This window comes from uncultured Methanobrevibacter sp., assembly GCF_934746965.1.
Lineage (GTDB): Archaea > Methanobacteriota > Methanobacteria > Methanobacteriales > Methanobacteriaceae > Methanocatella.
This window is the reverse complement of record NZ_CAKVFS010000009.1, coordinates 1-80,834: the sequence shown is the minus strand read 5'-3', so window position 1 is coordinate 80,834 and position 80,834 is coordinate 1. Positions and strand designations below refer to the sequence as shown.

Annotated in this window: 88 protein-coding genes, 2 pseudogenes and 1 CRISPR repeat array; of the genes and pseudogenes, 21 read left to right on the top strand and 69 right to left on the bottom strand. The window is 27.0% G+C overall.

Translation table 11 applies throughout. The features are described from left to right. Nucleotides 1–178 precede the first annotated feature (178 nt). The 7 genes from Q0984_RS08200 to Q0984_RS08170 all read right to left on the bottom strand — a co-directional run bounded on the left by Q0984_RS08200 (nucleotide 179) and on the right by Q0984_RS08170 (nucleotide 3,684). Complete coding sequence (locus Q0984_RS08200) at nucleotides 179–325, bottom strand: 50S ribosomal protein L40e (RefSeq protein ID WP_004034072.1); 147 nt, start codon at nucleotides 323–325, stop codon at nucleotides 179–181. A 141-nt stretch (nucleotides 326–466) separates the two neighbouring features. After that, a complete protein-coding gene (locus tag Q0984_RS08195; RefSeq protein WP_299526294.1) occupies nucleotides 467–1,069 on the bottom strand; it encodes a DedA family protein in 603 nt (200 codons plus the stop codon). Further along, nucleotides 1,056–1,532 carry a phosphatase PAP2 family protein gene (locus Q0984_RS08190; protein WP_299526293.1) on the bottom strand — a complete coding sequence of 159 codons (477 nt, stop codon included), beginning with the start codon at nucleotides 1,530–1,532 and terminating at the stop codon, nucleotides 1,056–1,058. Before Q0984_RS08190 ends, Q0984_RS08195 begins: the two co-directional genes overlap by 14 nt. Nucleotides 1,533–1,715: 183 nt before the next feature. Continuing rightward, nucleotides 1,716–2,042: a hypothetical protein gene (locus tag Q0984_RS08185; RefSeq protein WP_299526291.1), complete on the bottom strand. Its 327-nt coding sequence runs from the start codon at nucleotides 2,040–2,042 to the stop codon at nucleotides 1,716–1,718. A 23-nt stretch (nucleotides 2,043–2,065) separates the two neighbouring features. Beyond that, on the bottom strand, nucleotides 2,066–2,356 hold the full coding sequence (locus Q0984_RS08180) for a winged helix-turn-helix domain-containing protein (RefSeq protein ID WP_299526289.1): 291 nt from the start codon (nucleotides 2,354–2,356) through the stop codon (nucleotides 2,066–2,068). Between the two features lie 143 nt (nucleotides 2,357–2,499). Continuing rightward, on the bottom strand, nucleotides 2,500–3,015 hold the full coding sequence (locus Q0984_RS08175) for a DUF367 family protein (RefSeq protein ID WP_299526286.1): 516 nt from the start codon (nucleotides 3,013–3,015) through the stop codon (nucleotides 2,500–2,502). Further along, nucleotides 3,016–3,684, bottom strand: a complete 669-nt coding sequence (locus Q0984_RS08170; protein ID WP_299526284.1) for a hypothetical protein — start codon at nucleotides 3,682–3,684, stop codon at nucleotides 3,016–3,018. A gap of 129 nt (nucleotides 3,685–3,813) precedes the next feature. Here Q0984_RS08170 and Q0984_RS08165 point away from each other — a divergent pair, with 129 nt between their 5' ends. The 5 genes from Q0984_RS08165 (at nucleotide 3,814) to tsaA (ending at nucleotide 6,728) form a co-directional block, all read left to right on the top strand. After that, entirely contained in the window at nucleotides 3,814–4,530 is a 717-nt protein-coding gene (locus tag Q0984_RS08165; RefSeq protein ID WP_299526281.1) for a hypothetical protein, read from the top strand. A gap of 5 nt (nucleotides 4,531–4,535) precedes the next feature. Next, nucleotides 4,536–5,075: a nicotinamide-nucleotide adenylyltransferase gene (locus tag Q0984_RS08160; protein WP_299526278.1), complete on the top strand. Its 540-nt coding sequence runs from the start codon at nucleotides 4,536–4,538 to the stop codon at nucleotides 5,073–5,075. Nucleotides 5,076–5,077: 2 nt separating this feature from the next. Beyond that, nucleotides 5,078–5,515: a molybdenum cofactor biosynthesis protein MoaE gene (locus Q0984_RS08155; protein ID WP_299526275.1), complete on the top strand. Its 438-nt coding sequence runs from the start codon at nucleotides 5,078–5,080 to the stop codon at nucleotides 5,513–5,515. 443 nt (nucleotides 5,516–5,958) lie between these two features. After that, the gene (locus tag Q0984_RS08150) at nucleotides 5,959–6,132 is read left to right on the top strand and encodes a TOBE domain-containing protein (protein ID WP_365907268.1); all 174 of its coding nucleotides are present in this window, start codon (nucleotides 5,959–5,961) and stop codon (nucleotides 6,130–6,132) included. A 110-nt stretch (nucleotides 6,133–6,242) separates the two neighbouring features. Next, entirely contained in the window at nucleotides 6,243–6,728 is a 486-nt protein-coding gene (tsaA, locus tag Q0984_RS08145) for a tRNA (N6-threonylcarbamoyladenosine(37)-N6)-methyltransferase TrmO (protein ID WP_299526272.1), read from the top strand. Here tsaA and Q0984_RS08140 read toward each other — a convergent pair whose 3' ends face one another. The 3 genes from Q0984_RS08140 to Q0984_RS08130 form a co-directional block, all read right to left on the bottom strand. Further along, nucleotides 6,729–7,148, bottom strand: a complete 420-nt coding sequence (locus Q0984_RS08140) for a thioesterase family protein (protein WP_299526270.1) — start codon at nucleotides 7,146–7,148, stop codon at nucleotides 6,729–6,731. It abuts the gene before it with no gap. Nucleotides 7,149–7,179: 31 nt separating this feature from the next. Continuing rightward, entirely contained in the window at nucleotides 7,180–8,211 is a 1,032-nt protein-coding gene (locus Q0984_RS08135; protein ID WP_299526268.1) for a M42 family metallopeptidase, read from the bottom strand. Between the two features lie 65 nt (nucleotides 8,212–8,276). Continuing rightward, nucleotides 8,277–9,356: a Coenzyme F420 hydrogenase/dehydrogenase, beta subunit C-terminal domain gene (locus Q0984_RS08130; RefSeq protein WP_299526265.1), complete on the bottom strand. Its 1,080-nt coding sequence runs from the start codon at nucleotides 9,354–9,356 to the stop codon at nucleotides 8,277–8,279. 243 nt (nucleotides 9,357–9,599) lie between these two features. Here Q0984_RS08130 and Q0984_RS08125 point away from each other — a divergent pair, with 243 nt between their 5' ends. Next, the gene (locus Q0984_RS08125; RefSeq protein WP_299526262.1) at nucleotides 9,600–10,376 is read left to right on the top strand and encodes a 4Fe-4S binding protein; all 777 of its coding nucleotides are present in this window, start codon (nucleotides 9,600–9,602) and stop codon (nucleotides 10,374–10,376) included. Between the two features lie 26 nt (nucleotides 10,377–10,402). Here Q0984_RS08125 and Q0984_RS08120 read toward each other — a convergent pair whose 3' ends face one another. Next, the gene (locus tag Q0984_RS08120; RefSeq protein WP_299526260.1) at nucleotides 10,403–11,926 is read right to left on the bottom strand and encodes a flagellar protein; all 1,524 of its coding nucleotides are present in this window, start codon (nucleotides 11,924–11,926) and stop codon (nucleotides 10,403–10,405) included. 49 nt (nucleotides 11,927–11,975) lie between these two features. Beyond that, the gene (locus Q0984_RS08115) at nucleotides 11,976–13,031 is read right to left on the bottom strand and encodes a ribonuclease H-like domain-containing protein (RefSeq protein ID WP_299526258.1); all 1,056 of its coding nucleotides are present in this window, start codon (nucleotides 13,029–13,031) and stop codon (nucleotides 11,976–11,978) included. A gap of 329 nt (nucleotides 13,032–13,360) precedes the next feature. Here Q0984_RS08115 and Q0984_RS08110 point away from each other — a divergent pair, with 329 nt between their 5' ends. Genes Q0984_RS08110 through Q0984_RS08100 form a run of 3 tightly spaced genes read left to right on the top strand, consistent with a single transcriptional unit; the run spans nucleotide 13,361 to nucleotide 15,049 of the window. After that, nucleotides 13,361–13,744 carry a hypothetical protein gene (locus Q0984_RS08110; protein WP_299526255.1) on the top strand — a complete coding sequence of 128 codons (384 nt, stop codon included), beginning with the start codon at nucleotides 13,361–13,363 and terminating at the stop codon, nucleotides 13,742–13,744. 12 nt (nucleotides 13,745–13,756) lie between these two features. Next, on the top strand, nucleotides 13,757–14,491 hold the full coding sequence (locus Q0984_RS08105) for a 4-phosphopantoate--beta-alanine ligase (RefSeq protein WP_299526252.1): 735 nt from the start codon (nucleotides 13,757–13,759) through the stop codon (nucleotides 14,489–14,491). A 15-nt stretch (nucleotides 14,492–14,506) separates the two neighbouring features. Next, a complete protein-coding gene (locus Q0984_RS08100) occupies nucleotides 14,507–15,049 on the top strand; it encodes a nucleoside monophosphate kinase (protein ID WP_299526249.1) in 543 nt (180 codons plus the stop codon). 2 nt (nucleotides 15,050–15,051) lie between these two features. Here Q0984_RS08100 and Q0984_RS08095 read toward each other — a convergent pair whose 3' ends face one another. The 14 genes from Q0984_RS08095 to gatC all read right to left on the bottom strand — a co-directional run bounded on the left by Q0984_RS08095 (nucleotide 15,052) and on the right by gatC (nucleotide 27,795). Beyond that, nucleotides 15,052–15,732 (bottom strand): TIGR00289 family protein, encoded by a 681-nt coding sequence (locus tag Q0984_RS08095; RefSeq protein WP_299526246.1) that lies wholly within the window; start codon nucleotides 15,730–15,732, stop codon nucleotides 15,052–15,054. A 6-nt stretch (nucleotides 15,733–15,738) separates the two neighbouring features. Continuing rightward, nucleotides 15,739–16,533 carry a hypothetical protein gene (locus Q0984_RS08090; RefSeq protein WP_299526243.1) on the bottom strand — a complete coding sequence of 265 codons (795 nt, stop codon included), beginning with the start codon at nucleotides 16,531–16,533 and terminating at the stop codon, nucleotides 15,739–15,741. Nucleotides 16,534–16,642: 109 nt separating this feature from the next. Then, nucleotides 16,643–17,386, bottom strand: a complete 744-nt coding sequence (locus Q0984_RS08085; protein WP_299526240.1) for an SseB family protein — start codon at nucleotides 17,384–17,386, stop codon at nucleotides 16,643–16,645. Between the two features lie 35 nt (nucleotides 17,387–17,421). Then, nucleotides 17,422–17,856 (bottom strand): class III signal peptide-containing protein, encoded by a 435-nt coding sequence (locus Q0984_RS08080; protein ID WP_299526237.1) that lies wholly within the window; start codon nucleotides 17,854–17,856, stop codon nucleotides 17,422–17,424. After that, nucleotides 17,857–18,726 (bottom strand): prepilin peptidase, encoded by an 870-nt coding sequence (locus Q0984_RS08075; protein ID WP_299526234.1) that lies wholly within the window; start codon nucleotides 18,724–18,726, stop codon nucleotides 17,857–17,859. 84 nt (nucleotides 18,727–18,810) lie between these two features. Continuing rightward, nucleotides 18,811–20,427, bottom strand: coding sequence for a CTP synthase (locus Q0984_RS08070; RefSeq protein ID WP_299526231.1), 1,617 nt, complete (start codon nucleotides 20,425–20,427; stop codon nucleotides 18,811–18,813). A 225-nt stretch (nucleotides 20,428–20,652) separates the two neighbouring features. Continuing rightward, nucleotides 20,653–21,783: an aldo/keto reductase gene (locus tag Q0984_RS08065; RefSeq protein ID WP_299526227.1), complete on the bottom strand. Its 1,131-nt coding sequence runs from the start codon at nucleotides 21,781–21,783 to the stop codon at nucleotides 20,653–20,655. A 16-nt stretch (nucleotides 21,784–21,799) separates the two neighbouring features. After that, nucleotides 21,800–22,591 (bottom strand): alpha/beta hydrolase family protein, encoded by a 792-nt coding sequence (locus tag Q0984_RS08060; RefSeq protein WP_299526224.1) that lies wholly within the window; start codon nucleotides 22,589–22,591, stop codon nucleotides 21,800–21,802. An 83-nt stretch (nucleotides 22,592–22,674) separates the two neighbouring features. Continuing rightward, complete coding sequence (locus Q0984_RS08055) at nucleotides 22,675–24,045, bottom strand: MATE family efflux transporter (protein WP_299526221.1); 1,371 nt, start codon at nucleotides 24,043–24,045, stop codon at nucleotides 22,675–22,677. Between the two features lie 99 nt (nucleotides 24,046–24,144). After that, on the bottom strand, nucleotides 24,145–24,774 hold the full coding sequence (locus Q0984_RS08050) for a flavodoxin family protein (RefSeq protein ID WP_299526218.1): 630 nt from the start codon (nucleotides 24,772–24,774) through the stop codon (nucleotides 24,145–24,147). A gap of 15 nt (nucleotides 24,775–24,789) precedes the next feature. Then, entirely contained in the window at nucleotides 24,790–26,022 is a 1,233-nt protein-coding gene (locus tag Q0984_RS08045) for a cofactor-independent phosphoglycerate mutase (RefSeq protein WP_299526215.1), read from the bottom strand. Between the two features lie 32 nt (nucleotides 26,023–26,054). Further along, on the bottom strand, nucleotides 26,055–27,074 hold the full coding sequence (locus Q0984_RS08040) for a homoserine dehydrogenase (RefSeq protein ID WP_299526212.1): 1,020 nt from the start codon (nucleotides 27,072–27,074) through the stop codon (nucleotides 26,055–26,057). A gap of 8 nt (nucleotides 27,075–27,082) precedes the next feature. Then, on the bottom strand, nucleotides 27,083–27,568 hold the full coding sequence (locus Q0984_RS08035; RefSeq protein ID WP_299526209.1) for an amino acid-binding protein: 486 nt from the start codon (nucleotides 27,566–27,568) through the stop codon (nucleotides 27,083–27,085). A gap of 11 nt (nucleotides 27,569–27,579) precedes the next feature. Beyond that, nucleotides 27,580–27,795, bottom strand: a complete 216-nt coding sequence (gene gatC, locus Q0984_RS08030; protein WP_299526206.1) for an Asp-tRNA(Asn) amidotransferase subunit GatC — start codon at nucleotides 27,793–27,795, stop codon at nucleotides 27,580–27,582. Between the two features lie 248 nt (nucleotides 27,796–28,043). Here gatC and Q0984_RS08025 point away from each other — a divergent pair, with 248 nt between their 5' ends. After that, nucleotides 28,044–28,394 (top strand): hypothetical protein, encoded by a 351-nt coding sequence (locus Q0984_RS08025; protein WP_299526203.1) that lies wholly within the window; start codon nucleotides 28,044–28,046, stop codon nucleotides 28,392–28,394. Between the two features lie 355 nt (nucleotides 28,395–28,749). On the opposite strand, the gene Q0984_RS08020 is transcribed toward Q0984_RS08025, so the two are convergent. The 8 genes from Q0984_RS08020 to cas8a1 form a co-directional block, all read right to left on the bottom strand. Continuing rightward, nucleotides 28,750–30,180: an asparagine synthetase B gene (locus tag Q0984_RS08020; RefSeq protein WP_299526200.1), complete on the bottom strand. Its 1,431-nt coding sequence runs from the start codon at nucleotides 30,178–30,180 to the stop codon at nucleotides 28,750–28,752. Nucleotides 30,181–30,300: 120 nt separating this feature from the next. Then, nucleotides 30,301–36,139: direct repeats of the CRISPR family, unit length 31 nt; unit sequence ATTTCAATCCTATTATAGTCTTATTTTTAAC. 343 nt (nucleotides 36,140–36,482) lie between these two features. Then, nucleotides 36,483–36,746, bottom strand: coding sequence for a CRISPR-associated endonuclease Cas2 (gene cas2 / locus Q0984_RS08015; protein WP_299526198.1), 264 nt, complete (start codon nucleotides 36,744–36,746; stop codon nucleotides 36,483–36,485). Nucleotides 36,747–36,751: 5 nt separating this feature from the next. After that, nucleotides 36,752–37,720, bottom strand: coding sequence for a type I-B CRISPR-associated endonuclease Cas1b (cas1b, locus tag Q0984_RS08010; protein WP_299526195.1), 969 nt, complete (start codon nucleotides 37,718–37,720; stop codon nucleotides 36,752–36,754). A 12-nt stretch (nucleotides 37,721–37,732) separates the two neighbouring features. Further along, entirely contained in the window at nucleotides 37,733–38,230 is a 498-nt protein-coding gene (cas4, locus tag Q0984_RS08005; protein WP_299526192.1) for a CRISPR-associated protein Cas4, read from the bottom strand. 10 nt (nucleotides 38,231–38,240) lie between these two features. Then, entirely contained in the window at nucleotides 38,241–40,439 is a 2,199-nt protein-coding gene (gene cas3 / locus Q0984_RS08000) for a CRISPR-associated helicase Cas3' (RefSeq protein WP_299526188.1), read from the bottom strand. Between the two features lie 8 nt (nucleotides 40,440–40,447). Next, entirely contained in the window at nucleotides 40,448–41,068 is a 621-nt protein-coding gene (cas5b, locus tag Q0984_RS07995; protein WP_299526185.1) for a type I-B CRISPR-associated protein Cas5b, read from the bottom strand. Next, on the bottom strand, nucleotides 41,069–42,055 hold the full coding sequence (gene cas7i, locus Q0984_RS07990; RefSeq protein WP_299526182.1) for a type I-B CRISPR-associated protein Cas7/Cst2/DevR: 987 nt from the start codon (nucleotides 42,053–42,055) through the stop codon (nucleotides 41,069–41,071). 3 nt (nucleotides 42,056–42,058) lie between these two features. Next, nucleotides 42,059–43,417: a type I-B CRISPR-associated protein Cas8b1/Cst1 gene (gene cas8a1 / locus Q0984_RS07985; RefSeq protein WP_299526179.1), complete on the bottom strand. Its 1,359-nt coding sequence runs from the start codon at nucleotides 43,415–43,417 to the stop codon at nucleotides 42,059–42,061. A gap of 340 nt (nucleotides 43,418–43,757) precedes the next feature. On the opposite strand from cas8a1, the gene cas6 reads away from it, so the two are divergent. Beyond that, a complete protein-coding gene (gene cas6, locus Q0984_RS07980) occupies nucleotides 43,758–44,486 on the top strand; it encodes a CRISPR-associated endoribonuclease Cas6 (RefSeq protein WP_299526176.1) in 729 nt (242 codons plus the stop codon). A gap of 20 nt (nucleotides 44,487–44,506) precedes the next feature. Further along, a complete protein-coding gene (locus Q0984_RS07975; RefSeq protein WP_299526173.1) occupies nucleotides 44,507–45,418 on the top strand; it encodes an SHOCT domain-containing protein in 912 nt (303 codons plus the stop codon). 2 nt (nucleotides 45,419–45,420) lie between these two features. On the opposite strand, the gene Q0984_RS07970 is transcribed toward Q0984_RS07975, so the two are convergent. Continuing rightward, nucleotides 45,421–46,155, bottom strand: coding sequence for an ion channel (locus Q0984_RS07970; protein WP_299526169.1), 735 nt, complete (start codon nucleotides 46,153–46,155; stop codon nucleotides 45,421–45,423). A gap of 193 nt (nucleotides 46,156–46,348) precedes the next feature. Continuing rightward, nucleotides 46,349–51,754, bottom strand: coding sequence for a hypothetical protein (locus tag Q0984_RS07965; RefSeq protein ID WP_299526166.1), 5,406 nt, complete (start codon nucleotides 51,752–51,754; stop codon nucleotides 46,349–46,351). A 787-nt stretch (nucleotides 51,755–52,541) separates the two neighbouring features. Here Q0984_RS07965 and Q0984_RS07960 point away from each other — a divergent pair. Next, complete coding sequence (locus Q0984_RS07960; RefSeq protein WP_299526163.1) at nucleotides 52,542–53,837, top strand: O-acetylhomoserine aminocarboxypropyltransferase/cysteine synthase family protein; 1,296 nt, start codon at nucleotides 52,542–52,544, stop codon at nucleotides 53,835–53,837. A 15-nt stretch (nucleotides 53,838–53,852) separates the two neighbouring features. Here the strand turns inward: Q0984_RS07960 and Q0984_RS07955 are convergent, their stop codons facing one another. Both Q0984_RS07955 and rnc read right to left on the bottom strand, forming a co-directional pair. Then, a complete protein-coding gene (locus tag Q0984_RS07955) occupies nucleotides 53,853–55,328 on the bottom strand; it encodes a homoserine O-acetyltransferase (RefSeq protein WP_299526160.1) in 1,476 nt (491 codons plus the stop codon). Nucleotides 55,329–55,341: 13 nt separating this feature from the next. Beyond that, complete coding sequence (gene rnc / locus Q0984_RS07950; RefSeq protein WP_299526157.1) at nucleotides 55,342–56,013, bottom strand: ribonuclease III; 672 nt, start codon at nucleotides 56,011–56,013, stop codon at nucleotides 55,342–55,344. Nucleotides 56,014–56,194: 181 nt separating this feature from the next. Here rnc and Q0984_RS07945 point away from each other — a divergent pair, with 181 nt between their 5' ends. Continuing rightward, complete coding sequence (locus Q0984_RS07945) at nucleotides 56,195–56,545, top strand: hypothetical protein (protein ID WP_299526154.1); 351 nt, start codon at nucleotides 56,195–56,197, stop codon at nucleotides 56,543–56,545. Here Q0984_RS07945 and Q0984_RS07940 read toward each other — a convergent pair. From Q0984_RS07940 to Q0984_RS07920, 5 genes are all read right to left on the bottom strand, one after another. After that, nucleotides 56,542–57,300, bottom strand: coding sequence for an EFR1 family ferrodoxin (locus tag Q0984_RS07940; RefSeq protein WP_299526151.1), 759 nt, complete (start codon nucleotides 57,298–57,300; stop codon nucleotides 56,542–56,544). The two genes, Q0984_RS07945 and Q0984_RS07940, sit on opposite strands and share 4 nt — an antisense overlap. Before the next feature lies 1 nt (nucleotide 57,301). Next, a complete protein-coding gene (locus Q0984_RS07935) occupies nucleotides 57,302–57,694 on the bottom strand; it encodes a hypothetical protein (RefSeq protein ID WP_299526148.1) in 393 nt (130 codons plus the stop codon). A 9-nt stretch (nucleotides 57,695–57,703) separates the two neighbouring features. After that, complete coding sequence (locus Q0984_RS07930) at nucleotides 57,704–58,114, bottom strand: hypothetical protein (protein WP_299526145.1); 411 nt, start codon at nucleotides 58,112–58,114, stop codon at nucleotides 57,704–57,706. 247 nt (nucleotides 58,115–58,361) lie between these two features. Then, nucleotides 58,362–58,550 (bottom strand): 50S ribosomal protein L37e, encoded by a 189-nt coding sequence (locus Q0984_RS07925; protein ID WP_004034195.1) that lies wholly within the window; start codon nucleotides 58,548–58,550, stop codon nucleotides 58,362–58,364. A gap of 58 nt (nucleotides 58,551–58,608) precedes the next feature. Then, complete coding sequence (locus tag Q0984_RS07920) at nucleotides 58,609–58,839, bottom strand: LSm family protein (protein WP_004034197.1); 231 nt, start codon at nucleotides 58,837–58,839, stop codon at nucleotides 58,609–58,611. Between the two features lie 366 nt (nucleotides 58,840–59,205). On the opposite strand from Q0984_RS07920, the gene Q0984_RS07915 reads away from it, so the two are divergent. Continuing rightward, entirely contained in the window at nucleotides 59,206–59,688 is a 483-nt protein-coding gene (locus tag Q0984_RS07915) for an RNA-binding protein (RefSeq protein WP_299526142.1), read from the top strand. Between the two features lie 13 nt (nucleotides 59,689–59,701). Then, nucleotides 59,702–60,394, top strand: a complete 693-nt coding sequence (arfB, locus tag Q0984_RS07910) for a 2-amino-5-formylamino-6-ribosylaminopyrimidin-4(3H)-one 5'-monophosphate deformylase (RefSeq protein ID WP_299526139.1) — start codon at nucleotides 59,702–59,704, stop codon at nucleotides 60,392–60,394. Nucleotides 60,395–60,413: 19 nt separating this feature from the next. Here arfB and Q0984_RS07905 read toward each other — a convergent pair whose 3' ends face one another. After that, nucleotides 60,414–60,797, bottom strand: coding sequence for a hypothetical protein (locus tag Q0984_RS07905; protein WP_299526136.1), 384 nt, complete (start codon nucleotides 60,795–60,797; stop codon nucleotides 60,414–60,416). 70 nt (nucleotides 60,798–60,867) lie between these two features. Here Q0984_RS07905 and Q0984_RS07900 point away from each other — a divergent pair, with 70 nt between their 5' ends. Then, on the top strand, nucleotides 60,868–61,470 hold the full coding sequence (locus tag Q0984_RS07900) for a YigZ family protein (RefSeq protein ID WP_299526133.1): 603 nt from the start codon (nucleotides 60,868–60,870) through the stop codon (nucleotides 61,468–61,470). A gap of 14 nt (nucleotides 61,471–61,484) precedes the next feature. On the opposite strand, the gene Q0984_RS07895 is transcribed toward Q0984_RS07900, so the two are convergent. The 3 genes from Q0984_RS07895 to Q0984_RS07885 all read right to left on the bottom strand — a co-directional run bounded on the left by Q0984_RS07895 (nucleotide 61,485) and on the right by Q0984_RS07885 (nucleotide 62,525). Next, the gene (locus Q0984_RS07895; RefSeq protein ID WP_004034206.1) at nucleotides 61,485–61,604 is read right to left on the bottom strand and encodes a rubredoxin; all 120 of its coding nucleotides are present in this window, start codon (nucleotides 61,602–61,604) and stop codon (nucleotides 61,485–61,487) included. Between the two features lie 33 nt (nucleotides 61,605–61,637). Then, a complete protein-coding gene (locus tag Q0984_RS07890; protein ID WP_299526129.1) occupies nucleotides 61,638–61,796 on the bottom strand; it encodes a rubredoxin in 159 nt (52 codons plus the stop codon). A gap of 114 nt (nucleotides 61,797–61,910) precedes the next feature. Further along, on the bottom strand, nucleotides 61,911–62,525 hold the full coding sequence (locus tag Q0984_RS07885; RefSeq protein WP_299526126.1) for an acyltransferase: 615 nt from the start codon (nucleotides 62,523–62,525) through the stop codon (nucleotides 61,911–61,913). Between the two features lie 107 nt (nucleotides 62,526–62,632). Here Q0984_RS07885 and Q0984_RS07880 point away from each other — a divergent pair, with 107 nt between their 5' ends. Together Q0984_RS07880 and Q0984_RS07875 are read left to right on the top strand one after the other, a co-directional pair. After that, nucleotides 62,633–63,664 (top strand): ATPase, encoded by a 1,032-nt coding sequence (locus Q0984_RS07880; RefSeq protein WP_299526123.1) that lies wholly within the window; start codon nucleotides 62,633–62,635, stop codon nucleotides 63,662–63,664. A 13-nt stretch (nucleotides 63,665–63,677) separates the two neighbouring features. Further along, nucleotides 63,678–63,887, top strand: coding sequence for a hypothetical protein (locus Q0984_RS07875; protein WP_299526120.1), 210 nt, complete (start codon nucleotides 63,678–63,680; stop codon nucleotides 63,885–63,887). On the opposite strand, the gene argH is transcribed toward Q0984_RS07875, so the two are convergent. The 15 genes from argH to rpl7ae form a co-directional block, all read right to left on the bottom strand. Further along, nucleotides 63,884–65,302 (bottom strand): argininosuccinate lyase, encoded by a 1,419-nt coding sequence (argH, locus tag Q0984_RS07870; RefSeq protein WP_299526117.1) that lies wholly within the window; start codon nucleotides 65,300–65,302, stop codon nucleotides 63,884–63,886. The two genes, Q0984_RS07875 and argH, sit on opposite strands and share 4 nt — an antisense overlap. 57 nt (nucleotides 65,303–65,359) lie before the next feature. Continuing rightward, entirely contained in the window at nucleotides 65,360–65,515 is a 156-nt protein-coding gene (locus tag Q0984_RS07865) for a 30S ribosomal protein S27ae (RefSeq protein ID WP_299526114.1), read from the bottom strand. 9 nt (nucleotides 65,516–65,524) lie between these two features. Continuing rightward, the gene (locus Q0984_RS07860; RefSeq protein ID WP_299526112.1) at nucleotides 65,525–65,833 is read right to left on the bottom strand and encodes a 30S ribosomal protein S24e; all 309 of its coding nucleotides are present in this window, start codon (nucleotides 65,831–65,833) and stop codon (nucleotides 65,525–65,527) included. Between the two features lie 20 nt (nucleotides 65,834–65,853). Then, on the bottom strand, nucleotides 65,854–66,363 hold the full coding sequence (locus Q0984_RS07855) for a GTP-dependent dephospho-CoA kinase family protein (RefSeq protein ID WP_299526109.1): 510 nt from the start codon (nucleotides 66,361–66,363) through the stop codon (nucleotides 65,854–65,856). A 10-nt stretch (nucleotides 66,364–66,373) separates the two neighbouring features. Beyond that, a complete protein-coding gene (spt4, locus tag Q0984_RS07850) occupies nucleotides 66,374–66,550 on the bottom strand; it encodes a transcription elongation factor subunit Spt4 (RefSeq protein ID WP_299526107.1) in 177 nt (58 codons plus the stop codon). Beyond that, nucleotides 66,547–67,104, bottom strand: coding sequence for a DNA-directed RNA polymerase (locus tag Q0984_RS07845; protein ID WP_299526104.1), 558 nt, complete (start codon nucleotides 67,102–67,104; stop codon nucleotides 66,547–66,549). The genes spt4 and Q0984_RS07845 overlap by 4 nt, the downstream gene beginning before the upstream one ends. A 19-nt stretch (nucleotides 67,105–67,123) precedes the next feature. Next, nucleotides 67,124–67,651, bottom strand: coding sequence for an inorganic diphosphatase (locus Q0984_RS07840; protein WP_299526101.1), 528 nt, complete (start codon nucleotides 67,649–67,651; stop codon nucleotides 67,124–67,126). Nucleotides 67,652–67,697: 46 nt separating this feature from the next. Continuing rightward, on the bottom strand, nucleotides 67,698–68,090 hold the full coding sequence (locus Q0984_RS07835) for a PIN domain-containing protein (protein WP_299526099.1): 393 nt from the start codon (nucleotides 68,088–68,090) through the stop codon (nucleotides 67,698–67,700). A 9-nt stretch (nucleotides 68,091–68,099) separates the two neighbouring features. After that, the gene (locus tag Q0984_RS07830; RefSeq protein WP_299526097.1) at nucleotides 68,100–69,314 is read right to left on the bottom strand and encodes a translation initiation factor IF-2 subunit gamma; all 1,215 of its coding nucleotides are present in this window, start codon (nucleotides 69,312–69,314) and stop codon (nucleotides 68,100–68,102) included. A 65-nt stretch (nucleotides 69,315–69,379) separates the two neighbouring features. After that, nucleotides 69,380–69,763 (bottom strand): 30S ribosomal protein S6e, encoded by a 384-nt coding sequence (locus Q0984_RS07825; RefSeq protein ID WP_299526095.1) that lies wholly within the window; start codon nucleotides 69,761–69,763, stop codon nucleotides 69,380–69,382. A gap of 39 nt (nucleotides 69,764–69,802) precedes the next feature. Further along, on the bottom strand, nucleotides 69,803–71,593 hold the full coding sequence (gene infB, locus Q0984_RS07820) for a translation initiation factor IF-2 (protein ID WP_299526092.1): 1,791 nt from the start codon (nucleotides 71,591–71,593) through the stop codon (nucleotides 69,803–69,805). A 17-nt stretch (nucleotides 71,594–71,610) separates the two neighbouring features. After that, on the bottom strand, nucleotides 71,611–72,063 hold the full coding sequence (gene ndk, locus Q0984_RS07815; protein WP_299526089.1) for a nucleoside-diphosphate kinase: 453 nt from the start codon (nucleotides 72,061–72,063) through the stop codon (nucleotides 71,611–71,613). Next, nucleotides 72,060–72,221 (bottom strand): 50S ribosomal protein L24e, encoded by a 162-nt coding sequence (locus tag Q0984_RS07810; RefSeq protein WP_004034240.1) that lies wholly within the window; start codon nucleotides 72,219–72,221, stop codon nucleotides 72,060–72,062. Before Q0984_RS07810 ends, ndk begins: the two co-directional genes overlap by 4 nt. A 14-nt stretch (nucleotides 72,222–72,235) precedes the next feature. Continuing rightward, complete coding sequence (locus Q0984_RS07805) at nucleotides 72,236–72,442, bottom strand: 30S ribosomal protein S28e (protein WP_004034241.1); 207 nt, start codon at nucleotides 72,440–72,442, stop codon at nucleotides 72,236–72,238. A gap of 33 nt (nucleotides 72,443–72,475) precedes the next feature. After that, nucleotides 72,476–72,847, bottom strand: a complete 372-nt coding sequence (rpl7ae, locus tag Q0984_RS07800) for a 50S ribosomal protein L7Ae (protein ID WP_011953752.1) — start codon at nucleotides 72,845–72,847, stop codon at nucleotides 72,476–72,478. 664 nt (nucleotides 72,848–73,511) lie between these two features. Between rpl7ae and Q0984_RS07795 the strand changes: the two are divergent. Next, a pseudogene (locus Q0984_RS07795) lies at nucleotides 73,512–74,373 on the top strand (hypothetical protein). Between the two features lie 187 nt (nucleotides 74,374–74,560). Here the strand turns inward: Q0984_RS07795 and Q0984_RS07790 are convergent. Then, nucleotides 74,561–74,686 carry a hypothetical protein gene (locus Q0984_RS07790; protein ID WP_299526081.1) on the bottom strand — a complete coding sequence of 42 codons (126 nt, stop codon included), beginning with the start codon at nucleotides 74,684–74,686 and terminating at the stop codon, nucleotides 74,561–74,563. A gap of 265 nt (nucleotides 74,687–74,951) precedes the next feature. On the opposite strand from Q0984_RS07790, the pseudogene Q0984_RS07785 reads away from it, so the two are divergent. Next, nucleotides 74,952–75,313, top strand: a pseudogene (locus Q0984_RS07785) (hypothetical protein). Nucleotides 75,314–75,802: 489 nt separating this feature from the next. On the opposite strand, the gene Q0984_RS07780 reads toward Q0984_RS07785, so the two are convergent. From Q0984_RS07780 to Q0984_RS07755, 6 genes are all read right to left on the bottom strand, one after another. Then, the gene (locus tag Q0984_RS07780; RefSeq protein WP_004034256.1) at nucleotides 75,803–76,000 is read right to left on the bottom strand and encodes a histone family protein; all 198 of its coding nucleotides are present in this window, start codon (nucleotides 75,998–76,000) and stop codon (nucleotides 75,803–75,805) included. Nucleotides 76,001–76,257: 257 nt separating this feature from the next. Then, the gene (gene thrC, locus Q0984_RS07775; RefSeq protein WP_299526078.1) at nucleotides 76,258–77,454 is read right to left on the bottom strand and encodes a threonine synthase; all 1,197 of its coding nucleotides are present in this window, start codon (nucleotides 77,452–77,454) and stop codon (nucleotides 76,258–76,260) included. 44 nt (nucleotides 77,455–77,498) lie between these two features. Beyond that, nucleotides 77,499–78,158: a stage II sporulation protein M gene (locus tag Q0984_RS07770; RefSeq protein ID WP_299526075.1), complete on the bottom strand. Its 660-nt coding sequence runs from the start codon at nucleotides 78,156–78,158 to the stop codon at nucleotides 77,499–77,501. Further along, nucleotides 78,158–79,246 (bottom strand): tryptophan--tRNA ligase, encoded by a 1,089-nt coding sequence (locus Q0984_RS07765; protein WP_299526072.1) that lies wholly within the window; start codon nucleotides 79,244–79,246, stop codon nucleotides 78,158–78,160. Before Q0984_RS07765 ends, Q0984_RS07770 begins: the two co-directional genes overlap by 1 nt. A gap of 108 nt (nucleotides 79,247–79,354) precedes the next feature. After that, the gene (gene endA / locus Q0984_RS07760) at nucleotides 79,355–79,870 is read right to left on the bottom strand and encodes a tRNA-intron lyase (RefSeq protein ID WP_299526069.1); all 516 of its coding nucleotides are present in this window, start codon (nucleotides 79,868–79,870) and stop codon (nucleotides 79,355–79,357) included. A gap of 90 nt (nucleotides 79,871–79,960) precedes the next feature. Continuing rightward, nucleotides 79,961–80,671 carry a metal-dependent transcriptional regulator gene (locus Q0984_RS07755; RefSeq protein ID WP_299526067.1) on the bottom strand — a complete coding sequence of 237 codons (711 nt, stop codon included), beginning with the start codon at nucleotides 80,669–80,671 and terminating at the stop codon, nucleotides 79,961–79,963. Nucleotides 80,672–80,834: the final 163 nt, after the last annotated feature.

Sequence of the window (80,834 nt, the reverse complement as noted above, 5' to 3'; positions counted from 1 at the left end):
GAAATTTTATCAAAACGAAATTTCGTCTGTAAAAAAATTCAAAATCAAATAAGCCTATAAAATTTTACAGACTCTTTTCAAATAAAATTAGATATTTATATATAAAAAAAGAGAGTATATCTTTAATTCAAATAGAAAAATTTTATAAAAAAAAGAAATTAAAGTAAAGAGAATAGAATTATCCTCTTGGTTCTTTTGCTTTGAACCTTAAACCTGTGTAACCACATTTTCTACAAGTAGTTGCAGCAGCAGGGTTACGAGCATTACATTTTAAACAGATTTTAACATTAAACATTCTGTTTTCTGCTTCTTCAAATCTTGCCATTAATAATTCCTCCTTATAATAATGAAAAACGTAAGTTTAATTAAAGAAAATATGTTATGAAACAAAAATAAGAATTTTAATTATCATAACTATTAATAAATTATCTTAATTTAATAGTATTTAAATGTTTAGTTAAAACCCTTATTGTTTCTTAAACTTATATGTCCAATATAAAATTAAACTTATAATTGCAATAACTAAAAATACATCAAGAATATGAAAATATTTAGTGAGAATAGACCAGTTTTGACCTAATATTACGCCCAAATATGCAAGAACTAATGTCCATGGAAAACATCCAAGTGTTGTGTAAATTGTAAACTTTTTAATATCCATACGTGCTATTCCTGCAGGTAAAGAAATAAATGTCCTTATAACTGGCAAAATACGTCCAACAAATACTGTTATCACACCATATCTATTAAAAATATTTTCAACCAAATCCAATTTATCTTTGGTAATTAAAATATATTTTCCATATTTTTCTAAAAATGGTCTTCCTCCTTTTAAACCTACATAATAAGCTATTAAAGATCCCACAATATTTCCAAGAGTTCCAATAATTACAATTCCTAAAAAACTTAATTTCCCTTCTTGAACTACAAAACCTGCAAAAGGCATTATAACCTCACTTGGAAAAGGAATACATGCACTTTCCAAAGTCATCATGATGAAAACACCAAAATAACCTAAAGTTTCAATAATATGAACAACAAACATAGATAAAATTTCAGTAAATGCCATTATACACACCTAATTTTTTAAATATACCTTCACCGAGTTTTAAAGACAATAAACCAGACAAAACACCTACAATAATACCACCGAATACATCTACTGGATAATGAACTCCCAAATAAATTCTTGAAAATCCAACAATAGTTGCAATAGCTAATGTAATATAAATCAATTTAACATTTTTAAATTTGTAAGATAATCCAAGAATAGTAGCTATTGTAAATACTAGACTAGTATGTCCAGATGGAAATGAATACATTCCATTTTCTTGAACTAGTAAATTAACATGTGGTAAAACTAAAAATGGCCTTAATTCTCCAACAGTTGGTTTAATTATAGATACCAATAAACTTGTTATAGCCAATCCCAAAATAGCTATTAAAGCTACTTTTTTATCTTTATTTTTACCAGCAAAATATAATACAACACATATTAATAAAAGTACAACAATATTTCCTAAATTTGTCAAATATGTAAATATAACATTTAAAACAGAATTATTTAAATCATTATTGATTAAATAAAATATTGAAATATTTAACTCATGTATTAAAGTAAAAAATATGATAACATCTCCTTTTAATTACAAAAGAAAATATTATCAATATATTTTAAATGATTATGCCGAATTTATGCCCAAATCTCACCCAAATCAATCTAATGTAATTTTTTTTAAGATATTGAAAGCTACTAATTGAGAAGAACTAATTAATAAAAGTGCAACATAAACTATAGTTCCACTTAATTCATTGATTTCAATATTTCCAAGTACAGAACATATTAATGCTAAAATAACCAACATATTTCCAGCTAATAATATTCTTGAAAAATATAAAAGACCCATAGTGAATTTAGACTCAATTTCAACATAAGTTTCTTTGTAGAAATCCATTAATTTTTTTAAGATTAATATATTTATTATTCCAACAATAATTGTTATACCAATCAAAATATGATTAACTAATAATAAATCAAACATATACTTCCTACCTTTAAAGATTTTTAATCTAATTTTATTTTTGATAAAATTTCTTCAAATTCATGATAATTATTTTCCATATGATCAGTTAAAAAATATAATTTACCATAACCATCATTTAAATTATAAACAATATTATTTTCAACCAATATTTTTAAATGATGTTTAATAGTTTTATAATCTAAATTAAGTTCACTAGCTAATTGGTTAGCATTACATGGCTTTTCATTAAGTTTTTTAATAATTTTAGCTCGATTTATGCCACCTCTTTTACCAGTGATTAACCACCAAAGTAGTTTTTCCATATGTTTCATAATTAAAAATCCTTAAAATAAAATTATAATATTTATTTTAACATTTAAATTATAAATATTATTTCCAGTTTTGATTTGAAAACTAAAAATTTAAAAAAAAGTATGTTTTAAGAAGATTAATTAAAAATAAAAAAAGAAAAAAATTATTCATTAACTTCTAAAAATTCATTTTGAACTTCGACAACTTCTTTACTAGTATCTGCTTCACTATAAGCTTCTAGAAGATCATGATTTAATTCTAAAAATGTATGACCCCATTTAAAACCATTTAAAATATCTTTTGCCTCATCTTTAAAACGTGTAATATATAACGTAGCAGAAATAGCTTCAACAGTAGATAAAATACATGGTTTCCCATAATTAACAGGATTAGTAGCTATTAAAAAAGGAAGAGATCTATGATATTTAGATAAAGAAAAGAATTTTTTAGAACTTGATACTTCATTCCATGAGCAATCAAGTCCTACAACTCCTCTTCTATGAACATATCTATAATCTTCATATGAAACAGCTTTTTGTGCAAATGGATTTAACACAACAGCACCACCAGGTATTTTATTAATATTATACACTAATTTACATTTACCTAGTTTTTCCATTTTAATAGAAGTACATTTCTTCCTATCACATTCATTTGCATGAAAAACTGTAATTTTCATTTAAGCACTACCATTTAATACAGAAGTGTTTCCTGCCTCATATTGATGTATCAAATCAATTTGTTGATTAAATTCATCTTGAGATAATCCGAATTGTTCAGCGACAGATGGAATATCTTTACTTTGTTTTAAAGTAATAGATTCAAGTAGTGGTTCTACATAATCTGTGTAAGCTTCACCATAGGTTGTTTTAGTAAAATTAACATCAGAATTATTTCCAAAGATAATGTTAATAACATATCCCTGATTTTCTTTTTGAACTTCACAGATAATAATTCCCATAGTAGCATTAGAACTATTGGAATTATTATTTTCACCAGTAGGCATAGCTTCACCAAAGTAAATATTCCATTCTTGACCATTAAAAGTTCTTTTTTCAGGATTTCCAATACCTTGGAATTCATAAATTTCCATTAATGCAGATGAATTATCTAAAGTAGTTATATTATATTCAATATCATGAGTTTTATCTTTATAAGCATGCATATAATCTAAAGAAGTATTTTCTTGAGAAACATTTCCTATGAACTTTCCTGCCATAAATGAACTAGAAAATGGAGTTGTTTCTTTAGATTCATTAGAATTTCCAGAAGTAAAAATAAAACCTACAACAACTACAATAGCTAAAATAACAACTGCAGCAATTATTATCATATTCTTTTTTTCCATTATAATGCTCCATAGTTTTTAATTTACTATAATTTAATTATTATTCAACCTATTTTATATAATTTTACAAAAACTTTAATTATACTGAAAACAAAAAAATACTAAACAAAGATATTATAGTTGTTAATTATGAATAAAAAAGCAAAGTATGAATTAATTTTAATCATTCTAATTGGTATTGTACTAATAAACACGGCTATTGTTATTAGCCACCCTGAAAAAAAGAATGACAATGAAAATTGCTATAATATGACAACTGTTGGAAGTAATGAAAATGGAACTGTTTATAAAATTATAGCAGGAAATAATTCTTCTAATGATACTGTTGGAATAATTCTTGGAGTTCATCCTAGAGAACATGAAATCCATCAAGAAATAAATAAAACAATTGCCAACATTACAAGTGAAAATGGAACAAATAACTTAACTAAAAAATTCGTGATTTATTATGTCGTTACAAAAGATAATTTAACTTCACGTGATGACACTAGACCTGCTGGTGAAAATCTAGCTCATGATTTTATTGTTCCAAATATCAAAAAAGACAATCCGTTTGTTGTAGTTGATGTTCATGAAATTGATCCAAATTATGAGTATTCTAATTTCATTTATTCCATTACAAATAATAGTGCAAAAACAGATGAATATGCACATATTATAGCTAAAAATTTAAGTATTGAAAATTTCAACTTTACAGAAGGTACAAGTCCACATAAAGTTACTGAACCTATAGCTAACCAAGGAATTAACACATTATTAATGGAAACTTGTATTACAAATTCAATACAAGAAAAACAGCAAACAGCACAAAAATTAATTTACACATTAGATAATTTGAAAAAGTGAGAAATATGGAAAAAGTTAGAGGAATATTAATTGGTAGAATGCAACCTGTTCATAAAGGTCATATTGAAGTAATTAAAAAAACATTAGAAGAAGTTGATGAAATTATAATTGGAATAGGTAGTGCTCAAAGAAGTCATGAATTAAATGACCCTTTTACTGCAGGAGAACGTGTAGTAATGTTAACCCAAGCACTAATTGAGAATAATATAAATCCAGGTAAATATTACATCATACCAATGGAAGATATTAACTTCAATGCTATATGGGTTGCTCATGTAAAAATGATGACACCTCCTTTTTCAGTAGTTTATTCTGGAAATTCATTGGTTAAACAATTATTCTATGAAGAAGGATTTGAAGTTAGAAATCCTCCACTTTATGATAGAATGAATTTATCTGGAACTGAAATTAGAAGAAGAATGCTTGAAGACTTAAACTGGCAAGAACTCGTCCCCCAAGCAACTGCAGATGTTATGGATGAAATAAATGGTGTTGAAAGATTAAAAAATTTATCTATAAAAGAAATAAGTGAAATTGGAGATTAAAAATGATTATAAAAGTTATTGAAGCAAAAGAAGATAAAATAACTATGGCTGATTTAATAAATGATTTGAAAAAAGCTAATAAAATAGATTATTCTGGAGCAATATTTACTTTTGAAGGTATTGTTCGTGGAAAAGAAGAAAATATGAATCTTAAAAAACTCATATTAACTACACCAGATAAACAAAAAACTTTAAAAGATATTGAAGAAATTGTGGAAAATGCAAAAATTAAATACAATGTTTTTGAAATTTCAGTGATACATTATGTTGGAGAGTTTTATACTGGAGATAGCTTATTTTTAGTTGCAGTTTTAGGTGGTCACAGGGGAGAAACACTTAATGCACTAAAAGAGGTAATTGAAAAAGTAAAATTTGATGTTGAATTTAAAAAAGAAGAAATCTCAGATAATGGAACTAAAACTATATTAGCTGGAGGTTGATTCTTATCCTCCTACTTTTTTTAATAAAATTAGTAATCTTATTTTCAGCTGTTTACTTAATAATAAAAAATATTAAATTTATTTTTATTGTATTAGCCTTGCTTTTCTTATTTTTTGCACTTCAAGGAATTTTTGGATATGATGCAACAGCCATCCTAACTCAAATCTTTTCATACAATTAGTTTACAAAATTAAGTAATAAAGTATTACATATGAAAAAAAGAGAAAATTAAAATATTGAAAAATATTGTTTCATTAATTATTGGTCTTCCTATTCATCAGATAAATTAGCTATTACCTTAGATCTATCTTGTTATTTCTCCACTAATTTCCATTTAAATTCATTTTTTCTACAAAATTTTTCTAAATAAATTGTATTACTATTATTTACAAATGCAGAATAAATACTTAAAAATGGAAATTAACGCTAAAAATAAAATAAAATAAAAAGAAAAATAACAGAAATTAAAACAGATGAATTTATTGCTAGTGTTAAAATTCATGTTGAAGAACTTAGTGAAATTACTACTTTAATTACCAAAAAATCAGTAGAAGAACTCGGCTTAAAAAAAGGAGATTATTCTTTAGCCATTATTAAATCAACTGAATTATTGTAAGTAAAGATTAATTACTTACAACATTACTTTTACAAATATTTCAAAAAGAATTTTGATTTTTATTATTTTATTCGATTATTTTAAATAAATTAAACATTAAATAAAAAATCATGAAAATTGAACTGGAATCTATTGGTACTATACATACTGAGTTTAAAGATGTTGAAGGTATGCCCATACAACCAACAGGTGCAAAAGGAGTAAAAGGAAAAATAATAGTTGATGAAAAATATGCAAATGGTCTAAAGGATTTGCAATATTTTTCCCACATCAATATAATTTATTTGCTCCACAAAGTTGAAGGTTACTTATTAGAAGTAAAACCTTTTATGGACAATAATACACATGGAATTTTTGCAACAAGATCCCCCAAAAGACCAAATCATATCGGTTCTTCAATAGTAAAAATAGATAAAATTGATGACAATATTATACATATATCAAACATCGATGTATTAAACAACACACCATTATTAGATATAAAACCTTATGTTCCCCAATTATATGAAGACACTATTGATGAATTAAAAATAGGTTGGTTTGAGAATAACCATAAAAAGGCCAAATCTCAAAAATCTGATGATAGATTTAAATAATTATTCTTTTCCAAAATCATCTATAGAAATTAAATGTTTTTCAAGTTGTACTCTAATATCATCAGGTATTGGAACTGATTTTTGTTCCATAAAATCAAAATGAACAAGGACACAAGTTCCTTTAACTTTTAACTGGCCATCCTGCCATGCTTCTTGACCTAATGTAAAAGAACTATTACCAATTTTTATAAGATGAGTTCTTATTTCAACATCTTTACCTAAAAAAATCTGTTTTAAGTAATCATAATCATTATGAACTAAAATTAATTTCCAGTTTTCATAATCAACTTTTAAATCAGGAGTGAAAATTCTAAATAATTCATTTCTTCCTGTTTCAAACCAATTCCCTAAAGTATTATTATTAATATGTCTTAAACCATCAAGATCTCCAAATTTTGGTGTAACAGTAGTTTTAAACATTTTGTATAATCTCCAAAAAAATATTAAAAAGCTACAAAGAATTTATAGCTTTTGTAATTAATTGAATAGTTGATTCAACATCTTTCATACTACAAACACTTACTGTAGTGTGAATGTATCTAGTTGGGACAGATAAAACTCCAGTTGGAATTCCTTCTCTTGTTAAGTGGATAGCAGTACCGTCAGTTGTTCCTCCATCACTTACTTCTAACTGGTAATCTATTCCATTATCATCACCAGCTTTAATAAGTAAATCTTTAATTGATTGTTGAGTAAGAATTCCTCTTCCACTTGCATCAGCTAAAATTATAGCTGGACCTTTACCCATTACTACTGGTGCTTCTTCAGGTTTAATTCCTGGATGATCTCCAGATAAAGTAACATCTAATGCAATAGCCATGTCAGGGTTTAATTTAAATGCAGAAGTTTTTGCTCCTTTAAGACCTACTTCTTCTTGTACAGTACCTACACCATAAACAGTAGCTCTTGTATTTACTCTTTTTAAAACTTCCATCATCACATAACATCCAACACGATTATCTAATGCTTTACCCATGATTAAATCATTTGGATATTCTTCAAACCAAGCTCTGAAACTTATTTTATCCCCTATACGAATCATTTTTTCAGCATCTTCTTGGTCTTTTGCACCAATATCAATAAACATGTCATCTGCTTTTATAACTTTGTTTCTTTCTTCAGGTTTTGTAACATGAGGTGGTTTTGAGCCAATAACACCAGGAACATCTTCTCCAATGCTACTGTGAATAATTACAGATTGATTCATTAACATTTGGTCATTAATTCCACCAATTGTTGAAAATTTAACATATCCATTATCATCAATATATCTAACCATCAATCCAATTTCATCCATATGGGAAGCTAACATGACAGTAGGTGCTTTTTTCTCACCTTTTTTAGTAGCTATTACATTTCCCATACTATCTTCTTCAATAGAATCAGCAACATCTTTTAATTCTCTTTTGATAATGTTAGATATTTTTTCTTCAGATCCAGAAACACCTGGAGTTAAAGAAAGCTCTTTCATTAATTCCATCATATCACCATTAAATAATTATATTTTTATGTTATAAATAGTTTAAAAAAAAGTTGAAATAAGAAAATTTATTTCTTATTTGTTAAAGCTTTAAATCCAATTGTTGTAGTACTATATTTAGTTCCAGCAGCTTTAATAACATCTTGAATTTTAGAAGTGAGATAAGATTCAGGTCTCCATGGTGCATCTTTATCTTCACCAACAACAGAAACTTCATCTACAATATTATTTTCAAGTAAGTACACTAAAATAGCTGATACTACTCCACCATCTTGCCCCATGATTGAATCTGCTTTTACAGAGTATATTTCAATATATTTTCCTAAAGGTTGTTCATCAATATCAGTAGGATAAATTGAATCACTAATAAATGTTCTAGGACATGCAAAGTAACATGCATGGCAGTCTTCTTCACATTCTTTTATAGATACTGGTTTTCTGTTATTTATTTGAATAGCTCCATTTGGACATACATATTCACAAGCACCACATAAAACACAAGATCCAACACTAATTACATCATTTTGTAAGTTGTTAAATTGACATTTACCACATTCATCATAAAATTCATCTTCAGATATTTGTCTTTTTGATAAAACTGGTCTTCCAACAGCTTCTCTTTTTTTATATATTCTTGTATTTTTAGTAATTTTTCGATTAGCTATTTTTTCAAGTAATTCTTGTCCTTTTTGAGAAATTGATTCTGCTTCAATATAACCTCCATCAATACAAGCATCCATTATTTGTTTACCTTTTTTAGATCTTACAATAACAGTTGATTGATATTCTGGAGACCCAACAGACCCAACAGAAATATCTGAAACATCTGCAGTGTAATCAGTACAAATATGGCAATTTTTACGAGTAAATGGTTCTGTTTCAGCTATTGGTATCTTAAACACATTACCATCAATTAAGTATGCAATAAATTGTCCTTTTTCTATTCTAAACTCTTTAACTTCAAATAATTCAATACCTTGATCTTTTAAATATCTTTTAAGATATTGATATGAAAAGTTTTCCATACAAAACAAACCTATTTTAACATCAATAGGAGAACCACCAGTTTTTTCCTCATATCTATTAATTTTTGTAGCAGCTAAAATTTGGCAAGGAGTACCTACCATAGCTGTTTTTTTATTACCCATATTTTCACCTCTTGTGCTAACATAATTATATTAATATAATATATGTAATGTAATATCATTTAAAGTTTTTTATCAAACTAAACAAATCCATTCAAAAACAAATTAAAACAAAAATTTGTTTAGATAATATAATTTATATAAAATAAATCTATACAAAATATAATTATATTGCGAAATATTGAACAATATTTAAACAATATATTTAAATAACAGCAATAATCATTAATAAAACAAGGTGAGAGTATGAAAACATTTACAAAAATAGCTAAAATCTATTTCAGCCCATCAAACACAACAAGAAAAATTGTAGATGAAATAGCTAATAAATTTGAAGGTACGCAAGAAGAATATAATCTATTAAGTAAATCTAGCGAAAATATTTCAAAAGAATTTGATAAAAATACATTAGTAATTGTAGGAATGCCCATTTTTGCAGGAAGACTTCCAAAAACATCAAGAGACAAATTAACTAATTTTAAAGGAGAAAATAATCCAACAATAGCTATTGTAAATTATGGAAATGCAAATATTGGAGATGCACTACTTGAATTAAATGAGTTATTAAAAGAAAATGAATTTAATATAATTGGAACTGGAGCAACCATAAGCCAACATTCAATTATTACGGATATTGCAACAGGTAGGCCAGATAATAAAGATTTAGACAAACTTTACAAATTTATAGAACAATGTAAAGATAAATTAAAATCAGAAAAATTTAATAACATCACAGTTCCAGGTAACAAACCATACTGTGAATATAAAAAGGTACCTTTAACTCCAACATGTGATGAATCTTCATGTATTTTTTGTTATGAATGTGTATCATCATGTCCTGAAGGAGCTATACCTGACATGGATCCGACTGAAACATCCCCTGATCTTTGTAGTGCATGTACTGCATGTATTTTTGCCTGCCCAGAAGATGCAAGATACTTTACTGGAGAATTATTTGAAAGTATGAAAACAAAATTCTTAAATAACTTCAGCAAAAGAAAAGAAAGTGAATTTTATTTATAATAAATAATATTTACTTATTTTCTTTTTTAAATTCTATTTTTTGCAACATTTCTTACATACTCATTTCCATCATTTGTTGCAACTTCTTTAAGAATCTTTTTATTAGAAATATTTTTAACAGCAGCTTCACGAACTCTCCATGAAGTTTCATTCTTAATTAAATTAATTAGAGGTTTTTGTGTTTTTATTTTAGAAATAGCTCTAACAGATAACTCTTCTGCAATATTTGCCTCATAAATTTTAAGTAAAATCTCCTCATCATCAATCTTATTTAAAGCTTTTAATGAAAATTCAACATCTTTATTTTCCTTGATAATCTCAATTAAAACTTTAATATCATCAATATGGCTTAAAGTTTCTTTTCTAACTTCTTCTAAATAAGCATTATGTAAAATTTCAATAAATGACTTTTCTTGTTTAATATGTTCCATAGCTTCATCAGCTGTTTCTTTAAAAGAAGTATTTACAACTATTTTAACAAATAAATTTTCATCATTTAAATTAGGATTATTAATAGCATGTGCTCTTACAAATTGATCTTTATCTTCAAGAGCTATTTCAACTAATATTTCACTAGAAGTTAATTTTTTAACTGCACTTTGACGAGCAAGTCTATCAACTTCAGTTTTAGCTATTTTAGTTAAAATTTCTTCATTATCAAGTTTTTTAATAGCTTCTGTTCTAACAATAGTATCTTTATCTTCTAAAGCCATTTTTTCAAGTAATTTTTCATTATCCAATCTTTTTACTAAATCTAATCTAATATCTGCTGTTTGAGAAGTAAGTGCAATATTTTCCAATAATTTAGGATTTTCAATTTTACTTAAAAGAACATTTCTTACTTTTGTATTTTCTTCATTTTTAGCTATTTCAACTAATTTATCCTCGTTATTAATCTTATTTATAGCAGCTATTCTTACTACATCATCCTTATCTTTAATAGCTACTTCTTGAAGAATATCTTCATTATTAAAATTATCTTTATTAACTGCTCTTTTTCTAATTTCATTATCTTTAGCTTCAAAAGCAATATCTCTCAATATATCTCCATTTTCAATTTTTTCAAGTGCTAATCTTCTAAATTTTTTATCAATTGCATTAATAGATATGTTTTTTAAGGTTTCTTCATCTTCAATTTTTTCAAAGATTTCAGTTACATGTTTGTTCTTTTTTTGATTAATAACAATTTCTGCTATTGATTTATTGTTTTCACCTAATCTTTCATAAGCAAAACTTCGAACATCATAAAATTCAGCATTCTCAGCAGCATCCCATAAAAGATCATCATCTAATATTTTATTTACTGCTATTAATCTTATAGCCCTATCTGTCACATGTTTAGCTATATCCAATGCCACATATTGATTTGTAATTGAATCTGTAGCTTGTGCCCTTTCATGTCTATTCTTACTGTTAACAGCTATTTCTCTTAGAGCTAACTGGGATTCTTCAATGTCTGGTTGTTTTTCAATTACTTTTCTTTTTCTTTCAACCTTTTTTACTTTTTTATTAGTGTTTTTATTTTTTTTAAATCTATCAAAAAATCCCATTTTAATTCCTCATTTGATATTATTTATATTAATTTATAAATAAATTTTTTCAACTATCATTTACTATGTCATACATTTTCATTAAAAAATTAGCTAGTGAAATAATATCTTGTCTATTGTGATCAATAATTGGAACTATAGGACCTATATTTTTTTCAGTCAAGTAAGTTTGATAATATCCTGGAATGTACTGTCCAGGAACATCACCACTTCTTTCAATTCCAAAAATATATTTTTCAATAGTTTGAAGTTGACAGTTCGGTAAAGTATTTTTCCATAAGTTTCGTGCAAAATATAATAAATCCAAGTGAGGTAAATCTAAATTAGGATTCATTCTATAATATCTACATCTATTTTTAATAAATGGAACATCAAACATTGCTCCGTTAAATGTTACATGAACAGAATCTTCGTCTAAATGTGAAATATATGCTTCTAAAACAGAAGGTTCTTCATAAATATCACGTAAGAAATATTGTGAAGAGATAATTTTATTATTCTTAATTTCAGCCACTCCAATTAATATAATAGGAACATTTGATAAACCTAATGTTTCAATATCCATAAATTTAAAGTTTTCTACATCAGGAATACTTGCACATTTAATCAAATTATCTCTGCATTTTTTACCGTATTTATTTTTATTTAATAAAGATACAATTTCTTTAAATGACATTTCATCAATATTATCTATAAATTTACTTGCATAATCCCCATATTTATCATGATTTTTAAGTGAATCTATTGTTTCATAACCCGCATTTTTTAGGTTTTGTTCTGTTTTAACACCTATTCTTGGAATTAATTTAAGATTATAATTCATTTGATTCCTAAAATTATTTTCATCTAATTTAAAATCTATTTTTTCACTTTTAACTATAGATAATGTTTCACCTACATCAGTATTGATGATTTTACTACCTTCAATATCCAATAATTTTTTATTTTCATATTCTACCATCAAATTTTCCTTTAATGCTTTAAAATATGATGGAGAATTTTTTCTAGCTTTTTCTTTAGCTTTGTTTGATGGATTATCTGAAGATATTGAATTAGATAATATTGCTTCTAATAAATATCTTTCATGTTCTTCTTTTGGTGTCATTTACATTTATTTAGTAGCTTATTCTATATATTATTGATTAAAGTATAATTGAATTTTAATAAAATACAAATAAGTTTATATAGTAGGTCGATATAATATTAATTTGACTACTAATAAAAACAGCATTATTAGTAGTCAAACATGATAAAAAAAACAGCCAATTTTAAAATTCATTTCTCTAAAAAAACTTGTAAAAATTTATAAAGTAGGTTGAAATACCTACTTTATAACCCCAAAACATACTATTTTTAAAAAAATACTTAGAAAACTATAATAATATTCTAAAACTAATATAAAATATAATAAAATTTTTATTATAGGTTGCAATAATGAAACTAAAAATAGGTATAATCTATGGAATTTTAATATGGTTTTTAGTGTACTTAATCACAATACTATTTAACCCACTGATTAACAATAACATACCCTATATAACTATTGTTGCTCCAATATCCACCATTATAGTAACTGGTTTTTTTGGAATACTTTACATTAGAAATATAAATGAAAATGAAGTTATTGAAGGATTTAAAATTGGAATAATTTTTATTTTAATAGACATTATTTGCGATTTTGTATTTTTTATAATTCGTGGACAAAAAAACATATTAATTGAAGATTATCCTACACATATAATTTCAATGATTATACTAACTCTTATTACAACTACATTAATTGGTTATATGGCACAAATGGAAATAGATTTAAAATAAAGAGGATTACACATGATACCTAAATCACATCCACGTTATGAATCATTAGTTTTAAGAGATAAAATAGTTAAAGCACAAAAAGAAGGATATTTAGCTGATTCTGCAATGATTGCGCATGGCAGAGGAGAAGCCTTTGATTATCTTCTTGGTGAAAGAACTGTATTCCCTGCTAAAAGAGCAATGTATGTAGCAGTAGCTACAATATTACTATCTGAAAATCCAGTCATATCCGTGAATGGAAATACAACTGCATTAGCTATTGATGAAGTAATTGAATTTGCAAAAACAGTGAATGCTAAAATTGAAATTAATTTATTTTACAGAACTGATGAAAGAGTAGAAAAAATAACTAAACTCTATAAAAAACATGGATATGAACAAATACTTGGAACAAAAGATGATGACATTAAATACTTAAAAAGTATTAAAAATGAAAGAGCTTCAGCTAGTAAAACAGGTATTTACACTGCAGATACTGTACTCGTACCTTTAGAAGACGGAGATAGAGCAGAAATTCTAAGTAAAACTGGTAAAAAAACAATAACTATTGATTTAAACCCTTTATCTAGAACTTCAAAAACTTCAGACATTTCAATTGTTGACAATGTTATACGTGCATTTCCTTTCATGACACAAATAGCTAAAGACTTAAAAACTCAAGATAAAAACCTTCTAATAAACATGATAAACGACTTCGACAACAAAGAAAACCTTAAAGAATCATTAAAATTATTTAAAATAAAATAAAACGAGGACCACACAATGAATATAATGGGAATATCAGGATTACCTGGATCTGGAAAAAGTTTAGTATCTGAAATTGCAACTAACAAAGGAGCAGTAGTTGTAAGTATGGGAGACATAATACGTGAAGAAGCTAAAAAAAGAGGAGAAAGCTCAAAAGAAACTGCAACCAATCTTAGAAAAGAACATGGAAAATATATTGTAGCTCAATTAACTATTGAAAAAATCAAACAAATGATTAAAGATAAATTAGCTACAACAATCATTGTAGAAGGAATTAGAAGTCCATTTGAAGTGAAAATGTTTAAAGAAAACTTTGATAATTTTATAATTTTATCTATCTTTGCAAATCCTAATTTACGTTTCAAAAGATTACAACAGAGAAATAGAGAAGATGACTCTCAAAATTATGAAGATTTTGTAAAAAGAGATAAAATGGAATTAGACTTTGGAATTGGAAATGTAATCTCATTATCTGATAAAATAATTATTAATGAAAAAGATTTAGAAAGCTATGAAAAAGAAATAGATGAATTTTTAAAAGAAAATATTTCCCTTTAAATTCATTTATCTTCTAATTGAGCTTCTTCAATAATATACACACCACTATCTAAATGCCATTGTTTTATATCTTTTAAAATTTTAATTCTTTTTTTAAAAATTGGACCATCAATAGCTAATGTTTCTGCTTCACCACCTTCAAAAGCTAAATTAATACCAATTTTTTTATTGATTTCCACTAATTCATCAATAGCTTTATCATCTATTTTTCTACCTAACCATGATTCATCTAAACCATAAGCAGAAACTCCACTAATAATAACTTCAAAACCTAAAGAAAGAATTTTTTTCATGTATTCAAGTTCATCCACATGCCAATAAGGAGATACTATTTTAAGGCCTACTTCATCACCTAATTTTTCAATTCTTGATTTTTGATAAGTTGAATAAAGTGCACCTGTATAAACAGCTTCCACATTTAATTTTTTAAGTTTTTCAAATGCTTTTTTTAAATCTTCAAGTTCTTCTTCCTTAATTCCTTGAGTTTCAACTGTAATAATTGGAATTTCCAAAGCTTCTGCAAGTAAATCAGTTATATGAATATTTGGAACATGGAACATATAAGATTCATCATTAATAGATTTCATGGAAAGAAGATATTTAACATTTTCACCAGATTCTAAAGCATTATACAATGCCATAGTACTATCTTTCCCTCCAGAAAATAAAACTGCAACATTCATCAAATACTACCTTTTAATGAATTTTTTAAATTTTCTCCAACCTACAATAACATTGTCAAAGTAGATTCCAATAATAGAAACAATTACTCCAACAACACCAGAAACTGCTACAAATTGATTATAAGACAACATAGAACTATTAGTTTGATTAATAACATTCTGTACTGGCCCATCAATATGATTTGCAACAATACCTCTTTCCAATAATGCATTTTCAAATTTATCTAAAGAAGAAGATGAAACAACTAATTTAGCATGAATCTGAGCATATGCAATAGAATCTCCATAAACTAACTTATACCAATTAGAAAATGATTGTAAAGCTGAATTAGAGTTGTAACCAGGTTCTAAATTAATATTAATTTTACCCGAAGGATCAACAGTGTAATTTCCATAATGAGAATCAATATTACCTATTACATCATTAAAATAGGCTAATTCTTGATCATTAAAACTCCACATGAAAAAAGTAATTCCAGTTTCATTAAATGATTTAAAACCATCAATTTGAGACAAATTTTGTTTTAAATCTCCTATATTGGTAGCAGAAGATAAATCCAAATACAATGTTTCTTCATTTCCTGGAACATTCTTCTCAAATTCCCCAGCAAATGCTGGAAATTCCTGATACAATGGTTCTAGGAAAAATGCTCCACCAATAGAACCTATAATAAAAGCAACAACAAGAACAAGTGCTATTTCTTTTTTAGGCATGAATGGTTTTAACATTCCTATAGAAAAAACAAATACCATCAATATAAGAAATAAAATAATATATACAATAGCAATTAAAATATCCATAAATTCACGCGCCAATTAATAATATTACTATTTAAGATAACAAGTGATTTAAATAAGTTTTGGATAAAATAATGGTTTATTGACTTGTAAAAAAAAGAATAAATAAAAATTAATTATCATAAAATTTTTGATTAACACACTTCCAAAGCATAGTATGTTCATCTTCCTGGCTTACAAACTCAAATTCTGTTTCAGGAGCTAAAAGAATATCGCAACTTGTTTCTGGATCAATCATTCCTCCCAAATAAACAGTTTTAGTATTTTTTGGAAGTATCAATACATTTAAATAAGGAATATGATCATCAAAATACATATTTACACTTGCTTTAAATGGATCTTTAGAAGAGTAAATACCATCAACTGCCTGTTTTTTCATCAAAGGTTTTTCTTCACGATAATAAACTTTAACTTCTTGATTTAAAGGTCTAGCTTTATCAAAAATCCAGTTATTAGGATCATTTTTTACTTCAAATAAATCAAAAAAAGAATTTAAATCAATGCACATAGTATATTCACTAGAAAGATTTATCATGATTTCATCAATTTCAAAAGCATTTTCAAGCATGTCCTTTAAATCTTTCATGAAAATAGCTATTGTAGAAACTGGAGGATTACCTTTTTTTAATTCTTCATTATCAGTAAATAAAGGAATACATTTACATCCATTTTCTTCAATTGTAACTGGTTTAAAACTAAGAGGTTCATTTACATCATTATTAGAATATATTTCAACAGGAAGTAAAAGTTGTGACTTTTTAAATTCTTCAACAAAGCTTTCATATTCTTGTTTACTCATAGATTCAGGTTCAATTTTCATTAATTCTTTAAGTTTAATATTATCTAAATTAGTCATAAATTAACCTCAGATATAATTTTATAATTTAATACTTAATTAATTTTTTTAGAAATAATTATATTTTCCATATTTTCTGGCCATTGGATTATAATTGTATTTTTACCTTTATTTAATTGTAAAACACCACTAACATCATCACAGTCATGATTTACTTTAATTAACTTAGATGATTTATCATTAAATTTTACATTGGCTGAAAGATGATTTCTATAAATATTAACATTAACATTTTCATCAAGTTCTAAATTAATACTTTGTTTAGCACCTTGACCTTCACTATAAACTTGATTAATACCACTAGCTATTTTATATAATTGAGATTTAACATTTAAAGCATTTGAAACATCAGTAGTTTTTTCTATAGCTAAATTAGCTAATGGTATAGTGAAAACTGTTAAAATAATTAGTGATATTGCAAAAATAAATAAATATTCTACTGAAATTTGGCCTTTATTTTCTTTAAACATTTACATCACCAGGAAAAATTTTTTAATAAATAAAATAATCAAATCTCCATAAACTACAGATACTAAAAATCCTATACATATTGCTGGTGCAAATGGAAAACCTAATTTTATTGAAATATTATCAGATATTATACTTTGAGCATTCATAATTTTCAATAAATACATGTCTTTACTGGTTATTCCTCCAGCACTTTGTGATTTAAAATAATAATTAAAATTTACATTATTTTTTGTTTTATACACTTTTAAGTTTCCATCAATATCATTTATTAAACTAACAATTTTTTCATTATTAAAATAATAATCATTAATTATCATTCCTTCTTTTAAATCCTTAATTTTCACCAATTTATTTAAATTTAACTTTAAAAATAAAGAAATTGAATTTAAATTTAAAAATGAAAACAAAATATCTTTATTTGAATTAAATAAAGTATTTTCTAATATTAAATAACAAGTGAAAATAAGTAAAAATGGAAATGCTACTAAAATACTATTTATAATAACAGTAAATGAAAATGGATAAATTGATAATTGCGGAAAAATATTTAAAAAATCAATATTGATACCAAATGGTATAGCAGTAGCAATTGCAGTAAATAATTTAACATCACCACCACCCCAAATTTTTAATTTCCAAAATAATAAAGTTACAATATAAGTTACAATCATTGAAATTATAGCACCTATAATGTATTTAATGTTATTAGAAATTATTGATAAAATTAGATTTGAAATTAATCCAAAAACCAATAAAGATAAATTTAATTTATCAGATATAATTCCTGATTTAACATCAAAAATTGCAGCTAAAAAACAAAATAAAGATGTAACTATAATTTGAGCTAAAAATATAACATTAAAATCCATAATTCTAATATAAACTAAGAAATATATTAATTAGATAGAAAATAAAGATATAAAAATGTTTTTAAAATAAAAAAATGAAGAGAATTAATTTTTAGAAAACTCACAAATAGCTTCTAAAAATGATTTAAATAATGGATGGGGCCTATTAGGCCTTGATTTAAATTCAGGATGGAATTGACAACCAATAGCCCATGGATGATTAGGTAATTCAACAATTTCAACTAGGAAATCATCAGGACTAACACCAGAAATAATTAATCCTTTATCTTCCAAGTCTTTTCTATAATCATTATTAAATTCAAATCTGTGCCTATGACGTTCTGCAATATCTTCTTTATTGTATGCTTCATATGTTTTAGTTCCTTTGATAAGCTTACAATCATAAGAACCTAAACGCATAGTTCCACCCATATTTTTAACTTTTTTCTGTTCTTCCATCATATCAATGACAGGATGAGGATTTTCTTTATCAAATTCTGAACTATTAGCATCACTATAACCATTACGTCTTGCAAATTGAGTTACAATAGAATGCATTCCTAAACATATACCAAATAATGGTACATTATGTTCAATAGCATAATCTACAGCATCAAGTTTACCTTCAAATCCTCTTTCTCCAAATCCTCCAGGAATAAGAATTCCATGAAGATTTTTCATAACATCATCATCTAATTTTTCAACATCAGAACTAATATAAATAATGTTAGCTTTTACTCCAACATTAGCTGCAGCATGTTGTAAAGATTCTCTAATACTTATATAAGCATCTTCAAGCTCAACATATTTACCAACAATTCCAATATTCACAATAGGACTTTTAATTTTAAGAGACTCAACTATTTCACGCCAGCCATCAAGTTTTGATGAATCAGGTTTTACATCTAATCCAATCCTATTAACAATTAATTCACCAATATGATTTTCTTCCAGAACTAATGGAACTTCATAAATAGTACTTGCATCAGGAGTGTTTACAACTGCTTTTTGATCTACATCACAAAAATGAGCTATTTTTCCTTCTAAAGCATCATCAATAGGTTCTTGGGACCTACATACAATAACATCTGGATTAATACCCATACTTCGTAATTCTTTTGTAGAATGTTGTGTTGGTTTGGTTTTAAATTCACCAGCAGCATTTAAATATGGTATAAATGTAACATGGACAAACATGACATTATCCTGACCTTCTTCATTTCTAAGTTGTCTTAAAGCTTCCAAGAAAGGTTGACTTTCAATATCTCCAACAGTACCCCCTAATTCTATTAAAACAACATCATAATCATTATTATCAGATATTAATCTAATCATTTCTTTAATTTCATTAGTAATATGAGGAATAACTTGCACACAAGCTCCTAAAAATTTACCTTCCCTTTCTTTAGAAATAACAGATTTATATACTTTACCTGTAGTAATATTAGATAATCCAGGTAATTCAACATCTAAAAATCTTTCATAATGACCTAAATCCAAGTCAGTTTCCATTCCATCATTAGTTACAAAAACTTCACCATGTTGATAAGGGTTTAGTGTTCCTGAATCCCAATTCAAATAAGGGTCTATTTTAATAGCAGCTACTTTTAAACCATAAGATCTTAAAATACGACCCATAGATGCAGAAGTGATTCCTTTTCCAATAGAACTAACTACCCCTCCAGTTATAATTATATACTTTGTCAGAAAAATCCTCTCCATTTTTATAAAAAAAATAATACACTATATAATTTAGTTATTCATAATATATAAAAATTTTTTATGATAACAAGTGAAAATATATTGATTATACACGGGATATGTAAATATATAACACACATGTGTTTTTTGTTAAAAAAATTGCAATAAATAACTAATGAAAAAAACATTTATAATTATATAACACGAAAAAGAAGAGTTAAAAAAAACTCTTCCAATAATATATAATTATAACATTGATTCTAAATCAACTTCCAATAATTCTTCAACATTTTTAAGTTCATCAATAATGTTTATATGTTGAGTACATTTCTTTTCACATTCCCCGCATTGAAGACACATTGATGCAGGTGCATTTTTCTTAGCTAAATTATCATAATAGAAATAATATAAAAACTGAACTTCAATAGCTTGTTTAGCATCATTATATAATGCAAAAAACTTTGATATAGGAATATTAGTAGGACATGAATCTAAACAATAATCACATCCCGTACATGGAACAGCTATTGAATCTTTAATGATTTCAACAACATCATCAATAATTTTTAATTCATCATCAGTTAATGGTTTAAAATTTTTCATATAACTTAAATTATCTTCTAATTGTTCTAAGTTACTAACACCAGATAATACACTTATAACTCCATCTAAACTAGCTGCAAATCTAATTCCCCAAGATGCAATAGATAAATCAGAACTATAATTATTTAATATTTCACTAGCTTTATCCGGAATATTTACTAATGTTCCTCCTTTTAATGGTTCCATTACAATGACATCTTTATTGTATTTTCTAGCTACCTCATAACATTTTCTTGATTGAATACCCTCATTATCCCAGTCTAAGTAATTTATTTGTAATTGTACAAATTCTATAGATGGATGTTCTTTCAATATTTTTTCAAGAGTATCTGCATCATCATGAAAAGAAATTCCAATATGTTTTACTTCACCTTTTTGTTTTAATTCTTCAACAAATTCAAAACAATTTAATTTAGGAACAATACCATTATAAAAATTATTTGTAATATTATGGAGCATATAATAATCAAAATATTCTACCCCACATCTTTCTTTTTGTTCTTGAAATATTTCTTCAAGATTATGTGATGGTTTAAGCATATACACTGGTAATTTGTCAGCTATTAAAACTTCATTTCTTGGATATCTTTCAATAACTGCTTTTTTAACTGCTACTTCGCTTAAACCATTATGATAACCATATGCAGTATCAAAATAATTAAACCCACTTTCAATATACGTATCAACCATTTCAAATACTTGTGGTAAATCTATATCCTCCACCTCATCATTATTACATGGTAACCTCATGCATCCAAATCCAAATTTTTTCATAATATCATCTCTTTTTTTATAAAGGAAGCCATTCTATAAACTCTTTAATATGCTCATTACAAAATTCCCAAGTATGCTCCCCTTGTGATTGTCTAAACTCCACATCAACATTTTTTGACTTTAAGTAATTATAATAATCTAAATTTTCATTATATAAAAAGTCATTATCTCCAACTGCCATGAATATTTTAGGTATTTCTATATTTCTAGCTATTAGATCATCAATTAAAAATTTAGGGTCTTTATCACTACCAATGACTTTATCTAAATCACCAAAGCAAGATTCAGCAAAAGATCTTGAAGATAATAATTCATCAGATTCTCCCCATTTATGAATATCATCAGTTAATAAAGCTGCTGAAATTGCTCCAATATACCCAAAAGTATCATTATATTTTAATCCATTCCTAATAGCTCCATATCCACCCATTGAAAATCCTGCAAGATAAGTGTCTTCTTTTTTATGAGATAGTGGGAAAATATTTCTTGTTATTTCAACAAGTTCACGACCTATAAATTCCCCATAATATTTATGAGAATCCGGTTGATCTACATAAAAACTATTTTCACCACTAGGTAAAACAACAGCAATATTATGGTCTTCCGCAAATTTCTGAATTGTAGTATTTGCTAAAAATATATCATCACTACCAAAAAGACCATGTAATAAATATAATGTTTTATATGGTTTTTCCACAATTTCTTGAGTTCCTTGCAAATAATGTAAGTTATCTGCAGGTAAAATTACACTAATTGATGTTCTTCTCTGAAGTGATTTACACTTAATATCTCCTCTAAATAATACCATAATATCACAACTGTTGCAAACTACAACATAATTTTTAATTTTTTTAATATATAACTTTTAGTATTAATAAGACCATCAACTAATTAAGAAGATACTCTATATTCCATCCATTTATTGCTAAAGTATCTGTAAACATATAAACCGCCTCTCACAAACCAATCAATAAACATAGCAAACCATGTTCCAAATACCCCCATATTAAAGTTTATAGCTAAAATATAAGACAAACCTATTCTGCACGTGAACATTACAATTAAACTTATTACCATAGCCCATTTTGCATCTCCAGCACCTCTAAATAAATTAGGTAAAGTAAATGCTATTGGCCAAATTAAAATTCCCAAAGTACCATGCCAAATAATCATTTTAGCAGATAATGCTGCTGTAGCTGGAGATAAATTATAAAGACTTAAAATGATAGGCAATAATGCAAATATTATAACATTAACAATAATATGACACACAATTACAATTAAAATAATTTTTTTATTATAATATTTGGCCTGTTCATAATCATTTGCTCCAACACATCTTGAAATCACTGCAGTCATTCCTAAATTAATTGCAAAACCAGGTAAAACTGAAAATATTCCAATTGCATAACCTACAGAATTTGCTGCAATAGCTATTGTTCCAAATGTTGAAACTAAACTTAAAACTAATACACGCCCAAATTGGAATAATCCATTTTCAATACCATAAGGAATACCCACATTTAAAACATTTCTAAGAATATTCCAGTCAAATTTATATTTTATAGTTCTCTTAATATGTAATTTGAAGTTTTTATTTAGTGTAAAATACATTATAGCTACTGCTGCTATCAATCTTGAAATTACAGTTGGAATAGCTACTCCTTCAACTCCTAAACCTAAATAATAAATACCAATTGCATTACCTATGACATTTAAAATATCACAAATAACCATTATTTTCATTGGTAAAACTGCATTTCCACTGGTTCTGTAAACTGCTGCACCTGCATTGTAAATAGCAATAAAAGGTATTGAAAAAGCCATGAAAAGTAAATATGTATTTGCATAATCCCATACATCTACTTCAATTTGACCAAATAAAGTACTTATTAAAAATGATTTAATTAATACAACAACAATCATTAAAGCAACTGATGAAATTCCTGAAAACCATACCAGTTGATTAGCAGCATTCCTAGCTTTTTCTATTTTATTATTCCCCAAATATTGTCCTGCTATTACTGCTCCACCAGTAGCTAATGCAGAAAATCCGAAAATTAATAGTTGCATTAAAAAATCAACGAGAGAAACACCTGAAATTGCTGATTCTCCTAATGATGCAACCATTACAGAGTCTGCAAATCCTACAAAAAATTCTAATCCCTGTTCTATAAGTAACGGTAAAAATAATATAAATAATGCTTTATTTGAAAATAAATAATTGTTTGGAGTTTTTATTAATGTTTTAAATAGTCCCATATTTTTATACACCTTAAGAAAAAAAATAATTGTTGTGAAATACAACATTAATTATAAATTTCCCAATATATAATTGTTGCGATAAACAACAATTAATAATTACCTAATAAAATTAGTAGCTATCCTTTCCTCACTTTCATCTACTTTCAACCCAGAATCAACACCTACTTTAATACATTTTAAAAAGAAAGCCATATTACGACCTAATTGCCTCATAACAAATAAACCTTCCTCATCTTTTAAAACTTCATCAGGAGTGTTTCCATGAACTGCATTCCAATAAGTAGAAGATATAATAGGCATTTGAGAAATTGTTGCATATTTATTTAATTGATCAAAAGTTGCAGTTGTTCCTGATCTCCTTGCAGATGAAATAGATGCTACAGGTTTAAATTTAAATGCTACATTTCCTTTATTTGAGTAAAATGCCCTATCTAAAAATGAAGTAATAGCTCCAGTAGCTCCAGCATAATGAACAGGACTTCCAAAAATAAATCCATCAGCATCTTGGGCTTTTTTAACAAATTCATTAACATTATCATTATTAAATGTACATTCACCAATTTGTGCACATTTATTACAACCAGTACATCCAATAATTGGTTTTGAACCTATCCAAAATATTTCTGTTTCAATATCTGATTGGTTTAATGTTTTTTGAATTTCACACAATGCTGTATAAGTACATCCATTTTTATGTGGACTACCATTAACTAAAATTACTTTCATATAAAACTCCCCTACCTAAAAATCATCATTAATAAGTCTATTCATTAAAGTATATCCTTCTTTTTTATCCAAATTACCTTTTAAAACACCTTCTTCATCAAATGACTCGCATTCATCACCCTTTCTATCAGAAGAATAAATAATTAAAGGTACATCATCTCTTGTATGAGTTCCAACAGAAACTGGAGTTGGATGATCAGGTAAAATAGCTGCCTTAAAGTCTTCACCTTTTAAACTATCTAAAACAGGTCCAACAATATATTTATCAATTCTTTCAATAGCTTTAACTTTTTCTTCAGTGTTTGATGCATGTCCCGCTTCATCAGGTGCTTCCACATGTACAAATAATACATCATGATTTTTTAAAGCTTCAATTGCATATTTTCCTTTAGCAACATAATCCGTATCAAAGTATCCAGTAGCTCCAGGAACATTAATAATATCAAAACCTGCAAAAACACCTATTCCTTTTAATAAATCAACACCAGTAATTACTGCTGCATCCAAATCATAAACATCTTTAAAATTAGGTAAACTTGGAGTTACACCTTGACCCCACAACCACACCATATTTGCTGCTTTCTTACCATCAGCTATTCTTTTTTTATTAATTTCATGGTCTTTTAAAATATTTTGAGAATCCCACATGATTTGTTTAATAAAACTTGGTAATTTTTCATCCCATTTATCTCCAGTAGTATTTTCATCTAAATTTTCACCAGCAATATCATGAGGAGGCATAGTTACTAAGTTAGCTAATAATTGTGCATCTTCAATTGTTTCACAGGAATACACAAATAAATGTCTATAACTAACTCCTGGATAAAATTTACCTTTAAAATCATCATATTTTTCATTGAAATAATCATTTAAAGCTTCCATTAAAATCTTAGCTTCCTGAGATGTAATATGTCCTGCATTAAAATCATCCATACACCCATCTTTTTGAGTAATAGTATTGCATCTAAAAATTACATCTTTATCAGTAGTTTCAATACCCATACTACCTGCTTCTAATGGTCCACGACCAGTATAGTAATTTGCAGGGTTGAATCCAAAGATACTCATATTAGCTACATCAGAACCAGGAGTATATTCATCAGGAACATTATTAGTTAAACCTCCAAAACCAGCTTTAGCCATTTTATCAATATTTGGAGTATCAGCTGCTTTAAGTGGAGTCATACCATCTAATTCATCAATTGGATAGTCACTTGAACCATCAGGAATAAAAATTACATATTTCATAATATCATCTAAAAAAAAGTAAAAAAAAATATTTAGTATTTAACTTTTAAAATACTAATTAAATCAGTCAACATCGCAGAAGCAGTTTCAAGAGATCCTGCCCCAAGTCCAATGACACTAACATCCCCAGCAAGGTCAGTACGAACAGTAGCCATATTTAATGTACCACTTAAATCAAAAGCACTGCCTTTTTTAATTAAACGTGGAGATACTTGTAATTTATCTTTAGAAACTTCAGCTATTAATTTAATTATATAACCATCTTTTCTAGCTAAATCCATAGCTTGTGAAGTAATATTTGAAATTCCCTCTACTTCAACATCATCATAAGTAGCATCAATTCCTAAAAGTGAATTAGCCAAAATTACAGTTTTACAAGCAGCATCAATACCTTCAACATCCTGAGTTGGATCTGTTTCAGCTATTCCTAACTCTTGAGATTCTTTTAAGGTGATATCATAGGAGGATCCTTCTGATGCCATTCTTGATAAAATATAATTAGTAGTACCATTTAATATTCCCACAATAGAATTAATTCCACAAGATGACAATGTTTCCTTTGTGAAATTAATTATAGGCATAGCTCCACCAACACTAGCTTCATATTTAAATTCAACATTATTTTTTTGAGCTTCTGATACAACTTCCTTGAATTTTAAAGCTAAATGCCCCTTATTAGATGTTACAACATCTTTTTTGGATTTAAATGCTTTTAATGTTAAAGATAATGCAGGTTCTGCATCAATAATATTAGTTGGAGTTGCTTCCATTAAACAATCATACTCTACAGCATCTAACACATCCAATCCAGATATAGTACTACCATATTCTGGATAATTAGCTAATTTTCCAGATTCTATTTTAGTATTTACAAGTAATTCCTCATCCAATCCATCAGCACAAATTGCAGAAGATGAAGAATCTGCAGCAGCCACTATTTTTAAATCCACATCACATTTTTCTTTAATCATATCTTTTTTTAATGAGATTGCTTTAGCCACACCTTGACCAACTGCACCAAATCCCATTACTATGACTTTACATTCTTTCATATTTATCCCTAAACTTCATTAATCATAAGTAAATCTTTTTCTGCGGCTATTTTACCAATCTTATCAAATACAAATTGTTTTTTGCCAAAATCTGTTTCAATATTAATTAAAGCAGAAGATTTGTCTTCACCATTTAATTTAATGTCAAATCCAACTACATAAACTCCATCCAAAGAGTTAATCTTATCCATAGTGTCTCTAATATCATTATCAACAATATGACCAATTAAAATAGTGCTAACAACTTCTTTTTTAACAACCCCATCCATTGCAATAATGGAAACTCCTAATTCTTGAAATCTTTCAATTACCCTATCAAGACTATCTATTTCGCCTTCTAAAGTAAGTTGAACTGGAATCATTCCTTTTTCGTTTTTAGAATCTCTTTTATGGATTACAGTAACTAGGTTTGCACCAAGACCACTAATTGGATCCAAAACAGAGACAAGCTGTCCTGGAACATCCATAAGTTCTAAAACTAAATCCATTTTCATAAAAAATTCCCCTAATTAACCCAATCTGCTCTTTTAACAACAAGTTTTCCTTCTTTGTCAATGTGAGCATTCCTTAATATTTTTTCAGGATGTTTCTCATGAGATTTATCTTCACGAGTAAGATTTAAATTATCAGTAATATACCAAGTTTCTTCAAGATCTGGAATATCTGCTAAAGTTTCTGAAAACTTGTTTAAAATATTTTCTGCATCTTTTTCAATTTTCATAAATAAATCTCCTATGATTAATATAAATAATAAAAATAATTTTGTTTTTTAATATTAATAAATGTTTATTATAAATTTCCACTAATCTAAAATTACCCATTTTAATATAATTTAACTTGATTAATTTCATCATATTTTAAAATTACAAATAAAACAACTACAAAAATTCAATTACCCGAATAAAAAAATTACTTAAATTCTCTAGAAACATGAAAAAATATAATATTTTATACTACCCAATAATACACATGGAAACTAAAGATTTAATAATAATTACAATTGCAATACTTATAGGTTGTTCAATTATAGGTGGAGCAATATACAGTTTAAATGATAAAACCACATATAATCAAACAAACAAAACAATAAATATAACAAATAATGCTACCACCAACACACCAACAATAGAAAACACAGTAAGTGCAGGTAACACAAACAATAATTATGAAAATGATGTGAGTTCACAAGAAACAAAAGATCCTGGAGCATTTTATAGTGATCAAGCAGGTAGAACAATTTACACTGGAGAAATAGAAACTGGAGACGATGACCATCAATGGAAACATCTTGGAAATAATGAATGGGAAAAAATAGATTAAACACCCATTTTACAATTAAAATTAAATAATTAAATTATTCAATTTTATTTTTACAAAAAAAATTAATTTATTATTTTAAATCAAGTTTTTCTTTAAACAGATTCCTAATTTTTTTCTTTTGATTCTTCAGAATAATACTAATTATATTTAATATATCCTAAAAAGTTTTAATTAAATTATATATAAAACATCTTTTAAAAGTTTTAGATTACCAAGAGGAAAGTTAAATTTTCTCAAAGGGACAAATTAGTCACTTAAAATTTATATAAAACTAAATTAAATAATAACAACCAACACAAGACTCAGATATTTGTTTATGTGATGTAGCTTAAAAAATAGAGTAATAACTAAAACTCTATTTTTTTAAATAATCTTCAATATCAACATCTTTTAAAACTTTTTTTCTTAAAATTTTATCAATACCTGTACCATATTGAGCTGCTTTTTTAGGTCTGTAAGCTATATCCTTATTTAAACCTAAATTAAAAGCTAACTTCCTCAAAATATTTTTACGTAATTTATCTTCACTACCAGATACTTTATACTTAATTGGAATATTCAATGCAAATTCTACAAGCTTTTTATCTAAAAATGGAAGACGTAATTCAACACCATTAGCCATAGAACAAGCATCATCACGTTCCAAATTAACATGATACATATTAGCCAAATCATGTCTTAATTCATCATCCAAAGTATTCTCATTATAACTCTTTAAATATCTATTATAACCTCCAAATAACTCATCAGCACCCTGACCAGAAATAGCTACTTTAATATTATCCTCAGCCACCATTTTAGAAGCTAAATAAACAGTCATTCCCACACCAATCTTCATCAAATTATTTTCACCAATTGCACGAACAACAGGTTTTAAATTATCTTTTACAATATTTTCATTTACATCATGAACTTTTAAAGGAAGACCCAAATAATTAGCAACACACTTAGCCGCTACAACATCTTTGGAATTTTTCCCACCAACAGCATATAAAGTAATTTTTAGATTTTTATTTAAAGAAATTTCTCTAAGTAACAAAGCTATCAAAGAACTATCCACACCACCAGAAAAAATAACACCAACTTCATCTAAATCTTCCACCCTCTTAGAAACAGCAAGTTTAACAAGTTTCTCAAGATTTCTATTATCTGTAGGAATTCTTTTTTGAAAGATATCCCTTTGAGGATATACATCTTCCCAATTATAGAGAATATGTCCTGGTTTTAATGTCCTAATCTCCCCTTTCAAACATTGTTTTGAAGAAGCAAAAGCATCATCCGTATAAAATAAAGGTTTAACACCCAAAGGATCTCTAGCTATTGCTAAATTAATATTATCACTAACAGCAAAAGCATAATCCCCATCTAAAAGATTAATCACTTTTTTAACTGAGTGAAGCAAATCACCATCATAATAAAAATCAATTAAATTAATCAACAACTCAGAATCAGAAGTTATACCCTCATTTTTTGTTAATTTAGCCAATAAATTCTTTAAAGAAGAATAATTATAAATCTCACCATTAAAAACCAAAACTAAATTATTTTTAGCTAATGGCTGAACCTGAGATGTTCTATCTTTAGAACTATGAACAGCAAGTAAATTATGACCCAAACCTAAAGAATAAAAATTATCATCATCAAAATCATTTAAATCTATATTTTTATATACTTTATTATCTAAAGCTATTCCAGAAGCATCAATTCCACGATTTTTAGAGGTTTTTAACATAGCTATTAAATCATCAGCTTTGAAATTACCTTGAATACCCACTATAGAACACATAAAATTACTATGACTTTTAAAGTTTAAAAAAATAATGATAAAAATAAAATTTATCTAAAATTCATTAACTTTTATGTTTTTAACGGAGTTCTAAGTTATTAGCTATTTCATCTAAATAAGATTTCAATTCCAATATGGCCTTATTTTTAACTCAAGAGCTTGAATGGGATTACAGTGAACCTACAGGTATTTCAATCCCAATATGGCATTATTTTAACGAAAAAGAGGAAGAACAGGGCATACGATGGAAACATATTTCAATCCCAATATGGTCTTATTTTTAACGCTAAAAATCGTGCTATTACTGATATTATTGGTACATTTCAATCCCAATATGGTCTTATTTTTAACAAATTAAACCCTGCTTCAGTTGAAGTGGATAAAAGATTTCAATCCCAATATGGTCTTATTTTTAACTAGAAGATCCCTCTTAATAATTTTTAAATCTTTTTCAACATTTCAATCCCAATATGGTCTTATTTTTAACGTGTATTCTATGACAGAATACAATAATATAGTTGAATTTCAATCCCAATATGGTCTTATTTTTAACGAATTCAACATGCAGAATACACCTGTTGAATACAGATTTCAATCCTATTATAGTCTTATTTTTAACAAGACTTCAACAAAATAAGCCGTTTAGTAGAAGCATTTCAATCCTATTATAGTCTTATTTTTAACAAGACTCTAAAAACTCTAAAATGTAATATGTGTTTATTTCAATCCTATTATAGTCTTATTTTTAACATTTTAACCACGGATAATTCCCAGCTGTTTTAATAATTTCAATCCTATTATAGTCTTATTTTTAACGCACTCTGTACGTGACCACCATATGCCCCACCGCGATTTCAATCCTATTATAGTCTTATTTTTAACTTAGATGAGGTAATATTACCTAATGTAGCTCAAATTTCAATCCTATTATAGTCTTATTTTTAACTTATCAATATCAAAACGTTTTCTTATTTCTTTATTTCAATCCTATTATAGTCTTATTTTTAACCGTACCGTCAGCAATAAGAACCAAATTCAATTTAAAAGCATTTCAATCCTATTATAGTCTTATTTTTAACGGGTAGGTGGACACATGCAGAACGAGATGTGAGATCGATTTCAATCCTATTATAGTCTTATTTTTAACGAATTATCTGTATTATCAAATACATCAAATTCATATTTCAATCCTATTATAGTCTTATTTTTAACTGTGTCATCCCCTATTTTTTTATTGCCTATTTTAATATTTCAATCCTATTATAGTCTTATTTTTAACTCCTCCAGAAGAATTAACTGTTATTCAAATGTGTCGATTTCAATCCTATTATAGTCTTATTTTTAACGTCAAATCATAACATGGATTATCATGCTATGGGCAAGTATTTCAATCCTATTATAGTCTTATTTTTAACGAAAAGAGGGAGTAGAAAAATCATTCCTTGAAAGAAATTTCAATCCTATTATAGTCTTATTTTTAACTCCTTTGTCAATTCCATAAACATCAGTTATAGTTTTATTTCAATCCTATTATAGTCTTATTTTTAACGGCTTTGTAAAAATGCCAGAAGTAGTTGAATACATATTTCAATCCTATTATAGTCTTATTTTTAACTTATTCCAGTAGCCCATTCCATACTGCTCAAGGTCCATTTCAATCCTATTATAGTCTTATTTTTAACAATATAATCGCTATCTTTAAAATATTAACCTATATTTCAATCCTATTATAGTCTTATTTTTAACAAAGTATATGTGTATTAACAAAATGAGGGGTTTTTAATTTCAATCCTATTATAGTCTTATTTTTAACTGTGCATACGGACCTGGAGCTAGTCAAAGTTACAGATTTCAATCCTATTATAGTCTTATTTTTAACACATCTGTTCAAAGTGTTGCAGGGTCAAGTGGTATTTCAATCCTATTATAGTCTTATTTTTAACACTACTTATTCTGTTCACTAACTTGTAAGTATCATTTCAATCCTATTATAGTCTTATTTTTAACTTGAACTTGGTATTAATCCTATTTCGTTTTTTATTATTTCAATCCTATTATAGTCTTATTTTTAACTTTAACCTGGTGATTTCATCATTTAATTTTAAAACTATTTCAATCCTATTATAGTCTTATTTTTAACTTACAAGTCCACAAACTGGGCATAATATATAGTTGATTTCAATCCTATTATAGTCTTATTTTTAACTCTTCTTTAGTAGGTTTTTCCATGTTTTGTAATTATTTCAATCCTATTATAGTCTTATTTTTAACAGATCCATCTTAATAATTTTTAAATCTTTTTCAACATTTCAATCCTATTATAGTCTTATTTTTAACCTCCAAGCACAATATTAAATAAATTGGCAGGGATATTTCAATCCTATTATAGTCTTATTTTTAACTGTATTAGTTAAAAGATATACAAAAACCTTTATAATTTCAATCCTATTATAGTCTTATTTTTAACAGGGAAAAGCATGAAGAAGACATTATCATAACCTATTTCAATCCTATTATAGTCTTATTTTTAACACTCCTAATCCTCATCTTACTCCTCTTATTATTCAATTTCAATCCTATTATAGTCTTATTTTTAACACAATAGGGGAGGATTAGACATTGACTAAATATGTATTTCAATCCTATTATAGTCTTATTTTTAACCAGAATGCATATATGAAGACTATGTGCAATAATTTATTTCAATCCTATTATAGTCTTATTTTTAACAAAAAGTATATGTGTATTAACAAAATGAGGGGTTTTTAATTTCAATCCTATTATAGTCTTATTTTTAACCATGGACATATTACAAGTGATGTGTCAAATAATAACAATTTCAATCCTATTATAGTCTTATTTTTAACCTATTTCTTCTCCTAATTTTAATATTTCTCTATCATTTCAATCCTATTATAGTCTTATTTTTAACTGCAAGAAGCAAGTATAAAGGAAGTTATTTTGGATTTCAATCCTATTATAGTCTTATTTTTAACAGGTTTTGATGGCTTCACAATGACTAGGATACATTAATTTCAATCCTATTATAGTCTTATTTTTAACCTTTTACAGCCTGCATCAGCCATAATTCTACGGATATTTCAATCCTATTATAGTCTTATTTTTAACAAGCCCACATATTTTAGCTTTAGGATTTTCAAATTTCAATCCTATTATAGTCTTATTTTTAACAAGGAATAAGAGCAAACCAACAAGGAATTAACTTATATTTCAATCCTATTATAGTCTTATTTTTAACAACAATTATACTTGTATAAAGAATCAGCTTCAAATATTTCAATCCTATTATAGTCTTATTTTTAACAATCCTGGAACATATAATATAACCTCTAAATATCTATTTCAATCCTATTATAGTCTTATTTTTAACTTTTTTGAGAAATAATTAGCTATTTCATCAGCTTTGATTTCAATCCTATTATAGTCTTATTTTTAACGTTATTTATAGCCCGCCCTGATCACGTTATTTGCCATTTCAATCCTATTATAGTCTTATTTTTAACTTGAAAATGGATTACTTTCAATAAGACAAATACACAAATTTCAATCCTATTATAGTCTTATTTTTAACCATCTCATCTCTTTTGCATCACCTACCCCACCAATTTCAATCCTATTATAGTCTTATTTTTAACAGTATATGTGTACTAACAAAATAGGTGAGGAATTAATTTCAATCCTATTATAGTCTTATTTTTAACAGGCCTTATCTTGGAGGTAAATCTGGAACAGGTTAATTTCAATCCTATTATAGTCTTATTTTTAACCAGGAAGAGAATAATGCAGGATTCATATTAAGCAAATTTCAATCCTATTATAGTCTTATTTTTAACATTATAATATAACATAACAAGAAGGAGACCTAAAAAATTTCAATCCTATTATAGTCTTATTTTTAACCTGGACACGATACATTAATAAGTTTTAAAAGCTCATTTCAATCCTATTATAGTCTTATTTTTAACAATGATGATAATGGCTATATTAAACTTAATATAATTTCAATCCTATTATAGTCTTATTTTTAACTATTCCAGTAGCCCCTTCCATACTGCTCAAGGTCCATTTCAATCCTATTATAGTCTTATTTTTAACACGATCTGTTTTACATTACTCATTATGATAAGTTATTTCAATCCTATTATAGTCTTATTTTTAACAATGATTCTGAAGGTAAAATAACTATGATTATTTAATTTCAATCCTATTATAGTCTTATTTTTAACTTTTTTTGAGAAATAATTAGCTATTTCATCAGCTTTTATTTCAATCCTATTATAGTCTTATTTTTAACATGTGAGTTCTGAGTGTGGTTTTGAGCTCACAAAATTTCAATCCTATTATAGTCTTATTTTTAACCTTGAAAAGCTTCACCTAGTTGAAGCAGGGAGGGACATTTCAATCCTATTATAGTCTTATTTTTAACGATGCACGAGCATTACTGCTTGTGTTTTTTATATATTTCAATCCTATTATAGTCTTATTTTTAACCATGCTTGTATTATGTTTTTGGATTTGTTAACTATTTCAATCCTATTATAGTCTTATTTTTAACTTAAATGTCCTATTGAAATAAGTTATATTATATACATTTCAATCCTATTATAGTCTTATTTTTAACTGAAATTAAGTAATTAACTATTTCTGATGTGGATTCATTTCAATCCTATTATAGTCTTATTTTTAACTTGACTAAAAAACAACAAAAAGGCAGGATTAAAATTTCAATCCTATTATAGTCTTATTTTTAACTGTGTCCTCCCCTATTTTTTTATTGCCTCTTTTAAATTTCAATCCTATTATAGTCTTATTTTTAACTAGAGGCAAAGACGCAACACATAGCAGTTATTTTAATTTCAATCCTATTATAGTCTTATTTTTAACATGAAGTCATATCTAGACTACTAGAACAGACACATTTCAATCCTATTATAGTCTTATTTTTAACTTAACATATTTTAATAATTCATTAGCATTAACTAAATTTCAATCCTATTATAGTCTTATTTTTAACGAGGATGTAATGAAATCTGTAGCTTATTATAATATAATTTCAATCCTATTATAGTCTTATTTTTAACATTAACTTCAGTATATGCACATGGAGGCTATAATGGATTTCAATCCTATTATAGTCTTATTTTTAACCATGAAATTAGATAAAAACCTAACTGTCATGAGGCATTTCAATCCTATTATAGTCTTATTTTTAACATGATGAAAAGAAATCAGAACTCTTAGATGACAAAATTTCAATCCTATTATAGTCTTATTTTTAACTTTTTTGAGAAATAATTAGCTATTTCATCAGCTTTAATTTCAATCCTATTATAGTCTTATTTTTAACAAAAACCTATGATAATAACAAGATTAGAAAATATCATTTCAATCCTATTATAGTCTTATTTTTAACTGTACTTTTTACCATTCTTATCAATAACATAATGATTTCAATCCTATTATAGTCTTATTTTTAACAATAACAAGATTAGGGGCCTTAACTGTTTTATGTATATTTCAATCCTATTATAGTCTTATTTTTAACGATTTTTCATTTAATTAGTGTATGTATTACCCCTAAATTTCAATCCTATTATAGTCTTATTTTTAACATTTCCTCATTTTCTCTTATTTTTGTTTTTAACCATTTCAATCCTATTATAGTCTTATTTTTAACCTCCTGAGTTTTGTTTATTTCATCAGTTAAAAATTTCAATCCTATTATAGTCTTATTTTTAACCCTTTCTTTAAATTTATCTAATTTTATTTTTGAACTATTTCAATCCTATTATAGTCTTATTTTTAACATTAATGATTCAGCTATTTATAGATTTATGTTAATTTCAATCCTATTATAGTCTTATTTTTAACTAACCACTCACATAGTCTTGTTTCATCAACTACTGAATTTCAATCCTATTATAGTCTTATTTTTAACAGGGCAAATTTTTTCTCAAAAATGCCATATACAGTCTATAATTTATTTATTTAACTACTTAAAATTGTTGATGTTGAAAAATGTTAGTTATTTATATGATTCAACAATTAATTTTAAATCATTGAAAATAAATAATAAACCTCAATTTATTTTAAAATAAAAAAAATAAACAAATTGAAAAAGAATAATGCCTTTTAAATAAATAAAATTTAAAAAATGAAATAAAAAACGAATTAATTCAATAACTAAAAAGTAATCAAAGTTGAAAAAAAATAGATAAATAAATTAGTTAAAATCTGTTTAAATCAATATAAAGTTAATAAAAGTATTGAAACTGGAAAAATCATAATATTTCACAGATGGGTGCTTTTTCAATACCTAACACTTCACGGTTCATGACTTCAGCCATCCGTAATTTATATATTATGATTGAATCAAATTCTTCATCAATTATATTCATTAAGCCTTCATGGATAATCTTAAATTCGCTTTCACTAACTTCTCCTTCAAAAACAGAATTTTGAATCCAAAATAGATATTGTCTTAAAAATGATTTAACTTTATTAACTCTATCAACTTTAATATCATAAACTATAATTACATACATGATTATTACCATCCACTTACAAAAGGATCATATTTTTCAATTCCTAAAATATGTTTTTTAAGTTTATAGGCTTCTAATCTAATTAATCTTTGATAAGAAACATTTTTCTTTAATTTTTTATGTTTAATTGTTTTTTCGAGACGTTTATTGTATTCTTTTATGAATTTATTTCTTCCTTTATCATTTAAAAGACAACAATTTAAATCTTCATTGAAATCTTTTTTAGAGAGCATTTTTTTATTAACCATGTAAAAAATGAGTCGATCAACAAAAATTGGTTTGAATATTTCACTGAGATCCAAAGATAATGAAAATCTTCTTTCAGAGGGTTCATGAAGATAAGATATTGTTGGATTTAACTGAGTATTATATAATTCTGTTAGAACAGTTGAATACATCATAGAATTTCCAAAACTAATAAGTGAATTTATCATATTTTTAGGAGGTTGCCTTGACCTACCATTCATTTTAAAATCTTCTGGAAGTATTTCATCAAATTTAGAATAATATTCTGAACGAATTCTACCTTCAACATTCATTATTTCAGTTATTTTATTTGTAGAATTCAATTCCAGTAATGTTTCTTCAATATTACTTTCAATTTTGTAATAAGATAATACTTTTAAAATATTATTCGCTGCACCTTCAACAAATAATTTAGCTAATTCTAATCTTTTTCGAATATTTAAATAATAATCTGCTTGTTTTACTAGCAAATCACCAGATAACAATGTTTCACGAGGATAATAAGATCCCGAATAAAATCCATAATAATTAAAAAAATGAATAGGAATCCCATTTTTAGATAAAAGATTCATTACTTGTGATGAAAAAGTTATCTGACCATAAGCATAAATTGCATACATTTTATTAATGGGAATTGGTTTTTTACCTTTTTCATTGACAAAATAGATAGTATTTTCTTTTCGTTTAAGAATACCTTCAGATAATATATAATAATTCTTTTTTGACATATGAACACACTACTATGAAAAACAAAACTCAAAATAAGCACATTTATTACAAATTCTTTTCTTTTTAGGTTTAGGCATCGAATTACTAATTATACATTCAATATTATCAATTATTTCAAATAATTCATTTTCTTTTTGATTGGTTAAAGTTATTTTTTCCTTTTTACGAATATTAGGATAATCTAAAAATCCTACAACATTTTCAATATCCTTCTCATTTTTTAAATAAAACATATAATACAAAAGTTGATATTCATGAGCTAAATTCATTTTCTGAGATTTCTTTACCTCATGAATTTCAACAGAATCAGTTATTTTAATGAAATCAACATTAATTAAATTATCAATAAGAAACTCTTTTTCTCGTTTAAATGTAGTTTCATGTAAATGCTTGCCTAACTTAACATTCTCATGCCCATCTTCCAACTGAATATTATGAGAAAATAACCATAACTTAGTTTTACATATAAAATAATAATTAATTTGAGTTCCATTAATCCTAGAAATCATAAAATCTCACTTATAAAATAGTAGATTCTTCTTCAGACAACTTCAATCCAATCTCTGAATCATACATAACATCAATAAAATATGTGTCCTTACTAAACTCAACATTATTTTCAGCTTTAAGTTTGAAAAATTGCCCTTTACTAATTGACAAACAATAACTCATAGCTTCATAATATTGATTATTACTTATTTTTTCCATATATTTTTCCCTAAACTTCTGAGGAACAACATCATAAGAATCAAAAAGATTATAAAAATTAGAATCATTATTGAAATTTATAAAAGGTACAATATCATTTAACATTCCTTTAAAGGAATCTTTTACTGTATTAAATATTTCTTGATCCTGAGAATTATATCCTCCACTATACACATAATCAATAATATCTTGAATTTTACTTTCTTTTAAAATATCAAAATTACTTAAAACATCCAATGTTTTAGCAACCAACTCCTGATTATAGATATACTTATCATTATCAGAACCTATTTTGAAAATATTAACATCTTTAATAATATTATTTCTCCATCCTCTACGATTAACCCTACCAAATCTTTGAATTAATGCATCTAAAGGTGCAGGTTCAGAATATAAAACATCATAATCAATATCTAAAGAAACTTCAATAGCTTGAGTACCTACTAACAAATCCAAATTATCTAAATTCTTTTCTATTTTTTCTCTATCTTTTAGTATGAATCTACTATGTAACAATGCTGCATTATCTACACCATTCTCCTTAAACCATTCAAAAATATTTTGAGATTTATCCACAGTATTACACACAATCAAAACTTTTTTACCAGAATTAATATCATCCAAAATGTTTTCAAAATAATTTTCAATAGAATTATCAATTATATTAACTTTATGACGAGTAAATGAATCTAATTCATCAGAATCTAAAGATATAATATTAGAAATACCTAATTCCTGTGCAAAGATATCTTTTAGAAAAGATGGTAAAGTAGCAGACATTATAAAAATATTAACATTAAATTTATTCTTCAAAACTTTAAGAGATTCCAATAACAAACAAGTTACTCTAGCATCATATGCATGAATTTCATCTAGAATTAACAAACTATTTGCTAATTCAGACAATCCCATTTCAAAACCTTTAACTCCAAAAAAGTATTTAATAAATTGAAAAGGTGTTAAAATTTTATAAGGCCTATATATTTTCTTTGTTAAATTCTGAATATTTTTAGCTTGTAATTTAGATTCTTCATAATCCTCTTTCAGAACAGATTGATAAATAAAATAAGATGCTTTTCCATGAGAAAGACCTACTAACTCATTAGTTCCCAAATCTTTAATTAATCTTGTATACATTGCATTTATACTTGCTGTAAACGGTAAAACATAAAAAATTCTTTTAGAATAACTATCATTTTGATTATTATCAGCCCATAAAAAAGAAGCTTCTGTTTTACCACTACCTGTTGGAGCTATTAAAAAACTACTTCCTTTTGTTTTAGAAGCAATTACTTGTGTTTTCCTTAATGAACCAAAATTATACAAATCACCATTTTTCACTGCTGGAAGTATTTCATATTTTGATCCGGAAGCTAAATAATCACAAGCATTCATAAATCCTTTTAAAAAATAACCATAAACTCCATGTAATTCACTATAATTGCTTAATTTAAATTCTTTAAAATAATTAGATACTGTTTGATTATAAACACTTTTTAAATCATCAAATGATATTTTACTGGGGATTTTTAATTTATAACCTAAATATTTTTGACTTAAATCTGGGACAAAATCAAAATAAGACAATAATTCTTCAAAATTAGGTTTTAATTCCAATAATTTCTCATTAAAAAGACGTTTGCCTTCAGTTCCTTTTATTGGATAATCTTTTCTTAACTTTTTAACATCTTTATGATGAGTTATTATTGTTAATCCAATTGCATTAATAGTGAATTCTGAGAAAATGTCATTTAAAGAGCTGATAAAACATGCAGATAATATTTCATGCCTATAACCCCAAAAATTATTTGATTTTAATGAATTTTGAAACCCTACAGCTGCTTTACCAAAATCATGGAAAAATAAAATATAAAATAGATGTTCCCAAAAATCAGGAACACCACAAATATCAGGAACATCAGAATAATACTCTTTAATACTTTTAAAAACTTTTAAAGTGTTTTCAGTATGCTCCAATAATGTTTCATCAGGTTTAGCTAAAATAACCATAGTATCACTTATCTATGAATCCAAACTCCCCAATTTAACTCAGAATCAAAACAGCACTCACCAGAATAATCAAAAAATTTATCCATTAATAAAAATGGTTTAGTACCTAATGCTTTTCTAGGAATTGAATCTGAAAAGTAAGTAGGTAATGCTTGAATAATTCCAAATGCCTCATCAATACCAAAAGGCAATATCGTTTTACCTAATTTAACATCATTTTTTATTTCCATTTCAACTTCTTTAATTTCACTAATAATAGCTAAATCTGAAGATCTTCCAAGTAAAATTGGATATGTTGGGTTTTTAAAATATTTTTTAAATTCCAAATTATCAAGATACAAATATAACCTCGGATTAAATAAGAATTCCCTTTTAACTACATTAGATTTATTTCCTTTTAATCCTTTTAATTCATAGATTGTTTCTAAATCTACTGCCTTAGATTCATAACTAAAGACAAAACCAACGTTTGTTTCATCAGGAGTAACTAACTCCCCTTTAGCTGCAGATAATAAACCATAAATTGTACTTAAAGGAGGAACTGGCAAAGTTGGTTGAAATCCACTTATAAATGCCGGATATCTAAATGAAGCAGTCCACCCCTCAATTAAAATCCTTAAATATTTCATTTAAATCAACTTAGGAATTTCATCAGAAAATTTATCTGTTATTTCTTTAATAGTTCCAACATGAATATTCTCTTTTTCTCCAGCATATTCAATTATTTCATCTTGAGTATCTTTTAAAAATCCAGTTCTCATACCAATGAAAATATCTGATTTAATAATATCTGAATAATCAGAAATTACTTCATCTAATGCATTTAAATCAAATATAAGTTCTCCTTTTTCTTCACGAACAATATTCATGAAAATATGATTACCCCCATCAATAGCTGCAAGAACTATTATTTTTGGAGTTACATCAGTCAAATGTGATGTGGATTTAGCACCTCCAGACAAATAAGGTAATGCATTAATAACATCTTGAGCACGTTTAATTCTAATGCTTTTATCCATTATCCATGCATTATTTTCATGTTCTAATCCTTTTTCTTCAGCTAATTTCAATAAATCATTAGACATATTCTTATATCCAGTTTTTTCACTTTCAGAGAATACTCCAAGACATCCTAAATCAATTGAAAAAATACCTTTTAAAATATTTGAATAAAACTCATGTTCATAAGGTACAGGATCACCTTCATGACGAGACATAACACCAAAATCTTCAGTAGGATTTTGACCAATTACTGCTATCAAAGGAGAATTTTTTAAAGGAGAAATTCTTGTAACAGTACCCCCTTCTTTTTTAGACATAGCTCTCATATATCCAAAAACATCATCATCCGGATAATCAATAGGATTTGCACTAGTAAATGCAATTTTTTTCTCACGACTAATTGGAGACATTTCCCACCTAAATTTATTTTCCAAAGTTTCTCTCCACCAATATCTTAAAGCCTGACCAGAAACATAAGGATATCTAGTCATTCCTTTCCTAATAGTTTTAACTCTAACAATATTATCTGTTCTATCTCCAGCATCAGATCCTGCATTATTAAGTGCAGAATGAGGTGCATCAATTAACATTAATCCCACAATATTATTTGGCATTTTTTATTCCTCCAATAATTCTTCTTCTGAAATTTCTTCAACAAAATCATTTTCAACCATCCAATTATGTAGATTTTCATATATTCTGAAAAGTAATAAATCTTGGGTTTCTTTCCAAGTTAAATTACCCTCAGGGAACAAATTAATCACATAATCATCAAAAGTAAATAATAAATCATCATCATTTTTAATCTTATTTTTAAGAATTTTCCTTAAAACATTTCTAAAATTATTATATGAAGATGCATTCTCCAAACTAGATAATGTTTTTTTACTATCATTAATTTTAATATAATCTGATAATTTATCCCCAACAGTTTTTATTGCTTCAATTCTTTTTTCATCCATTTTTCTGACCTCTCTCATGTATGCATTGACTAATTTCCATGAACAATATGTTTTTTTATGTTTAAAGTTGTAAAAATATTTTAAAATAGATCTATTCATCAATAAATTATTATAAACATTATTTGGTTTATTTTTGTAATAATAATTTTTTTTATCTTTGTCAAAAGTTTCCTCTTTATCCCACTTAACATATTGATATCCTTTTTTAAGAATAAATTTCCAGTTATACTTATCTTCTGACGGAATATCTACTAAAAAATTAAAAACATCAATTGGTAAAGTATAAATCTCTAATTCAGGACCTTGATTATAATTTGTGAAATAATAAAAGTTTAAAGAAGGATTTTCATCATCCCACAAATCAGATGAATCTATTACTTTTGTAATAATCTCAAAAATTGCATTAACTGGTCGTGTAATACCATCATTACAACACCCAGCATAATTATTTAACGATACTTGAGTATTAACATTTTGAATAGTTTCTTTAGCCCAAAGTTTCATTACTAACTCAGAATCAGAATTTAATAAAATAAATTTACCCCCGCAAGTATACATTAGCAATGGAGAAAATTGAACTAAAATAGCACATAATGAACAGTAATCTGCTCCTTCATTAGCAAATGAAAAATAATTTTTCAAAGATTTAGAACCAGTTAATGGAATTATACTTTTTCCAAAGACATATTCAGCATTTCTTCTACCACATCCCATACAAGAACCATTGTCTTGAATATCTTGAATACATTCAATCTCACTTTTTAATTCATTGAAATATTTTTCCGAACGATCCCCTTTAATAGCATTATTAACTAAAGGAGAATTTGGAAAAATACTATACATATTTTTATTCCAACCATCCTTAAGATACAGTTTAGAAATAAATTTTGCCTCATTTTCTATATCGCCAATAGTAATATCCTCTATTGGCTTATTTAACTTAACACTTAATGCAAAAATACCTGCATCAATAAAAGGATTCCCAGTTATTTTTAAATTTAAATTTATAGACATATTTCCTCCTTTTTAATCCGATTATCCTAAAATAGACTGATTTTAAAAATACCATCATTTTTCAAACACAAATTGTACTGATTGTACAATCATAAATTATATAAAACAAACTATTTAAAATTAACCCAATGATAGTATTATTAAAAAAAATTTCACATAACATGTTGAATTAAAGATAATAGATTGTTATTAAATATATATTAAAACTAGATACATATAAATGTAATGGTTTAAGTTTAAACAAATACACCTGAGAAAAAGAATTCTATAAATATTATTCAAAATTGATTTTGAATTTAAACAAAAATTATTTTAATCACAGCCAATAAACAAAATATTAATGAGACTCAAAATTATCTTAAAAGGAAAAAATAACTTTAAAGTTCCATTTAATTACAATCACATATTATCATCTATAATCTATAATAAAATAGCTGATTTAGATTTTGCTGATGAATTACACTCTTCAAAATCATTTAAATTTTTTACATTTTCACAAATACATATTCCTAAGAGAAAAATTGTTAAAGATGGAATAATAGTTAAAGATGGAATTATTAGTTTTTACATATCTTCACCTAATGATTTTTTAATTAAAAGTCTTGTTGATGGATTTCTCGAGGATTTAGAAATAAATTTTCAAAATCAGATATTAAAAATTCAAAAAATTGAAGCTTTAAAAACACCTGATTTTTCATCAAAAAGTGAATTTAAAACTTTATCTCCAATAATTGTTAGAACTAAAAAAGAAATAGATGGCGAACTTAAAATCTGGGATCTTGCTCCATCAGATAGATTTTTTAACTCATTGCAAAAAAATTTAATAAAAAAATATCTTAAATTTAATAATTTAACAGAAACTGATAAAAAAATAGATATCTATTCTGAAATGAATTTTGTAAAAAGAAAAAGAATTTCAATTAATAAAGGTGCATTTACAACACACCATAGGGCTTACATGATGGATCTTATTTTAGACGGAGATATGGATTTAATTAAATTTGCATATGATGTTGGAATTGGTGAAAAAAATTCAATGGGATTTGGAATGATTAAATTACTAAAATAAAACTTATAAAGTGATTTTGAATGGGATTAATAGATAAATTATCTGGAAAAAATAATGTATATAATGATAATGTTGCTTTTTTAAAAAATAAAGGAATAACATTTAAAGATCAGGGATATGTTATTAAATTCATGAAATCTAAAAATATGTCCTTTCGCAAAGATATAATTACTTCAGAATTATTTGAAGAATACTTAAAACAAAAAGAAATAATCGAAAATGAACAAAACTTATATTACACAGACAATCTTAAAATCTTAAAAGAACATGGATTGGGTTTTCTTGACAGTGGTGACTTTAGTCAATTTATGGAAAATAAAAATTTATCCATACAAAAAAATTTAATCACAGAAGAATTAATTGTAGAATACTTAAAACAAAAAGAAACTGATAAAAAAATAGAAGAACAAGAAAAACTAAAAAAACAACAACAAAAAGAAATAAAACAACAACAAAAAGAAATAAGATTAAATGTAGAAGGCTATGATTTTTCATGTGTACTGAATGAAAGAAGAAGAGGAATATTAACAGGAGACAATATTGAACGTGTTGATGGTTTTTGCTTTGTTGAAAAAGATAAATTAATTATTAAAAAAAGAGGTCAATTTTTAAAAACAGATTTAGGAGATAAAATTATTCCTTATGCTAATATTAGTGCTATTGACTTCAACAATGCTGGACTTCTTCAAATGAACAGTAATCTTTGTATCACAACAACAGGATTTAACAAAATTATTTTAGAATTAATTTCAGAACATTGCTATAATCTACTTAATAATGCATGGTTAAACTTCAATTCCAAAAGAAATGAAAATAATTCACCATATCAAAATATTAATGCTGCTGAAGAATTATTAAAATGGCATGATTTATTAGAAAAAGGAATTATAACTCCTGAAGAATTTGAAAAAAAGAAAAGAGAATTAATATGAATTCAATTATTTTTCATTATAATCTCTTTTAATTCATCAATTTTATTTTCTAATTTTTTATTTTCTTCTTTAAGTTCATCAATTTTACTATTCAAATCTTTTTCAGAATCATCAGTTATTTTACTCACATATATGGATGATATAGCTGCAGTTAATGTGCTGAAAAAAATAATTCCTAATAATATGACAAAATATGAAATTACTTTTCCTATTATTGAATGTGGAGTTATATCTCCATAACCAACACTTGTTAATGTTACAATAATATACCAAAATGCATCAATTAAATTTGTAACTGAATCTTCAATAAATAATATGGCAATAGATGAAATTACAACAAATATTATCACAACATATATCAATTTATCCAGGTTTGTTGATTTGATAAAATAAACAACTGAATGTCCCCATCCTTTTAAAAAGAGTAATACTCTGCTGAATCTTATTAAACGTATTATTCTTATGAATCTGAACCATCTTAAGAAAAAATAGTCTAAAGGTATTATTGCGATAATAGTTAACCAGTTTTCTTTTAAAAATTGTTTTTTATTATTTGATTTATATAAGTTATATATAAAATCAATCCATAAAATGAAACAAACAAATAAATCAAAGTAAATAATTTTCTGCTCTACATGTTGAGAAACATTGGAAAAAGTCAATATTAATAATAATATCATGTCAATTATTACTAACAACAATACTGATGATTCAATTATTTTTTCTGTATATTTCATGAAAATCTATCTTTTTTAGTTAAAATATTTACTTTTAATTCCAGAATTATTAATAACAAAATCCAAATTAAGATTATCCCTAATTCTTTTTATCATTAATTCTATGTTATATTTTTTATAGAATATAATTTTAAAGATTATATTATTAGTAAAAAAAAGTTAATTTGAGTATTAAAACTCAAATATTAAAAAGTTATAATTTTATTTTTCTAAATCCTACGAATAGTACACTTAAAATACATAAAATCATTATCATAAGTGGATTTCCTGTATTTGGTAAACTAATTCTTTCACTATTATGATTGTTTTCAGATATTTTCTGATTATTTGAATCAATTTTATGAACTGGATTTAGTGGTTTATTTGGATTATTTAAAGTTTGGTTTTCATGTATTTCTATAGTTACATTGTCATAGTTATTTTTTAGGATTTTTTCAAAGGTTTTACTTGTTACATTTACATTAACTGTTAAATTGCCTTTGTTTAATGTTTTAGCTACAAATGTTAATGTGATTTTTTCATCTTTTGTTAAGTTTCCTATATACCACTGACTGGAAGTCATGTTAAATGTTCCTTTTGTTGCATTATATGAAAGAATGTTTAAAGTATTTGGCATTATCATATCAACAATATCATTTATTGCATCGTTTGGCCCATTATTTATGACTGTAACTGTGTAGATAATTATGTCTCCAACAGATATTGTAGACTTATCAGCAATTATAGTTATTTCTAAATCAACAATTTCTTCAGATTCAATAGTGCAGTTAGCTGTTCTGTTTCCAACAGTTACATTATTTGTAATATTCCCTAACTTAGTTACATTAACATTAACAGTTAATTCAACAGATGAATTAGCAGTAATATTTATAATCCATGTAATAGTATGAGTAATTGGATTATAAACCCCACCATTTGAAGCACTAATAAATTTTAATCTTTCAGGAAGCACATCTTTAACTACAACATTTGTTGCATTAACTTTACCCACATTATTTACATTTACTGCATATGTTACATTATCACCAAGAATAGGATTTTTAATATTAACTGTTTTATTAGGGATAATTTCAGGAACAATTATGTTTACTACACTGTTTTTATTACCAATAGTTAAATTATTTGGAATAATTCCATAACCTAAGACAGTAGAATATACATAGAACATTTTAGTTTCTTTTTTGTCCAAATCTACAATCCAAGTTATAGTACGTGTAGCTTCATCCCAAACATAATTACCAGTAGCTTTAATGAAAATTAATCCTTCACCCAACATATCACGAACAATAACATTTTTAGCATTATTAATTCCATCATTCGTAATAGTAACTGTGTAAGTTACATTATCACCAAAGTTAGGGTTTTCAGTGTTTACAGTTTTATTTGGAACAATTTCAGGCACAATAACATCTACCGAATCATTATTACCCCCAACAGCAACATTATTAATCAATTTACCATAAGTTTCTACAACACAGGTTAAAATTAATTTAAGATTATTTTTTGCAGTAATGTTAACTATCCAGGTTATACTACGAGTAATCGGATCATAAACACCATTATTTGAAGAATTAACATATTTCAATCCTTCAGGTAAATAATCAACAACTACCACATTTTTAGCATCAACAACAGCATTATTAAATACAGTAATTGTATAAATTATATTATCACCAAAATTAGGATTAGAAACATTTACTGTTTTATTTGGGATAATCTCTGGTACTGTGATATTCTTAATAACCGATTTATTACCAACAATCACAGTATTATTGATATTCCCATATCCTATAACATTAGCTTTCACAGTGAAAACAAGAGTTTCACCAGCATTTAAATCAACAATCCAAGTAATACAACGAGTAACCTCCTCATACATACCATTATGACTAGCACTAACAAATTTCAAACCTTCACCAAGAACATCCCTAACCACAACATACTTAGAATCAACAACCCCACCATTAGTAACACTAACAGTATAAGTCACATCATCACCAAAATTAGGAACCTCAACATCCACAGACTTACTAGGAACAATCTCAGGAACAGACACATCAACAAAACTAGTCCTATTACCAACAACAACTTTGTTTGTAATATTTCCATAACTAGATACAGTAGCATATACATAGAAAGTTTTAGATTCACTTTCACCTAAATCCACAATCCAAGTTATAGTACGTGTATCTTCATCCCAAACATAGTTATCTGTAGCTTTAATGAAAGTTAAACCTTCACTTAAAACATCCCTAACCACAACATGCCTAGAACCAACAACACCATCATTAGTAACAATGACTGTATAAGTTATATTATCACCAAAATTAGGATTAGAAATATTAACAGATTTAGCAGGAGTAATCTCAGGGACATATACATTTACTGAAGCATTTTTATCCCCAACAGTAACATTATTAATTAACTTACCATAATCTTCTACAACACAGGTTAAAATTAATTTAAGATTATTTTTTGCAGTAATGTTAACTATCCAAGTTATAGTACGAGTAACCGGATTATAAACACCATTATTTGAAGAATTAATATATTTCAATCCTTCTGGCAAATAATCAACAACAACTACATTTTTTGCATCAACCATTGCATCATTGAAAAGTGAGACAAAATAAGTTAATTCATCTCCAAAATTAGGAATTTCATTATTAACTGTTTTATTAGGAATAATTTCCGGAACAGTTATATTTCTTACAGTAGTATTATTTCTAACAATAGCTGTGTTGTTTAAAACTCCATAATCATTTACAATAGCATATACATAGAAAGTTAAATTTTTACCAGGATGTAATCCAGTAATATTCCATGTGATAGTGCGAGTAGTTTGATTCCAATTATATTTCCCACTAGCTCCAATGAAAGTTAACCCTTCATCAAGTATATCTCTTAAAGGTACATTAGCAGAAATATTACCTGAATTACTTACTATTATAGTGTATTTAACTTTATCACCAAAGTTAGGATTAGTAACATTTACATTTTTTACTGGAACTACAATCGGTTGTGCTTGTATATAAATACTTTCAGTAGCTATATTATTACTTATATTACTATCTTGCGTACTATTTACAGCATTAACCGTGAGAGTAACAATACCCAATTTTGCAGGATTTGTTTTTATTTTAAGAGTCACAGTTTCGTTTTGAGCTAATTTTCCTACATTCCATATGCCATTAGTTGCATCGAAAATACCTTTTGAAGGAGAGAAATCAATAATATTTTCAAGTTTAATTCCATTTATATAACAGTTATCATCACTATGAGGTCCATGATTAGTTAATGTAATAGTCCATTCTACTTCTTCATTTAACTCATAAAATTTTTTATTAGTACTAATATTAACATCCAAATCAACAAGTTTTTCTATTTCAAATTTAGTTTGATTTTTAATAGTTTTGTAAAATAAATCTTCTGGATGTTCTGCTTCAACAGTATACATACCTGGATTAAGATTACTTAATGAAAATTTAACATCACCAACAATTGAAGAAAGTAATGTTTTATTAAAAATCACGTTACCATTTTCATCATGAATAACAATAGGTTTAATTACTTGAGTATTTTCTCTATTATCAATATATATTAAAGTACCATTTTTACTGTTTCCAGCACCAACAACCGGATGTATCTCATTAGAACCAGTTGTTCTATTTATAATATTCCCATTTGCATTAAACAAGTAAGTTACATTATTAAATGAAATACTATCATATGTTCCCACATAATGTATTGCATTTGCTATATTATTTCCACCAACAATTGTTACAGTAACATTAACTGTAGTGCCATATTTATTTTTAATATTCTGAACGCTGATTGGCAATACATAAGTATATGCTTGATTTTTATAGAATACAATATTATTAAGACTAGCTGAACCATTAATATACATTGCAGAACCATTAACAGCAGTATTATATTTGAATATTACATTATCATAAACAATATTATTACCAATATTATATATTGCACCACCTAATCCAGTATTCAAATCATTGTTAAATGGATTAGCATGATTATAATAGAATTCAGAACTGAAAACTTGAACATTATCCCCAATTACGCCTAATGCTCCACCATCACCTTCAGCAGAATTATTTACAAAATAAACACGTGTTACATTAACATTACTTCCAATAATTCCAACAGCCCCAATTTGAGCTTTAGAAAAACCTTTAGAAATTGCTTTATTATTAGTGAATTTAGATTCATTAATAGACACATTATTTCCATATACTCTTATAGCACCTGAAAATTCTGCAAAATTATTATTAAAATTGGAATCAGAAATATTAACATTACTTCCATTTACATAAATTGCCCCTGCATATTCTCTAGCAGAATTATTTGTGAAATTAGAATTCAATACATTAATACCATCATCCATAATAAAAATTGCTCCACCATTTTTACTAGCACTATTTGATACAAAATTAGAATTTGTCATGTTAACAGCAGTTCCTTTTGTTGCAATAGCTCCACCAATTGGTGCAGAATTTCCTTCAAAATAAGAATTAAAAATAGATATTTTTTGAATCAATACCACACCAGATTCACCATAACCAGTTGAAATAGCTCCACCATAACCTTTTGCAGTATTATTTATGAATATACAATTATCTAAATTACCATCTGCATGAAAAGTAGTTGCTCCACCTTGATAAGCATTATTACCTATAAAAGTACAGTTAGAAACTTTCGTGCCTGGTTTAAAACATAATGCGCCAGCATGAGACTCATTATTATCTGCTATAGCAGAATTATTGTTAAATGTACAATTAGTAACAACACCTAATATTTGTATAGCTCCACCATAAGCAATACCAGAAATAGTTCGCACAGTATTATTTATAAATTTAACATTGGATACTCGATTAGTTAATGAACCATACATTGAAATTCCAGTAGCCATTGCTACTCCAGAAAACACAAAATTATTTTGAACTGTACAGTTAACAATTGATCCCTCAAATACCATAAGTCTAACACCAAAACCATTACCTACACCAGTATAATAACTACAAGCTTTATTGCTTTTTAAAACACAATTAGACATAGAAATTTTTTTATTTGAATATATTACTCCATTTACCTCACAAACATAATTAGAAGTTATTGAACAATTGGTAATTTCACAATTATCTAATACTAAATTACTTCCAGTATTATAAATACCCGCACCATTAATCGCAAATTGATTATTACTACCTACAAGATTACCATTAGTAAAAATAATATTTTTTAAGACAACATCATTCGCTCCATCAATATTAATAACTCTAGATAAATTCTTTGCATCTAAAGTAGATACTTCATTACCAGTTCCACCTTTATTTGGATTAATAGAACCATCAATAGTGATTCCATTTTTATTTACAGAAATTTCACTGCCAGATCCAGTGAATGAATGATTATTTAAATAAATCACATCACCAGACCCCACATTTGCTTGATTTACAACATTTTGAACATCGCTAAATGTTCCATCATTAGTTAAATCTTGATTTGCAGCAGCAACATTGCCTATTATAAAAAATAATAAACAAAATATTGCCACAAAACAATATATCTTTCTAAACATATACATCACACCAAATAACGATAGAAATGCACTGTTATACATAAATTGCATAACAAACAAATCTACCAATACTATTTTTAAAAAATAACATAAATATACTTTTCTATAAATTTATACAAAATAACAAAAATTAAATAAATAATTATCAAAATAATGAAATAAAATACAATATAATTAGATAAAAAACAGCAATATAACAAAATAAATATTAATTTAAAGAAATTAAAAAGCATTTAAACAACAAAATACTGCTTAAAATAGCAAAACTATTAATTTATAATTCAATTTTAGGAAAAATATAAAATAATAATAAATTAAACTAAACAAATTTCAAAATAGAAAAATAAATATTTATAAATGAAATAACAAAATACCCCTAAAACCATTAATTAAAATCCCTTGAAATCAACTAATTTTTTTACAGTTTAAATTACACATCGATAATTTTAAAAAAAATAGACTTTATTAAAATATCATAATTTATTATAATATCTAATAAAAATCATATTATTATTTTAGTTAAATTATACAAAGCAATTAATTGAATAATACATATAATAACAAAAAATACCCTATTGAACCTGTTAGTTTTACTCAAGTTGAAAAATTGAATAATACATATAATAACAAAAAATACAGGACACATACAATATAATACTAAAAATATTCAAACAAAAACCAAATACGAATTAAATAACTCAAAAAAAAACATTAAAAAGAAAAATAACAAAATCATCTCACATAAATAATAATTAATTAAATAAATAATAACAACAAAATAAAAATCATGACAAATAAATCAAATCCAAAAAAATACAAACAGAGAACCTTAGAAGTTCATGCTGGAGAAGAAGTTGATCCAGTTACTGGATCTAGAGCCACACCAATATATCATACTAGCTCATATGCATTTGAAAGTGCTGAAAAAGCTAAAAAATTATATGCTCTTGAAGAAGAAGGTTATTTATATACCAGAATATCTAATCCAACATTAGATGTTTTAGAAAAAAGAGTAGCTGCTATTGAAGGTGGTGTTGGAGCTCTTTCACAATCAACAGGCATGAGTGCAATTTTACTAGCTATTTTAAATATAGCTAACTCAGGTGATGAAATTGTTGCATCAAATAATCTTTATGGAGGTACATTTACTTTATTTAAAAATACTATGCCTAATTGGGGTATAAAAGTAAATTTTGTACCCACACATGACCTTGAAGCTTATGAAAATGCAATTAATGAAAATACAAAGGCAATATACTGTGAATCTATTGGTAATCCAAAATTAGATATTCCAGATTTTGAAGAAATATCAAAAATAGCACATAAACATAATTTACCTTTAATTGTTGATAATACTTCAGCTATTACCATGGTTAGACCTTTGGAACATGGTGCAGATATTGTTGTTCATTCTGCTACCAAATTTTTATCTGGAACTGGAACCAGCATGGGTGGAGTTATTGTTGATGGTGGTACTTTTGACTGGACCTGCGGTAAATTCCCACAGTTTACAACACCCGATCCTGCATACCATGGGTTAATTTATGCTGAATCTTTTAAAGAAAAAGCATATATTACTAAAGCACGTGTTCATTTAATGAAAGATTTAGGTACTGTTTTAAGTCCTATTAATGCATTTTTAATATTGCAGAGTATAGAATCATTGTCTTTAAGAGTTAATCAACATTGTAAAAATGCTTTAGAAATAGCTAAATTTTTACAAACTCATGAAGCAGTTTCCTGGGTTAATTATCCTGGTCTTGAAGATAATGAAAATCATGAAATGGCTGAAAAGTATTTAAACGGTAATTATGGTGGAATTGTTGGATTTGGAATCAAAGGTGGTTTAGAAGAAGGTAAAAAATTTATTGAAAGTGTTGAACTTTTAAGCCATGTAGCTAATATTGGTGATGCAAAATCTTTAGTTATTCATCCTGCAAGTACTACACATTCTAATATGACTAATGAAGAACAGTTAGAAGGTGGAATTACTCCTGATTTTATTAGAATGTCAGTTGGTATTGAAGACGTTGAAGATTTAATAGCAGATATTGACCAAGCATTGAAAAAAGCAATTAGTTAGAAAGGATAAACCTTTCTACCTATATTCTGATACTAAATGACTTATTTGATCCGTGGAAATAATTCCTTTTAATTTAAAATCATCATCAACTACTGGAAGAGATGAAATATCTAATTTCCTCATTCTACGTGCTGTTGATTCAATAGAATCATTTGCATGGCAAAATTTAACTGTTTTTGTCATTATTTCTTTTAAATCAGATGAATTTGTAGCTATTGCTTTAGCTAAATCCCAGCTTGTTACAATTCCAATTAATTTTTTGTCATTAGTAACTACTGGTATATGCGTAACATTACTGTCAAACATTAATTTAGCAGCTTCTTCTATTTTTGCTTGTTGTGTAATTGTAGCTACACTAGTAAGCATTAAATCTTCAACTATATTGTCAGATAAGAATTTAGATAAAATATAATTAAGTTGTCCTTTTTCAAGTAAAAATGCATCATGTCCATAGTTTGATTTAAGTTCTGAAAAGCTTACTTCAACATCATTTGCGTTTAAAGCTGTTACTATTTCAGTTCCTTGTTCAACTGGATATAACCAATCAGAATCCACTGAAATAATTTCCACTTTTGCTTTAACATTTTTAAGTCCATCAATCAAGGAATCATTTTCTGCAAGATCAAATAAATCTACTGCCTTTGTAATGTAGAGATAACTATTTGCATCAAAACGTTTAACAAAACTTGCTCCCTGATGGTGCAAATAGCTTTCAACTTGGAAATCCATAGATAAATCATATGTAATCTCATCTTTATCCTGTAAATCCCTACCAAATTTAAGATACATTGATTCATCACTTAAATATGTAATGTGTGCTATCATACGAGCTACAGATAAACCTTCTTTTGGAATTTTACCTGTACCATAATAATTTCCATTATTCCAATTTGGGTCACCTACTATTGACTGGCGACCTACTTCATTAAATGCAATTTGTTGTGGTGAAGATCTTGCAGTAGTAGCTATTGCAACAGCTTTTTTCATCATGTTTGGATAAGATACTAACCATTGTAATGTTTGCATTCCTCCCATTGAACCTCCAACTACTGCTGCAAGTTTATCAATTCCAAAACCATCAATTAATTTTTTTTGAACATTAACCATGTCTTTTATTGTGATAACTGGAAAATCTAAACCATATTCTTTCCCAGTTTTTGGATTAATAGATGTTGGACCAGTTGTTCCTTTACATCCACCTAATACATTAGAACATATAATAAAGTATTTTTCACTATCTAAAGCTTTTCCAGGACCTATTACTATTTCCCACCATCCTGGTTTTTTATCTCCTTCATGCCATCCTGCAGCATGAGCATCTCCAGATAATGCATGACAAATTAATATTGCATTGTCTTTTTCTTTATTAAGTTCCCCATAGGTTTCATAAGCTACTGTAATGTTATCAAGAGTTTTTCCACATTCTAATTCAATTGGTTCTTCAATATTATAATATTTTGTTTGAACAACTCCAACTGATTCTTTTTTCATCAAAGACACCTTTTTAATATTTTTGTATTTTTAGTTTTTTCATAGCTTGTTTTGAAGCAGCTTGTTCAGCTTCTTTTTTATTTTTACCTTTACCTACACCCATTTCTTTTCCATCAATTAAAATAGATATTATGAAAGTTTTATTATGTGGAACTCCACATTCATCAATTATTTTATATTCAATATCTACTTCCTGTGCATCCCCATATTCTTTTATTACTGATTTATAATCAAAGAAAAATACTTTTTTAGCATCAATATATGGAAATATAATTTTAGAGATGTAGTCTTTTGCAAATTCTATACCTTGATCTAAAAATATTGCTCCTAGAAATGATTCAAAAATATCTGCAGTAATTGATAAAACTTCATTTTCAGTGATTTTACTATCATCACCAGATATTTTAATATGTTTATCTAATCCCAATTCATGAGAATAATAAATTAATGCTGTTTGACAGACATAATTTGCTCGTAATTTGGTTAATTTACCTTCTTCATAATCTGGATACTGTTTAAATAGATATTCTGAAACTATCATATTCAAAACAGAATCTCCTAAAAACTCTAATCTTTCATAAGTATAATCCAACTTGTGTTTTGTTCCATAAGATCCATGAGTAAATGCAACATCATAAAGATGCTTATCGTTTGGGACTATGTTAAATTTTTCTAGTAAATTCATAATAAAGACCAATCTTCTTTAAATATGATATAAAATTTGTTTTTATGCTTATATAAATATATAGTTATAAAAAGAAGTATATATAACTATTGTTATTAAGATTAATAATTTCCAAATGCTCTTACTGTTTATTTATAAAACAAAATCATCCAATATTAAACATAACAAGGATTTGGTAATTATGAAATTAAACTGGTTTGAAGAAATAAAAAAAATCGACCCTGATATAAAATTTAGAGCTCAAGGTGGATGGTTGAAAACCGTAGAAAAATTAGATAAAACTGTGAAAAATGGATATTCACTTGTTGGAGATTTTGTAAAAGCTGGAGACTTCCAGGAAGAATATGATGAAGGTTTATATCTTGATTGTAACAAAGAAGGAACTGCTAAAAAAACCCAACAAGACTACAGGTTGTTCCGTTTTAAAGATGGAAAAGTAAGACTTTTAGATATGGTAATTAATGGTTCACAAGGTTGGGCTCCAGAGCTTTGGGATGCTGTAGAAGATGAAGTTCCAAGTGTAATCGATTAATCCAGAGAATTTATATGTGGATTTAAGTATTGTCCATGATTTTTAGTCCTATTATCATATTGAATTGCAAAATTAGGACACAGATGAAGGCACCTCAAACACATGACACACTCATTTTTAATCCAGATTGGTTTTTTCATCTGTAATTCAATAGCTTCAACTGGACATTTATTTTTACATAATCCACATCCAATACATTTTTCATTAACATGCAAATGACTGGTTTTTCTATAAGATTTAGTAAGTTTTCTAAAAATATCACAGACAAATTTAGGTAATTTCCTTTTAACAAAATCGCCCTCTTTTTTACATTCAATTTTAGAAATTACATCTTCAATCTGTTTATCAGAATTTAAAGTCTTTTTATTAATTTTATCATTATCTGATAAATTAAAAACTGGCGTCCATGTATCAACCATTAAAATAGTGAATTTAGCAGATACACTAAATCCTTTAGATTCTATTAAATTAGCAAGATATCCACAACAGTACCCAGGACTTGTTCCAAAAGTAGCAATTAAAAAAATGTAGGGATTTTTATCAGCAGATTTTATATCAATCTTTGATAAAAACCCATCAACAAATGTAGGAAGACCCCAGAAGTGAGCGGGAACTACAATACCTAAAGATTCACCTTTTTCCAAATAAATAGAACCATCATATCCAATCATAGATTGAGCCATGTCTTGTGTTTTACTGGCTATCCTATTTGCAACATATTTGCAGTTTCCAGTTGCAGAATAATAGATTATCATATTATTTAGATTTTTGAGCTACTTTAGGTACAAATTTAGAAGATCTTTTCGGAATAGTATATTCATCTTTTTTAGGACATTTATACTCTTCTAAAAGAATTATTTTATGATCAATATTTTTACTAAAATTCTTTTGATTTCCTTCAATAATTCCCCTGAAATTTACACCAAAACTTCCTGTTCCACCAATATTAAATTTTATTTTTTCAGAAGGAGCAAAATCATCAAAAAACCTTTCAAGCTCAACCATTTCAAAAATTGGAGCTTGATAACTAACAGCCATCAATTTATTTTGTCCTTCTCTAATTTTAACATATTTTTGTTCAATTTGAAGTTTTTCACCAGAACGAACTTTAGTCATTGTTATATAAGGACTTATTCCATTATCATCCATATTTTACACCTATTTTATATGATGAAACACACAATTATTACATGTAGGTTCAGCATAACTATCTTTAGGAATATTAATAGCTGGATCTACCATTATTGTTATTGAAAATGTTTCTTCAGGATTATGTGTTACATTTTTAGAAATTGGCAACATTCCCCTATAATTTACAGGAATATAACCAGTTTGACTAATATTGTAAAAAATTCTTTCACCAGAAGTTAAAGAATTAAAAAATCCATCAACTTCTTTCAATTGTTTAGGGTTTATATTAAATGTTATACCCATTAAATGATCTTGCCTTTGTTTAATTTTAACATACTTCACATTAGCTGCAAGTACTTCCTCATTATCTGTTACAAAGGTTACATATTCATCTAAGTTTATGTTCTCTTTTTTAACAATATCTTTTAATTGAGTCATGATTAAACCCCCATGAAACTTCAGTTATTTTACTAAAAAAAAATAACCTATTCATTGCATGATGTATATTACAGAACTTATTTATAAATATAACTATTTATTAAGTATACCTAAATTATAATAGTTAAAAAAATTATAAACCAAATACAAAGTAATTAATGAAAAATAGCTAAAATAAGTTTTTTTATAAAATAGAAAAAATAGGATTATTGAAGATTAAATAAATAATCTTCCAAATATTACCAACTTAAACTAATCTTTTTCTAGTAGTTGGTTTTTTGTTTTGCCAACTGTATCTTCTAATCCTTTTAGATTTACCGAATCCACAGGAAGCACAAACTTTTTTATGTATGTGGTAAGTGTTTCTTCCACATCTCCTGCATCTTATATGGGTCTTTTTATTCTTTTTACCCATTGATGGAGTACCTTTTGACACTGATACACCTCCTAATTAATCAGTTCGTTTATTACAAATATTAGAATTAAAATAGTACTTATGGTGAGATATAGACAATATTGTCTCCTCTAATGAGCACAACACCAAGTCTTCTAGTAACTTCTCCATCTTGGAGTTCTTCTGCATCATTAAGAACTAAGTTCATATGTAAGTCAAAACTTTTGAGTATTCCTCTAAATTCACGATCTCCTTTAAGTTTTATTAAAACTGGAGAGTTCACAGATTTACCTAACGCATCAAGTGGTCTTTGAACATTTTGTCCGCTCATATTATCACCTTATATTACTATAATTTTTTATTGTATTTTTATAAATTTAAAGTAATTTGAAATTAATTACTTTTTTAATATTAGACATAATATAATCAAGTTTAGATAAGACAAAACCTAATTAAAACTAATATTAAATTATATACTCTTACTAGTATATAAATGTTTAGTTTGTTTTAGCTAATTATATAATATAAATCCCTATTTAAACAGGAATTTACACCATATAAGACAATTAAATTTATTTTAGACTAAGTTATTAAAAAATTTAACTGAATTTTATTTTATTATACTCTAATCAAAAAAAGTATAATAAATACAAAGTAAATAATACAACATATTAAAATTAAGGTATGGGAAAAAACTATGACTATAAAAGTTAAAAAAAGAAATTTCTTGAAAAAAAAGAAAATTAAAGAAATAAAAAACGAATTAGGAGAATATAGTGAATTACTCCAAAATAAAAAAAATGTAGAAATACTTGAAGCAGAACCAAATTCATTTATTTTAGTTGATGGTGAACCTTACATCATCATAATAGATGACAAACCATTTCCAACTCTAAAAGCAGCACTAGCTAATGAAATTCATGGAAAAAAAGTAACTGTAGATATGGGTGCTATCCGTTTTGTAAGCAATGGTGCGGACATTATGAGTCCTGGAATCGTAGCTGCTGATGAGGATATTGCGCCAGAAGATATTGTTTTAATTGTTGATGAAACACATGGAAAACCATTAGCTATTGGAGTAAGTTTAATTACAGGTGAAGAAATGGTTGAAAATGATTCTGGAAAAGCTATTGAAACAAAACATTATGTTGGAGACGACATCTGGAATTTTGAATTATAAATAGGTGGTACAAATGGCAGAATTAAGATACAAAGCAGGAAAAATCAAAAACCCTGAAGTTCATAAAATTGGAATAATAGCTTTAGGATCCCATTTAGAAAATCATGGTCCAGCATTACCCATTGATACTGATGCTAAAATTGGAGCACATATAGCTTTTCAGGCATCACTTGAAAGTGGAGCTAAATTTCTTGGAATAATATTTCCAGCTTATGAATTAGATGAAATAGATCATGGAATTCATGTTTCTTTAGATGAATTAAAACAAAATGTAATTAAAACCCTTAATTCTGCTAAAAAATATTTAGATATTAAAAAAGTAGTTATTGTTAATTCACATGGTGGAAACATACCTTTAATGACTGAATTATATGATATTGAAGATGAAACTGAGTTAACTATTATTTTTAATAATAAAATTATTTCTTCAGAAGGTCCTCATGGAGGAAGTGGTGAGCTTTCAATGGGAAAAGTTTTAGAAATACTTGATGAAAAGGAAATTAAAAATCAGACTGATTTAAACAAATATGAAGAAGTTGGTCTATATGGTTTTAAACAAGCACGTGAAAATGATCCAAACATTGAAGAAGGTGCAAAAGATGTTGAAGAAAATGGAGTCTATGTTGATGAAGTCTACGGAAAACAACTCTTTGATTTAGCTATTAACTCTGTTGTATTTGATGTTGAAAAGCTTTTAGATTTTTAAAAAATAAAAAGTAATAAAATTAAATATTAGTACTAGACTCTTGGCCAGAACCTTCAGAAGCTCCACCACTTCCACTTCCATCAGAATCTCCTTCTTGAGAATAATCCTGAGAAGGACTAGGAGACTCATGACTTCCAGAATCATAACTTTGAGATGAACTAGAACTAGAGCTAGAGTCACTAGATGAAGAGTAACTAGAAGAATCAGAACTTCCAGAATTATCATATGACTGAGTATTAATAGATGTATCACTGGTATTATTATCTGAAAGATTCAACAAATTTGTTTCATTATTTGGTAAAATGTTTATCTCACCAGTCATAGCTGCAAAAACACTAGCTATACAAAATGCAATAATAGCTACTACAAAAACTACTAATAATGTAGCTGATTTACTTGCCAAAATACCACCTTAAATATAATTTAGTTATCTTACATTATGTTTACAAAATATATAAAACTATATGATATTTATGAAAACTATTGAAAAAGCTGTTCAAAGTGAAATAACTATTAAAAAATCCCAATTTATTTGCTCTTTATTTCCAAGTAAAACTAAAAAGGAAAGTAAAGAAATTATACAAAAAATAAATCAGGAATATCATGATGCTACTCATAATTGTACAGCATACATTACAAATGATGGAGAAGGTTATGATGACAATGGTGAACCTAGTGGAACAGCAGGTAAACCTATGATAAATGCTTTGAGAAAAAATGATTTGCATAATATAACTGCAGTAGTTACCAGATATTTTGGAGGAATCAAACTTGGAGCTGGTGGTTTAGTTCGGGCTTATAGTAAATCAGTTCTTGAAGCTATTGAACTAAGTGATATAATTGAAGTTGAATATTATGATGTTTATAATATCATATTTGATTATTGTGATTTAAAGAATATTGAAAGTGAAATTAGACATAACAAATTAACTATCATTAAGAAAGAGTTTACAACTAAAATTAGCTATGATTTAGTTTCAAAAGATAATAGAAATATAATAAATATTTTTGAAAAATATCAAAATAAAGCTAAAATTAATTTTAAAAATAAACAAATTTTAAAAAAAATAAAATGAAGAACAAAAAAGTATTATTGTTCTTCAAATTGGTCTTTTCCTACACCACAAAGGGGACATACCCAGTCGTCAGGCAAATCTTCAAAATCGTCTCCTTCGTAAACATAACCACACACTTTACATACATAAGCCATAAATACTCCTCCTATCTTAATTAAACAAATTTCTCATATTTGTTTAAACATAGCTTTACCAGCTCCACACATTGGGCATTTAAAGTCATCAGGTAAATCTTCAAATTCAGTACCTGGTTCAATGCCGTTTTCTGGTATACCTTTTTCACTGTCATAAATGTACCCGCAAACTACACATTTCCATTTAGACATAATATCTCCTTTTTTAAAATTTTTGTTTACATTAAAATTAATTAATTTAAACAATCACTTATATTATAAAAACTAGTATATAACCTTTTCGAAAGTTGTTTGAGATTATGCGAACTATAATTTATTTGGAACTTTTAAATGATCTGGAAGAGGTTTGATTCTAGCAGGTGTCCCAATAGCTAAATAAAAAGGAGGGACACTATGAATAACAATAGCACCTGCAGCTACAATAGATCCTTCACCAATTTCCACATTAGATAAAAATGTAGTGTTACCCCCAATTGAAGCACCTCTTCTTATTCTTGGCCCTTGTAATTCATAATTAATTCTAACAGGATACTTATCATTAGTAAAACAAGCACAAGGTCCAATAAAAACATTATCTTCAATTACTGAATTAGTAGGAATATAAACATTAGATTGGATACTAACATCGTTTCCAATTATAACATCCCCTTCAATTACTGTGTTAGTTCCAATTAAAACATCATCACCAATGTTCGTATTTTCACGAATAACAACATTATGACCTGTTCTAAAATTATCTCCAATTACAACATCATTATAGATAATTGAATTAGAACGAATCGTATGATTTCTTCCAATAACTGGAGGTTTAGATTCTGGAGAATATTTTACACCAAATCTTATATTATCTTCAGGTAGAAAGGTAGGCGTTTCTACATTTTTCAACAAATTATCACCTAATCCTCCTAAAAACTTAACCATTTTATTGCACCTTCATTTAATTTAAAAATATGATATTTGTTAAACTATATTTAATAATATCTTAGTATATATTATTTACTAGATATGTAAGAAAAGATTTGAATTTGGTGAAAAATTTGTACACTAAAGAAAAATTATTAGAAGAAATAAATCAAGTAAGAAAACAAATAGGTCATGAAGAACTTAAAATCCACATAAAAGATATCTATTACAACAAACAAGAAAACGAAATGTGGATAATCACTGAAGACAGACCAGATAAATCAGCCATCATTGGAAAAGGAGGATGGGTTGTTGGAAAACTAAGAGAAAAATTAAAAATAAACAGCATTCATGTAGAAAGTTATGGAGACTTCCTAGTTAAAGAGTATAAATTAAAACTTTCTAAAAGAACAATAGACGAATTTAATTCTAACCTTACAGGAATCAAAAACTTGAAAAAAATATTAAATGCCAAATTAGAAAATATTTACAATTTTGATTACAACAGCTACTTTAAAAATAATGCATTTAAAGAATCAGAAAATACCGAAGCAATAGTTGCATTATCTGGAGGAGTAGATAGTAGTTTTTCATTAATTCTTGCAAAATATTTAGGATTTAACCCCCTATCTATTACAATTGACCCTGGAACTATTATACTACCAAACCAATATAAGAAAAATATAAAAAAATTAACTGATGAATTAAATGTAAAACACGAATACATCAAAGCAGATTATAATGAACTAATTAACGAATCATTAAATGGAAGATTTCATCCTTGTGGAAGATGTTCTAAAAATACTGAAAAATTAATAAATGAATATGCAATAACTAATAACATTCCAATAGTTATTTTTGGAGATATGTTATCTACAGGAACACAATGTATAACTCCACAGGAAAATGGAATATATCGTCTTAACCTCCCTGCAAGTTTATCTGTTGGAAAACAAGAAAATAAATCGTTGTCTAAACAGTTTAACCTACAATCATTTAGTGGATTTGGTTGTCCGTTACTATATGAAGTTCACAGAAAATATCCTTATCTAAAAAAATATTCAATTCAAAGAATATTAAGAGAAACTAGATCATCAGCACTGGAAGTAGGTGAAGCTCTTGACTTAATATGGAGTTTCTACAATACAAAAGACTAGGAGTGTGTAAAATATGTTATTTAAAATATGCCCACGTTGTGGATCAAAAAATGTGAAATGGATTATTCCTCAAAACTGGTCAACATGGGAATGTCATGACTGTGATTACACAGGGCCAATTATTGAAGGAAATGAAGAAATGTCTAAAGAAATACATGAATCCTTTATTGAATCACAAAAACATACAAAAAAAGATATTGATGAAGAATGTGAAGAAAATTAAATACCTTTCTTCTCAAACTCTTCATTTAAAAAGTCCTTAATATTATCCCTAGCTATTTCAACCATAGTTGGAGAAGGACCACCTGGAACAGTTCTCATTTTAACATTTTCTAATGGATTAAGAGCTTTTTGGACTAAACTATCATCAAGACATAATTTTTCAAAACCAAGTTCTAAAGCAATATTATCAATATATTCAGAAGTAATATCTGCTTCTTTTAATCCACTTGCACTAGCTTCATTAACTATCCTTCCAACAATTTTATGAGCTGTCCTAAATGGTATTTGTTTTTCACGAACCATAATATCTGCTAAATCAGTAGCTGTAGCAAAATTAGTTCCAGCTAACTCTAAACATCTGTCTTCATTAAATTTAACAGAAAGTAACATTTTTGTAACTATAGATAAAGTATCTTGAGTCACTTTAACTGCATTCCATAAGTGCGGAGTGATTTCTTGTAAATCCCTATTATAGGTGTAAGGAATTGCTTTTAAAATAGTTAAAATAGTTACAAGTTCACCATTTACAATAGTTGATTTAGCTCTTGCAAGTTCAGCAACATCAGGATTTTTCTTTTGAGGCATGATAGATGATGTAGATGAATATTCATCAGCCATTTCTATAATACCAAATTCATAAGTACTCCATAAAATAAGTTCTTCACAAATTTTAGATAATGTTGTACATAATGCAGACAAATCAAAAACAGTTTCAGATATAAAATCTCTTGAAGAAACACCATCCATTGAGTTTTCAAGATATGCATCAAATCCAAGTAAATCTGTAGTTAACTGTCTATTAATAGGAAAACTAGTTGTAGTCATAGCTGCAGAACCCAAAGGATTTAAATTAACACGTTTATAAGTATCTTCTAAACGTTCATAATCTCTTTTAAGTGCTTGTACATGAGCCATTAAATGATGAGCTATTGTAATTGGTTGTGCATGTTGAAGATGAGTATAACCAATAAAAACAGTCTCCAAGTGATTTCCTGCTTTTTCAACTAAACCTTCCATAAATTCTAAAATACCAATTTGAGTTTCAGTAATTTTATCACGAAGAACTAACCTAACATCAGTAGCTACTTGGTCATTACGTGATTTAGCTGTATGCATAAAACCTGCAGTTGGACCTATTTTATCAGTAACATAATTTTCAATAGCCATGTGAATATCTTCAACAGAAGGGTCAAAAACAAGCTCATTATAACCATCTTCCTTTAACTGGTCAAGAGCACCTAAAATATTATCCGCTATTTCACCATCAATGATATTCTCTTCTTTTAACATTAAAGTATGTGCAAAATTAGTCTTAATATCAGCTTCAAAAATAATTTTATCAAATTCAAGTGATGAAGTATATTCTGCAGCTTCATCAGTCATTTCAGTTTTAAGTCTACCGCTTCTTAAATTCACAAGACTCCCTTCTTAAAAATAAATTTTATAAAAAAAATAGTTGTAAAAAAAGATTATTTAATCTTTTTTCATTTCAGTATATCCACATTTACCACATGCATATCTATTACCATGATCAGCCATAAATACGCCATCAGAACAACGAGGACAAACTGGGTTTTTTCTTTCGAGTTTATCGCCATCTACTTTGTAAAGATCAGATTTTTTTACCATGAAATCACCTTATTCTTCGTCATCTTCAGCTTCAGGAGCTGCTTCAGCATTTTTAGCTATTACACTTTTAGTTTCAATGTATTCTAAATCTTCTACAGTGTCATAAACTTTAGCATAACCTAATGCTTTAGGTTCACCATAATGAGGTTGTACATTATCTACAACAGTAGCATCTTTTTTAGAATTTAATAAAGCTACTAATTTACTTTTAATATCAGTAATTTTTGGAGTAGCTTCTCCTTCATATTCAACATAGAATTTTATTTCTCTTCTGTTAAAAACTTTATTTTCCTTATCTTCAAAAATATCAATTTCCATAATTAACCCTCTTTAAATTTTTATTCTTTAATAAAAGTATCAATAAGATTTTGAGCATGATCTTTAGCATCACAAACTTTTAAAAGTACCAAACCTTCATTTGGTTGACCATACAAGATAGTAGTATTATCACTAGCCATTAAGATGCAAGGAAGAACTGCAAGATCTTCTTCCCCGTCTACTTCAATTACATGACAATTTCCATCGCCAGATAAATCCATAGCTTGGCCTATGGTTTCCCATAGATCATCAGTAATGGTTCCTGCAGGGTTTTCAGCTTTTAAAATATTTTCTGCCTTGATAACTTCATGAGTATGACTTTTTCTTTGAATTAAATTATCAATTATACCTATATCAGGATATAATTCATATTTAGCAAGGTTATTAAAAGTTGCATCACCAACAGAAATTAAAAACTCAGAAGATTTAATTTCGTCAATAGCATCTTCAAAGTCAGAATACAATTTACCTAGTGGCCTTTTAAGTGCCAAAATAGTATCCTTATTTAATTCTGCATCTAAACGTAACACAATAAAACCTCTACCTTACTCTTAAACAATATTCGCCAGCTAATTCAATATCTAATTCTTTAGCTAACTCAGATTCTTCAGGTTTTGTAATTATTAAAAGACCACTCCAATTATCTGAAGTTGGATTACCACAAATTGGACAACGTTCTTTATCAGTAATATATTTACAAACTGTACAAGCATTCATGATTTAGCCTTCTTACTTTTATTTTTAGCTTCTTCAATCCATTCAAATCTACCTAAATTAGTTTGCCTCATAGTAAGACCTATTTTAGTATTTTTAGTAGAATTATCTTTAAGACTGATAGCTACAATCCTAGTCCTAACTAAATCTCCTTCATCTAAAGTTTTATTAGATTCTTTTGCAAGGAGTGCTCCTCTTTTAGAATCATAGTTAATATAATCATCAGTAACTTGAGAAACATGAACCAAACCATCCATAGGTCCAATTCTAACAAAAGCACCAAATTCAGCTATCTCTATTACTTCACCATCAATAACTTCTTGTTGTTCAGGTTTGAAGAATATTGCATTAAACACAACATTATGGTAAGAAGCTCCATCTCCCATGATGAGTCTACCTTCACCAATTTCTTCAATTTCATTAACACAAATAAGTAAGCCTAATTTTTTATCTAAACGACTATTATATGTCTCATTTAAAGTTTGAATAGCTACTTCTTCAAGAGGATCATCAAACCTATATGGAGGTATTCTTACAGTATCCTCAATTTTAGTCATGTAATACAAAACAATCCCTCTATTCGTATTTTTCTTTATACATTTCTAAAGATCTTAAAAGTTCTTTTTTAGCTACTTCTTTATCTTCCCAACCTTTAGTTTCAACTTCTTTTCCCTCAAGATTCTTATAAACTGAAAAGAAATGTTCAATTTCTTTTAATAAATGACTTGGAACATCATCAATATCTTGAACATCACTAAAACGTGGGTCATCTTCTGGTACAGCTAAAATTTTATAATCTTTATCCCCACCATCAATCATACCCATAATTCCAATAGGTCTTGCTTCAATAAGACATCCTGGGAATGTAGGTTGCTCCATAAGAACAAGAATATCCATAGGATCACCATCATCATATATAGATTTAGGTATGAAACCATAGTCTGCTGGATAAACAACAGGAGAATATAATACTCTATCTAACATAAAAGCTTCTTTTTCCTTATCATATTCATATTTGTTTCTTGAACCTTTAGGTACTTCAATAACTGCTGTTACAACATCAGGAATGTCTGAACCTGATTCAATTTCACTCCATAAATTCACTTAAATCACCTATAATTAATTTTATGATAAATTAATAAGTCTAATTTTATATTTTTCCATCAATAGCTATATACTTTTTTTGCCTTAGATATGCTACTGTTATGCCTTTGTTTTTAGCACGATTTTTTAATTCAATATCATTTGTAGCTAAAACTTCTGAAACTCTAAGTAACGCATCATCCACAGTTTCATTATTTTCTAATGAAATATCCTTTATTTCAATATTGGAAGAATTAGCTAACTTTAGAGCTAAATCTGCATTTAGCCTAGTTTTACCTTTGTTATTTCTTTTTAAACCTTTTAATTCATTGATAACAAAGATTGGAGTTGTTAATTTATATGAAGGTAATGCTTTTCCAAGTTCATCGATTATATCGACATTAAATTGAAAAGGAACCATAAAAAAATTGGTATCAATCACAACTTCTTTAGACTCCATTATTCCCCTCTATATAATAATTCCATAACCAATTAATCTCCAACGAGCACCTACTCTACGGCTTAAAGCCACCCTGTCTCCAGGACTAGCACAAACAGGTAATTTAAGAGCAACTTCAACACTGTTTTTCTTAGTAGATGTAACAACACCAATAGTAGTTGTAGTACCACAATTAATCATTAAAGGTTCTTTAAGTTTAATTGGAGCTACATCACGTTCTTCTTTTGTACCTACTACTCTATCAAGTAAATGTGCTTCCATTGAAAAACTATCTAAAACATCCGGTAATGTATCTACTGCTCCAGCAACAGAACCAGATAATGAATCTGCTTTAGTTAATGATGGATCTAATTTTGTAGCTACACCAATAAGCCCACCAGGACCTATTTCTTCAACATCTTTTCCATTAGCTTCAAGACCGATAATTTCAGATTTCAAGGTTATTCTTTTATTGTTATTTGTAATTCCAGGTCTTATTTCAATAGTATCTCCAAGCTTAAAAGTACCTTGAACTAAAGTTCCACCAATAACTCCACCTTTGACTTTATCAGCACCAGAACCTGGTTTATTAATATCAAAAGATCTTGCAACATGCATTAAAGGAGTTTTATCCAAACTTCTTTCAGGAGTTTTAATTCTTTTAAGCATAGCTTCAATTAAAATATCCATATTAGCTCCTTGTTGAGCAGATACTGGTATAATTGGAGCATCTTCTGCACAAGTTCCTTTAACAAAATCTTTAATTTCATGATAACTTTCAATAGCTCTTTCTTTTGAAACAATATCAATTTTATTTTGAACTACAATAACATCTTTAACACCAATAACATCAAGTGCCATTAAGTGTTCTTTAGTTTGTGGTTGTGGGCAATATTCATTTGCAGCAATTACTAAAACTGCACCATCCATTATTGCAGCACCAGATAACATAGTCGCCATTAAGGTTTCGTGACCTGGAGCATCAACAAATGATACTTTTCTAACTAATTCTGTCTCGCTTCCACAGTTTTCACAAGTTTTAGAGGTAGTATAACACATAGGCTCTTCACAATCTGGACATTTTCTAAATTCAATGTCAGCATAACCTAAACGAATTGAAATACCTCTTTTTGTTTCTTCACTGTGAGTATCAGTCCATATTCCTGATAATGCTTTGGTAAGAGTAGTCTTACCGTGGTCCACATGACCAACTAAACCTATGTTTACATCTGACTGTACGTTCACAGATAACCACCTTTTTTATATAATTTTAAATTTGAGTAAAAGTTAAAATAAGAAAAATAGTAAAACTATTCTTCCTCTTCATCGCCAACACCAAGAATATCAGCTATAGCTTTGCTTCCAGCTGAAACAACAACAGTGTTAACTTGTACAATATCATCAGCAATGGTATTTCCTCTTACGGTTTTTCTCCTTTTTACACCGTCAGCTTTAGGATGATAACCAATACCACCACTTAATAAACTTTTGATTCTTCTAGTACCTGGGACATCTTTTTTCATGGTAAATCCATTTTTATCAGCACCACCAGTTACTTTTAAAGTGTAACCGTCTAAACCAACGATTGCACCATCAAATTCATCTCCAATAACTAAACCATTAAGAGCTTTGCCATCTTCAACTTCAATTTGATGAGTTACCTCTTTTTGAGATACAACTACTTTGTATGCCATGGTATTCCTCCTTTAAATTGTTTTATAAAAAATTCATTATTATTCAAAAAGACCAAAACTTCCCCAATCAGGATCTTGTTTACGTTTAATTTCTAAAAACTCATATAAAGTTTCAAATTCATCTTCAGTTAATTTATCCTTAAATTCTCTTTCAATGTATTTATAATGTTTTTCTGGAATATCAACGTATAACTCGTCGCCTTCTTCAAAATCTTTTCCAACTATAGCATCTTTAATTGCCATAGCTACCCTTTGACCTCTAGAAATATCAGGTAATGTATCACCATTATCTTCCATACTAGCTATTGAACCTACAACATGACCATCTTTATTAATTAATTGTTGACCTTGTTTAATAGTTCCACTTAAAGATTCAATACCAACAATAGCGGGTTTACTTTGACGGAACACTAATTTTGGAAGTGAAACAAATTTTGCAGGTTTAATTATAGCATCATAAAATGCTTTCTTCTTATCTTCTTCTTTTTGCTTAATCCATTCCTCATATTCTTCAATAATCTGATAAATTACATCTCCAGAAAAGAGTTTAACTTCAGAATTATTAAGATCTTCTTCGGAATTTGGATGAACATCTACATTAAAAGCAATAATTGCTCCATGTATCTCATTTTCATCGTATGCAATTGAAGAGTTAATAATATCTCTACGATTCACATCACCAATATCTGCTGCACGAATTGGAATATCCATTTCCCTTAACAATTTAACAACAGCTTCCAAAGAACCAATAGTATCTGCTTTAACTAAAATACCTTCATCTTCTGTATCAATAGTAATATTATCAATTTCATTTAAAATCTCTTGTTCAACATCAGTCTCATCATTTAAAACTCTAAGTGGTGAACCTGAAACAACATCATCTAAATGAGGTGCAGCTATTTTAATACCTGCAGCTGCAACAACTTCATCTAATTTTCTAAATTTCTTTTTAGAATCCCTCATTTCCTCAAGAGGTAGAGGTCTTAAAATAGATCTAATCTTAGTTACCAATACATCTTCTGAAGATAACATTAAAGCTATTTCATCATTAGTTCTTAAAACACCATCATAAATAATAGCATCAAGAGTAACTCCTAAGCCCGTTTCTTCTTTAATTTCTAAAACAGTACCTTTAGCAGGAGCGTTCTCATCAATTTCAAGCTGTTCAGTTAAATATTCCTGAGCAAGTCCTAAGAGCATAGCTAAAACTTCTATAACTCCTTCACCACTTCTCGCACTAATTGGAATAATACTAATCTGAGAAGCAAAATTACTTACTCTATCAAATCTTTCAGATTGGAATCCTTCTTTATGAAGTTCACCAACAATCTCATAAATTTTAGTGTCCAAATCTTGTTGAACACTTTTAGCTTGTTTAGAAAATGTTTCTCTAAAAGAAGCACCTTCATGAACTTCCCAACCAAAAAGCCTATCAATTTTGTTAGCTACTACAATAAATGGAGTTTTATACATTTTAAGAATGTTCAATGCTTCATAAGTTTGTGGCTTAAATCCATCATTAACATCTAAAATCAATACAGCTAAATCAGCTAAAGCACCACCACGTTTTCTTAAACTAGTAAATGCCGCATGTCCTGGAGTATCAATGAAAAATAAACCAGGAATTAAATCTTTAATAGCTAATTTTGATATGAAATCTCCACAGATATTTTCAATAGTATCATTAGGAATCTCAGTAGCACCAATATGCTGAGTAATACCTCCAGCCTCCTTAGCTGCAATAGTACTACCTCTAATATAATCTAATAAAGTTGTTTTACCATGGTCTACATGTCCTAAAACTGATACAATTGGGGATCTGATTTTCATGTTATCTTAAATAATAATTATTCGTAAATTAATTTGTTATCAACGATTTCATAATCGCAAATTTCATCTTCATTAAAGAATAAATTGATTTCTCTTTTTGCAGAGTCTGGAGAGTCAGAAGCATGAATAATGTTTCTACCTGTATCCATAGCGAAATCTCCTCTAATAGTTCCGAGATCTGCTTCTAAAGGATTAGTTGCTCCAACTAATTTTCTGATAGTACTAATAGCTTCTTCTCCTTCAATTACCATAGCAAGAGATGGTGAAGAAGTAATATATTCAATTAAACTACCGAAAAATGGTTTATCTGCATGTTCTCCATAATGAGTTTTTGCTAAATCTTCATCAATTTGCATTAATTTTACAGCAACGATTTGAAGACCTTTTTCTTCAAAACGGGATAATATTTTACCCATAAGACGTCTTTGAACAGCGTCTGGTTTCATCATTACAAAACTTTTTTGAATCATTCTTTAACCCATTTAACTTTTCTTGGAACTCTTCCGAGTTTAATCATGTTTTTTTCACATTTACTGCTACAAAAGAAATAAATAGAACCATCTTTTTTAACGTACATTTTTCCAGTACCTTCTTCTATTTCTTTATTACAGAATGAACAAGTCCTCATGTTCTTACACCTTCTTAAGGAGTTTTAATTTCCTTAGCTTCTCTAATTGTATCAAGTAACATTAAAATGTCTCCTTCTCTTACAGGACCCATAATGTTTCTTGTTAAAATTCTTCCTTTATCTCTACCATCGAGGATTCTGCATTTAATTTGCATAACCTCACCAGTCATACCAGTTCTTTTTAAAACATTAATGACTTCAGCAGGAGTAGCTTCTTCCATATAAATCACCTTTTAATCCTCAAAAAAGAAGATTTATTCTTTTAATTCTGCGATTTTTTCAACAATTTCAGCTACGTCGCCTTCAGCGTCTCCAGCGTCAACAATACAAGCAGATGCAGTACCAACAGTTAAACCTGCAGCTCCACCAACTTGTTCTTTAGTAGGTAAGTAAATGTAAGGAATTTCTTTTTCATCAGCAAGAACAGGAATGTGTGCAACAATTTCAGCAGGATCAACATCTTCTGCAATAACAACAAGTGCTGCATCTCCTCTTTCGATAAATTTAGTTACTTCGTTAGTTCCTTTTGCTACTTTACCACTGTCTTGTGCGGTTTTTAATGCTTCTTCAGCTTGATTAGCTAATTCTTCAGGTGTATCAAATTTTACATAAATTGCTTTTGCCATAATATATACCTCCTTTTTCATCTGGCTATGCCATCCATCGGCAGATATTATAATTCCTTGAATTATAATATTCGTAATTATATATAGTTATATTATTTTAACTATAGAAATTACTCAAATTATTCAATGAGCGAATAATTTTATAGTTTTTAATAATACTAATTCTTGAATACATTCATATATCACTAAATATAACCTCATAATAAAAAAAAGAGAGGTTAAACTTTCAATACAAATACTTCTGAATTTCATATAATTTTTAGCAAAACTAAAAATAAAAATTTAGTAATTAATGAAATAATTCTAGAGAACTAGACAGTATTAAGTATGTTTTTATTACATATAAATGTTTTCCATACTTCTTACTAAAAATAAGTTAACTAAATTAATATTATACAACCTAGTTTTTAATAGTTTTGAAAAATCCAAATAAGAAATTCCTTGTAAAACTAACTAAAGTTCACAATTCCAACTAAACCTATTCAAAATAAATTACATATCCCTATAATTTAACATCCCCCTCTACTATATTACAATCATACTATTTATTTACATTTAAAATTTTGTATTAAGAGCTAAAAATTGTTATTTTTAAAAACTAACTATTTTAAATACTATTTAGTTCATAATACCTACTACAATTAACAAAATAAGGAGTGAAAAAATGGTTCATCATGGTGAAGATCAATTATTCAAGTATGCTACAAAAGAAGATGGCTTTGGATTATTGAAACTTCTTAAAGAATCAAATGCAAATATAAAAGAAATAGACTTCAAATCTAAAAATTTAACATATAATCCTACAGAATTGATAGAATTAGATCCTAAAATCTATAAAACAGACATGATACTTGAATTAGACCATTTAATTGTACTAACCGAATTCCAATCAACAACTGTAAAAACAATGGATGAAAAATGATACAGATTATACACTGCCCTTGTAGATTATGCAAAAAGAAATAATAAACCAATTATACTAATAGTCATCAGTACTGCTGAGAAAACAAAAATAAAAGAGTATAAAATAAATAAAGACTGTATTTTTACAATTCCAATAGTATCACTAAAAGATTTTGATGGTGATAAAATTATAAATAATATAGAAAATAAAATAAAAAATAATCAAAAAATAACCAGGCATGAAATGCTGAATTTAGCTCTAGCCCCATTTATGAGCTCAAAAAACCATTAAACAAACAAATAGAAAAAACAGTGAAAACCTTAGATGAAGTAAGAAAATCAATGAAATGCAGTAGTGATTTTGTATTTGGAGTAGAATTATTAATAGTAGAAAAATTTATCAAAATGAAAGACAGCACAAAAAATTAACAAACATATTGAGGGATACTATGAGAGTAATAGATAAATGGAGACAAGAAGACTACGAAAAAGGGAAACAAGAAGAAAAAATAAATACTGCAAAAAACATGCTAAAAGAAAACTACACCATAAAACAAATAGCAAAAATAACTCAATTAAACATTGAATCAATTAAACAAATAAAAACAGAATTTGGAAAATAAAATCAAAAAAAAACTTTTAAATTCCCAAATAATCAATTTTAAAAGGAGATTTTTTCTCCTAAAACTTTTTTTAATAAGTAAAAAAATTATTCATAAAATCTTTTGGACATTATACTGTTTTACTAAATGTTTTCGCACACAATAAATTTATCCATTATGCATAACAAGTATAGAATTTTAGTATATACTATAACTCATCATCGTCATCGAAGTCCATTTCCCAATCAAGATCATCTGATAAATCAGACCCACATTTTTCACATATTACTCTTGAAGAATCATTTAAATGGCCACAAACACTGCATGTAATCATTACAATACCTCCCTTAAATCAATTTACAAACTATTCCATGATAGTTATCTATTAAAATAGGTTGTGAACTATTATAAACTTTTCCATAGTCAAATTTTAAATGTATCTTTCTACAAGAAACATACTTAATCATATCTGAATACAAATAGAAAAAAATGTATAACAATATTTTAAAGTTAACTATGCAGTTAAAGTTTTAATTTATTGATATTTTACAAAATTATATAAACAATAAACCATTAAATTAAACATAAGATGTGATTACATGATTTTCGATGAAGAACTGACATTGTTAAAAGAAAAAATTGCAAATGCTGAAGATATGGATGAATTAAATTATATAAGAATCACTAACCAAAAAAAATATTGGTGGACCAGTATATTTATTGCAGGTTTATTTTATGGTTTAAATGGAAAAGTAGGAAAAATGATTATAACTTGGTTTGTTAGTGTTATAACTTTAGGAATATATGCATTATACATCATCTATAGAAGCTATAAAAAGATGAAACCAAATTCAATAATCAAATGGAATATTATATATTACAAAGAAGCAAAGAATTAAAAAGAAAAAGCAATTCTTCTGAAAGTGATGAATTAAAACTTCCTGAATCTAATGTAAACTAAACTGCTAAAAAAATTGGATGCCACAAAATAGAAAAATCTCAATTATAAATGTAAAACCTATATTGATTCCTATAACTACAGTACAAATATTGTGTTTTTATGAATCAAATTCCTTTATTTTCTTATTTTCCAAATATTAATTTTTATTGCTGAGATTAAACGCAATTTTCAGTAAAAATATTTTTCCCTTTCAAATATATTTATTTCATCCTTCAAATCATTCAAAAAGTAAATCTTTAACTAATATCTTAATTTACAATAATAATACCATTTGTTTATAATCACCATGAATTTAATTTAATTACTTAATTAATCCAATACAGACAATCCTAAAATGTGTATATAACTTGTGTTTTTAGATGAAACAAATATTCATTCATTTTAAAATCAGATAAAAATAAGAAAAATTACAATAAAAAAAACAATAGAATAAAAAAGAAGATAGTAATTAGATAATCACTATCTAAAACAGATATTTAATCAACAAATCTATTTGATAGCTAATTTAATATCTTCTGCTTTAACAGTTTTTCTACCTGCGTGACGTGCAAATCCAACAGCTTTTTGAGCGATTTCGTTTCCACATTCTTCGATAGCTTCAGTTAAAGCAATTTTTGCGTCATCACTGACTCTTTGAGCGCCAGCGTTTTTTAATATCCTGCCTACAGGAGCGATTGGTAATTCCATAATTAACACCTCATTTTTTTATATAAATAGTTTAAACTTTCCCATATATAAATATATTGGTATATTTTCCTTAAATTTAGAAAATTTCAATACTATAAAGTGAAATATGAAATCTTTAAAGTGCTGATTACTTAATAGTAAAATGTTTTTCCAAGAGTAATTGAAATAAAAAATTAGATAAAAATATGATAATATAAACTATTTATAAAAAAAATAAAAATTAAAAATAGAAAAAAAGAGTTAAAAACAAATAAAATCTATTTATTCATTAAAATTTTTCTTAAAGTGTCAATATCTGCATCTACCTGTTTTGGTTTGGTACATGCATCAATTGCAGTATTTGGATCTTTGAGTAAATGACCTGTAACTACACAAGTTACAGTTTCACCTTTATCCACAACACCTTGTTCACATAATTTTTTAAGACCTGCAATTGAAGCTGCAGAAGCTGGTTCAACACCTATTCCTTCTTTTCTAGCTAATAATTTTTGAGCATCTAAAATCTCTTCATCACTAACGGTTTCTGAATATCCATCAGATTCATAAATAGCTCTTAGTGCTTTAATATCACTTACAGGAGCACCTATACGTATTGCAGTAGCTATTGTTTCAGGGTTTTCTACCGGAACAACTTTATCAGCATGCTTTTTAAATGCATTAGTAACTGGGCATGCACCTTCAGCCTGAATTCCAGTCATCATAGGTACACTATCAACAAAACCTGCATTATAAAATTCTTTAACACCTTTCCATATAGCTGAAATATTTCCTGCATTACCTACAGGTAAAATAATTCTATCAGGAGATTGCCAACCTAAATCTCTTAATATTTCATATCCAATTGTTTTTTGACCTTCTAATCTATAAGGGTTAATTGAATTTAATAAGTAAAGATGTTTTTCTAATGCAAGAGCAGTCATAGCTTCAAGTGCTTCATCAAAGTTTCCATTAATAGACATTACTTCTGCACCATGGAACATAGCCTGTGCTAATTTTCCTAAAGCTACTTTTCCAGATGGTAAAAATACAATACAACGTAAACCTGCTCTAGCTGCATATGCTGCAAGAGATGCAGATGTATTTCCAGTTGAAGCACAACCAACAGTATGAACTCCTAGTTCCATAGCTTTGGTCATACCGACAGTCATTCCCCTATCTTTAAAACTTCCTGTTGGATTTGATCCTTCAACTTTAACATATAAATTAATACCTAATTCATCACCTAATTTATCACATTTACAAAATGGAGTTCCTCCTTCATTAAGAGAAACAATTTTAGATTCATCTACAGGTATACATTCTTTAAATTTCCATAAAGTATCTTTCCTACCATCAAAGATATCTTTAGAAACATCGAAATCACTAACAAGTTCAAGAACAGATCCACACTTTTTACAAGTGTAAATTATCTCATCATTGTCATACTCTTCTCCGCATGAAACACATCTAATCATAAAAAATCACTACATATTATTTTAATAATAATCAATATAAAAATTTAACCAAAAATTGAAAGGATAAAATTTGCAAATGGTACTGTTATATAAACTTCAACAACACCTGCTATTGCCATTAAAACAACTGCAATACCAAGTAAAATTAATGACTGCTTTAATTTTACATAATTTTTATCAATTGAATACATTATTTTATCCCTGAAAGTTAAATTATAAAAGTTATTTTTTGAATTAATATAATCTAAATCTGGTTTAGATATATTATAAATAAATTTAAATAAAAAATGGAACAATACAAATCCTGCTGCAGTAGCCAATATACATGAAGAAAACTCAAAAATTCCATGAGGTATGATATACATTAAAACCTTAAAGAAATTTGGAGAACTAGCTACATAATAACCAACAAAAAAACCATTATATGCAAGAATAATTCCTGAAAAACAGAAAAATATCCCAAATACAAACATTCTAAAAACTATAAAAATGTTATTTATAAATATTGTTTGAAATGTTAAAGTTATAACTCCAGTTTTAACATCATTAGTTAATTTATTTACAACTGGATCAAAAATACTTTGTAAGTAAGGTTGTAAAAGATAACCTGCTATCAAAGTACCTATTAATAGTAAAATTGAAATATAAATAGCTATTTTATTTTCTAAAAAAGCTGATTTAATCTCTGTTTTAATATCTAACATTATATCAAATTATTAGCTATTTCACGAGCTTCATCCTGTTTATCATGTATTTTATCAAACATTTCGCTCATTAATTCACTAGCTTTTACTTTACAATCACCACAACGTAATGTTCCATTTAAACATTCATTACGTATTGTTTCAAGTTCATTATCATCATCAATTAAATGATATACAAACATTTCATAAATTACACATTTATCTACCTGACCACCTAATTCCTGTTGTTCTTTTAAACTTTCCCTACCACCAGTTTTAGCTGTTTTAACTTTTTTAGCTGCAGTTTCACCATCTTCATTTAAGTAAATAGCTGTAGATGGTTTACTACTACTCATTTTACCACCACTTAAACCAGTTAAAAATCTGTGATATGTTGATGAAGGTGATATAAATCCATATTCTTCATTAAGTTTATGAGCTATGTCCCTAGTTAATCTGATATGAGGATCTTGATCTACACCAACAGGGACTACAACATTTTTAGGACCTCCAAATTCTTCAATTTGAGGAAGTAAAATATCAGCTACCTGAACTATTGGTGCTTGAATATGTGCCATGTTTGTTGATTGAGTAAAACCATAAATTGCTTTTAATTCATTGAAATTAGTTTTTTTAGAAGATTTAAAAGCCAAATCCCTAAGAGAATTATTTTTAGATTGTAAATAAACATTTACATTATCTCTTTCTAAATCTAAACCTAAAGCAATATAATTTGTTAAATATTCATTAACAGCAATATCCCTTGCTTTTTCAAAACTCATATCTCTAGCAGCATAAGATTCCAAATCAGCAATAGGTAATGACAACATCGCACCATTATCTTGATACCATTTTAATTGATCAACAACCATTTTATGACCAATATGCATCTGACCACTTGGCATCATTCCAGTTACCACTGCAAAATCATTATTTTTATTAATTAAATCATTAACTTTATTAAAATCCCTATGTCCAAATATTACTCCTCTTTTCATTAATCTATGAGGATTTTTTACATTATTAATCAAGTCTGAAAATTTTTGAATTCCAAACTGATTAACTAATTTATCATAATCAACACTTGATGATGCCCATGGATCTATCAAATAAATCACCTTACCTTCAATAATTATATTAAATTAAATATTTGATTGAGAATTATAATAGTAACTATAATTACTTGTAAAAATATAAATCATTTCTTCAATTAAAACCTATGGTCTTGTCCATTCAACATTGTAATATGTAATATCTAAATCATCATCAACAATAGCTAAAAGAAGTTTCTTGTTAACACCATGAGAAACACGAACATAACTTGAAAAATCAAGTGCATTAATATCATAAGTTTCATAAACAATTTTAACTAAATAATCAGAATGTCCTTTTCCAGGACCTCCTCCACGATTATATAAACGGAAATCAGAACCATATTTAAATCCAGTTTTAATAACATAACCACGATCTTTTAAATCACGGAAAACAATGTATTTTCCATAAATTTCTTTATTTTTTAAAAGATCAATGAGATAATCTAAACTACATTTAATATCATCTTCATAAACATCTAAACGACCCTTTTCAAGTAAATAACAAGCTTCAATTAAAGAAAGATTTAAAGTATCAGCTTCAATTTTACCAAATAAACTCTTTTCATGTAAAGCTATAGGCCTTTTACTACCTTCTTCAATCTTTATAGATATAATATCATTAGATAAATTTCCGCGCATTAAAACACCATAAAAAGAAAAAATTATATTTAATGAACTTATTTATGATTACAATATTATATATATCTTTATAAAAAAAAGAAATAAGAGTTAAACTCTTATAAAAATATTATTTGCCATGTCCTTTGATAATTCAATATCTTTATCACCAATAGACACTAAAAAAACATCCAAATCATCACTATAATCATGATAATAAATATCTGAACCAACAGTTATCCCCAAATCAGAAATTTCATCTAAAAGTTCAGAATTTCCACGAATAAAAGACACAATACCTTCAGTACTTGAATTTAATTCTGAAACAGACAATAAATTAAATTTCCTATTTATAACTTGATCAAAATCTTTAACTGAGTAACATTGACTACAATTACTAAATTCCAAATCACAAGCTGGAATAAGACCATCACTAGGACCTAAATCAGGATGATGTAACATTGTACAAAGTGCTCTTTCAGCTTCATCTGATAAAGTATGCTCCATTTTACAAGCTTGTTCATGAACATTTTCTTGCTTAATATTTAAAACTTCAGTTAAAAACTTTTCAAGAATTCTATGTTTTCTTGTTATTTTTTGAGCAATTTTCATACCTTCATCAGTTAAAGAAGCTCCTTTATAAGGAATATAATTAACATAGTTTAATTTTTCTAATTTTTTAAGCATTTGAGTTACACTACCAGGTGCAATCCCTAATTCTTTAGATAATGTAGTGGTAGAAACTTGTTCTTTATTACTACCATTACGATAAAGAACTTCCAAATATTCTTCAATATTCTCACTAATTCCATTAGTTGCCATATGATTCACCTAGATTAAACAATAATATATTGGAATTAGAAGTATAAAAAGTTTGGGATAACCTAAATATAATTTTATAAAAAAAGGAGTCTGTAAAATTTTATAGGCTTATTTGATTTTTATGTGTTTTTCGGTCCAATTTTGCATTTGATAGTCTAAAAAT

Coding starts and splice junctions, on each gene's coding strand:
- Q0984_RS08200 (WP_004034072.1), bottom strand. CDS start 325: ATGGCAAGATTTGAAGAAGCAGAAAACAGAATGTTTAATGTTAAAATC.
- Q0984_RS08195 (WP_299526294.1), bottom strand. CDS start 1,069: ATGGCATTTACTGAAATTTTATCTATGTTTGTTGTTCATATTATTGAA.
- Q0984_RS08185 (WP_299526291.1), bottom strand. CDS start 2,042: ATGTTTGATTTATTATTAGTTAATCATATTTTGATTGGTATAACAATT.
- Q0984_RS08180 (WP_299526289.1), bottom strand. CDS start 2,356: ATGAAACATATGGAAAAACTACTTTGGTGGTTAATCACTGGTAAAAGA.
- Q0984_RS08175 (WP_299526286.1), bottom strand. CDS start 3,015: ATGAAAATTACAGTTTTTCATGCAAATGAATGTGATAGGAAGAAATGT.
- Q0984_RS08170 (WP_299526284.1), bottom strand. CDS start 3,684: ATGGAAAAAAAGAATATGATAATAATTGCTGCAGTTGTTATTTTAGCT.
- Q0984_RS08165 (WP_299526281.1), top strand. CDS start 3,814: ATGAATAAAAAAGCAAAGTATGAATTAATTTTAATCATTCTAATTGGT.
- Q0984_RS08160 (WP_299526278.1), top strand. CDS start 4,536: ATGGAAAAAGTTAGAGGAATATTAATTGGTAGAATGCAACCTGTTCAT.
- Q0984_RS08155 (WP_299526275.1), top strand. CDS start 5,078: ATGATTATAAAAGTTATTGAAGCAAAAGAAGATAAAATAACTATGGCT.
- tsaA (WP_299526272.1), top strand. CDS start 6,243: ATGAAAATTGAACTGGAATCTATTGGTACTATACATACTGAGTTTAAA.
- Q0984_RS08140 (WP_299526270.1), bottom strand. CDS start 7,148: ATGTTTAAAACTACTGTTACACCAAAATTTGGAGATCTTGATGGTTTA.
- Q0984_RS08135 (WP_299526268.1), bottom strand. CDS start 8,211: ATGATGGAATTAATGAAAGAGCTTTCTTTAACTCCAGGTGTTTCTGGA.
- Q0984_RS08130 (WP_299526265.1), bottom strand. CDS start 9,356: ATGGGTAATAAAAAAACAGCTATGGTAGGTACTCCTTGCCAAATTTTA.
- Q0984_RS08125 (WP_299526262.1), top strand. CDS start 9,600: ATGAAAACATTTACAAAAATAGCTAAAATCTATTTCAGCCCATCAAAC.
- Q0984_RS08120 (WP_299526260.1), bottom strand. CDS start 11,926: ATGGGATTTTTTGATAGATTTAAAAAAAATAAAAACACTAATAAAAAA.
- Q0984_RS08115 (WP_299526258.1), bottom strand. CDS start 13,031: ATGACACCAAAAGAAGAACATGAAAGATATTTATTAGAAGCAATATTA.
- Q0984_RS08110 (WP_299526255.1), top strand. CDS start 13,361: ATGAAACTAAAAATAGGTATAATCTATGGAATTTTAATATGGTTTTTA.
- Q0984_RS08105 (WP_299526252.1), top strand. CDS start 13,757: ATGATACCTAAATCACATCCACGTTATGAATCATTAGTTTTAAGAGAT.
- Q0984_RS08100 (WP_299526249.1), top strand. CDS start 14,507: ATGAATATAATGGGAATATCAGGATTACCTGGATCTGGAAAAAGTTTA.
- Q0984_RS08095 (WP_299526246.1), bottom strand. CDS start 15,732: ATGAATGTTGCAGTTTTATTTTCTGGAGGGAAAGATAGTACTATGGCA.
- Q0984_RS08090 (WP_299526243.1), bottom strand. CDS start 16,533: ATGGATATTTTAATTGCTATTGTATATATTATTTTATTTCTTATATTG.
- Q0984_RS08085 (WP_299526240.1), bottom strand. CDS start 17,386: ATGACTAATTTAGATAATATTAAACTTAAAGAATTAATGAAAATTGAA.
- Q0984_RS08080 (WP_299526237.1), bottom strand. CDS start 17,856: ATGTTTAAAGAAAATAAAGGCCAAATTTCAGTAGAATATTTATTTATT.
- Q0984_RS08075 (WP_299526234.1), bottom strand. CDS start 18,726: ATGGATTTTAATGTTATATTTTTAGCTCAAATTATAGTTACATCTTTA.
- Q0984_RS08070 (WP_299526231.1), bottom strand. CDS start 20,427: ATGGAGAGGATTTTTCTGACAAAGTATATAATTATAACTGGAGGGGTA.
- Q0984_RS08065 (WP_299526227.1), bottom strand. CDS start 21,783: ATGAAAAAATTTGGATTTGGATGCATGAGGTTACCATGTAATAATGAT.
- Q0984_RS08060 (WP_299526224.1), bottom strand. CDS start 22,591: ATGGTATTATTTAGAGGAGATATTAAGTGTAAATCACTTCAGAGAAGA.
- Q0984_RS08055 (WP_299526221.1), bottom strand. CDS start 24,045: ATGGGACTATTTAAAACATTAATAAAAACTCCAAACAATTATTTATTT.
- Q0984_RS08050 (WP_299526218.1), bottom strand. CDS start 24,774: ATGAAAGTAATTTTAGTTAATGGTAGTCCACATAAAAATGGATGTACT.
- Q0984_RS08045 (WP_299526215.1), bottom strand. CDS start 26,022: ATGAAATATGTAATTTTTATTCCTGATGGTTCAAGTGACTATCCAATT.
- Q0984_RS08040 (WP_299526212.1), bottom strand. CDS start 27,074: ATGAAAGAATGTAAAGTCATAGTAATGGGATTTGGTGCAGTTGGTCAA.
- Q0984_RS08035 (WP_299526209.1), bottom strand. CDS start 27,568: ATGAAAATGGATTTAGTTTTAGAACTTATGGATGTTCCAGGACAGCTT.
- gatC (WP_299526206.1), bottom strand. CDS start 27,795: ATGAAAATTGAAAAAGATGCAGAAAATATTTTAAACAAGTTTTCAGAA.
- Q0984_RS08025 (WP_299526203.1), top strand. CDS start 28,044: ATGGAAACTAAAGATTTAATAATAATTACAATTGCAATACTTATAGGT.
- Q0984_RS08020 (WP_299526200.1), bottom strand. CDS start 30,180: ATGTGTTCTATAGTGGGTATTCAAGGTAATTTCAAAGCTGATGATTTA.
- cas2 (WP_299526198.1), bottom strand. CDS start 36,746: ATGTATGTAATTATAGTTTATGATATTAAAGTTGATAGAGTTAATAAA.
- cas1b (WP_299526195.1), bottom strand. CDS start 37,720: ATGTCAAAAAAGAATTATTATATATTATCTGAAGGTATTCTTAAACGA.
- cas4 (WP_299526192.1), bottom strand. CDS start 38,230: ATGATTTCTAGGATTAATGGAACTCAAATTAATTATTATTTTATATGT.
- cas3 (WP_299526188.1), bottom strand. CDS start 40,439: ATGGTTATTTTAGCTAAACCTGATGAAACATTATTGGAGCATACTGAA.
- cas5b (WP_299526185.1), bottom strand. CDS start 41,068: ATGAAATATTTAAGGATTTTAATTGAGGGGTGGACTGCTTCATTTAGA.
- cas7i (WP_299526182.1), bottom strand. CDS start 42,055: ATGCCAAATAATATTGTGGGATTAATGTTAATTGATGCACCTCATTCT.
- cas8a1 (WP_299526179.1), bottom strand. CDS start 43,417: ATGTCTATAAATTTAAATTTAAAAATAACTGGGAATCCTTTTATTGAT.
- cas6 (WP_299526176.1), top strand. CDS start 43,758: ATGAGACTCAAAATTATCTTAAAAGGAAAAAATAACTTTAAAGTTCCA.
- Q0984_RS07975 (WP_299526173.1), top strand. CDS start 44,507: ATGGGATTAATAGATAAATTATCTGGAAAAAATAATGTATATAATGAT.
- Q0984_RS07970 (WP_299526169.1), bottom strand. CDS start 46,155: ATGAAATATACAGAAAAAATAATTGAATCATCAGTATTGTTGTTAGTA.
- Q0984_RS07965 (WP_299526166.1), bottom strand. CDS start 51,754: ATGTTTAGAAAGATATATTGTTTTGTGGCAATATTTTGTTTATTATTT.
- Q0984_RS07960 (WP_299526163.1), top strand. CDS start 52,542: ATGACAAATAAATCAAATCCAAAAAAATACAAACAGAGAACCTTAGAA.
- Q0984_RS07955 (WP_299526160.1), bottom strand. CDS start 55,328: ATGAAAAAAGAATCAGTTGGAGTTGTTCAAACAAAATATTATAATATT.
- rnc (WP_299526157.1), bottom strand. CDS start 56,013: ATGAATTTACTAGAAAAATTTAACATAGTCCCAAACGATAAGCATCTT.
- Q0984_RS07945 (WP_299526154.1), top strand. CDS start 56,195: ATGAAATTAAACTGGTTTGAAGAAATAAAAAAAATCGACCCTGATATA.
- Q0984_RS07940 (WP_299526151.1), bottom strand. CDS start 57,300: ATGATAATCTATTATTCTGCAACTGGAAACTGCAAATATGTTGCAAAT.
- Q0984_RS07935 (WP_299526148.1), bottom strand. CDS start 57,694: ATGGATGATAATGGAATAAGTCCTTATATAACAATGACTAAAGTTCGT.
- Q0984_RS07930 (WP_299526145.1), bottom strand. CDS start 58,114: ATGACTCAATTAAAAGATATTGTTAAAAAAGAGAACATAAACTTAGAT.
- Q0984_RS07920 (WP_004034197.1), bottom strand. CDS start 58,839: ATGAGCGGACAAAATGTTCAAAGACCACTTGATGCGTTAGGTAAATCT.
- Q0984_RS07915 (WP_299526142.1), top strand. CDS start 59,206: ATGACTATAAAAGTTAAAAAAAGAAATTTCTTGAAAAAAAAGAAAATT.
- arfB (WP_299526139.1), top strand. CDS start 59,702: ATGGCAGAATTAAGATACAAAGCAGGAAAAATCAAAAACCCTGAAGTT.
- Q0984_RS07900 (WP_299526133.1), top strand. CDS start 60,868: ATGAAAACTATTGAAAAAGCTGTTCAAAGTGAAATAACTATTAAAAAA.
- Q0984_RS07895 (WP_004034206.1), bottom strand. CDS start 61,604: ATGGCTTATGTATGTAAAGTGTGTGGTTATGTTTACGAAGGAGACGAT.
- Q0984_RS07890 (WP_299526129.1), bottom strand. CDS start 61,796: ATGTCTAAATGGAAATGTGTAGTTTGCGGGTACATTTATGACAGTGAA.
- Q0984_RS07885 (WP_299526126.1), bottom strand. CDS start 62,525: ATGGTTAAGTTTTTAGGAGGATTAGGTGATAATTTGTTGAAAAATGTA.
- Q0984_RS07875 (WP_299526120.1), top strand. CDS start 63,678: ATGTTATTTAAAATATGCCCACGTTGTGGATCAAAAAATGTGAAATGG.
- Q0984_RS07865 (WP_299526114.1), bottom strand. CDS start 65,515: ATGGTAAAAAAATCTGATCTTTACAAAGTAGATGGCGATAAACTCGAA.
- Q0984_RS07860 (WP_299526112.1), bottom strand. CDS start 65,833: ATGGAAATTGATATTTTTGAAGATAAGGAAAATAAAGTTTTTAACAGA.
- spt4 (WP_299526107.1), bottom strand. CDS start 66,550: ATGAATGCTTGTACAGTTTGTAAATATATTACTGATAAAGAACGTTGT.
- Q0984_RS07845 (WP_299526104.1), bottom strand. CDS start 67,104: ATGACTAAAATTGAGGATACTGTAAGAATACCTCCATATAGGTTTGAT.
- Q0984_RS07835 (WP_299526099.1), bottom strand. CDS start 68,090: ATGGAGTCTAAAGAAGTTGTGATTGATACCAATTTTTTTATGGTTCCT.
- Q0984_RS07825 (WP_299526095.1), bottom strand. CDS start 69,763: ATGGCATACAAAGTAGTTGTATCTCAAAAAGAGGTAACTCATCAAATT.
- infB (WP_299526092.1), bottom strand. CDS start 71,593: ATGAAAATCAGATCCCCAATTGTATCAGTTTTAGGACATGTAGACCAT.
- ndk (WP_299526089.1), bottom strand. CDS start 72,063: ATGATTCAAAAAAGTTTTGTAATGATGAAACCAGACGCTGTTCAAAGA.
- Q0984_RS07810 (WP_004034240.1), bottom strand. CDS start 72,221: ATGAGGACTTGTTCATTCTGTAATAAAGAAATAGAAGAAGGTACTGGA.
- Q0984_RS07805 (WP_004034241.1), bottom strand. CDS start 72,442: ATGGAAGAAGCTACTCCTGCTGAAGTCATTAATGTTTTAAAAAGAACT.
- rpl7ae (WP_011953752.1), bottom strand. CDS start 72,847: ATGGCAAAAGCAATTTATGTAAAATTTGATACACCTGAAGAATTAGCT.
- Q0984_RS07790 (WP_299526081.1), bottom strand. CDS start 74,686: ATGATTACATGCAGTGTTTGTGGCCATTTAAATGATTCTTCAAGAGTA.
- Q0984_RS07780 (WP_004034256.1), bottom strand. CDS start 76,000: ATGGAATTACCAATCGCTCCTGTAGGCAGGATATTAAAAAACGCTGGC.
- thrC (WP_299526078.1), bottom strand. CDS start 77,454: ATGATTAGATGTGTTTCATGCGGAGAAGAGTATGACAATGATGAGATA.
- Q0984_RS07770 (WP_299526075.1), bottom strand. CDS start 78,158: ATGTTAGATATTAAAACAGAGATTAAATCAGCTTTTTTAGAAAATAAA.
- endA (WP_299526069.1), bottom strand. CDS start 79,870: ATGCGCGGAAATTTATCTAATGATATTATATCTATAAAGATTGAAGAA.
- Q0984_RS07755 (WP_299526067.1), bottom strand. CDS start 80,671: ATGGCAACTAATGGAATTAGTGAGAATATTGAAGAATATTTGGAAGTT.